Genomic DNA, 111,334 nt, shown 5'->3' on the forward strand with positions numbered 1-111,334 from the left:
GGCTTGATGGTCTTGAATCGGAACACTGCTGCTAAGCTTATCCACAATTGCTGGGGCAAAAATCAGCAATCCGTCCTGGGTCAATTTTCAATCGGCAGGGTGGGTCAGTTTTAAATCAGCGCCAACAACGGCGGCTCATCGACCAACTGGTTTTACACCCCGAATCATTGGCCGAGTAGCGTTCCTTTCCCCTGGTCGTCGGCTTTGGTGTCGACGATTTAAGCCACACGTTGATGCCCCAGATGGTCAAACAGCTCACGCTGCATATCTGCAGGCAGGCTTCTGATCTGCGCTGCCAGATTGATTGCATCATGGGGTTCCTGATGCAATGCCGATGGGCGCAGCGTGTGATCGAATGAAAGAGTTGAAAGCCAAGTGTGTCCGCACTTTGCATCCAGACATTGGCAGTACAGCTTGACGTAGGTTCGCGTGATCGTCTCCCGCGAGCTGATCCGCCCCTTGTGTCCGCACGTCGTACAATGAATCCGCATTGTGTCCCTCCCCAGGGTGTCCAGTGGCCAGCATATTAAAACAATTTTTAGTTGTTTTAACTTCAATTTGATGTATTGGCAGTGCTTTGGTCTGTTGTTGGCGGTTCTCGCCAGCTAAATCTCCTGTCTTCGCGCAGCACTTCGTTAGCCTGGTCAAAGAGCTGGCAGATCGGGCGTATCTCGTTGCTTGTGTACACACGATCAATCTTCTCGATGTCACCGAAACCACCGCTGTTTTCCGGGATGATGCCGGCCAGGGCAGGGTTCATTCGCCATGCCGCGATGATGTCGTTGCGAGTGATGTTCTTGACCTTCTCCAGCTCGTCCTTGGCCTGGAAGTCCCCTATCGGGATGATCTTGATGGCGTTCTCATTCCCGCCTGGGATATTCACGAACATCGATCTGAAATTACCCACGCCCTTTGAACCGCTGATCTGTGCCTGCAGCTCCTGCTCGTCGGCTTCGCTCAGGTCGGGGTCGTTGGTGTAGAAGATGTAGCCCGCGTGCGCACCGTTGCTGTAGTACCGGCGTCGAAACAAGGTGGCCGCCTCGTTGAGTAGCGCACTCTGGACACCACCCAGGTAGTCGGGGATGCCGTAGATGTTCTGCTCCACGTCGTAATCCATGATGTGCACGATCTCGTCCTGGTCGAACTCCAGCTCTTTGTTGTCCGGCAGCAGCATCATGAATCCACCATCAACCTTTACCCGCATATTGATGGCCATCAGGTGTTCCAGCTCCAGCACTTGGCCAAAAGCATTGCAATGCTTGTAGAAATACGACTCTCCGAACACGTTGTAGTCGAGCGCAGCACGGCTCATGGTCTGAGCGGTGCAACCAGCCGAGGCGATGAACTCACGCAGCAGCAAGTTGCGCTTGAACTTCGGAATTGCACCGTGGTGCGCGTTGGCGCGCAGCAGCTTGGCCAGGCCTGCTCGGGATACTGGAGGCTTGTAGACTTTTCCGTCGTCGGACGGAAACACGCCCAGGTACTCGCCGATATTGCCGCTCAGGACTTGTTCCGGCTCTCCGAACGTGAACACTCGCGTGCCCTGTCGTTGAGGCTGCTGATCTTGCTGCTGCGTTCTGCGTCGAGGCTTGGGCATTACTTCCGCTCATGAGGTAGCGGCTACGACGCCGCTTGTTGGTATTAAGAGGTTCGTTGTATAGGGCGTGCATGATTGCCCACGCGATATCCGCGTGCCCGGTGGCGTCGGTGCGAGAGGCGCTGTAAGTGACCTGGCCACTGCCAGTTGTGCCGCGCTTGATCGTCAGGAACGCCTGGGCGATATCGGTCCAGCCTGCATCCCACTCGATCCGGCGGCCCTGGATCGTGTCCTGCGCTTTGAGCACCAGCAGGTTCTTCGTTTCGAGGCTGTAGTGGATCGATGTTGCTCGCGGGTAGAAGTCGCGCACCATGTCGTACACGCCGTAACCGATGCCCGTCGTATCGATACCGATGTGCTGCACGTTGAAGCGCTCTGTGATCTTCTTGACCTCGCTGGCCTGGTACTTGAAGGACTGGCCACGCCAGCTGTGTTTTTCCAGGATGCGAAACTTCCCTCCAGGCTCCAGTGCCGGCGCAACCACCACACAGGTGGCGTCGTCTCGGGTGCGGCTGGGGTCATAGCCGACCCAAACAGGGCTGTTGCCGAAAGGGCGATCCAGTTCGGGGTTGTAGTCAGCCCACAGTGCCTGGTCGGAGTAACAGCGCTCCAGGTCGCTCAGGGCGAAGGCTGACTGGGAGCTGTCGATAAACTTGCACATGAACAGCTGTTCAAAGCGGTCTTCGTCGTTTTCCAGGCGAAGGCGGTCCACGTCAAACAGGTTACAGCCGCCCGCAATGGCATCCTCAATGGTGATGATCTTGCGCCATTGACCGTCCGGGCATAGCGCACCTGCATGGATCTGCGCTTCGCTGGGCCACGCGCCTGCCTTTTTGCCGCGCTTGCTGTTCCGGAACGTCTCTCCCGTCCAGAAGGGGTATGCCTCATGGGTAACAGCGCTGGGTGTCGAGAAGTAGGTCTGTCGCCACTTTGCATGAGATGCCATGCCGCTGGCCACGCCCTGGATCTTGTCGAAGCGCGGGATCCAGAAAATCTCGTCGACGTAAAGATGGCCGTGATAACTCTGTGCTGTATTGGCGTTCGTGGACAGGAAACGCAGCTCGGCCCATGGCTTGCCATCCTTGCTAAGGACAATGGGGTTTCCGGTCAGGTCGATATCGAACCACTTGCTGGCGAAGGCCACGATGTAGCTACGGAATACTTCAGACTGGGCGCGGCTGGCAGACAGGAAGATCTGGTTGTCCCCCGTCAGCACTGCGTCCATTAGGGCTTCGGCGGCAAAATAGTACGTGAGCCCGATCTGCCGGCTTTTTAGGATGTGGCGAATACGCGCTGTCAGCGGGTTCTGCTTGGCTGCGAACAGCTCTTGCTGATAGCCGAACATGGTCGACGTGAACTTCTCCAGGAAGTCGACTTCGGTCAGGCTGCTGATGTCGTTCTTGAGCTTCTTTTCCCGCTTCTTGCCGTTGCCATCTCCACGCTCGCGGCGCTCCCCACGCCCCTGACGGCGTTGGCCGGGCTCGCCCTGATCCTGATTCTGGTCTGCTACAGGCGCTGCACTGGCCTTGTTGGTCTGCTTTATCAGCCGTTCACGTACTGCCGTCAGACGCTCTAACTCGTCCAGCTCGTCCTTGGTCAGGGTGCTCACCTTTTCCAGGATAAGCGTGATCCGCCGGCTGATCGCAGTCACCGGCTCTTCATCCGTCAGCATCTCGTCCCACAGTCCCTGGCGGATCCAGTAGTAGATGATTCGCTTGTTGGGCAGCTTCAGGTGCGCCTGTATCTCCTTCACTGAGCAACGGCGCAGGTAGAGGCGTTTGGCGGCTTCTTTGACTTCAGTCGGGTAGTTCATGGGCCGCAGTCTATGCGGCGAAAAAGCGGAAAACGTCCGGAAAAATTCCTCGTTTCTCCTATAACTCGAAAATAGGAGAAACGAGGATTTAAACCGTTTGTTGGGCGGTTTTCAGCTCCCTATGGTGGGGACCTCTGAACTTTGACCACTGAGTCCTTCACCCAACATGCCGCGATCCCTTGTCTCATTCTGGAAACGTGTTGCCGTCAGCGGACCCACTGCTGACAACCGGGAAATCACCGTCCAGGAACTGCGCGACTGCGCCGACACCTACAAGCTTTCTCGCTACACGGCTGTTATCTGGAGTGAGCATGAGCGTGATCCAGGCTCTTACGGCACCGTATTTGCCGTGCGCCTGGTCGAGGATGATCCAGAACTGGAGCCAGGCCAGGTGGCCCTGGAGGCGCAACTCAAACCGAATGACAAGCTCCTTCAGCTCAACGACCAGGGCGAAAAGCTCTTCACGTCTGTTGAGATCTGGCCGAACTTCGCCAACTCCGGCCGCAATTACCTGACAGGTCTGGCAATCACCGACTCCCCCGCCAGCCTCGGCACTCAAGAGCTGTATTTCTCTCGCCGCAATAACCGTAACCGCAAGAAAAAAGGCGCGTTTTTCACCCAATCCCTGCCTCTGGGCGACCTGCGCGAGAACAGCGAAGAACATCAAGTACGCGGTGTGTTCACGGCGCTGGCCAGCTTCTTCAAGGGGTTCAGCGACACCGTAAACACCCAACCAACCTCATCACCCGACGAGAACCAACCGATGGACGAAGCAACAGCCAAGGCGCTCAAAGCGCTCTCCGACCAACTGGTCATCATTCTGGCTGGCCTGCAGGCCGTGCTGGAACCTCACACCGAGGCCTTAGACGCCGCCGATACTCAAGAGCAGGTTGATGCCGTGGGCACCGCCGTCCAGGACGTGGTGGATACCGCCGACGAAGAGCGCGAGTTCAACCGCAAGGACAAGGGCAAAGGTGGCAAGAGCGAGGTCAAGGAGCTGAGCACTCGGATTGACGAGTTGACCGAGAACATGGCCAAGCTCCTGAACACCAAGCAAGGGCGCCTTATTCCGCGCACCTCTGGCCCGGCTGGCAAGCCACGCGGCAAGGGTCTTCGCTAATGGGGTCCCTGAGCGCGCGCGCTGCAGCGCAATACCTGGAGCTTCAGGAAGAACTTGGCGAGGCCTACAACGTCGCCGATGCCACTCGCACCTTTGCCGTGGAGCCTACCCACGCCCAAGAGCTGAACGACCAAATCACCGAACGCGCCGATTTCTTGGGCCGTATCAACGTGGTGCCGGTCAGCGAGATCAAGGGCGAGAAAGTCATGCTCGGCCTGAACGGTCCTGCCACAAGCCGCACTGACACCGGTCAGAATGATCGTGAGCCGCGCAGCCTGCTGGACCTGACCAACAACTCCTACGAGCTGTTTCATACCGAAACCGACGTAGCGCTCAAGTTCGCCACCATCGACAGTTGGTCGAAGTACCCCGACTTCAAAGACCGCTATCTGGCTGCAGTGCAACGTCGCATTGCCCTGGACCGGATCATGATCGGCTGGAACGGTGTCAGCGCTGCTGCCCAAACCAACCTGGCCACCAACAAGATGCTCCAGGACGTGAACAAGGGCTGGCTGCAGCTTGCCCGTGAGCAGGCAGTTGCACAGGTTATGCAGGCTGTCGGCACTGACCGGATCAGCATCGGTAAAGGCGGCGACTACGCGAACCTGGACAGTGTGGTGCATGACATCAAGCAGTTGGTCGATCCAGTGTTCCGTGACGAAGGTGATCTTGTAGCGATCATCGGTTCAGACCTGATGGCCTATGACAAGGGCAAGCTGTACGCCTCTCAGGGCCAGACCCCGACTGAAAAGGAGCGCATCGAGGAGGCGCAGGTAATTGCCACCTATGGCGGTCTGCCGTCTTTCACTGTGCCGTTTTTCCCGGTCAAGGGCATTGTGGTCACGTCTTGGGCGAACCTGAGCATCTATTTCCAGGACACCAGTTGGCGTCGTCACCTGCAGGACAACCCGCGCCGCAGCCAGGTGGAAGACTTCAACGGTCGAAATGAAGGCTACGTGATCGAGCAACTGCGCAAGTTCGGGGCTCTGGAATCGTCCTCAGTGGATCTGTTGCCATGAGTCTCGCTCTGGCTTATCAGCGCCGTGTTCTTGCTGAACAGGAAGCAGCAGGTGCCAGGGCTGTGGAGGCAGCAGCCCTGCCGTACTCGCCATCAGAAGCCCTCAACAGTCCGGCCAACGCTCGCAAGCATCTCAAGCTGCAGGAAGTGGCACTGGATCAGGATCTTGAACGCATCAGCGCGATCAAGGGCCTGGCCGGGCGTCAAGACCTCAAGCGCAATGAGCTGCTGCCCAAATATCAGCCTTACATCCAGAGCTATTGCGAGTCGGACCAGAACCTGCCGAACCGTGTCCTGGTACAGGTCATGGTCTGGCTGTTCGATACCGCCCAGTTTGAAGAAGGACTGGAACTGGCTGAGTTCGCCATCGAGCAGGGCCAGCAAATGCCGGAGCGTTTCAAGCGCCGAGACATCCAGACTTTCGTTGCTGACTCAGTGATCGAGTGGGCCAACGCGGAGCATGACGCCAGGCGTAGCCCCGAACCCTATCTGTCGCAGTTGTTGCCGCAGGTGGATGGTGAATGGGATCTGACCGAAGCGATTCCGGCCAAGTATCACAAGCTGCTGGGGATCCGGGCCATGGAGGCCCAGGACTGGAGCGTTGCCATTCCGCACTTTGAGCGAGCCACCGCCCTGTATCCGCAGATCGGCGTTGGTACCCGCCTGGAAAACTGCCGTAAGGCACTGAAAAAACAAGCCGACAGCGGCGCAAGTTAACCATCTTCCCACCCGCAGGGAGCTGCCACGGAAAGACCGAGCCATTTATGGCCCCGGCCTTCACCGAAGCCGCAACCTGCCCTATTTGAGTGACCTGCAGATGGGCTTTTCCGGAACCCCGACCACCAGCGCAGCACCGCGCCAGATCAAGAATAACGGCTTTTGGCCCGATCTCGATCTGGGCGAGTTCCAGCGGACCCATCGCTTGCGAGCCGATCAACTGGTGGATCTGCAGGTCACTGAACTGAATCTGGCCATGGGGTCGGTGAACACCGATCTGGCCATGAAAAAAGCGCAATGGCAGGCGGCTGGAGTGTCAGACGTTGAATCCGCAGACACCACCGTGCTGCCAGAGCGCACCTACATCGCAGAGCTTTATCGCCAGGCCGTCTACTACCGGGCCAAGGCCGAGTTGCTGCCCCAGTTCGCGACGGCAACCCGCCGCGAGACTGCCGAGAACACCGGCAAGGAAGCCCCCGAATCATCTGCAAACCTTCTGGCGCGCAGCCAGCAGGCTATTCGGGCTATTCAGGGACGTGGCCGCATCACGGTGGCACTGCTATGAACAAAATCCGTGCCCTGACCGACTACCTCAAGTCCTTCAACCTGGTGCTGCCTGAGCAGTTCGACAGTTGGGTGACGGATGCTTCCCAGGAGTTGATCTGGAAGCCAGAAGAGAACGGCATGTACATGGGTGATATGTCGTACACCGGGCATCTGAGCATGGATGACTTTAACGGCCAACCAGCGCGCCTGATGGCGCTCCTGGGCAGTTGGCTGGAAGCCCATGATGACGACCGGGACGATCTGCCGGCACCTGTTCTGAGTATCGATGTCACCGACCTGGCCCAGGACCTGGCCGACGTCACCATCAGTGTTCAGTTCGTCGAAGCGCAGTTCCTGACTGAGGATCCAGACGGCGAGATCGAAGCGTACGGCAAACGCTGGTCGACGATCCCCTATGAATTGTGGATCGCGGAGCAGGGCGAGGTCGTTCGCAATGACTGATGCCTTGAATCTCGACATTCGCGGGATGCTTGAAGCTCAGGATCTGCTGGAGCTGCTGGCCTTGCCGCCGCAAAAGCGCCGCCGCCTGATGAACAACGTCAGCAAACGTGTGCGCTCACTCAGTCGTCAGCGCGTGCGTAACCAGGTCAACCTGGACGGCTCGCCATTTGCCCCGCGCAAGGGTTCTGGCAAGGGCAAGAAGATGGAAGCCGGCCTAGCCAAGCTGCTCGATGTCGTTCGCCTGAGTGATGACGAGGCAGAGCTGGGCTGGCGCAACCGCCTGACCCGCTACGTGGCCTCGCAGCAGCACGAAGGCGCATCAGAGCGTGTGACGGCTCAGCAAATGCGCAAGCTGACCGAAGTGCCGCCAGGTACCGCGGCTACCGAAAAACAAGCCAAGCGCTTGCGACAGCTCGGCTACAAGGTCCGTCTGCCAGGCAAGAAAACGGCCACAAAACCAAGTGTGGCCTGGATCCAGCAGCACCTGGAGTACCCGAAAGCTGGCCTGCTGATCCGTGTCCTGGACAACGAACGCAAGGCTTCAACTGGCGCACAGAGCTGGGAAATAAAGCTTCCTGCCCGCCAATTCCTTGGTGCCAACCCCAGTGAAACCAAAGCCATGGTGAACCTGGTACTGCGCCAAATCATCACTGCACCCCGCTAACGAGGCATCACGCAATGGCACTCGGCAGAGTCTCCGTCAACAATCTCAACCTTGGACAAGGCACCAGTACCGAGGTCGAGCGGCTGTTCCTGTTCATCGGCCCTGGGGCCAAGAACATAGGCCAGATCCTGGCCCTCAATACTGAAAGTGATCTGGACGTCCAACTGGGCATTCCGGCCAGTGATCTGAAGACCCAAATCATTGCAGCACGGGCAAACGGCGGTGATCGCTGGGCATGCCTGGCTGCGCCAGTCACTGCAGACGGCGACTGGTCCACCGCGCTGACCTATGCACAGCAGCACGGCTATGACGTCGAAGCGGCGGTGATTACCAAGCCGGTGACGGATGAAGCCGAGCTGACCGCGATGAATGCGGCGGCAATAGGCGTACAGAACACCTACGGTCGCCGGATGTTCATCCTGGCCGCGACGGCGGGCATTACCCCCGCCCAGACCTGGGCGGAATACCAGATCGAGCAGCGCGACCTGGTCGCTGACCTGGTAGCTGATCGCGTGGTGGTTGTTCCTCAATTGCACGGCAACGATCTGGGCGTATTGGCGGGCCGACTGGCAAATGCGGCCACCAGCATTGCCGATACCCCCATGAGGGTGGCAACCGGCGCGGTTGAGGGGCTGGGGGCCACGCCTTCGGACAAGGACGGCATTCCTCTGCAGTCGGCTACCCGTGCCGTTCTCGACGCTGCTCGCCTTTCTGTGACGCAAACCTACGCCGGCTATCCAGGCGTGTACTGGGGCGACGGCAATTTGCTTGCCGCCCCTGGGGCCGATGTCCAGGTCATCGAATACCTGCGTGTCCTGGATAAGGCTGCGCGCCGTGTGCGTGTCCTGCTGATTCAGCGCATCGGTGATCGTCGCCTGAACAGTTCGGCGAACAGCATGGAAGTGAATCGCACCGCGCTGATGGCCCCCCTGCGCCGGATGGCCAAGTCCACCACGGTTGGCGCGAACGTGTTTCCCGGCGAGATCGAGCAGCCAACCAAGGCTTCCATCGTATTGAGCTGGACCAGCAAGACCGCTGTGGTCGCATTCCTGACCCTGCGCCCCCTGAACTGCCCCAAAGACATCACCGCCAACCTGGCGCTGGATCTGTCGACGAACGAAGCGGAGTAATCATGGCAACACGTATTGGCGGCAAGAGTTTTGATGTGAACCTCGGTGACAGCAAGGTTCATGTGGAAGCCGCAACCCTGGATATCACCGATAACACCGCTGTCAGCCAGAACCGTGGTGTACCGAATGGCCATGTGGATGGTGACGTCTCGGCAGCGGGCGAACTTGAGCTTGATATCGTCAATTTCAAACTGCTCAAAGAGCAGGCGGCATCAGCCGGCAGTTTTCGACAGATTGAACCGTTCGACATCGTTTTCTACGCGAAGGCTGGCGAAGACGAGATCAAGTATGAGGCCTTCGGCTGCAAGATCCGTCTGTCCAGCCTGCTGAGCATCGACCCAAAAGGCGGCACAAAGTCCACGGTGAAGGTGCAGTACGACGTCACCAGCCCCGACTTTGTTCATATCGATGGCATCCCCTACCTGGCTGCTTCAGAGATCGAGGGCCTGGCTTGATGGTGTGTCCGTTTGATCGTGCCCAGGCCCTTGAGCAGCGACAGCGCGACCAGGCCATTGCCGCCGCACTGGCCTCGCCACGCCCCACAGGCCCAAGCCTCACCCACTGTGAAGACTGCGATTGCGAGATCCCTCAGGCGCGCCAGGCGCTGGGCGGCATCACTCGCTGTGTGCCTTGCCAGACCCTTATCGAAAAAGGACTTCGCCGATGAGCACTAATCAGGCCGCCCAGGACACCGCCATCGCACTTGCAAAGGCGTCGCCCGCCATCGGTGTGGCCGCCACCGGCGCGACAGGAACCGTCGATTGGTCAGCGGTCGCCTACATGCTCACCGCCCTGTACATGGTGCTGCAGATCGTTCTGCTGGCCCCCAAGTACCGGCAGATGCTGCGTGACTGGAAGGTGAAGCCATGAGCCTGCGTACCAGGATCGTCACCGGGGCCCTTGCGCTGGTGCTGGGCAGCGGCACGTTGATGAGCTTTCTGGGCGATTGGGAAGGCAAGGGGCAGAACGTCGTCTACTCCGATCCGCTCGCCCAGGGATTGCCGACCGTGTGTGCCGGCATCACCAAACACACCAGCCCGTACCCCGTGGCGGTCGGCGACTACTGGTCTGATGAACTCTGCGCCGAAGTCGAGAAGCGTGTTGTCACCAAGGGCCAGTTGGCATTGGCCGACTGCCTCACGAACCCGAATATCCGCCAGGCCACCTTTGATGCGTTGTACAGCCATGGCCACAACGTCGGGGTGCCGAGCACGTGCGCCAGTCGCGCCTTGGCCCTTATCAACGCAGGGCGCATCGCAGAAGGCTGTCGTGCTCTTGCGTATGGCTCCGATGGCCGCCCGGTGTGGGCCTACGTGACCCGTGCCGACGGCACCAAACAATTCGTTCCCGGGTTGCACAAGCGCCGGATCGCAGAGATGGAGCTTTGCCTGAAATGACAATCGGCCTTCGACACATCCTGGTCTTTCTGTTGCTGGCCGGTCTGGTGGGGCTGGCCTGTTACCTGGCCGACGAGCTGGATGCCACCCGGCTCAAGCTGACCGGCACTCAAGAGCAACTATCGACCGCCAACGAGGAGCTGGAGGCCGCCCGCGAAGCGGCCCGCAAGACCGCCGTAATGCTTGACGCCCGTAACCAGGTCGACAACGAACGTACCGAGGCCCTGAACCATGCACGTACTAAAAACCGCGCTCTGCAGCTCGATGTTAATCAGCTCAATAAGCGGCTGCTCGTCAAAGCCACCTGCGTTGTGCCCAACGCCGCAGATTCCGGAGCCGCCAGCCTGGCTGATGCAGGCACCGCCGAACTCTCTGCAGACGCTCGACCGGATTATTTCACCCTCCGAGACGAACTCGCCCTTACCCGGGAAATGATCCTGGGCCAGCAGGACTACATCCGCCGTGTCGTTTTTGGCACATCGGCAACCGAAAAAACACTCAAACGAATGGAAGTAACGCAATGAACGAAGTAAATCGCAGCATCATCCTGGTAGTCGGCTCGCAAGAGTTCACGTTCAGCCTGACCCCCCTGGACATCACCAAGTATTTCAACTCGACGACCCAGAACAACAAGGTTGCTCCGGCTCACAACTTGCTGATGGGCACCGTCGCACAGGACGAGAAAGCCCGGCTCAAGCCGCTGCTGGAAAACCCGGTCACCACGATGACAATCGCCGGCGCACTGCTCGAGGAGTATTCGCCAGACGTTGACGTGATCGTAAAAAAGCCCTCGACCACGCCGAGCGCCTGACCGAAGACGGGCTGGGTCAGCTATTGGCCCTGACCCAGCGCTGGCTACCCGGTGCCGTGCCCACTATCGAAAACATGGGCACGGCCAAATGGCTTGAAGATGAGTATTTCAAACGCCTGGAATTCGCCGTCGCCAACGGCATTTCCCATGCATTTAACGGATAACACCGCATCATGGCTGATCGTTCCGCTCGCCTCGCGTTCATCCTGAGCCTTACCGACAAGGTCAGTGCCCCTCTGAACAAGGTGAAAACCACATTTTCAGACTTGGCTGAACAGGGCGAAAACAACATCAAACAGATGGGCACCGGTCTTGCGGGGCTGGTCGGCGCAGGCGTGGCCATCAACGAATCACTGCAGCCAGCGCTTGAAATGAATCGCGCCTTGGGCGAGGTCCGTTCCCTCGGCGTGGCCGAGGATGCACTTGAGTCGCTGAACCGAAAAGCACTGGAATTTTCCATCGCTTACGGGGCCAACGCCGTCGAATTTGCCGCCTCGGCCTACAGCATCAGCGGTGCAATCAAAGGCCTGGCCGGCGACCAACTGGCCACCTTCACGAACACCAGCAACCTCTTGGCCAAGGCCACAAAGTCCGACGCGGCAACTATGGGCGCGTACGTCGGCACGATGTACAACCTGTTCAAAGGTCAGGCCGACGCCATGGGTAAAGGCGCTTGGGTCGAGCAACTGGGAGGCCAGACGGCCCTGGCTGTGCAGTTGTTCAGGACGGACGGCGCGCAGCTCAAGGACGCTTTTAAAGAAGTCGGCGCAATCGCGACCCAAGCCGGCGTCAGTGTCGCGGAGCAGATGGCCGTGATCGGCTCGCTGAGCAGCACAATGGAAGGCGGCGATGCCGGCGGACGCTATAAAGCGTTCTTTGAAAATATCGGCGCTGCGTCCGAAAAGCTCGGCATGAAGCTCACGGATTCAGCGGGCAACACGCTGCCGATGCTGGAGATCCTGGACAAGCTGCAGGCCAAGTACGGCGACCTGACCAGCGCCTCGGCCGGCAGCAAGTTGATGGAAGCGTTCGGCGGTGAGGGTGCCCAGGTGCTCGGCTCGCTGGCCAAGGACACCGACCGGCTGCGCAACGGTATCGACGCCCTGGGCAAAGTCCGAGGCCTCGAAAACGCTGACAAGATGGCAAAGGCCATGGTGGATCCGTGGATGCAGTTTTCGTCTGCAGTACACGCGCTGCGCACGTCCTTTGGTCAGGCCCTGATTCCGACGCTGACACCGCTGATGGATAAGCTGGTGAGCATTGCCGCCACGTTGACCCGCTGGACACAGATCTTCCCGAACATCACCCGCGTGATCGGCATTACCGCGCTGATTATTCTGGGTATTACCGCTGCAATGGCCGCGCTGACGATGGTCGTCGGAATCAGCAAGATGGCCTGGCTGGGCATGGTCACGGTCTGGAAGCTGCTTAATTGGCAGGGCTACAAGTCGATTGCGATGTTCATCCTGAACGCCTTGTATATCACTGCGTTGGTGGTGGTGATGACGACGCTGTACACCGCGTTGGTCATCGGTCGCACCGCCATGATGTTGTGGCAAGGCGCGATTTGGCTGGCCAACGCCGCCCTGTTGGCAAACCCGGCGCTGCTGATTGTTGCCGGCATCGTTGCCCTTGTCGCTGTCGTTGCTGCCGCAATCGTCTACTGGGACCAATGGACCGGCGCGCTGATGAATACCGCCGCGTTTCAGTGGATCGCTGGCCAGTTGCAGGCGCTTTCGGACTGGTTCGGCAAGATCGGCGGCTGGAGCGGCATGGCCAAGGTCGCTTGGGACGGAATCGTCAACATCTTCAAGACCGCAGTAAGCGGCCTGATCGAGATCCTGAACAAAATCCCGGGCGTGAAGATCGATGCTGTTTTCAGTGATCTGCCAGCGCCGCCCGAGGTGCCGGATCTGCCCGGGGCAAAGGCCACATTGCCAGTGGCCGCTGGTATTCCAGATCTGCCCGGGGCATCTGCCCCGGCCCAGAAAGCCCCATTTTCATTACCGCTCAACGAAATGCTGATGCCGCCAGGCCTGCCACAAGCGCAAGAGCCGCGCACGTCGAGCGTGCCCTCGATCAGCCCGAGTAAACCCCTATCTGTTCCCCGTGGAGGACTGATGCAGAGCATCCAGAACACAACCATGAATCAGCGCCCCGGCACGCATGTCGAGAAGGTCGAGATCCACACCTCGAAGCCGATGACGCCCCTTGAGCTTGAAAGCATGGTTGCCATGTCGGTGGGTGGCTGATGGCCGAATACATTGACTTGCTGATCGTCGACAACGACCTGGCTCTTGATCTGTCGCAGCAGCCGAATCAGATCGAGGATAGGGCCTGTATTGCGCAGGACATCGCGCACATGATTCGCGACAGCGGCCTGCTTGTAACGCTGGTGGCCGAGCGCGACCGGCTGCGTCAGCGCGACTGCATCCAGCAACTGGAGCTGCTTGTCGAGACAGACACACGCCTGGTCCCAGGCACGGCGCTGATCACCCAGCAGTCCCCTGGGCAGTACCTGGTCACGGCCACCACCCTGGAATTCGGTTCAGTGGAGGTGACGCTTGAGTGACGTTGACTTCAAGCAAGCGTTAGCCGATGCAGGCATTCCAACGACCGAGGCCGGTCTGCGTGCCGCGTGGGAGGCTGAGGTTGTTGCCCAGGGCAGCAAGGTGAGCAACACCAGTGCCTATTCGCCGTTCTGGCGGGTCGTTACGGCCCTCGTTACAAAACCTGTGCTGTGGATCCTGGACTTCGTTGTCGCGACGGTGCTGCCGAACTTCTTCGTGAAGACTGCAGTTGATGCATGGCTCGACATGCTGGCCTGGGCCGTCGACGTCGAGCGCAAGGGCGCGACAAAGGCCGCCGGCGTTTTGCTGTTCACGCGCACGGCTCCTGGCGGTTCGTTGATCGTCGGGGCCGGGACCGTGGTTACCTCGGCTTCGATCAATGGCCATGTCTACCAGCTTGTTACCACCGCTGACGGGATCTTTGCCGATGGCCTGATGCAACTGGAAATCCCGGTCGAGGCAGCAGAAAGCGGATCTGGCTATAACCTGGCACCGGGTTACTACGCGATCCTGCCGACGCCTGTACCGGGCATTGCCCAGGTAGTGAACGCGGACAACTGGCTGACCACACCAGGCACGGACTCAGAAGAAAACGACGAGCTGCGATTGCGGGTCCGTAACCAGTTTTCGGCGGTCAATCAGTGGCACACCGATGCCGTCTACAAGGCGATGATCTCTGCGTTTCCGGGCGTGCGGGCAGACGGTGTGTATTTTGAGCACGGTGCCCCGCGTGGGCCAGGCAGCGCCAATGCCTACGTGCTTTTTGAATCCGGCGTGCCGGCGGACACGTACCTGGAGCAGATCAACGCGCATATCCGCGACGAGGGAAATCATGGCCATGGCGACGATATGTTGGTCATGGTCGTGCCGGAAACCGTTCACGCGCTGCGCCTTGAAGTCTGGCCGCGCTCGACGCTGACCGCCGAGCAACTGCTGACGCTGCAGGCAAACATCGATCAGTTCGTGCGTGCGGCCTTCCGCGAGAACAGTGACTATCAGCCGACGCGGACCTATCCCCAGTCGCGCTTTTCATTCAGTCGCCTGGGCGAAGAGCTGCACCAGCAGTTCACCGGTATTGAGTCACTGTCATTCACGAACAGCGACATCGTGTCAGAGCTGACGATTCCCCGGATCCAGAGCCTGGAGGTCGTGCTGCATGATTAAGCTCGACCTAAAGTTCTGGCTCGCCGGTACCGAGCTGACAAAGCTGAAGAACGCCGCGCAATTTTGGTGGGAAAAAGTCGAGGAATGGCTGCGCTGGCCCTTGATGCAGATGGATGCCGAAACCTGTCACCTGGTCGTGCTCGATCTGCTGGCCTGGCAGCGGGACATCACCCGCTTCAAAGGCGAACCCGAAAGCCTGTACCGCTTGCGGGTCAAGTACGCATTCATCAACGCCGTAGATGCCGGCAGCACATCAGGGATGAAACGCATCCTGGTGCGCCTTGGTGTGGGCTACGTCGAGATCGAGGAGCGTCAGCCAGGCCGCGACTGGGACATCGTGCTGCTACGCCTCTCAGACAGCCAGCTCTCGAAAAACCCCGAGCTGCTGCGCGTGCTGATTCAGCAGTACGGGCGCACCTGCCGCCGTTATGAATTCTCAACCATCACACCAGTGGCCTTAACCATCGCCCTGGTGGACTTCAACGACGATCAGCAAACGCTGGTCGCCCGCCTTTAGGAGTACCCACATGGGTGCAAATATTACCCTTGCCGGCGAAAGCCTCATTGCACAGAAGCAAGGTGCAAAAGAAGCGCTGCGCATTGCCCGCTTCATCTTCGCCAACGTGCCAGATCTGGACACCGCCGGTGCGGTGGACCGTGCTGCAGCGAAGCCCGCTGCAGGTCAGATCGTTTACAGCTACGACATCCCCGACAAGAACAGCGGCTATGTGAACCCCAACCAGGTGGTGTACAGCGCGCAGATCGGCTCGGACGTGGGAGACTGGGACTTCAACTGGATCGGCCTTGAAAGCATCGAGGGCGTGTTGTTCGCGGTGTCGTATGTGCCGCTGCAACAGAAGCGCCGCTACATCCCGCCGCTGCAGATCGGCAACAACCTGACCCGCAACTTCCTCGTGGAGTTCGACGGCGCCCATGCACTGACCGGTATCACAATCGACGCCAGTACATGGCAGCATGACTTCACAGTGCGTCTTGCCGGCATCGATGAGCGCGAGCGACTGAGCAACCGCGATGTGTTCGGGCGTGCCTGTTTCTTTGGCAGCGCCCTGCAGCTTGAAAAGGCCGGCACGACTTATCAGCTCAAGCCTGGTACTGCGTACATCGAGGGCATTCGACTTGTGCAATCAGCGGCCTTGCCGGTTGTCATGCCGGCGCTGCCAGCCCAAGTCTGGATTGACGTCATGCTGCAGCGTGAGCTGAGTGATGTGGTCGCCCGATTCAGTGTGGTGTTTGGCGCAAACCTGGTCGATTACATCGATGCCCAGGGCAAGCCGCATTACTGCGTGCCAATTGCCAACGTGACCGCCGCAACGCTTGTAGACCGCCGGTCTGTCGAGCCGGTCAACGGGCCGCTGGTGCAGCAGTTCGCGTTCCGGACTGGGGATTACGCCGGACTGCGCGCCCGGGCCACTACAAAAGAGGACGTCGGGCTGGGCAACCTGCCGAATGCTCTCAGTGATGATCCGGTCAGCAACAGCAGCCAGATCCTGGCGACGACGAAATCGGTCATGGCGGTGCTTGAGCGAGTGCAAGCCCTTGAATTGCTGGATGCGGCTGCCGGGCCTTTGACCTTTAACCTGCCTGCATCGAATACGGCATTGGGCGTCAGGGACATCACCTTGCGTCGCATCGATGTGACGATAAACCCCGTTGTCATTACGGCTGCCGGCAACGACAAGTTGATGCTGGATACCACGGCATATGCGAACGGGCAGTCCTCGACTGAACTCCTGTTTGCCGGCGATTTTCTGCATCTGCGTAGCGATGGCAAAGGGAAGTGGTGGTGTGTAGGGCAAGCACAGTTGCCGGCAAGCATCGTGTCCGGTTTGTTTGTTCAGGCCGCTGCCGGCTCGTACACCTACACCGTTCCGCCCGTGCTGCGCAGTGGTCGTCGACGTGCAAACGTCACCGTTATTGGTGGCGGCGGTGGCGGGGCCTACGCATACGACATGGTAACGACCGGGGCGGGCGGTGGCGGATATGCCTTTAAACCCCTGGACCTAACGGGCGTGTCGTCGGTGGCCATTGTGGTTGGGGCGGGCGGTCCCGGAAGCGTCCCGCACATGGGCAACGGGGCCAATGGCGGCACGTCAAGTTTCGGGGCGTACATCAGCGCAACGGGTGGCCAAGGTGGCCAATACCAACCGGGTGTCCTACCGATTGGGGGCAAAGGCGTTGGTGGGAGCATCAACGTCGCCGGCGGGATGGGCAGCGCTGGCCAGACAAATGGCCAAGGTGGAGCAGGCGGCGGAAACGTTCTTGCGAGTACCGCGCCTATTTCTTCAAGCGGTGTGCCAGGCGTTTGGCCGGGAGGCGGAGCTGGATCCCGCTCACAAGATGGACTGCCCGGCTTAGGTGCGGACGGCATGGTTAAAGTGGAGTGGTAAACAGTATGTGGGCACGAATTGAAAATGCTGCAGTCGCGGAAACAACGGACGTGGACCCAACGGGCAAGTTTCACCCGTCACTGATCTGGGTGCCTTGCCCGGCGGATGCCAAGCCAGGATGGGGGTATGAGGGTGACAAGTTTCAGGCAAGCCCCTCAGACGTCAACGCGCTGTATCAAGCGCAGGGTCAGCGGATCAGCCTCGCGTGTGAAACGGCGGTTGCCGGCTCTCTGGACGTCGAGTTCAAGGCGCATATGTGGCAGAAAGCCAATGAACTCAAGCGACAGCTGGATCTGGCCCTGGCAGCGGGCGACCTGGACGCGCTGCAGGCTGTGACCTGGGACGACGAGCAATGAATGCCTGGCTCCCCGTCACAATGCGCTGGCCTGAGCAGGCCACGGGCTGGATGGACGATCTGTCAGCGGCAAAGGACCTGGCCAGCGGCGAGCTGGTCAGCACCGGGCAACGCTTGGCGGGTCTGGCCGGGATGGTCAGCACCAGCCCTGGGCCTGTGGGGGCAGCCGCCGAAAGCGTGATCGAGGCCGGCAAGGCCGCGATGGCAAATACCCTGGGCGAAGCGCCGGCGTGCCTCACAGTGACGCCGTTTCAGTCCGGGATCGGGCAAGGCAAGGGCAATCAGCGCTTTCTGTCGGCACCGAATCTGCTGCAGTTGCTTGCGGATAAGCTCACCGATATCACGGATGACGGTCGCCCAGTAGAGCCGCAATACGCGCTGTCGATCCTGTTCCTTGCGACGCACTACGGACAGCTTGCCAGCACCTTGTCACGCTTCAATGCACTGCTGCCGATGCCGGATCTGGTCCGGGCCGAGCGCCGGGCGCAGAGCCTCTCGACTCTGGAAACAGACAAGTGGGTGATCCCTACGGCGGGCACGTTGCCGCGCTGGGGAAGCCTGCCGCTTGAGCGCTGCACAGTGCTCAAGTCAGCGAAGCAGGCCATGTCCGGACAGATTGCAGCCCTGGAGAGCTACGCCGACAGCTCGCCCCTGGAGGATCTGGCCGCGCTGGCCAGCCGCAAGGCCGAGCTGCAGCAGAGACGTGACCAGGAACTGGACGACCTCAAGGCCCTGCTGGCCGGTAATGACGAAGACGCAACGATGCGTGCAAGGCTGATCGGCCCTGGTACGCCTGCTGAACTGAGCAAGGAGCTGCTTGCGGGCGGTGACGATAGCCCTGGCCATGAATGGGTGCTTTCGTCCGGAACGCTGCTTGTTGGCTCGCTCTCGGGCCTGAGCTTTGTGCGCGAGCTGGTAGGCCTATGACAATTCTTCTCAACGGCGAGCAGATCATCGGCAACCGCATGAAAGTAACCGCGAACCTCAAAATAGAAGCCGATGACATGAGCGGCCAGACGTCTGGTACCGAGAAATCGCACAAGGGCTTCAAGCCCAAGACACTCACCGTGGCGATGACGATTCGGTACAAAGACAAAGCCAATCTGCGCACGCTCATGCGGCTGGCTGAATCGACTGAAGGCGGTGGCCAGCTCACGACGTATCGGATCGTGAACGACACCGCCGAGGCCTTCGGTGTCCGGCAAGTGACATTTGCAGATGGCGTCAGCGCCCGGGAAGACGACAGCCTTGCTCAATGGATCATCCAGTTCACGCTCAGTGAGAAGCTGTCGAATCCTGAAAAGGTCGAGAACCGGCGCGCTGGCAACTCGGTCACGTCGCAGTCGGCACCAGGCGACGGTGTGTCGGGATCGGATGGGAGCACCAAGCCCGAAGAGCTGACCGGCTTTGAGGCCGTCATGAAGAAGGTGGACAATTACCTGGGCGGTGGGGCATGAAACTCCACAAGATCCTGACCATCGACGGCAACGTTGTTTCCCTGGTCAAAGACGAGGTTCGCCTTGAGCTGAAAAGCCCAGGGCGTGCGATGTTCACGATAAAGGCCAGTGCCCAGGTGAAAGGCCTGGTGACGTTCGATATCGGCTACAACGAAGCCACGCTGCAGCGTCACTTCATCGGCTACGTCGAGCGCTGCACTGCCGCCAATGGCGTGGAGCAAGTGGTGTTCTGCCGCGAGCTGGCCGCCGTGCTGGCCAACCCGTTACCGATGAACCTTCGCCATGCAGATATGCACACGGTTTTGGCTGATATCAGCACAAAGACCGGACTGCGTTTTCGGGTGCCTGACAAGGCATACACCCGGACCAAGGTCGCCTATTTCTACAGCCTGGCGGCTGGGTATCAGGCCCTGGACAGCCTCGGGCGGGTCTTCGGGATCGAGGACTTTATCTGGCAGCAGCAGGGCGATGGCGAGGTGTTCGCTGGATCCTGGGCTGACAGCTTCTTCGGTGCTCGATCACCTCTCCAACTGCCCGTGAGCCTGTTCGACGGGTATCAAGGAAATCAAAGCGCGATGATCGCTGCCCTACCAGGCATGCGACCAGGCGTTTCATTCAACCAAGGCGAGCGGATCACAAGCGTGACACTCGCCGGAACACAGATGGCGATAAAATGGACGACGCAATCAAGCGCAGCGTAGAACGCCTTTTTCCTGAACTCACCGGCGGCTACCACTTGCCGCGTTTTGGCCGTGTTGTGTCCGTTCCGGACGCGCCGGCCAGCGCAGGCCTTTGCGATGACTTTCGTCCGCGCTATGCCGTTGATATCGAAGTGCTGACTGCAGACGGCGAGCCGGATCCGGATCTGCCGGTACTGGCCGGCGTGCCGTTGCCGCTGGCCAACGGCGGCGATGAAATGGGCATGTTTGGCTTTCCGGAGGAAGGCACCCGCGTGGTCGTGTGCTTTGCCTACGGGCTGCCCAGCAGCCCTTACATTCAGTCGATCCTGCCGCACGGCCTGAGTCTGCCCAAGGTGCCGAAGGGTGACCAGGTGTGGCAGCACAGTGATGCGGTGCAACAGCGTGTTGATGCGGATGGTAACTGGCTGCGCAAGACGGATGGCAAGATCCGAGACGAAGCCATCGAGCGCGAGGTGGAAGCCCTGGGCAACTCGGAGCAGTTCCAGAGCCACGCCCGGAACGTTGACGATCATTCAACAGAGACGGTCGGAGGGATCAAGAAGATCGAGGCGTTGGGTGCGCTCAAGTTGCTATCAGGCGGATCTGCGAGCCTGGCTGCGACTGACGATCTGCACATTGCCACCGGACGAGATCTGAATCTGGTCGTGGCTCAAAAGTATAACACCACGGTCGGTGGTGACATGCAGGAGCGGATCGAGGGGCTACGTCAGAGCGTTGCGAAGGGAAGCCAGCGCCTGCAGGCACCGAAAAACTGGGTAGGGTCCAGCGGCGTTAACATCTTCAAGGTGCTGTGTGACACCTTGGATCTGCTCCAGGAGATGAACACTCAGATCGCAGCGCATACACATGGGCCGACACCCCCCCCAAGTAGTGCAGGAGAATTTACTGGAAATGCAGCGAAGGCTGTATTAATGTCCACTAAGCTATCCGCAATAACGTTATAACCAGTTAACAAAATTCAAATTTAATTTCTCTCTTGCTCGTTATTGCAGTATTTTGCTGCCTCTTTGTTTCCTGACTCGAATCTCAGATCTAATCGGGTTAACTACTGAGGCATCAACGCTGCCTGGCTCATTATCTGCAACTGAGATCAGAGTTACACCAGATACCGCTATCGTCAAACCAGGCAGGTTGCTTTCAGGGCGACCGGATAGTGTCAAGGCAGTGCCGTGAGCCTCGAACTGTACAGTCAGTCCATAATATCCTTCGTGAATATTTTGATCTCGTAATAGTGCCACCAAAAGCTCATGAATGGAGAAAGCTCGATTTTTACCAGTCATTAGATTTTCCTATGATTTCAAGGCTCCCCAAACTCTTTGTAGTAGGCTACTTATTTGAGAGGGCGTATTACCTAGCTAAAAGACACAAAAGCCGAACTCACAGATCGGGGTACGTCGTAAATCCACATAATCTTGTGCGCGCAGCAAAATCTCAGCACTCGTTATTTTTCTACCGCACTGCCTACATTCAAATGAAAAAAAACCTCGCCTGCCGATAAATAATGCATCTAGCGGTTCATAGCCTAGGCAGCATAACCTGCCTTCACTCGCGTTACCTTCCCGAGTCATGATTGCTCCTCCCTGCCTTCTGTTGGTAAGACCGCGGGGTTAGGGGGGCGGCCATTTTTGATTGATAAGCCTTGCGACAATCAATGATTCATCAATTACCCGTTCTGGCCCTTCAGCCAACAACAGCGGTGGCATATCCAAGTAGCTCGCCACATCAAATTTCGCTTGAATTGCAAGTGCATAGGGATCAAAGCCGAGTTGGAATGCTGCATGAAAAACGGCTACAAGTGAATTGCAGTAAACCTTTTCAGAACTATTTTGCATGATGACATCCTTGATAACCTTCAGAAGCAGAGTCTTCTCTTAGCTGCCTCACTGATAAAATCAGTCCTTAGATTGAAGTTCGTCTTCACAATCACTTCAAGTTTAAATCGAACATTATCCGGCCACCGGTCAGTCCGACTCCAAGTCGGAGCATTGATCCTGCTCGCACACAACCGCCTGTCAGAAACACGTGCCCGCTATCGACAAGCAGTTGACTCGAAAGCTAATCGGGAGTTGTATTTGATTTCTGCTCAATAAGAGGAAGATTAGTGACCATGCTTTAAGTGTTGATTGATGATTTACCGAGAGATAAAGCTCGTAGTGGCATAAATAGATTACTGCCTAGCCTCATCTCTAAATATGTTCAGAACTGAACCTGGCTGTATGTGGTTTGCGTTCAAAACAGGGAATCATCTTCATTATTCAGCTCAAGGATTGTGAGGCTTTACTTGGTGTTACTGACGAAGCCGTGCTCCGACGGATTGAAAGCGGTGTTAGTCGCACTCCCTGCAAGTGAAGTCCTTAAGTCTCAGAGCTGGGTGTAGTAAGCAGAGGGTCCGTCCATCCTAGGCCCTCTGCCTTTTATGATCTCAGGAGGCATTGCAAGCGATGTATTGTGTTTCCGCCGAAAAATGTGGTGGTGCAGAAAAAATCATCTGGAAATTCACTTATCCCCCTCCCGCCGACGCGCTTTGCGTGCTTTTTTTGTGCAAATCCTAATGTAGTGCAAACGAACCTGTAGCCCAGGCGGGCCGTGGGCCTCTGTGGGTGATCGGCCATTTCATTGTGTGAAAGGTTTTGCAGAAAAATGAAGCGCGGTTGCACAGCGGCGCTGCAGGCGGTCATTGACGGGGGAATGCTGGAGTGCCCGGATTCATTGGGTGAAAAATTGAAAAACCGGCGAAAGGGTGGATTTTCAAAAACTGATCGACTCTCGAAACACTGCACCAGGCTGTTGCCGGTCAGACCCACACAAAGCGCTGGAGGCGAGGATTCTCAAGGTTATCAGCCGTTTCCGGTGCTACTGAGGGCTTGCATACGATGGCACTCGATTTGGGCCTGGTGAACGGGCCAGATCTGGTGCATGAAAATGATGAAAATGAGTCTGTGACCGTATTTTTTCGGGCTGTCAGATAGCCATTCCCAAGTGAGGGTCGGGAAAAAGGTAATTTTGGTTAGGAGGGCAGCGAGCGTGGTTGCAGGCCTTGTAAAGCGGGGCTTGGAGCAATTACCAGAGAAGGTAATTTAGGGTAATTGGAAAGGTAATTTTTTTGTAAGTGCCTGATTTTAAAGGAGTTTACGAATGGCCGATATGACCATAGTAAAAGGTAATCTGATTACTAAGAAATTACCCTATTATTACCGTTAAGGAATCCTGCTAAGACATTGATTTTAAAGGCCTTGGCGGGTCCATGAAAATCAAATTACCAAAATTACCTTTTCCCCATGGGTCAACATAAAACGTGGAATGGTCGTGCGCGTGGGTCGCTCAAAGGCGTGCTCTTGCAGCCAGGCTCATGGCCTCTTGTTACGTGGCTTGTTACGTCTGGTACAAAAAACAAAGGCCTGCATCGCTGCAAGCCTTTGATTTATATGGTGCCGGCACCAAGAGTCGAACCGACAGATAACTATTTGTTATTTAATGTGATTTTAGGTGTGTTACACAGCCTCTACCCCAAAGTGTACCCTGAAGATTAGAATAAGCGCTGAGCGCGTTGGAAATTGTCCCCGCGCTAAAATGTCAATTTTTAAGCGAGTGGATGAGACAAATGGACAGGTCTAAGAGTTTAGAGAGCGGAAGCAGTTTGTCCGACGCCTCTGATGAATTTGGTTTATTTTCTCATCCCCTAAACGACATTGACAGGGATGTCCTGAAAGCGGCGTTAATTGCAGAGGGTGAAAAGAGTCAAGAGAGGTTCCCCGAACTCTGTGATTCGTTGTTGTCACAGTTTAGAGCCTCATATCCGCCGCATATTATTGCAATGCTTAGCGCTTACGGCCTTCAGGTGCAGGTTGGAGACGAGGGAGTATCGCGAGAGTCTATGATGCCGGACGTCCAACAGCACCATGTGGAAATCCTCCAGGCATTGGCACTTACTATTCCACACGGTGAATGGGGACAGAGACCAGCGAAACCGTTGGAAATTCAAAAGGTGGTTGAGAATGTGAAGGCTCTTGCTGACGCGTTCATTCATCGTCGATTTCTTTCGATGGTGGAGGAACGAGACGCCTCCCAGCAGACAATACTCATGCTCCAAGAGCTGCTAAGAGCTCATACGCAATTTGTAAGGAATTGGGGTTATTTCGCTGCTGTTTCCAAGATATCAAAGGAACTATATAGTCCTCTAGATCAGGATGTAAAAAAGTTTTTTGGGTTTAGCGCTACTGATCTTATCGACGTGTCGGTTGCAATCTTGAAGCGTTTGGAGGAACGCTCAAGTAAGAGGATGCAGCTTCTTCAAAAGATATTTAGATCGAAAACAAAGGAAAAGTTAGTTAAGCGGTACTTTGCTATTTATCCTTATGTAGAAGGAAACCCTTCAGAGTTTCTTAAAGGTTTGCCGAAAGATATTGATCTGATAGGTGTGGCTGGAATTCTACAAGCACACTCCGACATGGTTTTACCATCATTAGCGAGTGTCGAAGTAGAAAAAATTGCAGAGCTGACGAAGCGATCAGAAGATGTTGTTTTGCTCATTCTGAACCGTCTTTCTCTAATGCCGGGGGATCTTGATCGGGAAAATATTCCTAATTTCTTTCTCAGTAATCCAACGTGGATTGCGCCGGGAATTAATATCGCAGGTGGATTTTTCTTTCCAGTTCCGCAAGTCATATTCAGTAATATCCACGCTGTGATGAGATCATTGTTAGACGACGCAGGCTTGCTAGAAAAACTGAAAAAGCGCCGAGCAATTTATCTAGAGGAGAAAATTAAGGATGTAATCGAGGGTGTCTTTCCGACCATTAAGTTTGCGTTAAATGCCAAATGGGTAGTAGGCCAAGATAGATTTGAAACAGATTTTCTTGGCCAAGTCGACCGTGCGATACTTATTGTTGAAGCAAAATCTGCGGCTCTTACTCCCCAAGGTTTACGTGGTGCCCCTGATCGAGTGAAACGGCATGTGCGAGATCTTATCGTCGAACCCGCGGAGCAATCGCATCGTCTCGAGCAAATCTTGTGGAAGGCAAAGTCAGGTGATGCTGATGCTTTAAAACTCACAGCACAACTGGGTTTGGTCGCTGAAAAAGTAGACACCATTATTCGTATCTCTGTAACGCTCGATGACTTTTCGGTAATTTGCAGTGCTGAGGCGGAGTTAAAACGTGCTGGATGGGTGCCAGAGGATCTCCCCTTGGCTCCTACTCTAAATATTGCTGACCTAGCATGTGTTGCCGAAATTCTTAACGAGCCAGCATACTTCCTTCATTATTTTGCAGAGCGTGAACGAATTCAAAAGTCTACGCAAATGATGGGGGATGAGATGGACTATCTCGGCCTTTATCTTGAAACAGGCTTCAATTCCGCAGTCCTTGAAAGCGAGGATACTTGCGTGGCTATAGTTGGTATGTCTCGTTCGGTCGATCACTTTTATAATAGCGCAGACGCAGGCGTTCGAGTCCGAAAACCAAAAGTTAAGCTGCATCCGCATCTTGAGCGTATCGTATTAGAAATACAGCGGAAGGGTGTTGAAGCTTGGACCACTATGGTTATTGATATGCTTAGAATCGGTGATTTTGGGCAACAAACTCAGCTCTTCAAAGAGTTGGAAAATCTTAAAATAAGTGTTCAAAAAAACTACCAAGATCCTTATCACCTATCATCGATGATTATCGAGCCGCCAGCGCACCGAGAAGCAAGTGTGGTTTTTTACGTGTATCCAAAAGCTATTTCAGAGCGGCGAAATGAATCGGTTTCGGAGATTGCTAGTAATGTTCTTGAGGACGGTGGGAAGAAGCGATGTGTTGTTGTGGGGCGTATGATTGAGGAGTGGACTAGACCCTATCAGTTTCTGATGGTCGCTACTCCACCTGTTAATTAATCACTGGGGAGTTATGGAGTGCTAGTCGAGGCGGCTTTGTGAGAGGGTCAAAGTGAAAAGAGAAGTTTGTGTGTGTGAGCGTTCTGGAAATCTGAAAACGCCTCGTTAGCTTTTGATGAACGCCTAATCATCTGCCCATGAGGCTCGCTCTTAGCATACCGACGCAATCCTGTTACAGGACAGAGGCCGCCGAAAGCTATGCATTACTGTGAAAGCTAAGACGCTTCCCTTCTCACTTTGACTATAATTACATTAACTTTATTCATAAGCAGGGCGCAAGTCTTTTTTCGCTAACAAAGATCGTAAAGATGAGACCCCTTGCCAAACGGTAAATCCATTGCTTTTTGAAAGCAGCCGAGCTTGCCCCAATGCATCCCCTTGACTGAGTAGCCGCCCCTGACTGATTTTATGCACGTTATTGTAAAGTGCTGCTCTGTCCGCCTCGTCTATATATGGGCAGCCGATTATATCCACGAACAGCATAAATGCGTCGGTATTTTTGTTTAGGCGTGCTGCGTTATTCATTATGATATGGTCGGCGCTTTTTATTGCTGCCTGCTTTATCGGGCGTAGATCTCGTCTGTTTTTTGAAAAATATAATGCTGCTATTATAGAAAAATAGTCGTTCATCGAACTGCTATTTTCATCCGTTACGCTAAAAAGCACCTGCAAATCGATTTTTGTTAGCTTTTGTTTGTCTGAGCAGATGGAATCAGCGGCTACGGCGATGTTTAATACGTCTGCAGTGCTTGCATGCTTCTTTGACTCTATTATCGCCTTACGGGTGATATCGAGAATTTGAGACTCAAATGCTGGACGAGCAAGCCCAACACTTCTAGCTAATTCGTCCAACTCTAGAAAAATCCTGGCCATTTTATTGGAAGTGGCGGCCCTGATATCCATTAGATAAAGAAACTCTGAAACTGTTAAGACTGCTTGAAATGTCGACTCAAATTTGGTGGAGATTACGGACGTCTCGCCTGGACTTGGTTTTGAGCGGTATCGAATGGTATTCATTTTTCTTGCAATAATTGCTAGAGCAGGGGATGCTAAGTCGGCGTATTTTACTTGGTTGGTTCGTGCTACAGATCTAATCTCCGTGATGATTTTTCGTGATTGTTTTTTCAACTCTCCTATCGCTTTCGATTGTTCAGCTTCTGTCTGAACAGAACCTAAAGCAGATTTGAAAAGATTAATGAAGTCTAGAACTTCAGTTTGGATCTTATTTCTGGCGATAGTTAGATTTGTTATTAGCGGGCGCTCAATAATTTTTTTCTTGCTTTCATTCAAATAAAGATTATATTTTTCCAGCTCTTCAGCTATCACTCGCTCGATTGTTTGGAGGTCTTCAAGGTCATTTGAAAAAATAAAATAATCGTCAACGTAACGTTTTATCGTAGTTTTTGACTGGACTTTTTTAGAGATTGCGATGTCTACGCTTTGAAGTATGATTTCCGCAAATATTCTACAAATTTCCGGGCCTATAATTATTCCGTTAGTCTCGCCCCAGTTGAAGTTTCCTACGAGTTTGTCGAATTCGCTCTCGAAGAATTCTAATCCTCGATTATCTTTGGCAAAAGTTTTCCCCCTCATGCTCCAGGCAATAGAGTGGGTGTAGATAGATGAAAAGCATTTTGCAATGTCTAATTGAGCCATGTATTTGTATTCTTGCTCTAATAGTTCGTACTCGCGTGACGAGAAAAATTTATAAATTTGAGCATATGTTTTGTACGAAAAATAAGTTGATGCATATGGTTTTTCTGGCTCAAAAGATCCTTCGACCAGTTCCGGTGCAAATTCATTCAAGGATTCATCTATATAACGACTGTCATAGAATTTTGATGCGACTCGGTAAGGATGTCTTAGGGAGTACGCGCTTCTAGTACAAAGGTGGGATATGTAAATATCATACTTTCGGTAAAATTCGCTAGCCCTAAGCTGGGTCGCAGGATGAATGATAGATAGCGTTCTGGTTTTTTGGTCGATTTTACCAATCTTTAAACTTGCAGGAATGGTCTCCCCTTTTGTTGATAAGATTTTTGATATTAGTGGTGTCTGATTTGTGTTGGATTTTGCGAATTTATAAAGTTTTTCATTTGTAAAATACAGAGGTAATTCATAGGGTAGGACGTCTGTCAGAAGCATCCGCGCACAGTCTCTGTCTTTAATTTTCTTTATTTTTTTAGACATGATTCCAGCACCTAGTTATTTCTATCACATCTCGGGCACTAAATTTGGTTCTGCGCCGTTTGATGAAACCTGATACGAACGAGTACTTTGTTATTGCGTTTGTCTCTTCTTTTGATATCCCCAGTCTACGCAATGCAGGCCTCGCGAGATTTGAAAAAAAAGTATCAAGTGCAGATAGCGAATTACTTGAGGTCGCTTCCTGAGAATCATCATGGCTGTAGAGCGAATGCGTGTAGGCTAGCCCAGTATATAGTCCTCTTCGGCTTGGATCGCTTGGAAGTAGTTGGTTTCCAGTTAAATATGAAAGCCTATTTTTTAATAGATTTATATTCTTGTTGGACTTAAAGTCTTGTAGAGACAAGAAAATCTTCTGCTTGAGTTTAGATGTCTTGCTATCCGAGAGCAGGAGAGTTATTTTGTTTTCTTTTTCATCATTCCGTTTGCCAATTAGTATTTTGTATCCGAGGTATTCCGGAGCCGGAGACACAAGTGAGCTGTCAGATTTTGCACACTTGCAAGAGCGTTCGCATGGACATTTTTCTGGATGGCCACAAATATCACTGCAAGTGCATTTTATACTGAAAATATTACTTTTTGATTCATTGGTTTTAAGTCGATATTTTGATAAGCAGCTTTGCACTTCTCGCTTAAGCGTGACTTCGCCGCAGGTTGCAAATATTACAATGTCGTCAACATACCTAACGGCGAGATAAACTCCAGGAATATTTCTAAGCTCTAGGTCTAGCTGATTTAGATATATTTCAGCTAAGGTGCTGGTGATAATTACACCTCTAGGTAGTCCGCTTTTCTTTAATTCGGGTTTTATTGAATAGGCATGAGAGAAAAAATTGTCTAGAAGCTGCAGTGTTTGGAATGATACATGGCCATCTCTGGCTATTTTGTTCATTAAGCTGGTTCTATGAATGCTCTCGAAACATGATCTGATATCTAACCTGTAGACTGTTTTTGGAGAAGGATCTCTGAGAGCTTGGATGACTAGTTTTACGATGTTGTCTCTACTCGGGCTCTTTATATGATATGCGCGTCTTAAATTGTCATTTATTTTTCTTAAGGTTAACGCTTCGTCTAGGCTTTTAGTCCTGACAGTTGTTCTCTTTTTTTTACTTTTCTTAGTTACGAATGTGCTGAGTTTTATGAAGTTCATTTGATTCTGGGCAATGCGTAGCTCCAGAGAAATCAGATATTTAGACCATTCATCGTTGGTTTCCAGATGATCATTGTTATCAGGGGTTAGCCCGAATTGTTTTCTACGCTTTCGCATCCAGTTTAGGTTTTTTGCTGTGAAATCCTGAGTAGGCGAGTTCATAGTCTTCCCTGAATAGCAGCGCAAATTGAAATTTGAAAGGCTAAATACAATTTACTATGCGACTTGATTCTGATATGGCGGCTTCAGCAGAAGCTATCAGAGATGCTGTCGCTGCGTCTATAGTCCTCGCTTGACTGTCTAGACAGACAGAAAGAGGACTTAATTTTCACGTCTTGATGGCTTAGATCCGAACCATGACTTGCCAAGCCGTAAGACGATCAACTGGACAGTGAGCCAGAAGTAATATCGTGTTGGCTCTGCACGATCTCGTAACTCCTGGTCCATAAACCATGCAAGATGTTTTTGCTGCCATGTCCATGGATTGTTACGTTTCCAGCGATTAGAAATTGCGGTTTGAATAGTCATAGCCTGACGAAGGTGGCGCCGACGGGTCGTATGAGATCCGGAGAGCACGCCGTTCAAAAATACCTCCATATCGAAAGGATTTGCCATCTTCAGCCACCGATATACGCACGGACCACATCGATGCGACTGTGCCCAAGCTCATAGCTGATTTGTGCTCGGGCTTCCCCATCAAGAGGTCGGTGCTGCTGGAGGCACCTGCCTCCGTTGATGGGCGCTAGGTGATGGGTGATCTGCTCATAGCGTTCGCACGCATAGGCTGCGCGCAGTTCGTGGAATCCTTTGAGTTTGTGCGTATGGAGGATATCTCGGGCGGGTCGGACGATTCCCTGCTGGAAATCGATGTAGCGTTCGTTCGGTGCAAGCAGGTTGCGGCTACCGTCGGGCGAGACCTGTTCGGTAAACCTCAGTGCGTCACGAATATGATCATCTACCGTAAGCCAACGAGGTGCTGACGCGCCTGAACGGCCACCTTTGGTGCCGTCCTGGATGTTGATCTTGCCGAATTGCTCAGCTTCACGTTTTAGACGGGGAAGGTCGGCCAAGATGGCCTCGCGCAAACGCATGCCGGTGGCGCGTGCCAACTGCACGATGGCGGCGGCACGGGGATACTGTTCGCGGAGTGCATCGACGATGCGCATCACGTGTTCGCGATCCTGGCCTTGTGGAACTGTCATGCGGATGGTGGTGCGCTGCATTTCCAACGCCTTGCTCGGACTCTGCACTTTCACGTACTGATCACCGCGAAGCGCTGCCATGGTTCGGTTGACGCTGGACAATCGATTTTGTGCGGTGGCGATCGCGAGGTCGCCGCGCTCGACCAAGTGATGCAGATGCGCCGCGTAATCCGACAAGATCTGGCGATCTATCTGCCGTGCATCGTTGAGTCCTGGTCCGTCGTCTGAGCGACACCAGCGCACGAATGCCTGCCAACGATCACTGTGCGCTTTGACGGTCCCGTAATGTCCGCCGCCAAACATGTCCTGCAACGCCTGCGGTCCGGCGTAACTCAATTGCCGACCATAGCCAAAATTACGCCCATCCCGTCTACCGACCAATGCCATGACCAAACTCCTCTCGAAGCCACACTTGTAAAACCTTCCCCACGTCATCCCGCCACGAATGTTGAGTGTTATCAGGGATCAAGGCCCCTGCGACCTGTGAGGGTTGTCCACTAACGCGGGACTGGCGGCTCCTTACGACCGGGAACTTGGGCATCTCATGATCTGGCCTCCTGAACACTTCCGGGGAAGTGGGCGGGTGGAGGCTGCGCTGGCTGACGAGGCCAGTGCCGCGAGATCCTGAGTCGGGTGAAGGCAGTGAAGCGATGACCGGGGCATGCCTGACTGTCAGTCAGGTGCAGTCCATTCCGTGGGCTGCGGCACCATCATCGGTATCGCTGTTGCTGGTGACTTTTCGGTGTTTGTCACGCCGATTGTCACGAGGGGAAATGCCGCAAAGCCTTGTACGAGTTGGGCTGCAGCAGCGGTACGAGCGCCCGTCTCTTTCCGGGAGAAAGAGACGGGCGCAGGTTGGCGCACGGGAATGGCCAAGCGGATAGGTTGCTGCAGGGCAGCTATGAAAGGGGATGAGTTGCCGCAGTGGGCACACTGGTAAAAGTAGGCATTCATCACAACGCTGTGACCGTGCGAGCCGCCGGACGCTAATCGCACTTTGGGAGAACCACCACGGTGTGGCGTAGCCTTAAAGGTTCTGGCTACCTGGGTTGCTGTCAACGACAGCGCTTTGCCCGATCTTTTCTACGCCTGTGGATAATTTGGGTCAAGGCTCGAATTGTAGGGGATTCTGCGGCTGTGGATGAAATTATCCACCGGTGGAAATCTGTGGTTTTCCACAGACAGTTGCGTGGGCTTTAGATTTTTAAGTGAGGTCCATCCAAACAGGGCGGCTTTGCAGCCCTGTTTGGATGGACCTGCTTGGCCAAGCGGATCACTGAGATATGAAGACCGAGCGCTAACTCAGTTGCGCCACGTTTTGCTTTTAAGCGAGTGACGTTCGGTCCGGTCTGGTTCGTGAATTCGTGGGGGGTGACATGCTCCTGTCGATTTGCGGGAGAAATGCGCCTGCTTCGGGTGGAAACGGTCAGAGGGAGTTCTTAATCTGTGACTGGATGACATGGTGATCGGCACTGTGATCTCAAAAGGAGCATATCAATGAGACCGAATTTCTTTCTGGACGATGAAGATGAAGCCATCGCCAAGAGCTATTTCAAGAAGGTTAATAGCATTGGTTTTGTTTGTGTCGGTTTGGCGTTGACGATAATCACAATGCCTCATCCCGAGCGCGCTGCATGGTTTGTCTTCGCGGTAGCAATCATCTATGCGTTTAGCCACGGCGATGGTTACAGGAAGATTGTTGCCAGCTATTTGTTGCGTCATAAAGGGTTCGGCGGTGGTATTCGTTTGGTGTTGAAAGTAGCTCTCTTCGTGTTGGGCACAAGTCTGTTGTCTGGGATTGGGCTTCAGATCTTGACGCCTGAGGTTTTAGGCATCCTCCCATAGCAGGACTGCCTCAGTGACCTGGGTGGCGGATTCAATCATTGATCCGCTTCACCTTTATCCGGGTAACATTCGCCCCAATCTGATTAGCGAACTCATGCGGAGTGACATGCTCTTCACGGTTGGCTTCCAGGTACCGGCTCCACCAGTTCATGATCAGCCTGCGCTCCTCAATGAACTCGGCCTTGTGGATGTAAGCGGCGCGGACGTTGTTGCGCTCCTTGTGACTCATCTGCCGTTCAATGGCTGTCTCCGACCACAATCCTGACTCGATCAGTGCGCTGCAGGCCATCGAACGAAACCCATGTCCGCAGATATCAGTTTTGGTGTCGTATCCCATCGTCCGTAGCGCGTTGTTCACGGTATTTTCGGACATGGGTTTCCAGGGCTTGGCATCGCCTGCAAACACCAGGTCGAATTTACCGGTGAGGGCGTGGATCTGTTCAAGCAAGGCCACAGCTTGCGGCGATAAGGGTACAAGGTGGATGTCCCCGGCCATCTTCGTACCCCTTGTGGAAAAGGGTACTCCCTCCAGCGCTGGCCGAGTGTCTGGGATTTCCCAGGTGCCGCGCTTTAGGTCGAACTCGCTCCAGCGTGCGAAACGCAGCTCGCTGGAGCGTACAAACACATGCAGCGACAGCATCACCGTCAGACGAGTAAGTGCCCGGCCTTTATAGGTGTCGATCCGCTCTTGTAGTTCCGGCAGTCGCGATAAGGGTAGAGCGGGGCGATGTACCACCCGCGGGGCTTTGATCAAGCCTTCGAGGTCGTAAGCAGGGTTTGCGGTGATAAGCCGGAGGCGTTTTGCCTCGCGCATGATGCTCTGCAGGTAGTTTTGTACCCTTAAAGCAACGTCTATCGTTCCGCGCTTCTTGATTGCTTCCAAGGGCTGCATTAGGTCATGGGTGTCTAATTCGACAATGGCGCGGGCGCCGATCAGCGGCAACACGTGGGTTTTGAGGCGGCTCATCACTGTCTTGGAGTGGCCTGGAGCCCACTTGGCCGACATTTCCGTGTGCCAGTCCAGCGCAACGCTTTCAAAGGTTCTGCCTTTGATCACGGCTTCCGCCTTGGCTTGGTGCTTGGTCTCTATGGGATCAATGCCATCCGCCAGCATTCGCTTGATCTCCAAGCGCTTGCGGCGCGCATCGGCGAGGCCAATGACAGGGTAGTTGCCGAACGAGGTCAGTCCTTCCCGTCCATCAGGTTTGACGTAACGGAGCCGCCAGCCTTTGCGGCCATTGGGTTGGACTAGAAGGTAGAGGCCGTCGCCGTCGAAAAGCTTGTAGGCGCGGTCGGTGGGCTTGGCTGAGCGGCAAGCCGAATCAGAGAGTGGAGCAGTGGTGCGCGACATAAGGGTACTCCCTTTTATCGAAGTGACCTTTACCCCCAACTCTACCCTTAAACAGGTTGGAATCCACAAGGATTCACCGGAATCCGACGGAACGCCAAAACGAAAAAACCCGCCAAAAGACGGGTTTTTCGGGGGTTCCAGAGATTTTGAAAGCCTTCTCTGGAACCTTGTATGGTGCCGGCACCAGGAGTCGAACCCGGGACCTACTGATTACAAGTCAGTTGCTCTACCAACTGAGCTATACCGGCGTAATGGGCTGCGAGTATATAGAGTCTGTTGCGCTTGTAAAGCCTAGCTGTCTGATTCGGTTGAAAAAAACCGAGGAGTGGTGTGGCCTGTGGTCTGAATGCAGGATTGCTGCAGGTCGATGCGTAGGGGATTTCTCTGGTTGCTGGGCGATGGGGCTGGAGGGTGGTGTTGAAAGCAGGGCGGTTGGGCGTTGTTTTGGGTACCTGGAGTGGGGGTTGATGCTTGCCAGGGATTCGGACTTTTTGAGTGGGCCTTTTGAATCAGGGACTTGAGTGGTGATGGCAATCCGCAATGGTTTTTCTCTCGGGGCCGCTATTGGCGATTTGCCCCCATTTGCGGGGCTGCGGGGGCTTGCATAAGCTTGGTTTCAACGGCCCGGACCACTGGCAACACGGAAAGGGTTGTTGGCTTTTCAGCTGACAGGACAAGGATTGTCATGAGTATTCGAGGGATCGAGACCTTGCCACGGTATGCAGTAAACCGCTGGTCGGGGGTTGTCTGAAAAGTGGTCATTTTTAATCTGAACTAATGCTTCAAAAAATGCCCGGGTCCAAGGATCCGGGCATTTCAGTTTGTCTGCGGGTCATGCGGACTGATGTAAGAGCGAATCTTGCCGATATAGTGCTTGTTAAGTGGCATGTCGCCATGGATTGCAAGACATATGCAGAGAACTCTTACTCATTACGAGCAGCTCAAGGTCGCTCGCGATGCCACGCCTGAGCAGATCAAGCAAGCCTATCGCAGGCTGGCGCAGCAGTTGCACCCGGACAGGAATCCGGCGCCCGACGCTTCAGACCGGATGGGCATTCTCAATGCCTCTCATGATGTGCTCGCAGATGCTCAGAAGCGTGCGGCCTACGATGCGCAGCTCGCGTATGAGGAGCAAAGAGCCCAAGAGGCCTATCTGCGCAGCCGGCAGTTGCAAACGGCCGGTGCGCGCGCCGCCAGTGCTTATGCGGCGGCTGCGCCTGCCACGCGGCCTGCGCAACCTCGTGCGGCGCAGGCGAATGCTGCTCCGCAGTCTCCCGGGCCATCCTCAAGAGCGTCGCGTCGCAAGCGTCGGCGCAGTGTGTTGCGCTGGGCGCTGGTGTTCATGATCTTTTGCGGGGCCGGTGTCTGGATGGGTTATGACCCGAATGCAGGCAAGGCCTATGTGCCGACCGAGTCCTTGCCGGTTGCTCATAGCTGGGTCAAGCCTGCGCCCGTACATGCACCCGCAGAGGCGCCAATAGGGAATCCGATCAAGCTGGTGGATCCGGCACAGCCCGAGTGCGTGATTCCGGATCTCGACCCGATGGGCGCTGCATGGCCGCAGAAGGCGGGCTATTTGAAGGACATGCCGCTGCGCAAGGACAACGGCTGGTCGCAGATCATCATCGACAACACGGGCGGTGAGTCGGCGGTTTACGCCAAGGTCACCGATGCAGTTGGCCGCAATGCCTTTCGGCATGCGTTCATTCCGGCCGGAGCGGTGTTCGCTTTTTCCAAGATGGATGCCGGCCTGTACCTGCTCAAGTACAAGATGCTCAATACCGGCTGTGCGTTCGCCTCCAACCGGATTCTGCTCGAAGAAACGCCCATGGGCAGTCAGGTCAAATCCAGTGTCTACAAGCTGACATTGCGCAAGCTACAGAACCGCAACTCGCAGTTCTCCAACCTGAAAAACGATCAGTTTTGACGCTTTCTCAGTTTTTCTTTCTGATGAGCTTGTTCAGGTAGTACCTGGGGTTTATGAGGTCTTTGGGCCTTGGCTTGTAGTGGGTCTTGTTTCTTTGGTTGGGGTCGACTGGCCCCTTTGATGCGGTGTAGTAGTAAAGCGCAACCGAGCGGCGAGTGATGTGCTCAGGCGTCGTCAGCGGTTCCGGGTGGCCGTGGTTACTGTCGGCGTCGGTGTTGAAGATCACGCAGCGGTTGTAGATGGGCAGGACTTTTTTCAGGCATGTGCGCATGTCCACATCCCAGAGTTCCAGGTTGCCGCCGTATTCCTCTTTCCAGTCCGGGTTGAGGTAAATGATGGCGTTGATGCGGCGGTCGATATTGAGTTTCTTGTTCAGCCGGAAGTCCGAGTGCACGCCCAGGAAGCCGCCCTTTTTGGTTTCATGCAGGCCGCCGCCGGAGAAGTACGGGTCAGGTATCAGGCCTTCGATGCCGGTGAGCTTTTCAAGAAAGTGCAGCATGGGGGCCGAGTTGAAGGCGCTGAAGATCTTCTTCAGGTGAGGGTCGCATTCATTGGGGCTGATCTGTCTTTTGTGCTGCCCTTTGTAGCCGCGCTCGTAGAGCATTTCGTTGTCGGTCGGCTCGGCGGGGAAGTGTTCGCAGATGCTGGCGATCAGGTCCGGCGGTAAAAAGTCGTCGATTACGATATGCGCGAACGGTGCGGCCTGGGTGTAGCTATCGGTCAGCGACTGACCCAGCTCGCCAGCGGCTGCCAGGTCGAAATCAAGCTCTGGAGCCAGGGTAATGGGCAGTGTGTGGTGAGTCGCAGTCATTGCCGCTCCAATAGTCGGAAATTCATCAGGTGTTCATTGTCGGCGCATCTTGCCTGCGAGCGTTGTTCTTGTTGATGCGCTGCAGGATCTCGTTGTACATCTTGACCCGGCGATGCGTCGTGTCATAACCACCGGCTGCCGAAACAGTACCCGCCTGGATGTGGTCCAGGTAGCTGAATATCTTGCGTGGTGACAGAAACTCGATGTCATAGCCAAGCTCGACCATGGTGTCCTGCAGGGTATAACCCGGCACCCGATCATCCATCTGGAAGTGCAGCTCGTGCTGCTTCATCAGCTTGGTGTTCCACAGGGTGCAGAAGCTTTTCAGGTGCGTTTCGCGGTAGGCCTTCGGCTGTTTGGAGCGCAGGCCCAGGGCGAGTTTCAGTCGACGGAAATGGTGTTTGAACAGTCGGGAGCTGAAGCGCCAGACGGTTCTGGCGGTGCCGCGGTTTAGTTGCTCTACGCAGCCGACGGCTGCAACTTTCGGGTTCTTGATGCACTTTTTCAGCATCATGGAAAACACATTCTTGTCGAAGATGAATGTGTCGGTGTGCAGCAGGAACAGGTAATCGGTTTCGGCCCGCTCCAGGATCATGTCGAGGGCCTTGCCGTGGGCGATATGGCCGCACTCCGGTCCAGGGCTCTTGCGCTCGATCAGGTTGATCCAGTCCAGGGTACGCAGGTATTCGGTGCTGTCATCGGCGGAATCGTTGTCCACCACCCAGACCTGGTGCGGGGTATTGCCCAGATGCTGTTGCAATAGATCCAGACAAATCTTGGTAATTTCGAGGGTCTTGTAATTGACTATGGCAATGCTGAAGGTAGGTGTTTTATCAGATACAGAATCAGAATTGCTCATCGTCATGTACTCATTATTCGCTTGGACGCAGGCGCAAAAAGCGGTCTCGCATTTAATTGTTTCTTTATGTTTCCTGTAGGGCGCCCACGCAGACAGATCATAGCTATCTAGAATCAATAGCCATGTAACGAGGGTAATATCCTTAGGCAACTAGCAGGAAAAGTAGCGGGGGTTATCCTATAATCCTCCGCCCGATACGTAAACCCTAATGGTTGCTGGCACCCCATCCTTCGCGCACGGCATTTCGGATTCCCTCCAGCAGCATTGCAAACGCCGGATTGTCGTTGTTTTCGGTCCAGATCAGGTGCAGTTCGCTCTGCACGCCTTCCCCCAGATCGATCTCTCTGAACACCACGTTCTTGAAGACCACGCTGGTTGCGCAACGCGGGACCAGAGCCAGCCCCATGCCTGCATTGACCAGCGCCAGAATGGTCAGCGACGAACCCAGCCATTGCACATACTCCGGGGCAACCCGGGCCGAGCGGAGCATGCCGGTCAGCAGCTCGTTGAATGGCGGGTAGGCCGAGTGGGAGTACATCAGGAACGGTTGCGCATCGAGGTCCTGGACCGACACAGTTTCGCTGCTTGCCAGACGATGGCTGCTGGGTACAGCCAGCACGAAGGGCTCGCGCACCAGGCATTCAGTGGCGTAACCGGGCTCCAGCAGCGGGGTGCGCACGATGCCCAGGTCGATGCGGCGCCCGCGAAGAGCTTCGTGCTGCTGGTAGGTGTTCATTTCCGAGAGGTTGATCCTGACATGTGGCTGCTTGAGCCGTGCTTCAGCGATGACCTTGGGCAGAAACTCATACACCGCACTGCCGACGAAGCTGATATTGACCGAGCCGATATCACCCTCGGCGAAGCGTCTGGCCGTGACGGCGGCCTGCTGGGCACGCTCCAGCAGGTTCTGGGCTTCGACAAAGAAGGCACGGCCCGCTGCGGTCAGGGCCACGTTGCGAGTGTTGCGGGTAAACAGATCGACACCCAGATGATGCTCCAGCAACTGGATCTGACGGCTGAGTGGCGGTTGCGTCATGTTCAGCCGTTCTGCGGCGCGACGGAAGTTGAGTTCGGTCGCGACGGTGGTGAAGCAGCGTAGTTGGCTAAGCTCGAACATTGATCTAATCCGGGTATCAATCGAATGCCAAGTTAGATTAGACGGTAACAATCCCCGCGTCCATGATCGACTCGTCCCTACAAAAACAAAGAACGGGAGTCGCATCTTGAAGAACCTCCAGAGCCCCTCCGACCCTGCCGTGCTTGCCCGGGCAGCGGCCAAAGTGAAGCGCCATGTGCTGCCGCTGTTTGTGGTGATGTTCATCGTCAACTACATCGACCGCGTGAACATCGGCTTCGTGCGCAGCCACCTGGAAACCGATCTGGGCATTGGTGCCGCAGCCTACGGGTTGGGTGCCGGGTTGTTTTTCGTCGGCTACGCGCTGTTCGAGGTCCCGTCCAATATGTTGCTGCAGCGCTACGGCGCCCGCGTCTGGCTGACGCGCATCATGTTCACATGGGGCGCCGCAGCCATGGCCATGGCGTTCGTGCGCGGGGAAACCAGTTTCTATGTGTTGCGCTTCATCCTTGGCGCGGCCGAAGCCGGCTTTTTCCCCGGCATCATTTACTACTTCACCCAATGGCTGCCGTCTTCCGAACGCGGCAAGACCATGGCGGTTTTCCTCAGCGGTTCAGCCATCGCTTCGGTGATCTCCGGGCCGGTTTCCGGTGCGCTATTGCATATCTCGGGGCTCGGCCTGCATGGCTGGCAGTGGATGTTTCTGATCGAAGGCTTTGCCTCCGTGCTGCTCTGCGGGTTCGTCTGGTTCTGGTTGCAGTCCCATCCGAGCGAAGCGAAATGGCTGAGTGAGGAAGAAAAAAGTGTACTGATTGCGGCCATTGCCCAGGAGCAGCGTGATCGTGAGGCTGTGCAGGTCGCCAGGCCTTCGATGTTCAAGCTGCTGGCCGACCGGCAGATCGCGCTGTTCTGCTTCATCTACTTCTCCATCGCCCTGACCATCTACGGCGCGACCTTCTGGTTGCCCAGCATGATCAAGAAAATGGGCAATCTGGGCGATTTTCAGGTTGGCCTGTTCAACTCGGTGCCCTGGATCATTTCCATCGTGGCGATGTATGGCTTTGCCGCCATGGCCAGCAAGTGGAAATTCCAGCAGGCCTGGGTTGCGCTGACGCTGGTTATCGCTTCGTTCGGCATGTTCATGTCGACAACCGGCGGGCCTGTTTTTGCCTTCGTGGCCATCTGTTTTGCCGCCATCGGCTTCAAGGCTGCATCGGCGCTGTTCTGGCCGATCCCGCAAAGCTATCTGGACGCCCGCATCGCTGCGGCGGTGATCGCGCTGATCAACTCCATCGGCAACCTGGGCGGCTTCGTCGCGCCTACGACCTTCGGGATTCTGGAGCAGACCACAGGCTCCATCGAAGGCGGCCTGTATGGGCTGGCGGCAACCTCGCTGCTGGCCGCCGTGGTGATCTTCTTTGCCCGTACAACGCCCGCCAACCGACAGGGCAAGTCTGCCGAAGCGGCGGTGCCTGGTCGCGCTGCAACACATTGATATCTGATCGGGAGCATTACCTTGAAAATCAAAAGAGTGACCGTGACCCCCATCGCCTTTCGCGATCCGCCGCTGCTCAATGCCAGTGGCATTCACGAACCCTTCGCGCTGCGCTCGATCATCGAGATCGAGAGCGACAACGGCTATATAGGTTTGGGCGAGAGCTACGGTGACGCTCCGGCGCTGGCGATTCAGGAGCGTGTGAAAGACCAGTTGATCGGCCTTGATCCGTTCAACCTCAACCAGTTGCGGGCTATCGTGCAAGCTACTGTGGCAACCAACAAGACCGACAGCCTGGCTGGTGCGGAACTGGCGCCCGGCTCTCATGCCAGCAAGGCAGTCAGCAACGCTTACTCGGCTTTTGAAGTCGCGTTTCTGGACCTTCAGGCCCATTACCTGAACGTGCCGCTGGTGGATCTTCTGGGCGGCGCGATTCGTGATGAGGTGCCGTTCAGCGCCTATCTGTTCTTCAAGTACGCGCAGCATATCGACTCGCCTTACAAGCCGGACAATTGGGGCGAAGCCCTGAACGAAGAGCAGATCGTGGCTCAGGCCCGACGCATGATCGAGGCTTATGGCTTCAAGAGCATCAAGCTCAAGGCCGGTGCGTTGCAGCCTGAGCATGAAGTCGCCTGTATCAAGGCCCTGAAGAGGGCATTCCCCGGTTACCCGCTGCGTATTGACCCCAATGCCAACTGGTCGCTGGAAACTTCCATCCGCATGGCTGAATTGCTGGGTGATGACCTGCAATATTACGAAGACCCGACGCCGACGCTCGAAGGCATGTCCGAATTGCACAAGCGCACTGGCTTACCGCTGGCCACCAACATGGTCGTGACCGATTTCGATGAGTTCCGCCGTAGCGTTGCGCTGAACAGCGTGCAGATCGTTCTTGCCGATCATCATTACTGGGGCGGACTACGCGATACCCAGGCCCTGTCGAAAATGTGCCAGACCTTTGGTCTTGGCGTGTCCATGCATTCCAACTCGCACTTGGGCATCAGCCTGATGGCCATGGCCCATGTCGCTGCTTCGGTCCCCAATCTGGATTACGCCTGCGACACCCATTACCCCTGGCAGGAGCCGGATGAAGAAGTGATAAAAGGCGGCAAGTTACCCATCGTCGACGGCTGCGTAAAAATCACCCGCGCTCCAGGCCTTGGGCTGGAGCTGGATTACGACCAGTTGGGCAAACTACACGACCAATACCTGAGCTGCGGCATCCGTCAGCGCGATGATGTGAAACAGATGCAGCGTTACAAGCCGGACTGGAAGACCGTCAAGCCGAGGTTTTGAAGCCTTCGCGAATGAATTCGCTCTCACACACCGTAAGTGAATTCGTTCGCGAACCAGCGCCACATTCAAAAAACACCCCTGAAAAGAAGCACATAGCTGGCCCTTTGATTTCTGTTTCGTTGGCAAACTCGCCTTCCTTTCAGAAGCTTGGGTGCTGGCGCTATGCGGAGTTTTGCATTGACCGTTGCGGTGTTTGTCCTGGCCGGCGTTTCGGTCGGGGTTCAGGCCAAGGAGTTGACCAAGAGCACTCGCTCGATATGCACATGGGGTTCGGGCATTGCGGCGGGGGCTCAGGAGTCGAAGCTTGCCGGGATTTCTCTCTATGGCGCGCGCAACAAACTGCAGGCTCGCAAGTTCCCTCAACCCTGGATGCGCATGACCGCCATGGGCATCACGGAACAGACCTATAAAAGTTCGTCTCGTCTCAAACCCGCCGCCATCAAGCAAACCTACTATGAACAATGCGTCAAACATGAACTGGCACGCAGATAAATTCTCGCAGCCCATTCCTTAATGGCGGCTGTGCGCAGGGCACCTTCGGGTGCGCCGGTTCTTGGCTCACCGGTCGACTAACCTGCGTACAGTGGCTTCCCACACTGTCTTCAAAAACACCTTGTCCCAGAGCCTTTATGCACAACCCGTTCAGAATGAAAACGATTTTTCCGCCGATCCGTGCGGATGTTCGCGTTTTGCCGCGAAGTGCCGTTTTTCGCGGCTTCTGACCGGGGTGTCAGGAAAAAACAAGGCGCTTCAGTAACTGGCGCACTAAGGTTTTAAAACATCTGTCTGAATTTTCATCAACAGAGTTATCCACAGGGTGTTCCGTTGATTGGGGTCATTGTTTTTGTGCCAGTACCAGCAGGTTGCGAGGGGTGAGCTGGCTGTCGCAGAAGGTGCCGACGCTGACGTTGTAGCCATGTTCCTGCACATACATGGCTCGATCCAGCACCAGCCATAACTCCAGAGGTCGACGGAACAGGTTGCGCACCAGTTCCAGGTTTCGAACTTCAGCCAGTCTTTGCCAGCCAGCGGCCTCCAGTTCGGCCCAGTTCTGCTTGCCGGGTGCTGGCAGGTTTTTCATCTCTGCCAGCTCGCGGCAGTAGTCGCTGTAGGGTTTATCCAGCCAGCTCACGGGCAGCGAGGGAGTGGGCAAATATTCATCGACGCCCCGCAACTGGCGTTGCAGCAGGTCAAACCCAAGGCGGCGAGCCATTGAGGTGTCGCGTTGACGGCGGACCCGAGCGCCCGCGGTGACGGTTTCGCTCAGTGGCAGGCCCAGTTCGTCCCGAGACAGCTTCAAAGCGGAGCTGCGGCCTTCGCTGGAGAGCGCCTGATACTCGTCGAACCGTGTGCGGTTGTAACAGCACGGGGCAATGGCCATTTGTATGCAGCCTGTCTGGCTGGCGACCTGCATCAATTGCACATGCAGATCGCCGCAGGCGTGCAGGGCGACGGGCGTGTGTTCGGGCTTGAGGTGGCGCCAGGTGTCATCGGCCATGACATCCTGCTGTAGATGCTCGGCATCGATGTGTTGCCGGGCGCTGAGTTTGCGACCGGCTTCGATCAGGGCCGGGTCCCGTTCAAGGCAGGTCAGTTTCTGTCCACTGTGTGTCAGGCGACGGCCCAGATGTCCTTTGCCCGAACACCAGTCGAGCCAGTGCGTCTTGCTTTGTCGGGCTTGCAGGTGGCTGGCAAAGGCCTCGATCTGTTGCCATTTACGGCCCGGTACATCGACGCTCTGGCGTGGTTCCACAGGTTCGAGCGGATAGGCAGGCAGCTCGCCGAGATGCCCCAGCTCATAGGCTTCATCCGCCAGTTGCGCAAAGGGGTAGGGCGCGTCGAGGCGTTCGGGGTGGTTGTGTGCGGCTTCGGCCTCATCCAGCGTGCGCAGTCGCAGCCACTGGGCCAGTGTCGGATAACGTTGCTCCCACGGCATGTGCAGGTGCGTGAAAGGCTTGGGTCGCCACAGCGCCTGATGCGCGAACAGAAAACTGTCCAGCGCCCGAAAGCGGCTGCGAATGTGTTCATCCTGCAAGCAAGTGTCAGAAGGCATGATGGTGACCGGGTGTGAGGGCTGACTCTGTAAAAGCCAGCCCCCTTCATATCAGCGCCCTTGGCTGGCGTCTACGCGCAATATCCGTTCCAGCAATCTGAACCCCTGGACCAGCACATAGGCCATGATCAGATAGAACATGCCCGCCGCGAAGAAAATCTCCACCGGCAGGTAAGTACGGGCAATGATGGTTCGTGCCATGCCGGTCAGTTCCAGCAGAGTGACGGTGCTCGCCAGGGCACTGGCCTTGAGCATCAGAATCACTTCGTTGCTGTAGGCGGGCAGGCCGATGCGGGCTGCGCGAGGCAGGATGATGTAGAACAGCGCTTTCCACTTGGACATGCCCAGCGCCCGTGCAGCCTCTACCTCTCCTACCGGAACGGCCTGGATGGCGCCGCGCAGAATCTCGGCAATGTAGGCAGCGGTATGCAGGGTCATGGTGATGACGGCACACCAGAACGGGTCGCGCAGGTACGGCCACAGTGGCCCTTTGCGCACGGCCTCGAATTGCGCCAGCCCGTAATAGACCAGAAACAGTTGCACCAGCAACGGTGTGCCGCGAAAGAAGAAGATGTAGGCATAAGGCAGCGCACGCACGTACAGATGTTTCGACGAGCGGGCGATACCCAGCGGGATGGCGATGATCAGACCGGCGGTAACCGCAATCGCCACCAGTTCCAGGGTCAGGGTTGCGCCCTGCGCCAGTTTCGGCAGCCACTTGATGATGACTTCCCAGTTCATGACGCGCTCCTCACGAAGCCGCGAGCGGCACGTTTTTCCAGAAAGTGCATGCCGATCATGGCCAGAATGGTCAGGGCCAGGTACATGAAGGCGGCGACCAGATAGAACACGAAAGCGTCCTTGGTGACGCTGACGGCAATCTGCGAGTGCCGCATGATTTCTTCCAGGCCGATCACTGAAACCAGTGCGGTGTCTTTCATCAGAATCATGAACAGGTTGCCCAGGCCCGGCAGCGCGATGCGCCACATTTGCGGCAGGATGAGTTTGAAGAGGATGCGCGAACGCGACATGCCCAGCGCCAGGCCGGCTTCGCGGTGGCCTTTGGGAATGGCCAGGATAGCGCCGCGAAAGACTTCGGTCGCATAGGCGCCGAAGCACAGGCCCAGGGCAATGACGCCCGCAGCAAAGGCGTTGAGCTCAAGGTCTGGAATGCCGAGCATTTCGCCCAGAGCGCGCATGCCGTTGACGGTGCCGAAGTAAATCAGCAATACCCAGAGCAATTCAGGAATACCGCGCACCAGCGTCGAGTAAGTACCGCCCAGCCATTGCAGTGGCTTGTAAGGCGAGGTTTTGGCCAGGGCGCCGAGCAACCCCAGTATCAGCCCAAGACACAGGGCCGAGAGGGCAAGCTGAACAGTCATCAGCGCACCAGCCGCAAGGGCCGGGCCGAATCCTTGGAGGTCAATATTCATGGGCAGGCTTTGCTAGGGACGGGCCGTCACGCCTTCAGGAAGGACGCAACGGCCACGTCAGGCAGATCAGAGAATGCTGAACGGGAAGTACTTGTCGTTGATCTTCTTGTAGGTGCCGTCAGCGATGATTTCTTTCAGAGCGTCATTGAGTCTTTCGCGCAGCGGGTCGCCCTTGCGCACTGCAATGCCGATCTTGTCGTTCTGCTCGACGGGATCACCCTTGAACTCGAAGTTCTTGCCAGCGTCGCTTTTCAGCCACTCGTAACTGACGTATTTGTCGGCCAGCATGGCGTCGACACGACCGGAAGCCAGGTCGAGGTAGGCGTTTTCCTGAGTGTCGTAGAGCTTGATGGTCACGCTGTCGCCCAGCTTGTCTTCAAGCCAGGTGCCGGACAATGTGGCGCGCTGGGCGCCGATGATCTTGCCGTTGAGCGACGCCTTGGCGGCTTCGACGGTTTCGGTGTTGATCTGCGAGTCTTTCGGCGCGATGAACTGCAGCTTGTTGGAATAGTACGGATTGGTGAAGTCCACAGCCTGCTTGCGCTCGTCTGTGATCGACAGTGACGAGATCAGGAAGTCGAACTTTCTGGAGTTGAGTGCCGGAATGATGCCGTCCCAGTCGGAAGTGACGACCGAGCACTCGGCTTTCATCTTGGCGCACAGGGCCTGGCCGATTTCGTAGTCGAAACCGACGACCTGCCCGCTGGCGTCCTTGTTGTTGAACGGCGGGTAAGCGGCTTCGATGCCCATTTTCAGGGTTTCAGCAAAAGCACTGCTGCTGATTGCCACAGTGGCAGCGGCTGCCAGCAGGAACTTCTTGTACATCTGCATGGGGGTTGCTCCGTTAGCGATTGCTCGACATGAATTGTTTACACCTTACCGACAGCGGGTTCTCGAATACTTGCTGTGGTGTGCCTTGTTCTTCGACCTGTCCCTGATGCAAAAAGACGACTTCACTGGAAACTTGTCGTGCAAAACTCATTTCGTGGGTCACCAGCAGCATAGTCCGGCCTTCTTCGGCCAGTGCGCGGATGACGTTGAGCACTTCCTGGACCATTTCCGGGTCCAGCGCGGAGGTCGGCTCATCGAACAGAATCACTTTAGGCTGCATGGCCAGCGTGCGTGCGATGGCGGCGCGTTGCTGCTGGCCACCGGAAAGCTGCGCGGGGTAGGCATGGCGTTTGTCGGCGATACCGACCTTGGCCAGCAGCGCTTCAGCGACTTCGATGGCTTCGGCCTTGCTCTGGCCCAGCACCCGGCGCGGAGCTTCGATGATGTTGTCGAGCACGCTCATGTGCGGCCACAGATTGAAGTTCTGGAACACAAAACCGATCTCGCTGCGCATGCGATTGATCTGTCTGTTATCGGCGGCGACCAGCTCGCCATTCTTGGCGGCCTTGAGCTTCAGTTCTTCACCCGCCATCAGGATCTGACCCTGATGAGGGTTCTCCAGCAGGTTGATGCAGCGAAGCAGCGTGGACTTGCCTGAACCGGATGAACCCAGGATCGAGATCACATCACCGTCACGAGCGGTCAGCGAGATGCCTTTGAGCACGTCCAGCTTTCCGTAGCGCTTGTGCAGATTGCGGATTTCCAGGGCGGGCGTGGCCTCGGCCATGTGGGGACCTCATATATTTTGTGCGCCCTTCGACCGGGGCGAGCGCCAAGCTAGCACAGGGTTTGAAGGACAACCAACAGCGTCAGGTCTGGCGGGCAGGGTTATGCGATAGGTGTCGCATCATCGCAGCAGACTGTCGCCGCAAGGCAAGCGATGCGTCTGTTTGATGCCTGTTTGCCAGCCGGAATGCGCGAAAAAGGCGCGATGTTGCCAGCTTTGGCCGGGTGTTGGAAGGGGCTTTTGCGCTGCCTTGCACCATATGCGAGCTTAACCGATTCAGGGTGTGTGTTTTCGGTGCATTAATGTGTGTAAGTCGTGAGGTGTTCGGTAACAAAACCTGCAGGCCACAGAAAGAATTCTTTCTTTCACTTCCGTGCTTGCGGGGCTGTAAGCCTTGTGTTCCAAGTGCGACGTCGTTTTTGAAATATTTTGGCGCACTTTTTGCGTAAATAATAAAGAACGGCACCGTTGCTTTCTTTTTACGAGGGGTTTCGGTGTGTATCGCTCGTCTTGCAAAAGGTGGTTTTCATGAGCAGTACCGCTAACTCTTCCGAGCTTGAACAGGGGCTGAAACCTCGGCACATCACGATGCTGTCGATTGCCGGTGTGATCGGTGCAGGCTTGTTCGTAGGTTCAGGTCATGCGATTGCGGCAGCCGGCCCAGCCGTGCTGCTTTCGTATGCCGCAGCCGGTACGCTGGTTGTACTGGTGATGCGCATGCTGGCCGAAATGGCTGTGGCCTCGCCTGATACCGGTTCGTTTTCCACATATGCCGACCGAGCCATCGGGCACTGGGCCGGTTTCACCATCGGCTGGTTGTACTGGTGGTTCTGGGTGCTGGTGATCCCGCTGGAAGCCAACGCCGCTGCGACCATTCTGCATGCCTGGTTTCCCGACGTGGCCATCTGGGTGTTCACGCTGGTGATTACGCTGCTGCTGACGGCCACCAACCTGTTCAGCGTCAAGAACTACGGCGAGTTCGAATTCTGGTTCGCGCTGATCAAGGTCGTTGCGATCATTGCGTTCGTGGTGCTGGGTGTCGTGGCGATCTTCGGGTTGCTGCCGACCAGCAATGTCAGCGGCGTCAGCCACTTGTTCGATACCCAGGGTTTCATGCCTAACGGTCTGGGCGCGGTCCTGGCGGCAATGTTGACCACCATGTTCTCCTTCATGGGGACCGAGATCGTGACCATCGCGGCTGCCGAATCGAAGAACCCGGGCAAGCAGATCACCAAGGCCACCAACTCGGTGATCTGGCGGATCTTCCTGTTCTATCTGGTCTCGATCTTTATCGTTGTGTCGCTGGTGCCCTGGAACGACAGCCGTCTGGCTGAAGTCGGTTCCTATCAGACAGTCCTGGATGTGATGGGGATTCCCAACGCCAAGCTGATCGTGGACCTGGTGGTATTGGTTGCAGTGACCAGTTGCCTGAATTCCGCGCTCTACACCGCTTCGCGCATGCTCTTTTCCCTGGGCAAGCGTGGCGATGCACCTGCAGTCTCCACACGCATCAGCAAGAGCGGCACGCCTCACTGGGCGGTGATACTTTCGACTGCCGCTGCCTTCCTGACCGTGTTCGCCAACTATGTTGCTCCGGCTGCCGTGTTTGAATTCCTGCTCGCCAGTTCGGGTGCAATCGCTTTGCTGGTGTATCTGGTGATCGCCATTTCCCAGTTGCGCATGCGTCAGAAGCGTATCGCCAAGGGTGAAACCATCGACTTCAAAATGTGGCTGTTTCCCTGGCTGACCTGGGCTGCGATTTTCTTCATCGTTGCCGTACTGATGGTGATGCTGTTCCAGGAAGACCATCGTGTAGAAATCATCGCTACCGGCGTGCTCAGCCTGAGCGTGATCGCCGCAGGCCTGCTGGTTTCTCGCCGCCGCAAGGCTTCACGGGTTGGGGCTGCGGCGTTGAGCTGAGTCGTTGAGCGCGTTCTGTCTGTGCCAAGTGTTGCAAGTCAGTCAGTGTGCCGTGGTAGGCAGCTTGCTGGCGACTGGACCTGTAAAGAGGCACCACAACACTTAAGCCAGGCAGAGCCCATGAATTCGCACCACGCGACCGTGAGCGAATTCATTCACGAGAGATTACAACCTGAACTGGCGCAGAGTCGTATTCAGCTCTGTAGCCAGTGTCGCGAGGGCGTGGCTTGCGCTGCTGGTCTGATCCGCCCTTACGGCTGACTGTGCTGAAAGGTCGCGGATACGCACCAGATTGCGGTCCACTTCGCGGGCGACCTGTGCCTGTTCTTCGGATGCGCTGGCGATCACGGTGTTGCGGTCGTCGATCACCATGACCGAGCTGGCAATGATCGCCAGTGCCGCGTTGGCGGATTCAGCCTGGCCTTTGGTGCGTTGGGCCTGCTCGGTACTGATTTCCAGCGCCGACACCGTATTTTTGGTGCCTTGCTGGATATGGCCGATCATGGATTCGATTTCCTGAGTCGACTCATTGGTCCTGTGTGCCAGCGCCCGAACCTCGTCGGCGACCACGGCGAAGCCTCGGCCTGCATCGCCTGCGCGTGCGGCTTCGATTGCGGCGTTGAGGGCCAGCAGGTTGGTCTGTTCGGATACCGAGCGAATCACTTCCAGAACCTTGCTGATTTCCAGTGTGCGACTTGCCAGTTGCTGCGCCTGTTCCGATGCGCTGCTGACATTGCGGGTCAGTTCAGTGATGGAGTTGACGGTCTGCTTGAGCTCTTCCTGTCCTTGCAGTGCCGAGCGTGACGATGACTTCGATTCTTCCGATGTCGACACTGCGCTGCGCGCAACCTCGTCAACCGCCTGACTCATTTCGGTCACGGCAGTGGCTGCCATTTCGATTTCACTGTTCTGGGTGACCAGATCGGCGTTGCTGCTGGCCATCAGACTGTTCATCTGGCTGGTGGCGGACGATAGCTGCTGTGCTGCATCGTCGACCTGATTCAGGGTGGCTTGCAGGTTTTTGCGCATGCGCTCCATTGATTGCAGCAGCAAGGCGACTTCGTCTACGCCGCGACTGTCCACATCGAGCGGACGCAGATCTCCCGACGCAAAAACTTCCGAGGCTTTGAGGGCCTGATTGATGGGGTTGGCAAGGCTTTGAGTCAGGCGCCATGCCAGAGCGAGTGTTGCCAGTACTGCCAGCACCATGACTGCAACAGAAATGGTCTTGGCTTTTTCGTACGCCGCTGTCGCACTTGCGCTGGATTCGGCTTCGGCTTCGTCGTTTACTTTTTCCAGCCTGGAGAGCGCAGCAGCCATGCCTTCTGCACTTTTTGGCATTTCCACCCTGATGACCTGACGAGCCGCATCTTGCTGGTTGTCCCTGATCAGTTTGTACGCCCGCTCTGCACCATCGGCATAGGCCTTGTAGGTGGTCTCGATACTGGTGATCAGCGTTTGCTCGGTATCCGTGTTGATCAGCGGTTTGTAGGCTTTGACCGCGTTGTAGAACTTCTCCTCTTCCTTCAGCAACTCGGTATACGCCTGTTCTATCTCGGCAGGGCTTCTTGAGATCATTCTGAGGATGGCGATGCGGGTGTTGGCGAATGCGAGGGTGATGTCATCGCCCAATGCAATGCCAGGCATTGAGTCATTTTCGATTTCCAGGCCTTCCGAGCGAATATTGCCCATTTGCTGGATGTTGAAAATGCCGAGCCCTATCACCATGGCAACCATGAACGTGAAGCAGGTCAGGGTGCGTTTGGCTATCTTCATGTTTCTCAAATACATACCCGCTCCGAGTTCATCCGATGTGCTGTGCTGAGGGGGCGCCTTGAGCAGGCGCGTACGCAGCTATATCGGATTTTCGGGTAGAAGCTGAAGTCTGCTTTAGATGAAACCTGCGGTTTAGAGCACTCTTGTCGTTATTGAGGTGGACATGACGTTTTTGTGTACGTCAACGCTGTCCTTTTGAATCCCGCTTGACCAGCAACTCGGATGCCTTGTTGTAATCGGCCTGGAATGCCGGGCTACCGATCCATTCGACAGCAGTGTCTTCGTCTTCATCGTGGAACAGGGCGCGGTAGGTGATGAGCAGTCCCATCATGAAGTCGGTGGCTTGCTCTTCGTCTTCTTCGCTGATGACCAATGCCAGAACCGGGTATTGCAGGAAGACCACGCACAGCGCCAGCTGGCTGATGGCTTCGGCGGCCTTCATGGCTTCAAACAGGTCTTCGTAATCGGCCGGATCGAAACCGTTTTCGACGATGTCCTGGAAATCAAAGGTGCTCAGGTCGAGCTGCACATCATCGAACGGTTGATTCACAAGAGCGGAAGCGAATACAGGGTGAACGACATTTTGTGCTGGCTTGCCCGAGCGGTTCTGCTTGGCTTTGATCTTCGCGCGCTTGGCACGTTTTTGCTGTTTGTCTGGCGAAGCCATGAACGGGTCCTTTGGCAGGCGATAAGGGCAATGGCGATCATTGAAACCCAGACGGCCTGAATAACCAAGGGCGTGGACGTGTCTTATGCGGTCTGCCGGGTTGCCTTGAAGGCTTTGGAAGGCTGGCATGCGGCATGAAGCGGTATGTTGGAGGGGCGGGCTATGGCGATTGTCAGCCCTGAAAACGGCAAGGGTTACAGGTGAGTGGCAAGTGAGTGAATTCGGTTCCATCGCCATGGAAAATTAATTTCCGGTGACGGCCTTCAGCTCTGTGTATTCAAGAGCGAGCCTGTACCAGCCTGCCCAGCGACACCTCATTTGTCACGCCTTGCAGCTTCTCTTCCCCGGCCTGCATTACGCTGCATATGCGCAGCACTGCCTGGGCATCCGGCTCATTGCCTGAAGTGCTCAGCCGCTCCGCAATGCGCATCAGTTCAACCGCCGACCATTTCAGATCGGAGGCGATGCCTTGCAGGTCGCGACGCAGGTCCTGGTTGGGTTTGTTCAAAGGCATACATGTCTCCGTCAGGGTTGGGCCCGCAGTCAATGACAATGCCGGGTGCCGGCTTTCTTGTCGTTATGACAGCCTTGCTTGTCGGTCCGGCCGCCGTGTGCGACTGCCGAAAGAGAGGTTGCAGCGAGAAGTGCCGCGAGGAGGAGGGTGGTGAACTTCATGACAGATCCTTCTGCTGATAAATCCCTGAGTTCGCATCACCTGAGCTGGCATCTTTGATGCTGCTCGAATATAGCAAAGGCTTATTCGTGGTGGGCAGGAAATTATTGAGGGGGATCTGTTGGTGGTGGGGTGAAAAGGCTCGGATATGTGTCGCAGCTCTGTTTGCAACGGGAGGCTAAACCGCAGACAACAAAAAACCCGAACTAGGCGGGTTTCTGTTTTTCAGATGGTGCTGACACCACCTGAATCTAATAAGTGGTGCCCAGAGACGGAATCGAACCGCCGACACGGGGATTTTCAATCCCCTGCTCTACCGACTGAGCTATCTGGGCAACGGGGCGCATTAGACGTGTTTTTCAGGAGGTCGTCAAGCGTCATGTTGAAAAAAATTTGAATTATTACCGACGCTTACGACCTTCATTGCTGGAAACGCTTTATTTCTCGGGGGGAACGTAGCCTTCGGCCTTGGCGTATTCCTCGCCGGAAAGGAACTTGTCCATCTCGGTCTGGAGGAATTTCCGGTCTTCGGCGTTCATCATGTTCAGGCGACGCTCGTTGATGAGCAGGGTCTGGTGTTTCTGCCAGTCGGCCCAGGCTTTCTGCGAGACGTTGTTGAAAATGTCCTCACCCTTGGTACCCGGATACGGAGCGCGCTCCAGGCCGGGCAGTTCTTCTTTGTATTTGCGGCACATTACGGTGCGGGTCATGACGACTCTCCTGCATTCAATACGTCGGCCGCGCGTTTGAGCAGCTTTTTCACCGGGGCGGCAAGGCCCAGGCGCGGCGGGGTGGCGAGGTTATACCAGAGCCAGTCGGCTTCGGCCACGTGATGGGCGGACTCCTGGACCTGTACCAGCCAGGGTTCGATGCTCAACTGGAAATGGCTGAAGGTGTGGACCAGTCCCGGCAGTTCGTGATGCTGGCCCAGCTCCAGGGAGTGCTGCAGCGCCAGGTCTTTGAGGTCATTGAAGTCATCCAGCTCCGGCAGGCTCCACAGGCCGCCCCAAAGACCGCTGGAAGGGCGGCGATAAAGCAGAATCGCGCCGTCGCGGTTGGCGAGCATTGGCATCAGGGTGCGTTTCTGCGGGACGGTCTTGCGTGGCTTGGGAATCGGGTAGCGGGTTTCCAGGCCCAGCAGGTGCGCTTCGCAGCCACGCTCCAGCGGGCAGAGCAGGCAACTGGGTTTGCTGCGGGTGCAGAGTGTGGCGCCCAGGTCCATCATCGCCTGGGTGTAGTTGTTCACGCGGCTATGGGGTGTAAAGCGCTCGGCAGTGGCCCATAGCTGTTTGGCGACCTTGGGCTCGCCTGGGTAACCTTCCTGTGCGGTGTAGCGGGCGAGGACGCGCTTGACGTTGCCGTCGAGGATTGGCGCACGAATGCCCATGCTCAGACTGGCAATGGCGCCCGCAGTCGACAGGCCGATACCGGGCAGCAGGGTGAGTTGTTCCACGTCACGAGGAAACTCACCGCCATGATCAGCAACGACTATCTTTGCGGTTTTCTGCAGGTTGCGGGCGCGGGTGTAGTAACCCAGCCCGGTCCACAGGTGCAGCACTTCGTCTTCCGGTGCTTCGGCCAGGGCCTGCACGGTGGGCAGAGCCTCCATGAAGCGGTCGAAGTAGTTCAGCACCGTGCTGACCTGGGTCTGTTGCAGCATGATTTCCGACACCCACACCCGGTACGGGGTAATGCCTTGCTGCCATGGCAGATCGTGTCTGCCATGGTGGTCGTACCAGTTCAGCACTGCCTGGGAGAATTGCTCGGGTTGCATTGCAGAATCGGCTCTCATCGTTTGAACAGGTTCTTGAGGGCGTCCTTGAGTTCCGGATTGACCTTGTCGCCGAGCTTCTCATCCAGCTTTTCTTCGAGCTTTTCGCTGATCCGGTCGCCAGCGAGCTTCGCCGCGATCTGGCCGATGCCTTCCTTGTCCATACGGCACGCCTTGGCGCCCAGTTCCAGCGGGCCTCGGCACTGGACCGGCCACTCGATACCCACATAACGCGGGTTGACCTCGCAGGCCGGGTCCGGCATGTCGCTCTTGTCGCCTTCGATGATGATGCCCAGGCGATAGTTCATGCCCAGCACGCGCAGGTCGACATCGCCGTTACCGTTGACGGTCAGACCTGGGATGCGAGCCTTGAGGTCAGGGTTGCTGGCCACACCATTGCGGATGGTCAGGTTGCCATTGAGCTGCTGGAAGGGCGTGTCCTTGCCACGAGGTTCGCCACTGAGCGTCTTGCGGTTGAGGGTCGAGATGCCCTGGCACAGTTGCTGTTCAAGGTTGGCGTTGACCAGCACGCCATTGTTGAGCACAAAACTGGCCGTGCCGTTGAGGCTGTCGACGAGGGTTTTTTCGCTGTTGCCCTTGGCGGTCAGGTCGCTGTTGAGGTTCAGCAGGCCTTTGACCGGTGGTGTCTGCCCCTGGCTTTGCAGGAGGCGCTCGACCGGAACCCGATTGACCTTGGCCTGCACGCTGGCCAGAGGAATGTCCTGGCGGGCGTCAAGGTTGCCCTTGATGTCGAAGTTGCCGTTGTAGAGGTCGCCGCGCAGGCTTTCGACGCTGATGACGCCGTTCTGTGCCTGGGTGGTGAGCACGGCATTGTCGATGGGTAGTTTGTCGAGGGTCAGTTTGCCGAAGTTCAGGTCGGCCTGGACGTCGAGGGTGCGCAGCCGCTCGAGAGGCAGCAGCTTGGCTGTGCTCCAGGCCGCCTTGGTAGGCTGGTCCGGCAGCGGCGTGTTGCCCGCGAGTGCAGCGGCTTCACCGCTTTGTACTTCTGACTGACGCGCCGCCTTGGCGCCTTTGCTTTCTTCGTTCTCTGCCGGGAGATAGCGATCGGCATTGAAGGTGTCGGCCTTGAGTTGCAGACGCAGTGCCTGCTTGGCGAAGTCGTCAATGGCGACGCGGCCCGTGAAAGTGCTTTCATCAACCTTGAGGTTCAGTTCTTCGAGCGCCAGGCTGTTCGGCGTGCCGTTCAGGCGGGTGACCATTTCGACTTTGCTCAGCGCGCCGTCGGCCATGGCTGGCAGCGGGTGGCCGATATTGTCGAAGAAAGTGCGCACATCGAGCTGGGCGATGGAAAGGCCGCCGCTGATCTGCGGAGTCTTGTCCAGGTCGCGGGCACGCAGCTCGCCAAGGGCGCGCAACTGGTTGGCGGAAATCTTGAGGCTGTTCCATTCCGCGATGTTGGCGGCGAGGTCGACCAGCAACTGGCCCTGAGCGGCGAAGGTCACGGTCTTGCCCTGCAAGGGTTCGCCAGCCGCTTCGCCCGACAGGCGCATATCTTCAAATTGATAGCGTTTGAGGGCGCGATCCAGACGCACGTCGCCTACCAGTTCGGTCCTGATGCGCACAACCGGCTGGTTGGTGCTGAGGAACGCAGTAAGTTTGACCGGGATGTCCGAGGCTTCCCGGATGGCGCCGGTGCTCAATTGAATGCTTTCGGCAGTGAGGGTCCGGCCTTTGCGGGCATCGCTGTATTCGACCCGGGCGTTATTGACCGTCAGGCTGTCGATATCCAGCTTGACGGGGCGCGAGGGTTTGTCCGCAGGCGGTACAGGCGTTGTGCCCGAAGGCTGCTCGGGTGTCGGCGCGGCAGCGGTGGCGGGCTTGCCGATGTCTTCCCAGTTGCCATGGCCGTTTTCATCGCGGTTGAGGCGCAGGTTCAGGCCTTCTACCCGCACATCGCTCATCTGGACTTCACGACGCAACAGCGGCAGTACACGAACCGATAACCCGAGCATCTGCAGGTCGGCAAATGGCGCCGTGGGCGCGCTCAGGTTGGCGACGCTGGCGTCATGCAACTCAAGGCCCAGCCAGGGAAACAGGCTCCAGCCGATGTCGCCGTTGAGCGTAAGCTCGACGTTTGCCTTTTCGCGTGCCAGTTGGCGAATCTCGTCTTTGTAGTCGTTGGGATCAAACAGATGGGTCAAGGCGAAGCCGAGAGCCACGATGATCAGCAACAACCCGAGAATAAACAGTCCCAGGATTTTGCCGAACGCTTTCATGGGCGAGTCCTTGTTATCGATCGTTCAAAAAATAGCCCACGAGTATACCGCTCTAACGAGTGTCGGGGGCTTTGGATGCCTTGGGCTGCTGCGCGGGGTCAAATGCTTGCGATTTCCAGCGGCACGTCAAGCTTGGCCGCAAGGGCCAGGACTTCAGGAAGCTCGGCGGTTGTCTGCAAGCGTAGTTCGCAACCTGCATCGCGGGCCGATTTCTGTGCCTGGGTCACCAGCCGCTCGGCAACACCGCGTCGACGGGTGAGAGTGCGTACGCAAAGATGCGACAGCCGCCAGATATCGCCGGTCTGTTCCAGGCGGGCAGCGCCCAGCAGCCGGTCATTGAAGCGTCCCGCCAGAAGTGTTCCGTCATTCAGGCTTGTTTCAATCAATTGCGCCGCATCGGTGAAGGGGGCAAACAGCCATTGCGGTGCGTCGCGATATATCTTTTGCAGATCTTCCTGATCCTGATAAGTGGGGGAATTAATAATCCCAACTAAGACCGGCATTGTATTTCCTCTGTCCGCAATTGATTGTATCTATTACTTCATAGATGGCGTGGATTGGGTAAGTAATTAATTGATGTAACAAGATACTTACGGCCCTTGGTAAGTGTTAGTCTCTCGCCATCGCTGGTAAGGTGCGGCCTTTTGCCACGCCTCTGGATACCGCCCGATAAAAAACAGTCATGGCCGTCAGGCATGGAGACTGTGAGCGGACCAGCGCATTAATCCTGCGAGCATTACACATCTGGGGGTAATCACAATGAGCACAAGCACAGCTTTGGGCGGCGCCACCGCTCAACCTGCGTTCTTGTCCAAGGAACGCATCATCGCCAAGCCCGGTTTCAACCGTTGGCTGGTTCCGCCCGCTGCTTTGGCAATTCACCTTTGTATCGGTATGGCTTACGGCTTCTCGGTATTCTGGTTGCCGCTTTCCAAGGCTATCGGTATTTCGACACCTGTTGCCTGCACACCTGACATGGGCTTCATTGCACAGATCTTCTCGTCGACCTGTGACTGGCAGATCTCCATGTTGGGCTGGATCTACACACTGTTCTTCATCTTCCTGGGCTGCTCGGCTGCCATCTGGGGTGGCTGGCTCGAACACGCAGGCCCACGCAAGGCCGGTGTGGTTTCGGCTCTGTGCTGGTGTGGCGGTCTGCTGATTTCCGCACTCGGCATCTACACTCACCAGATCTGGCTGATGTGGCTCGGTTCCGGTGTGATCGGTGGTATCGGTCTGGGTCTGGGTTATATTTCCCCCGTTTCAACCCTGATCAAGTGGTTCCCGGACAAGCGCGGCATGGCGACCGGCATGGCGATCATGGGTTTCGGCGGCGGTGCGATGGTAGGTGCTCCTCTGGCCACTGCGCTGATGGGCTACTTCGCTTCTGCTGAAAGCGTTGGCGTATGGCAGAGCTTCGCGGTGATGGCGGTGATTTACTTCGTCTTCATGATCGGCGGTGCCCTGGGCTACCGCGTTCCACCGACCGGCTGGAAACCTGAAGGCTGGACTGCTCCTGCCAAGAAGGCCAGCAACGCGATGATCACCAGTCGTCACGTACACGTGAGCGTGGCCTGGAAAACGCCGCAATTCCGCCTGGTATGGCTGGTGCTGTGTCTGAACGTTTCGGCCGGTATCGGTATCCTGGGCATGGCCTCGCCACTGCTGCAGGAAGTGTTCGCCGGTAAACTGCTGGGCAATGACCTGACCTTCAGCCAGTTGAATGCCGATCAGTTGAAAGCCATCGCTGCCATCGCGGCAGGCTTCACCGGTCTGTTGAGCCTGTTCAACATCGGTGGTCGTTTCTTCTGGGCTTCGTGCTCCGACTACATCGGCCGCAAGGCAACCTACTTCGTGTTCTTTGCCCTGGGCTTCGTGCTGTATGCATCGGTTCCGACCCTGAGCCATCTGGGCAGCATCGCGCTGTTCGTGGGTGCCTTCTGTATCGTGCTGTCGATGTACGGCGGTGGTTTCGCGACCGTTCCTGCCTATCTTGCTGACCTGTTCGGTACGCAAATGGTCGGTGCAATCCACGGTCGTCTGCTGACCGCCTGGGCTGCTGCCGGTGTACTGGGTCCGGTTCTGGTCAACTACCTGCGTGAATATCAGCTCAGCCACGGCGTTGCTCGTGCTGCAGCCTACGACATCACGTTGTACATCCTGGCCGGCATGCTGGTACTGGGTTTCATCTGCAACCTGCTGATTCGTCCGGTTGCCGACAAGTACTTCATGACTGACGCCGAACTGGCTGCTGAACAAGCCATCGGCCTCGACAAGAACGCTGTTGCCACCACTTCTCTGGAGTGGAAAGCGTCTGAAGGCAGCAAGCCGCTGGTTGTTCTGGCCTGGCTGGCTGTTGGTGTTCCTCTGGCGTGGGGCGTGTGGGTCACCCTGCAAAAGACGGCCGTACTGTTCAACTAAAACAGTCGGGTAAAAAGAAAGCGCTTGCACAGGACGTGCAAGCGCTTTTTTTATGGCCCGTTGCCCCTGCGGCAGGAGCGAATTCATTCGCGAGGCGGCATTTCAAACGACTTATCTGTGTTGGATGTGCTGGCTTCTCGCGAATTAATTCGCTTCTACCTCATGTCATGGGGTGGTCGATTTATTCGTGAAGGCGACAGGTTTACTGCGGGTCTTGATGGCGTAGGCCGCGCCCAGTGCGATCAGCCAGATTGGCAGCATGTACACCGAGATACTGATACCCGGTGTGAACAGCATGATTGCCAGAATACCGAACAGGAAAGCCAGGCAGATGTAGTTGGTGGCCGGATAGCCCCAGCTCTTGAACAGCGTTGTTTCGTTGGCCTGGCGTTTGGCGTTGCGGAATTTCAGGTGGGTAATGGTAATGATGACCCAGTTGAGTACCAGAGCTGCCACCACCAGTGCCATCAGCAATTTGAAGGCCTGCTCCGGTATCAGGTAGTTGATCAGTACGCAGGTGCCTGTGGACAGCGCCGAAATCGCCAGGGCATTGACCGGTACGCCACGGGCGTTGATCTTGAGCATTGCCTTGGGTGCATTACCCTGTTTGGCCAGGCCGAACATCATCCGGCTGTTGCTGTAGACGCAACTGTTATAGACCGACAGCGCAGCTGTCAGGACCACGACGTTCAGCACGGTCGCGACCACATCGCTGTCCATCTCATGGAAGATCATCACGAAAGGACTGCCGCCGGTCACCACTTTCTGCCAGGGATACAGACACAGCAGAACCACCAGTGCGCCCACGTAGAACAGCAGGATGCGGTAGATCACCTGATTGGTCGCGCGCGGGATACTGCGCTGAGGGTCCTGTGCTTCGGCTGCGGTGATGCCGATCAGCTCCAGACCGCCGAACGAGAACATGATGAAGGCCATGGCCATTACCAGCCCGCTGACGCCGTTGGGGAAGAAGCCGCCGTATTGCCACAGGTTGGCTACGGCAGCGTCCGGGCCGCCATTGCCGCTGGCCAGCAGATAGGCGCCGAAAACAATCATGCCGACGATGGCCAGCACTTTGATGATGGAGAACCAGAACTCCATTTCACCGTAGAGCTTTACGCTGCTGAGGTTGATCAGGTTGATGATCACGAAGAACGCGGCTGCCGAAACCCAGGTAGGGACGTCCGGCCACCAGTATTGAACGTACAACCCGACCGCCGTGAGCTCGGCCATGCCTACCAGCACATACAGGACCCAGTAGTTCCAGCCGGACATGAAGCCTGCAAAGTTGCCCCAGTATTTATTGGCGAAGTGGCTGAAGGTTCCGGCCACCGGCTCCTCGACCACCATCTCGCCCAACTGGCGCATGATGAAAAACGCGATCAGGCCTGCAATCGCATAACCCAGAATCACCGAAGGGCCAGCCATGCTGACGGTGTGGGCAATTCCTAGAAACAACCCCGTACCGATGGCGCCACCCAGCGCGATCAGTTGGATATGCCGATTCTTCAAACCCCGATGCAGTTGATCGGGCGGCGTTGATTGGGTCATTGAAAATCCCTGCAAGTATTAATAACGGATCGGCTGGTATGGCCATCATTGGCTTTACTATTGGCCTCGATTGCAAGACAGGTGCCATCTCTCTTGTGGTCCGGTGATGCACTTCGGGCGGTCGCTGTTGATGCTTTGAAACTGATAGGCTTCCCGGCCTGAACTCTCTGGTACGAGCGATTGCCCTCAATGAAAATGAATGAAATCGACGACTTCGACTTGAAGATCCTGACCCTGCTTCAGGCCAATGGCCGCCTGACCAATCAGGAGCTGAGCGATCTGGTCGGGCTTTCGGCATCGCAATGCTCGCGTCGCAGAATCAGTCTGGAGCAGGACCATCTGATCCTGGGCTACCACGCCCGCATCGCTCCGCAAGCCCTGAGCCGCGAGGTTCTGGCAATGATCGAAGTCCGTCTGGTCAGTCACAACACGCAATATCGGGAGATATTCCAGGCACTGGTTGCCGACCTCAGTTCGATCATCGACGCTTACAAGACGACAGGGGACGCGGATTATACGCTCAAGGTTGCTGTTGCCGACCTCGATAGTCTCAACAAGTTGATGGAGTGTATTACTGCAAGCGACAGCGTTGCGCATATAAAGACGGCAGTTGTTCTGGAGCGCCTGAAGGAAAACAGTGTGGTGACAGTATAAAACGCTGCACTGTTATGGCACACAAGTGTTATTGGTGTGCGTAAATGATGCATGTATGTTGTTTTTATAGTCGTTAGTGTGCGCAAAGTTGTATTTGTTGGCTAACATCGGTCGTATTGTGTAGGATTTGTGCTCATATCGTGAGCTGCAATAGCGTTGCTGGGTCAAGGGCGCTGTCATTCACCTGCATCGATCCTGCCTGAGCGCCCTGATGACAACCCATACCGCCGTGCCCAACAGTCTTGATACCCGCCACTCGGCCCAGGAAGACGTATTTGCCCTGGTCATCGCCACTGTCCTGATTTCCTTCAGCGTGCTGATGCTGCGCCAGGCGGGCGTCATGACGGGCGGTACGGCGGGTATTGCCCTGTTTTTCCACTACACCTTTGCCGTGCCTTTCGGCGTTGCGTTCTTCACCCTCAACCTGCCGTTCTATTACCTGTCCTTTCGCCGGATGGGCTGGCTGTTCACGCTCAAGACCTTTTGTGCCGTGGGGCTGGTATCCTTCTTTTCCGATCAGCATGCCCTGTTCATCCATATCGATCAGTTGCAGCCCTTTTATGCCTCGGTGCTGGGTAACCTGATTCTGGGGGTGGGTTTTCTGATCCTGTTCAGGCACCGGGCCAGCCTGGGTGGCGTGAATATTCTTGCGCTGTATCTTCAGGATAAATATGGTTTCAAGGCAGGCTGGCTGCAGATGGGTGTGGATATTTGCGTGCTTGTCGCTTCCCTGACGTTCATCAGCCTGCCGACTCTGGTAGCTTCCATAGTCGGTGCCGTGCTGCTGAATTTCATCATTGCGCAAAACCACCGATCCGATCGCTATTCGGCCTGATTCACTAAACAAGAGGAGTTGTTGCGCATGCTAGCCCACGTAGAGTCCTACGCCGGAGATCCGATCCTGTCGCTGATGGAAACCTTCCAGAAGGACCCGCGTGCGGACAAGGTCAACCTCAGTATCGGTCTGTACTATGACGCCGAAGGGCGCATCCCGCCTCTGGCTGCGGCAGTCCGTGCTCTGCAGCAAGTGGCCGAAAGCGAGCAGCAGGCCGCTTCTCTCTACCTGCCGATGGAAGGCCTGGCTCCTTATCGCGAGGCTGTGCAGAATCTGCTGTTCGGTGCCGATCATCCTGCGTTGCTTGAAGGCCGTGTGGCGACCATCCAGACCGTCGGCGGCTCCGGGGCGTTGAAAGTCGGTGCGGACTTCCTGAAATATGCGTTCCCCGAGTCTCAGGTCTGGGTCAGCGACCCGACGTGGGAAAACCACCACGCGCTGTTCGGCGGTGCGGGTTTCAAGGTCCACACGTACCCGTACTTCGATTCGAGCACCGGTGGCGTTGATTTTGAAGCCATGCTGGACAAGCTGCAGACCTTGCCGGCGCGCAGCATCGTGTTGCTGCACCCTTGCTGCCATAACCCCACAGGCGCCGATCTGTCGGTGGAGCAGTGGGACCGTCTGATCGAGCTTATCAAGAGCTGTCAGCTCATTCCGTTCCTCGATACCGCCTATCAGGGTTTCGGCAAGGGCATGAATGAAGATGCCTATGCGATCAGGGCGATGGCCAGCGCTGGCATCACCACAGTAATCAGCAACTCGTTCTCGAAAATCTTCTCGCTGTATGGCGAGCGGGTCGGCGGCCTGTCCATCGTCTGCGATGACGTGGCTTCAGCCACCAACGTGCTGGGGCAACTCAAGGCTACTGTGCGTCGCAACTACTCCAGCCCGCCTGCCCATGGCGCGCAGGTGGTTGCTCGTGTGCTCAACACCCCGCAACTGCGCGACGAGTGGCTGAGTGAAGTCGAAGACATGCGCCTGCGCATCATCGACATGCGTCAGAAGCTGGTGACCGCACTGGAGCAGAAAGTCCCGAGTCGTGATTTCAGCTTCATCCTTCGCCAGAGCGGCATGTTCAGTTACACCGGCCTGAGCCCTGAGCAGGTCGATGAGCTGCGTGAAAAATATGGTGTGTACCTGATTCGCAGTGGCCGGGTGTGCATGGCCGGGCTGAACGAGGCCAATATCGGCAAATTCTGCGATGCGCTGGGCAGCCTGTTTGCCGGAAAACCTGCGTAAAACCTTCCGCAAGCGTGTGTCGGCAGGCTTGAGGGGCGTGAAATCGTCGATTTTGCCCCCTCAACTCCGACAAACCGCCATCATCTTGCCTTCCCCTCGTCTGTTTACTTCATGCCGACCGCATCTGGGCCTATAATGATCATCTTTTTCGCCCAATGATTTTGCGGAGCTGGTGATGGCCGAACGTAAGGCATCCGTCGAGCGCAATACCCTGGAAACCCAGATCAAAGCCTCGATCAACCTGGATGGCACCGGAAAGGCCCGATTCGATATCGGAGTCCCTTTCCTTGAGCACATGCTCGACCAGATCGCCCGGCACGGGTTGATCGACCTTGATATCGAGTGCAAAGGCGACCTGGAAATCGACGACCACCATACTGTGGAAGACGTCGGTATCACCCTGGGCCAGGCATTCAGCCAGGCTATCGGGGACAAAAAAGGCATCCGTCGTTATGGCCATTCCTATGTGCCGCTCGATGAAGCCCTGTCCCGCGTGGTCATCGACTTCTCCGGTCGTCCGGGCCTGCAGATGCATGTGCCTTACACCCGTGCCGTGGTCGGTGGCTTCGACGTGGACCTGTTCCAGGAATTCTTCCAGGGCTTCGTCAACCACGCCAACGTGACCCTGCACATCGACAACCTGCGCGGCACCAACACTCACCACCAGATCGAAACCGTCTTCAAGGCATTCGGTCGCGCCCTGCGCATGGCGGTCGAGCTGGATGAGCGCATGGCCGGGCAAATGCCTTCGACCAAGGGTGTGCTCTGATGCAGACGGTTGCTGTCATCGATTACGGCATGGGCAACCTGCACTCGGTCGCCAAGGCGCTCGAGCATGTGGGCGCCGGCCGTGTGCTGATCACCAGCGATGCCAAAGTGATTCGCGAAGCCGACCGCATCGTGTTTCCGGGGGTGGGCGCGATTCGCGACTGCATGGCTGAAATTCGCCGCCTGGAGTTCGATGCACTGGTGCGTGAAGTGAGCAAGGATCGTCCTTTCCTGGGGATCTGCGTCGGCATGCAGGCTTTGCTCGATCGCAGCGAAGAAAACGGCGGCGTGGACTGCATCGGCCTGTTCCCCGGCCAGGTGAAGTTCTTCGGCAAGGACCTGCAAGAGCAGGGCGAGCACTTGAAAGTGCCGCACATGGGCTGGAACGAAGTGACCCAGTCGGTGGATCACCCGCTGTGGCACGACATTCCGGACCGGGCGCGCTTCTACTTTGTCCACAGCTTCTATATCCAGGCAGCCAACCAGCGTCAGGTGGTGGGCAGCGGGCATTACGGCGTCGGTTTCGCCGCAGCCCTGGCGGACGGCTCGCGCTTTGCCGTGCAGTTCCACCCCGAGAAGAGCCATACCCATGGCCTGCAATTGCTGCAGAACTTCGTGGCCTGGGACGGTCGCTGGTAATCGCCATGAGTAAAGCCAGAGCCAAGGCCCCGATTCTCACCCTCACTCCTGAACAGGAGCAGCAGGCCATCGACAAGCTCAAGCGGTTGTTCGCCCAGCGCTTTGAAATGGACCTGGGGTCGTTTGAAGTGGCCGAGGTGCTGGAGTTCTTTACCAGCGAGATTGCCCCGCACTATTACAACCGAGCGGTTTTCGATGCTCAGCAGCTCCTCAAGGAGCGCTTCGAGAGCATCGAAAGCGATCTGTGGTCGCTCGAAAAGAGCAGCTGAACGCCTCTGGCTTCGGGCTGCAAGAATTGAATTAGACAGACACGCACGCTTGACGCTTGCCGCTCTTTGACGAAGGAAAAAGTATGCTGATTATTCCCGCGATCGACCTTAAAGACGGCGCCTGTGTACGCCTGCGCCAGGGCCGCATGGAAGATTCCACGGTGTTTTCCGATGATCCGGTGAGCATGGCTGCCAAATGGGTCGACGGTGGCTGCCGTCGCCTGCATCTGGTCGACCTGAACGGTGCGTTCGAAGGTCAGCCGGTCAATGGCGACGTCGTTACGGCCATTGCCAAGCGTTATCCACAACTGCCGATCCAGATCGGCGGCGGTATTCGCTCGCTGGAAACCATCGAGCACTACGTCAAGGCGGGCGTGAGCTACGTCATCATCGGCACCAAGGCCGTCAAGGAGCCAGAGTTCGTGGCTGAAGCCTGCCGCGCATTCCCTGGCAAAGTGATCGTCGGCCTGGACGCCAAGGATGGTTTCGTCGCCACCGACGGCTGGGCTGAAGTCAGCACCGTGCAGGTCATCGACCTGGCCAAGCGTTTCGAGGCTGATGGTGTTTCGGCCATCGTTTATACCGACATCGCCAAAGACGGCATGATGCAGGGCTGCAACATCCCGTTCACCGCCGCGCTGGCTGCTGCGACCCGCATTCCGGTCATCGCTTCCGGTGGTATCCACAACCTGGGCGACATCAAGGCCCTGCTGGACGCCAAGGCACCTGGCATCATCGGCGCAATCACCGGCCGCGCGATCTACGAAGGCACGCTGGATGTGGCTGAGGCGCAGGCGCTGTGCGATCTGGAACAACGCTAATCCAACCGTAGGAGCGAATTCATTCGCGAAGCGGTTTCAGCGTCGACATCTTCATTGTCTGACACGCTGATTTCGCGAATGAATTCGCTCCTACGGGTCTGATCTGTTTTGGAGACTGACCCCATGGCCCTGGCCAAACGCATCATCCCTTGCCTGGACGTCGACAACGGTCGAGTGGTCAAGGGCGTCAAGTTCGAGAACATCCGCGATGCGGGCGATCCGGTGGAAATTGCTCGTCGTTACAACGAGCAGGGCGCGGACGAAATCACCTTTCTGGACATCACCGCCAGCGTTGATGGCCGTGATACCACGCTCCATACCGTCGAGCGCATGGCCAGTCAGGTATTCATTCCGCTGACCGTTGGTGGCGGTGTGCGTACCGTCCAGGACATCCGCAACCTGCTGAACGCCGGTGCCGACAAGGTATCGATCAACACGGCGGCGGTGTTCAACCCGGAATTCGTTGGCGAAGCGGCTTCCCGTTTCGGCTCGCAGTGCATCGTGGTCGCTATCGATGCCAAGAAGGTTTCCCTGCCCGGCGAAACCCCGCGCTGGGAAATCTTCACCCATGGCGGTCGCAAGCCGACCGGTCTGGACGCCGTGCAGTGGGCGAAAAAGATGGAAGACCTGGGTGCCGGTGAAATCCTGCTGACCAGCATGGACCAGGACGGCATGAAGAACGGCTTCGACCTGGGCGTCACCCGGGCCATCAGCGATGCACTGGGCATTCCGGTGATTGCCTCCGGTGGCGTCGGCAACCTGGAGCATCTGGCGGCGGGCGTCATCGAGGGGCATGCGAGCGCTGTTCTGGCGGCAAGCATCTTTCACTTTGGCGAATACACCGTGCCCGAAGCCAAGGCCTACATGGCTCAGCGCGGTATCGTCGTTCGTTGATTGGCAGGCGGGCAGCTCTTGCTCGCCCTGTCATGAGTTTTCCGGTTGCAGCGACACTGCTAGACACTGTCATGGTATAGCGGCACTCTGCACGAGGTCGTCATGCTCGAGTGCCGAAATATGTTCAAACGTCTTTTTCTTGCACTACTGGGCGCCAGCGCTCTTGTGAGTTTGAGTGCTCGGGGCAGTGATGCGCCGACGCCTTCGATCGTGTTGCTGACCGAAAACTATCCGCCCTACAACATGGCGGTGGACGGCAAGAACTTCGCTCAGGAAAACAACCTCGATGGCATCGCTGTCGAGATCGTGCGCGAGATGTTCAAGCGGGCCGGTATCAGCTACAACCTGACCCTGCGTTTTCCGTGGGAGCGCATCTACAAGCTGGCGCTGGAAAAGCGCGGCTATGGTGTGTTCTCCACCGTGCGTACGCCCGAGCGGGAAAAACTCTTCAAATGGGTCGGCCCCATCGGCCCGGTTGACTGGGTCATGCTGGCCCGTGAGGACAGCACCATCACCCTGACAGATCTGGAGCAGGCCAAGGCGTACCAGGTCGGCGCCTATAAAGGTGATGCGGTTGCCCAGAGCCTGATTCTCAAGAGCTTCACCCCGGTGCTGATGCTGCGGGATCAGGACAACGCCAGAAAACTCGCCACGGGCCAGATCGACCTGTGGGCCACTGCCGATCCTGTTGGTCGTTATCTGGCCAGGCAGGAAGGCATCACGGGTTTGAAAACGGTCTTGCGCTTCCATACGGCCGAGCTGTTTCTGGCACTGAACAAGGAAACACCCGACGACGTTGTCAGCCGTCTGCAAAAGCAACTGGATGACATGCGCGCCGAAGGCTGGGTGGACAAGGTTCAGGCGCGTTATCAATAACACTTCATCGGGTCACGGACACAATGTCCTCGCGCACACTGGAGCGCTGGCCGTTGATATCGTGGGCGTAAGTACAGATTTTCACGGGCAGTGACTTGGTACGTAGTACCAGATTGCTGCCCAGGCGTCTTTTGAAGCCTTGCGGCTCTGTGCAATCCGTTATTGCGGGCGGGCCGATCTTCGCGGTGTAGTAATCGATGCGTCCGGGGTCACTTAACCAGTTGACCTCATAAGTACCGAAGCGATTCTTTTCAATATGCATTTGCGGGTCGCTTGTGGGGCCTGCTGCCTGCAACTCCACAGCCAGTGTCAGGGCGTTGCGCATCATCCCGTGGCTGGGCCGGTCATCGGCTGACGAGACGCCGATGATACATAGCCAGTTGATGCCGACCCGTGCGTCTATCGGGTCATCGATACGGGCATCACGGGACGTTATTGTGGCGCTGTAACCCACTGGATTCTCACATTCCAGGGGCGAGCCGACCTTCTTGTAGCGATAGAAAGGTTTATCCACCCTGAACTGCAGATCCCACGAGGGATAAACCTCATTGCCCAGAGCATCCAGCCTGACCTTGGCAAATTGTCTGGGTGGTTTCTCAAACAGGATCGAATGCACAGGAAAGAGCCTGCACTGCTGGGGATCGGTAGTGAGCACGCCATCAATGAAGCATTCGTTCAGGCTGGTGACCGGGCTGCCAAAGTTGCTGTTGGCAGCCTGGGGCGGGAAACCGGGTGGTAACGTCACTTCACCCTTTACCGCAGAGCTTTCGGGTGATGGCTGGTTGGTGAAATTCAAGACTGCGAACACCTCGCCGGTATCACGGGTCAGCAATGGGCTGCCGGATGAGCCCTGAGCGATATCCTTGCACTGGTTACTGACCGTGTGACGCCAGACCCAGGGTCGCTGCAGGATTTCTCCTGAAGACTGATGAACGCAGGCCGCCATGCGCAGGTGCCCTGTGCCGATATAGAGCGGGGCACCAATGGACAGGATTTCTCGACCGTCCTCCGGCATCTGGTTGGTAAGGCGAAGTGGCTGGATGCCGTCAGCGATCAGTGATGCCAGCGTCGGCTGCAACTCGACAATCGCCAGATCCACACCTTGCATGCTGCTCCAGTTAACGCGTTTCAATGGATAGCTGTAGGCGAGGCTGTCAGTGAAAAAGTTGAACTGGACGGTCCCCTCGATTTCACTGTCGGTGATGATCGTCCCGTTTCGTCGAGAGATGCAGTGGCCATTGGTAAGCAGGTAGGCAGGCGCGTCGTCCGGGCTGCCGGGGCTGCGTGTATCGATCAGGGTGGCGGTGCAATGCGAGCCTTTTGTGCTCTTTATGCGGCCGATTCCGTTCCAGTGAGTGCTCTGGCCATCTGCTTCGAGCAGCACTTTTGACGGGGCAAGAGAAATCAGGCCTTCGCCCAGATCCTGGGCCATGGCGGTGGGCAATTGCATAAGGCTGGCGATGCAGCAGGCGCCAGCAAAAACGCGAAGATTCATGATTCTTCCTTGATAACAGCTATGACGATCAGTCCCTTTAAGCGGGGGCTGATGCTGTTATCAAGGCAGTAATGGCCGGGGACATTTAAAGCAGGCGGAGCTTACAGCGCGTGTGGAAAATTCAAGCCGGTCAGGTCGGTAATCAGCGGTAGATGCCTTCCTTCCCGTGCCCGGCCATGGCTTTGTTGCCTCTCTCGCTGATCATGTGACGCAGCTCGATCCATTCGACGCCCTGTGCCTTGAGCTTGGGCAACTCGCGCTCAAGCACATCGAGGGTCACGGGGTAAGGGTGGCCGATGATGACCACCGATCCCTGTTTATGGGCGAGTTTGATTGCGATCTGCAATTGTCGGGTGATGGCCTCGGCTGTGCGCTCGTCGTCCAGGAACACATCGCGAGATACACTTGCCAGCCCGATACGCTGGGCTGCGGCGGCGGCCACGGTCTTGGCGCTGGTGCGGCTGTCGACGAAGAACATGTGCCGACGCTGCAATTCTTCCATGAGCCAGGCCATGGCCACAGGCTCGCTGGTCATGCGGCTGCCCATGTGATTATTGATGCCTGCGGCATAAGGCACCTTGAGCAGCGCGGCGCTCAGGCGGCTTTCAAGCTCGGGCAAGGGCAGGCCGGGATGCCAGGCATACGGGCCGGTCGCCGGGTCCATCGGCATGTGCAGCATGACCGTCTTGCCGGCAGCGTGGGCTTGTCGGGCGAAATCGGTGGCATGAGGCGTGTCAGGCATGATCGCCAGCGTCACGGGGCCGGGGAGGGCGAGAGTCCGGCTGTCACGAGCGGGGTTCTGGCCCAGATCGTCGATGATCAGGCTCAGATAGATGGCGGGCGGCTTATCAGCTTTCTCGCCGTCGGGTGCCGCATGGGCAGCACCGGTCAGCGAGAAGGCCAGCAACAGGCATGAGAGAAAACGCATGCCTTAGTTGCCGCGGGTGATACTCAAGCCTTTGAGCAGGCTCAGCGCCTGATTGAGCTGGTAGTCTTCATCCTGCGGACGCGCCTTGGCCGCTGCGCCGCCCTTGACGGTCGGCTTGTCGGCACCGCCGTTACCATTGCCCAGGTGGCCGGAAAGGTCGGCTTCCTTGTAGTTCTCGCCGTCCGCTTCGTTGGTGACCTTGGCGCGGCGCACTACGATGTCCGGGTTGATGCCCTGAGCCTGAATGGAGCGGCCGTTAGGCGTGTAGTACAGCGCAGTGGTGATCTTCAGGGCGCGGTCGTTGTTCAGCGGCAGTACGGTTTGCACCGAGCCTTTGCCAAAACTGTCCGTGCCCATCAGGATGCCGCGCTTCTGGTCTTGCAGGGCTCCGGCGACGATTTCCGAGGCCGAGGCGCTGCCGCCGTTGATCAATACCACCAGAGGCGCGCCTTCGCTGGCATCTGCCGGGTCGGCGGAGAAGCGCAGTTCGGAGTTGGCGATACGGCCCTTGGTGTAGACGATCAAACCCTTGGTCAGGAAGTGATCCGCCACGGCTACGGCTGATTGCAGCACGCCGCCCGGGTTGTTGCGCAGGTCCAGGATCAGACCGCTCATTTTCTTGCCGTTGTCCTTGCGCAGCTTGGCCAGTGCCTTGCCGACTTCGTCACCTGTCTTGACCTGGAACTGGGTGATGCGGATATAGCCGTAGCCGTTCTCCAGCATCTGCGCCTTGACGCTCTTGACCTGAATGGTGGCGCGAGCCAGCGTCACGTCAAATGGCGTGCCGCCATCGCGAACCAGCGTGAGGGTGATCTTTTCACCGATCTTGCCCCGCATCTTGTCGACCGCTTCCTGCATGGTCTGACCTTGAGTCGGTGCGCCGTTGATCTTGACGATCAGGTCGCCAGCCTCGATGCCGGCCTTGGACGCCGGGGTGTCGTCGATCGGGGAAACCACCTTGACGAAACCGTCTTCGATGCCGACCTCGATGCCCAGGCCGCCAAACTCGCCGCTGGTGCTTTCCTGCAACTCCTGGAAGTCTTCCGGGCCCAGATAGGCCGAGTGCGGATCAAGGTTGCTGAGCATGCCCTTGATGGCGTTTTCCAGCAGGGTCTTGTCGTCCACCGGCTCGACATAAGCGGCCTTGACCCGATCCATGACTTCGGCAAAGGTGCGCAGCTCATCGAGCGGCAGCGGTGCCTTGGCGTTGGCGGGCGCGACAGCTGCTGGCGCTGGTGCTGGCGTGGCTTTTTCGGCAGCCAGTGCCAGAGGCGAGCCAATCACAATGGCAATAGCCAGGGTCAGCGAGGTGAGGCGGGACAAATGCAGCATGTCTAACGAACTCCTACAGATATTGGGGCCGACTTATCCTTGAGTGCGGCACCATTGGGCTGGATCGCTGGGGCGACCCTGCTGACGAATAGCAAAATACAACGCTGATGTGTCTTGACCGCCGCTATTGCCTACGGTGGATATTGCCTCACCGGCCTTCACGATGTCGCCTGCCGACTTGAGCAGGCTCTGGTTATGACCATACAGGCTCAGATATCCGTTGCCATGGTCGAGAATGACCAGAAGACCGGCGCCGCGCAACCAGTCAGCGAAAACCACACGCCCGCCATGCACGGCATGGACCTGGCTTCCGGCAGCAGCGCTGATCATCACACCATCCCACTTGGTCCGCTCGTCATCTCCACGGGCTTCACCAAAGCGGGCAAGCAATCGACCATCGACAGGCCAGGGAAGTTTACCTCTGGCTTCGGCAAAAGCGCCGCCGTACGACGCGCCGGCACTGGAAACCATGGCGCCGGGGGCTTTGACTGGCCGCTTCGGCGCGGGTTCATCATTATTTCGGCTGCTGCTGGCGGCACGCTGGCGCTGCTCTTCGGCTTCGCGGGCGGCAACCAGTGCTTTCTGACGCGCTTCCTCGGCTTCGCGAGCCTGACGGGCGAGGGTTTCCTCGATGGTCTTCAGCACCTTGGCCAGATCGGCCTGATCCTGCTGGCGCGCCTGGAGCTTCTGGTCCCGGGCCTTGTAATCCTGATTGATCTTGGCGAGTGCCTGCTGGCGTTCCTGGCGGACTTTGGCCAGTTCTTCGCTCTGGCTGTCCAGGTTGCTTTTCTGGACCAGCAATTGCGCCTGCTGCAGGTCGATGTCTTTCTCGACACTGGCCAGCTGGCGCAGGGTTTCATTGAAATTATTCAACTGGGTCAGCCGGGCCTGGCTGATGTAGTCGTAATAGGTGAGGGTGCGGGCGAATTTTTCGGGGTTCTGCTGGTTGAGCAGCAGTTTCAGGTATTCCTGACGGCCACTCTGATAGGCGGCACGGGCCTGGATGGCAATCAGGCGTTGCTGCTCAGCGCGAGCGGTGTTGAGTTTTTTTTTCTCACTGTCGAGCCGCTGGAGCTCGGTTTCGGTCTTTTTTAGTTCCTTTTGCAGGACCTCGACCTGCTTTTCCAGCTTACCCATTTCGGTTTCAGTGGCGCGAAGGTCCTTCTGGACGCCCGCTTTCTCTTCCTGGAGTTTGTTCAGGACTTTCTGCAGCTCGGCAACATCCTGGCGCGCAGCGTCTATCTGTTTTTGGGTTTGCGCACGCTCGTCATCGGCGAACGCCGGATTGAGCAGGCAAAGCAGGACAAGGGCAATCAAGGCGCGGAGCATGAGGGTGGGCGATACCGAGGAATTGTGAGAAAAAATGACAGGCCTAGTATGCCCGCCATACGGCACAAAAAAAACGCCCCGCAGCCACTGCTTTGGGGCCTGATACACAAAAAACCGGCATTTCCTGATGTCGAAATGCCGGTTCAGAGCCGCTTACTCCGCAACCAGAATCGAATGGCCGGTCATCTCTTGCGGCTTTTCCAGATCCATCAGTTGCAGCAGGGTCGGCGCGACATCGGCCAGAACCCCGCCTTCGCGGACTTTCAACGGACGCTTGCCGAAATAGATGAAAGGCACCGGCTCCGAGGTGTGCGCGGTGTGCGCCTGGCCTGTGGAGTCATCGGTCATCTGTTCGACGTTGCCGTGGTCGGCGGTAATCAGCGCTTCGCCGCCGACTTTTTCCAGGGCCTCGGTGATGCGGCCGACGCACAGGTCCAGGCATTCCACGGCCTTGATCGCCGCTTCCATCACGCCGCTATGCCCAACCATGTCGCCGTTGGCATAGTTGACGACGATCACGTCATAACGCTGGTTTTCAATGGCGTCGACAATCTTGTCGGTGACTTCCGGAGCGCTCATTTCCGGCTGCAGGTCGTAGGTGGCGACCTTTGGCGACGGGATCAGGATGCGCTCTTCGCCCGGGAACGGCTCTTCGCGGCCACCGGAGAAGAAGAACGTCACGTGGGCGTACTTTTCGGTCTCCGCGATGCGCAGCTGGGTCTTGCCGTTATCGGCCAGGTACTGGCCCAGCACGTTTTTCAGGCTGCCGGCAGCAAATGCCGATGGCGCGGGAATGCTGGCAGCGTATTGGGTCAGCATCACGTAGTTGACCTTCGGCTGACGGGCGCGCTCGAAATCCTTGAAATCGTCTTCGACGAAAACCCGGGTCAGCTCACGGGCACGGTCGGCGCGGAAGTTCATGAAGACCACGGCATCGCCGTCTTCGACCTTGACCGGTTCGCCGATGCGGGTGGCTTTGACGAATTCGTCGTTCTCGTCACGGGCGTAGGCCGCTTCCAGCCCGGCAACGCCGGTTTCAGCCTGGAATTCTGCCGTGCTGTCGACAATCAGGTTGTAGGCGGTGGACACGCGGTCCCAGCGATTGTCGCGGTCCATGGCGAAGTAACGGCCAATGATGGTCGCCGTACGGCCCTTGCCCAGGCGGGCGAAGGCTTCGTCCAGAAGCTCAAGGGAGCTTTTCGCGCTGCGCGGCGGGGTATCGCGGCCATCGAGGAAAGCGTGCAGGTAGATCTTGTCGGCCCCACGTTTTACCGCCAGTTCGGCCATGGCTATCAGGTGATCCTGGTGGCTGTGAACGCCGCCATCGGACAGCAGGCCCAGGATATGAACGGCCTTGCCGGCTTCAACGGCCTTGTCCACGGCCTTGCAGATGGTCGGGTTCTCGAAGAACTCGCCGTCGCGAATGGCCTTGGTCACCCGAGTGAAGTCCTGATAAACCACACGCCCGGCACCCAGGTTCATATGGCCGACTTCGGAGTTGCCCATCTGCCCGTCCGGCAGGCCCACATCCATGCCCGAACCTGAAATCAGGCCGTGGGGCATGGTTTTGTAGAGACGATCCATGACTGGCATCTTGGCGGCCAGAATGGCGTTGCCTTCAGGGTTTTCGCTGTGTCCGAAGCCATCCAGGATGATAAGGACCAGAGGTTTTGGGGTGGCAGTCATAGAACCCACTCGAGGCTGGTTAAAGAAAGTACAAAAAAGATCCGCATTTTAGGGGCAAGTTCAAACCACGTCACTGCCGCACGGACTTTGGCGCACCTTGGGTGCTGTGTATACTGGCCGACATTTTAACGCCCTGGAACCTACTGATGGTTGCTCATCTGCTTGAATTCGCCACTAACCACTACCTGATCACCGGTGCTTTCTTCATTCTGCTGGCCCTGCTGATTGCCTATGAATTGAGCAAGGGCGGTCGCAGCCTGAGCACACGCGAGCTGACAGCTCTGGTCAACAGCGACCAGGGCGTGGTTATCGACGTGCGCTCCACCAAGGATTTCGCGACTGGCCATATCGTCGGCTCCCTGAATTTTCCGCAGGACAAAGTGCTCACCCGCACGTCTGAACTGCAAAAACACAAGGACAAGACGTTGATCATAGTCGATGCATTCGGGCAGCATGCAGGCAGCACAGCCCGCGAGCTTCTGAAGTCGGGTTTCAAGGCAGCCAAATTGTCTGGCGGTATTTCCAGCTGGCGCGCCGATAACTTGCCTTTGGTGAAATGAAATGCCTGAAGTCATCGTCTACTCCAGCGACTATTGCCCCTATTGCACACGCGCCAAGCAGTTGCTGCAAAGCAAGCGAGTTGCCTTCAACGAGATAAGAGTCGATGGCAAACCGCAGGTTCGCGCCGAAATGGTTGCGAAGGCTGGTCGCACCTCTGTACCGCAGATCTGGATCGGTTCCAGGCATGTCGGCGGCTGCGACGACCTCTTTGCCCTTGAGCGCGCAGGTAAGCTCGATCAGTGGCTTGAAAACTGAGTTCAACTTCACACCCTATTTTTCATAAGGATTCGACATGACCGAGCAATCGACCAACGGCGTTACCAACGAAGAAAACTCCCCTCAGTTTTCCTTGCAGCGTATTTATGTTCGCGACCTGTCGTTCGAAGCACCGAAAAGCCCGGCAATCTTCCGTCAGGAGTGGACTCCAAGCGTCAGCCTGGACCTCAACACCCGTCAGAAGCCGCTGGAAGGCGACTTCTACGAAGTGGTGCTGACCCTGTCTGTGACGGTGAATAACGGTGATGAAGTTGCCTTCATCGTTGAAGTCCAGCAAGCCGGTATCTTCCTGATCAAGGGCCTGGACGACGCTTCCCTGAGCCACACCCTGGGCGCGTTCTGCCCGAACCTGCTGTTCCCTTACGCTCGTGAAGCGATCGACAACCTGGTTGTTCGTGGCTCGTTCCCTGCGCTGATGCTGTCCCCGGTCAACTTCGACGCGCTGTACGCTCAAGAGCTGCAACGCATGCAGGAAGCCGGCGAAACGCCAACCGTGCAGTAAATAAAAAAAGCGCCTTCCGAGGCGCTTTTTTGTATGTGGTCTTGTCGCGAGCAAGCTCAGCCTTTGCCTTTGGTCCGCGTCATATGTGGCCCGCTGTTCTTCTCCAGATACTCGATGATCATGCCGGCCACGTCCTTGCTGGTCGTCACTTCGATACCTTCCAGCCCCGGCGACGAGTTCACTTCCATGACCAGCGGACCATGGTTGGAGCGCAGGATATCCACGCCCGCGACACTCAGGCCCATGACCTTGGCGGCGCGAAGGGCGGTCATGCGTTCCTGCGGGGTGATCTTGATCAGGCTGGCGCTGCCGCCACGGTGCAGGTTGGAGCGGAACTCGCCCGGCTTGGCTTGACGCTTCATCGACGCTATGACCTTGTCGCCGACCACGAAGCAGCGGATATCCGCGCCGCCCGCTTCCTTTATGTACTCCTGAACCATGATGTCCTGCTTGAGGCCCATGAATGCCTCGATCACCGACTCGGCGGCGGTCGCTGTTTCACACAGCACGACGCCTATGCCTTGAGTGCCTTCGAGCACCTTGATGACCAGTGGTGCGCCGTTGACCATCTGGATCAGGTCGGGAATATCATCCGGTGAGTGGGCAAAACCGGTGACCGGCAGGCCGATGCCACGGCGCGACAGCAATTGCAGCGAGCGCAGCTTGTCCCGGGAACGGGCAATGGCCACCGACTCATTGAGCGGGAACACGCCCATCATTTCGAACTGGCGCAACACCGCACAGCCATAGAACGTTACCGAAGCGCCGATGCGCGGGATGACCGCATCGAAGCCTTCCAGCGGCTTGCCGCGATAGTGGATCTGCGGCTTGTGGCTGGCGATGTTCATATAGGCGCGCAGGGTGTCGATCACCACCATCTCGTGGCCACGCTCGATACCAGCTTCGACCAGACGACGGGTGGAATACAGACGCGGATTACGCGAAAGCACAGCGATCTTCATGCAGCACCTGAGGAAGTAGAGGCCGGGAACACCGGCTTTTCTTGAACGTAAGTAATGCCCGGATTGACCACCAGCTGGCCGTCGATCAAGGCGTTTGAACCCAATAGCAGCCGATAGCGCATCGACTTGCGGCAGGCCAGGGTGAATTCCACCGGCCAGACGCGATCACCCAGGGCCAGCGTGGTGCGGATCACATAGCGAACCTGCGCCTGGCCATTGGAGCTTTTGATCGTTTTCATGGCGACCAGTTGGGCCTCGCATCGGCGATGACGCAACTGCACCACGGTGCCCAGATGGGCATTGAAACGAACCCATTTCTGGCCGTCGCGTTCAAACGGTTCGATCTCGGTGGCGTGCAGGCTTGAAGTGCTTGCGCCGGTATCGATTTTTGCCCGCAGGCCCGCTACCCCCAGATCGGGTAGCGCCACCCACTCACGCAGGCCGACAACTGTCAGATGATCGAATGTCTTCAACGCGATTCCATATGATTCAAGACGTCTTCCAGACACCAGGATCAACCTGGGCCAGTGCTTTGAACGCAGGCCTGGCGAACCAGTAGCCTTGCATCAGGAAAATTCCGCAGTCAGCGAGAAAGTCCCGTTCTTCGGCGTGTTCGATGCCTTCGGCGATCACTGTAACGCCCAACTCCGCACACATTGTGACAACACCACGAACGATAGCCTGACGTGCCCGATCACGGTGGATGTTGCGAATCAAATCCATGTCGAGTTTTATCAGATCGGGCTGGAAGTTCGCCAGAAGCGTCAGCCCGGCATGGCCGGCGCCGAAATCGTCGATGGCGGTCATGAAACCGAATTCGCGATATTCGCGCAAAATATTACTCAAATGGCCATCGTTATTTACATGCTCGGTTTCCAGCGTTTCGAATATGAGGTTCTCAAGCGGGAAGTTGTGCTGGCGAGCGGCTTCCAGGGTGGTGCGGATGCACAGCTCGGGACGGTACACGGCATTGGGCAGGAAGTTGATCGATAAACGCTCGGTCATTCCCAGTTGTGCCGCGCCTGCGATGGCCTTGGTGCGACAGCCCTGGTCGAAGCGGTAGCGGTTGGTGTCCGTGACCTTGTCGAGAACCGAATAGGCACCCTCGCCATTGGGGCCTCTGACCAGTGCTTCATGCGCAAATATCGACTGGTCGCGCAGGTCCACGATCGGCTGGTAGGCAAACTCGAACGAGAAGTCCAGTTCCGGGCTGCCGGTGCAGCCTTCACAGCCCTTTCTGGGGGCGGTCAATGAGGTCGGGAACTCTGTCATGTCGCTCTTCCATGCTGAGGTTGGGAACAAATTCGCACTGACCGGCTTTGACACGCAAGGATTGATTGCTTCATGTTCGACAGGGCGCAGGGAGTGTACGTAGACCGGCGACTGCATGCAGTCACTTTCTATAATGAATCCGATAGTTCTGACTGTTTCACGAGTGAGGAATTCACATGGCGAAAAAGACTGAAGAAGACGATGACAAGGTTCGTCTGGACAAATGGCTATGGGCGGCGCGTTTCTTCAAGACCCGTGCATTGGCCAAGGCGGCTATAGAAAGCGGCAAGGTGCATTGTCGTGGCGAGCGTTGCAAGCCAGGCAAGGAGCCTCATATCGGTGACGAGATTCTGGTGCGCACCGGTTTCGATGAGCGCACGGTCGTGGTTGAAGCGTTGTCCATCGTGCGACGTGGCGCGCCCGAGGCACAAACCCTGTATCGCGAAACACCCGACAGCATCGCAAAACGTGAACACGCAGCCGCACAACGCAAGGCGGGCAACCTGAGCGTGACCACCGACGGGCGACCGACCAAGAAGCAGCGTCGCCAGCTTTTCGAGTTTCACGGCAGCAATCACGGCGACTGAAACTGTGCGCCAGTAATCAGCACGAATCGCCATCCGGCTTGGAAGAGCGCTCCGTAGCCCATAAAATGTCCTGCAACGGTATGGCAGAGTGCATCCATGGATGCCTGACACTGCCATCAATTGTCATTCCTTCAGATACCTTCTTCTTATGCATGATTTACCGGACATCGACTTCACCCAGCGCTTCATCTTTGACGAAAGCGACGTTCGTGGAGAGCTGGTCGCGCTGGAGCGCAGTTACGCCGAAGTGCTTGCCAAGCACCCCTACCCGGAGCCGGTCGCGCAACTGCTCGGCGAGCTGATGGCCGCTGCTGCCTTGCTGGTAGGTACACTGAAATTCGACGGCCTGCTGATTCTGCAGGCGCGCTCCAGCGGCGCTGTGCCGCTGCTGATGGTCGAGTGCTCCAGCGAGCGGGAATTGCGCGGCATTGCCCGTTATGACGAATCCCTGATCGTTCCGGGCGCCGGCCTGCAAGACCTGATGCCTGAAGGTTCGCTGACCCTGACCGTGGACCCGAAGAAGGGCAAGCGTTATCAGGGCATCGTGGCTCTGGACGGCGTCGACCTGTCGGAAAGCCTCTCCAGCTACTTCGTGATGTCCGAGCAGCTTGGCACCCGCTTCTGGCTCAAGGCCGACGGACATCGCGCCCGTGGTCTATTGTTGCAACAGCTTCCCGTGGCACAGATCACCGACCCCGAAGAGCGCGACGCCAGTTGGGAACATGTCATCACCCTGGCCAGCACCCTGTCGGCCGAGGAATTGCTGGGCCTGGACAACCAGACCATCCTGCATCGCCTGTACCACGAAGACCCGGTTCGCCTGTTCGATATCCAGCCGATCTGCTTCCGGTGCAGTTGCTCGCGCGAGCGTTCCGCCAATGCGCTGGTCAGCCTGGGTCTGGAGGATGCGCAGCAACTGGTTCAGGAGCATGCAGGCGCGATCGAGATCGACTGCCAGTTCTGTAATGAGCGCTATTTGTTCGATGCCGCTGACGTCGCCCAGCTGTTTGCTGGCGGTGGTGTCGATTCTCCATCTGACACGCGCCACTAATCGCGAGAGAAACTGTCTCAGAACATCGTGTGGGCGGTTGTAATGCGGTTCTGACAGGAGGGTCCTACCATTTTTGGGCTTTTCTGGCATAATCCCGCCCACTTTTCCGCTGTAGTAGTGGTTGTTTTTTTACTACAAAACCGTTTGAAGCACTCGGCCACTGGCCGACGGGGACCCTGATGACGCAAGCAAACAACGCTGTGTACACCGATCTGAGCATCGACGAACTGGTCAAGGAAGCCCTTGCCCGTGGTGAAGGCGAGCTTTCCGACACCGGCGCGCTGGTTGTGCAAACAGGCCATCGCACTGGCCGCTCGCCAGCCGATCGTTTCATCGTTGAAGAGCCGAGCACTCAGGACGCAATCGCCTGGGGCACGATCAACCGCAAGTTCCCGGCTGACAAATTCGATGCTCTGTGGGACCGCGTTGCGGCCTATCTGAGCGAGCGCGAGCGTTTCGTTTCCCACGTTCATGTAGGTTCCGATCCTGCGCACTACCTGCCAGTCAAGATGACCACCGAGACTGCATGGCACAACCTGTTTGGCCGTTGCCTGTTCATCAACCCTGAGCAGTACAACCCGGCCGAGAAGGACCAGTGGCAGATCCAGAACGCCCCATGGTTCGTTTGCGAGCCAGAGCGTGATGGCACCAATTCCGACGGCACCGTCATCATCAACTTCGCCGCCAAGAAAGTGCTGATCGCTGGCATGCGCTACGCCGGCGAAATGAAGAAAGCCCTGTTCTCGGTCCAGAACTTCCTGCTGCCAGCAGTCGACGTTCTGCCGATGCACTGTGCGGCCAACATGGGCGAAGAGGGCGACGTGACCCTGTTCTTCGGCCTGTCCGGCACTGGCAAGACCACCCTGTCCGCTGACGAAAGCCGTTACCTGATCGGTGACGACGAACACGGCTGGGGCGTGGGCGTTGTGTTCAACATCGAAGGCGGTTGCTATGCCAAGTGCATCGACCTGTCCGAGAAAAACGAGCCTGTCATCTGGAAAGCCATCCAGCACGGCGCCGTACTGGAAAACGTCGTTCTGGACCCGGTCACCAAGAAAGCCGACTACGCCGACGACAGCCTGACCCAGAACAGCCGCGCAGCTTACCCGCGTGAACTGATCGAAAAACGCGCACCGCTGAACCTGGGCGGCGAGCCAAACGCCGTGATCTTCCTGACCTGCGACCTGACCGGCGTCCTGCCACCGGTGTCGATCCTCAGCGAAGAACAGGCTGCCTACCACTTCCTGTCGGGTTACACCGCACTGGTCGGCTCCACCGAAATGGGCTCGGGCGCTGGTATCAAGTCCACCTTCTCCACCTGCTTCGGCGCACCGTTCTTCCCGCGTCCGGCTGGCGAATACGCAGAGCTGCTGATCAAGCGCATCCGCGGCTTCGGCTCCAAGGTCTACCTGGTCAACACCGGCTGGACCGGCGGCGGCTACGGCGTCGGCAAACGCTTCAACATCCCGACCACTCGTGGCGTGATTGCAGCGATCCAGAGCGGCGCGCTGATCGGTGCAGAAACCGAGCACCTGGACACCATCAACCTCGACGTACCGAAGCTGGTACCAGGCGTTGAAACCGGTCTGCTGAACCCACGCAACACCTGGGCTGACAAAGCTGCCTACGACGAGGCCGCCAAAGGCCTGGCTGGTCTGTTCATCGAGAACTTCAAGAAGTTCGACGTGAGCGACGCCATCAAGGCTGCTGGTCCGAAGTTGTAATTCGGGTCAGTTGCACAAAAAACCGCCCTTCGGGGCGGTTTTTTATTTGGGGCTGCGGCGTGAAGTGAGTTTCCGTGGGAGGGAGCTTGCTCGCGACGGGGCCGGTGAAGTCAGCACACATTTCAGCGCCCGAAGATCGCTTCGCGGCTAAAGCCACTCCTACCCGGTTTGCGGTGATTCTGTGGATATTTTTATTGCCCCGTCGCGAGCAAGCTCCCTCCCACGAGGGTTTGGCTCAAGAAATGTGACGATTCCGAAAGACTCATCCGTATCTTCTGCGTGAAACTTCCCTGACAATCCAACCCCGCTTGTGCCTACAAAATCCGGAAACTAGGCTGCGTTCCGTCGCTGACAAATCAGCGATCGGGTGTGGAAACCTGTTCTTTTCTGTAGGCGCACAAGCGTCACCAAGTTGCTTGCCGGATATGTAATCGGCGAATGCACTATGGCGGCTATGTGCGGGCAGACTTCGGTCTGGCCGGGTGCCTACAGCCTGGTTTTCCACCCCGTTCATAGCTGCCACCTTTTGCCGTGTGGAAACGGTAAGGGATGGCTCCGGAATGTGTAGGAGCTTCATCATGCTCAAAGCAACCCCCGAACCCATCTGAAGCCTTCGCGAATGAATTCGCTCCCACAACATCAACGCAAACCGTGTAGGAGCGGCTTTAGCCGCGAAGCGATTTTTCAGGCGCTGAAATATGTGCTGATTTCAGCTGTAAAGTCGCGAGCAAGCTCCCTCCCACGAGGGTTTGGCTCAAAAAATGTGACGATTTCGAAAGACTCATCCGTATCTTCTGCGTGAAACTTCCCTGACAATCCAACCCCGCTTGTGCCTGCCAAATCCGGGAACTAGGCTGCGTCCCGTCGCTGCAAAATCAGCGATCGGGTGTGAGAACCCGTCTTTAGTAGGCACATTGGCTCGTCAGTGCGTCGTCGATTGTTGGCGTACGTTTCATGGCGGCTGTGTGCAGGCAGACTCAGGTCTGGCCGGGTGCCTACTGTCCGGTTTCTCACCCTGTACACAGTTGCCACCCTTTGCCGTGTGAGAGCGACAAACGATGGCTCCGACAATCAGTAGGAGAAATCGAAATGCTAAAAGTAACCCCCGACCCACCCATCAAACTCGAAGAAACCCTCCTGCGGGTTTCCAACCTCTTGCGCAGTGCTTCGGCTGCGGCCTATGAAACCGGTGACCAGCTCAGTGGCCAGAAACGTGATCTGGCGTTTTCGGTGATCTATCTGGTGGAAATGGCTCATGCGCTGGTTGAGCGTTCGCTAAACAAGATTGAGGTGACCTGAGGCCTTCGCGAATGAATTCGCTCCTACAGCGCCGGGTAGGAGCGACTTCAGTCGCGAAGCTCTTCAACTGCCAAGGCTTAAATCGCGCCTCAGGGCCTCGACGCAGAAGTCTACAAAGGCGCGCACCTTGGATGATCCACGGCGACCTTCCAGATAGACCACATGCACGGGCTCCGGGGCAATTTCAAAGGCTTCCAGCACGCATTGGATGTTCCCATTCTGCAGGTGCTCACGTACCTGGTACGACGACACCTGAGTCAGCCCCCAGTTTTGCATCATTGCGCTGATGGCTGCGTTGAAGGACGTCAGGCGAAGTCTTGAAGCAACGTCTACTGAATGGTCGCGTCCATCGACCCGGAAAGCCCATTTGGCTGAGCGTTCGGAAGCTGATGTTGAAATGGTTGAATGCAGCCGCAGATCGTCAGGGTGTTGCGGGGTGCCATGCGCCGATAGATAGGCTGTGGATGCACAAACCATGCGGCGTAAGCTGCCGACAGGAATAGCCGTCAGTGATGAATCGGGCAGGGCACCGATTCGTATGGCTACGTCGATGCCTTCATCCAGCATGTGGACGACTCTATCCACCAGGATGGCGCGAATGTCTACGGTGGGGTGCTTTTCAAGAAAGCGAGTCAGCACCGGCGTGACGTGCAATGCGCCAAACATCTGTGGTGCTGTGATCGTCAGTAGACCACTGGGATTGGCGTGGACACCTGCCGCTGCGCTTTGCGCTTCATCGAGGTCTGCAAGCAACCGACGGCAGTCTGTGGCAAAGCGTTGTCCTGCTTCCGTAAGGCGCAGGCTGCGGGTTGTGCGCACGACCAGCAGAACTCCCAGGCGGCTTTCCAGTTGAGCGATTGCACGAGTCACCGTGGCGGTAGAAAGACCGAAATGGCGAGCCACGCTGGCGAAGCTGGATTGCTCCGCCACAGCGGAGAAAAGGGTCATTTCCTGAATTCGGTCCATAGTTTTCCTGTCGGTATTGCAGTATCTGCAACAGTGAATTGACGTACGTGGTCATTCTCTGCGAATTACGCAATGCCTAGTATGGACCTCAATTCCATTCTGTTGAGGTTTAACCATGAACCATTCCAACTCCCGGACGGGCAGTGACACGCTGGATGTCAGCCGGCGCAAAATCCTCATGGCATCGGCAGTGGGGGCTGCTTCGGCGCTTGTCGTTTCGGCGGCAGGTGCTGCCGGAGCTACCGCTCAAGGTTCTGCTTCCAGAAAAAGCGCTTTGCCCGTTGATGATGCCTTCCGTATTACGTTCAAAACACAAAAGGTTGGCGAGGTCGAGGTGTTCTATCGCGAAGCCGGCCCCAAGGATGCGCCGGTGTTGTTGCTGTTGCACGGCTTCCCGACATCCAGCCACATGTTCCGTAACCTGATGCCGTTGCTGGCAAGTCAGTACCGCGTGATCGCGCCAGACCTGCCAGGTTTCGGTAACACCAAAGCACCACCGCGCGGTCAGTTTGATTACACCTTTGAAAACCTCTACAAGGTAATCGAAGGCTTTACCCAGGCTCTGGATCTGAAGAAATACAGCCTCTACATTTTCGATTACGGCGCGCCCACAGGCCTGCGTCTTGCCGTCGCCAATCCTGAAAAAGTCACGGCCATCATCAGTCAGAACGGAAATGCCTACATGGAAGGCTTCAGCGATCAATGGGGGGCTTGGCAATCCTATTGGCGCGAACCGACGGCGGCCAATCGTGAGGCATGCCGTGCTTCGTTATCGCCGGAAACGATCCGTGACTGGCAATATGGAACGGGCTCCGATCCGAGAAAACTGTCACCGGACGGCTATAACCTGGACATCCTTTACATGGCGCGGCCGGGCGCGGAAGAGATTCAGCTCGATCTGATACTCGACTATCGTAGCAACGTGGCAGCCTATCCGGCATTTCAGCAGTATTTGCGCAAACACCAGCCGCCATTGCTGGCTGTCTGGGGCAAGCATGATCCGGCCTTTATCCCGCCAGGAGCCGAGGCGTATCGTAAGGATATTCCGACTGCCGAAGTTCATCTTCTGGACGCAGGACACTTCGCTCTGGAAACCCACGCTCCGGAGGTTGCCGGGTACATTCGCGATTTCCTTTCACGAAAGCTGAAAGCCTGACACGGCTCAATAACAGGGCTCACCCCAACGGATTGAACCCTTCACCTGCGCTGCAATAACGTTGCTGCGCAGCCTTGCTTGAGCCGGCATGGCTTCGGTCCCATTGCCGGCTCCAGCTTTTGCATTGCTCTCTGAAATACACCTTCGCGCCTTTTCGGCATTCGCGGTATTCGATCGAGCCTCTGGGCCAGTTGGTGCAGACGCTGCTGCCTTCAATGCGGTTGTCGGTGATGCTCCAGACCGCCCGGTAGGTGCGCTTTTTATCCCATTGGTTCACAGTCGCCCATTCGACGCTTTCCACGCTGGCGCGTCCGGCTTGTGGCGCTTGCTGGTCGGCCATGTATTGCGCCATGAACCTGTCGGACACCATGCCCTGGGCCTCATGGTTTTGGGTCGCCCGGGGGAACTGGCCAAAGCGGCAGGTTGCAACGGCTTCGTCGATGACATTGTCCGGGCCTATGCAATCGGCCAGCGGTTGAGGGCGTTGTGAGGTTTGAGCGGGCGCGGGAGAGACAGTGGTCTGCGTGACCTTGTGAATCGGAGGGGAGGCGGAATTGTTCGCGATCAGCCGCAAGACACCGCTGTAATACAGTACGCCATAGCTGCTCAGGGCCATGAATATGAGCAAGGCCAACAGGTTGCGGTAGAACGTCGAAAAGTTCGATGAGTGGCGTCGCACGTAATGCGCTGCGTCTTCCTCATCGGCACTGAAGTGCTCGTATGAGTTGCGTTTTTCTTGCATGGCATCCATTCACATAGTTGCGCGTCCCGTGCGCTGAGTCGAGAGCGTAAACGGGATGGATGCCGTTTGCCAGCGTTAGCTAACGTTCACTACATGAAACGGGGACAGGCAATGTGCTTGTACGCGTGATTGCCTGCTCAGACTTCTTTACTGTCCGATACGTTGACTGCGCTGTTCTTCCCGCTATTGAAAATATCCAGAGCCGAACTGTCGCCCGCTGTCAGGTTGGCCACATAGTTACTGGGGTATTGTGCTTTTTCTATCGGCGGCAGGTCGTTGTAATGCGCGAGCATTTCGACCAGTGTGTTGGTGCTCTTGCCGGTTTCGTTGTATTCGTCTACGTATTGTTTGGCAATAGCCCTTTTCCATACTTGCTCACGGTCGTGGTTTTCGGAAAATGCTGCATTGCGCTCGTTGATGGTGTAATCACCACTTTCATCGTAAATGACTAATCGCAACTGATCCTGGGACAAGCTGGCAAAAGGGTTTGCGCCAGTACCATTCATGAATTGTGTCGCTTGCTTGGCTCTTTCCAGCAGTTCGGGATCATCGGTGTCCGGAACTTCGGCATCGTGAATCTTTCGGTTATCCGAGTATTCGGGGCCAACAAGTTTATAAATGATGCTGGTAGCCAGTTTTCCCAGCTCTTTGCTGCCCAGTGTCGAGTCACGAGATTCGGCGCGAGCGGCACTGTCATTCAGCTGTTTGGCCAGGGTTGAGAGTGTTGCTGTGTCCGAATTTTCCGTTTTTGAAGACAGTGCTTTCGGATCGACACTGACCGTGGCCACGGAAGCCGTTTTTGCGACGGTCTTGATCGTGTTGCTGGCAAGAAAAGACGAGATGGAGTTGGTATCGATCATATGTGCTTCCTCGCAGCGGTGATCCTGTCCATGGTTCTATCGCCACTGTGTCGGCATGAGAGGAGCAAGCTTTAGTTTTTGTCGCAGGAGCGTGTGCATCAGGCGCTGATGCACACGTGTACAGGCTTATTTCATTGTGAATTCAGCAGACCAGGCGTAAGTGGACAGGTTGGTGACGCTAGAGGTTGCTGTGCAGACGGCGCCGCCGCTAGGCGTCGCTGTACGGGTCCATTTCGGGACTTTCACGCCACCTGTTGAAATGGCGTTGATGAAGGTTGTTGAGAATACACAGACCTTTGTTCCGATGGCGTAGCGAACGCTGGCATAGCCTGAGTCTGGCAAAGCGGTTTGAACAACATAGGTGTCAGAGCCGCCGGCAGCGACAACGGCATCGATCGTCTCCTTGGCGTTCAACTGGGTCGATCGCTCATTGGTAGAAACAACCTTGTATTCCGCAGCAGCCGTTCCCAGATTCTTGAACGTCACAGTAACCGGTGGACCCGCCTGTGCGGTTGCAGCGACAGTCATTGTGGCCAGTGCAAGAGAAGACAACAGCAGTTTTGAAAGTTTCATAGCAGTAAAGCTCCTTGAGTAAAAGTGTCAACTTCTTGTTGTAGGTGCGTATGAAAATAAAGCGATGGCCCGCCGTCATGCCGGGTTTTCATGGTGTTACAAGTATGGATGCAGAGGCGAGAAGAGTGCGGGGTAACCAGCGGGCAATAAAACATGCACATTTCCCTGTGCCGATACTGATATGAATACTCAGCATCACTCTATCCACGGCAGGGTTTGTATCATGGACAATACAAAAGCGGTAGCCGATAAAATAATTTTCTGAAGAAATAAAGTAATAAGTCTTTTTGTTTCAGAAGTGTTGCAGCGCCCTTCAAGAAAGTGAAGAGCGCCTGTTTTCAATGTCAGGTCACTGCATAAAACTTGCGTACATACACAGTACTCGTCCATTTGCACGGCGCGCCCTGGGCGACGAATACGGTATCGCCCGGCTTTACGCTCAGGGTCGGGCCGTTGTCCAGTTGCAGGTCCACGCTGCCTTCGATCAGGTGCATCAGTTCGTGGATCTTGTGCGGGCGTGCGAAGCGTTCGTAAGGGGTCGAGTCCCAGACGCCGATGCGCAAGGTACTGGCGGTATCTTCAAAGATGTTGTTGCTGCGACATTGCGGGGCTGTGCCGATCAGGATGCCGGCTTCCGGTGGCGATGACGGCGTGAGCGGGGCGTACCGCTCGATCAGGGTGATGCCGGGCTTGTCCGGGCCGCTCGCCTGGGTTGCGGCGCAAAAGGCCCAGATGCTGTGTGGTTGTGCCTCAATGTGCAGGTCGGTACCGCGCCCGATCACGGCGCTTTCTCCAGGGCTGACGGTGATGCTGGTTTGCCCCGAGCGCAAAGTGATTGCGCCACGGTGTACCACCAGCATTTCGGTGTAGGGGTAATGCTCCACGCTTAACGATTCGCCGAGGTTTACCAGGCCGGCAGCAATGCCCTGGTCATCGATGAAGGCGATGCGGCGCTGGATGGCGAACGGGTCGTTTGGGCTCAACGGGCCGGAGGTGAATTCGGTGTCGACAGGGGTGTTATCGGCATGGGCCAGCAACAAGGCGGTTGGGTGTGACATGGGCGCGGAATCTCCGAAAATCTAGCCGATGGCCTGAGTGATAAGGGCAAACTGACGAACACCCTGTGACGGTTGCGGTACGGCACCCATGCTCATGCAGGTCACGCTGTCCACGCGCTTGAGGCCGGCTTCTTCCAGCCATTGCGGCAGGCCGCTGTCCACCGGAATATCGATGCGCACAAAGGCATAAGGCACCTTGGCCAGCAGTTGTTCGATGAGGTGTCTGGCTTGCTCGACGTCTTCGGCGATCAGCGGGCCGATGCACAGGCCGCGACCAAAAGGCCGCATGATGGCGAAGGCTTGAAGCTGGCCGTCACGTTCGATGCCCACGGCATGTTCGACATTGTTGAGCGCATCGCCCAGGGTGACGGTGCGATCCAGGCCGCTGCCGGCATTGGCCAGTTCCAGCACGCGAGGCTTGTCTGCATCGCTCAGCGGGCGGCAGTGTTCGCCTGCTTTCAATGCGGTTGCGGACGGCACTTGCGCCTGCCCCTGGCGCTGTTCGACCTCGCCAAAACTGACAAAGCCCATCTTGGCGTACAACGGCGCGCCAGCCAGTGTGGCATTGAGGATGGCGGTACGCGGCGCGACGCTGCCCACGGCCATTTCCATCAGCTTGCGGCCCACGCCTTTGCCTTGATAGTCGTCGCTGACAATCACCAGCCCGATGGTGGAATAGTCGCCCTGATGGCAGGCAAAGGCGCTGCCGATCAGCCTGCCGTTATGGATCGCCACAAAGCCTTGGGCGACACGTTGCAGCATGGCCCAGTCTTCCAGCCGGTGCGGCCATTTCAGGTCAAGGGACAGGGTGTGGGCATGACCGACATCGTCGGCGGTCATGGGGCGATATTCATAGTCGATGCGTTGTTGAGCGAGCATGAGGTATCTCCGTTGAGAGGGATGCACAAGCGATAAAAGTCTGCGGAAGGCTTGCTGTATCCCACCTGTGAGCAAGGGTGACAAGAGGGTTGCAAGCATTCGGCAGATTCAATAATCGCGAGCGCTCCAGACCGCAGTTACTTCTTAAACGGGGTAAAAGGTCGGCAGCAAATGCTTGCGGTTTTTTTCTAGCATGGACACCTCGCTTGTCATTGGCTGGAGTCCTTCATGGATAGCTTCGATCCTCGTGTTATTGCTGTGCGCAGCGCTCATTTCATTGCCGGCCAATACCGCGATGCGCAATCGGGTATGGCGGTGTCCCGTCCCTCCGATGGCCAGGTCTATGCAGAACTGCCGATTGCTGATGCCACGCTAGTGGACGAAGCCGTGAGCAATGCCTGGCAGGCGTTCAAGCGCAGCGACTGGGCCAGCCGTCCGCCACGCGAGCGTGCCCGTGTCATGCGTCGCTGGGCCGACCTGATCGAAGCCGATGGCGCGGTGTTGGGGCCTCTGGAAGCGGTGGGTTCTACACGTCCGCACAAGGATGTATTGGCCTGGGACATTCCTTATGTGGCAGAAGGCATTCGTTTCTTCGCCGAGCTGGCGGACAAGCACGGCGGGGAAGTTGCAGCCACCCAGACGGATCGACTGGGCATGCAGATTGCCGAGCCTTACGGTGTGATCGCGGCCATCGCGCCGTGGAATTTCCCGCTGAGCATGGCTTCATGGAAGGTCGCGCCCGCGCTGGCAGCAGGTAATGCCGTGGTGCTCAAGCCTTCGGAGCTGACGCCGTTTTCGGCCTTGCGTTATGCCGAGCTGGCGGTGAAGGCCGGGATTCCTGCCGGGATCTTCAACGTGGTGCAGGGTGATGGCCGCACCACCGGCGATGGCTTGTGCCGGCATCCGCTTGTCTCGAAAGTGACTTTCACCGGATCGACGGCGACCGGGTCGAGCATCATGTCAACCTGCGCGCTGGTCGGTCCCAAGCCGGTGACACTGGAGCTGGGCGGCAAAAGCCCGCAACTGGTGTTTGCCGATATTCCGGATATCGCCAAGACAGCCCGCACTGTAGCGCTGGCCATTACCGGCAACGCCGGGCAGGTCTGTGTGTCGGGTTCGCGACTTATTATCGAGCGCTCGATCATGGCGCCTTTCGTCGAGCATCTGCAGGCGTACTTCAAGGAGCTGCGCCCCGGCCCGACCTGGTCGCCAGACAGCACGCTGACACCGATCATTTCTCGCCAGCAGGCCATGCGCATCGACAACATCGTGCAACGCTCCCGCGAGGCGGGTGCCGAGGTGTTGACCGGTGGCGGATTGTTCGAAGGCCTGGGCGGCGCCTATTACCAGCCCACTTTGCTGACAGGGCTGGATAACCGGAACCCTGCGGTCTGTGAAGAGGTTTTCGGCCCGGTGCTGACCATTCAGGCTTTCGATGACGAAGAGCAGGCCTTGAGTCTGGCCGAGCACGACACCTACGGGCTGGCAGCCGGGCTGCATACGGCGGACCTGAATCGTGCCCTGCGCCTGATTCGTCGCCTGGAAGCGGGGACGGTCTGGGTGAATCGTTATGGACGCAGCAACGATTACATTCTGCCCACCGGAGGCTACAAGCGTTCCGGGATCGGCAAGGATCTCGGGCGCGAGGCGTTCGAGGCCAACCTGCGATTCAAGAGTGTGTTGATCGATATCGGCTGATCTTTATCAAGGTTTGTCAGGCGGGCGCTTCCTGTAGGGGAAGCGCCCGTTTTTTTTCGCGAATGAATTCGCTCTCACGCGGGCCTGGTGGGAATTCATTCGCGAAAAACCATAACCCCCGCAAAAGCGCAGTTTCTGCGGCGCAAACCCCCGTGTTTGAGCGACAGCGCCCCGAAAAGGGTCATAAAAGCGCCTGAAACCGGGGTTTGCCCAAGGCTGGAGCGCCCCGCAAAGTCTGCTGAGCGCGCACCTTAAAACGGTGCTTTCTATCAAGCAGCCAGCACTTTTAACGCCATATGCTGATTTCACGGTGTTGTAATGAGGGTGTGCTTCAGCGTGCATCAACGATCGTTTCGACCGGCTTGATTGCGCGTCTTGCCATGACCTCAACGAACTTCAGGACCGCACAAAATGAGCTTTCTTCGACCAAAATTCATTACGTTCGACTGCTACGGCACCTTGACCAACTTCCACATGGGCACCATGACCCGCGAGCTGTTCGCCGACCGTGTACCTGTCGAGCAGATGGACCAGTTCGTGAAAGACTTTTCGGCCTATCGCCTGGATCAGGTCATGGGTGAGTGGATGCCGTATGACGAAATCCTGAAGGTCGCTCTGGCGCGTACCTGCAAGCGCTGGAACGTTGAATACCGTGGCGAAGGCCAGCTCTATTACGACGCCGTTCCCACCTGGGGCCCGCATGCCGATGTGCCGGCCGGTCTGGCGAAGATTGCCGACAAGATCCCGCTGGTGATTTTCTCCAACGCCAGCGACAGCCAGATCATGTCCAACGTCGACAAGCTCGGCGCGCCTTTCCACAAGGTGTTCACTGCCGAACAGGCTCAGGTCTACAAGCCGCGTCTGGCGGCGTTCGAGTACATGCTCGACAACCTCGGTTGTGGCCCGGAAGACATCTTGCATGTGTCCTCCAGCTTCCGTTACGACCTGTTTTCAGCCCACGACATGAAGATCAGGAACAAGGCATTTGTGGCCCGAGGACACGAACAGCCGGCCAACAGTTTCTATGAGTATCACCAGATCCCGGACATCGGCGGTCTGGCCGGGCTGGTCGGTCTGTAAAAGCGGCATGTTCAAGGTGCTTTCCATCAAGCGACAAGGAGAACGAGATGCACAGTGAGTCCTACTGGCTCGATACTGCTCCGGCCTTTACCGGTGCCTGCGAAGGTGCGGTGGAAGGGCTGGCAGATGTGGTGATTGTCGGGGGCGGTTTCACCGGACTCGCGGCAGCTCGTGCCTTGGCCTTGAAAGGCGCCAGTGTTGTGGTTCTGGAAGCGGGTCGGGTGATCGGCGAAGCATCCGGCCGCAATGGCGGGCAATGCAATACCGGCGTTGCCCAGGACTATGCCTCGTTGAGTCAGAGCCTGGGTGCCGGGCAGGCCCGCGAGTATTACAAGGCGTATGAAAGCGCGGTGCAGAGCGTTGTCGATGTGATCGAGCAGGAGAGCATCGCCTGTGACATCAAGCGCAACGGCAAGCTCAAGCTGGCCGCCAAGCCCGGTCATTACGAAGGGCTTGCCCGCACCTGCGAGCTGATCCGGCGTGAAGTGGATGCCGATGTCGAGTTGCTCTCGGCTCAGGATGTGCGCGCCGAGATCGATTCTGACGAGTTTCACGGCGGCCTGTTGCAGCGCAACGGCGTGCAGATTCATGTGGGGCGTTTTGGTCTGGGCCTGGCCGATGCGGCGGTGCGCCATGGCGCTCGCGTCTATCAGGACGCTCTGGTCAAGGACTGGAAAGCCAGCGGCAACGGCTTTGTGGTCAACACCTCCAAGGGTTCGATCCAGGCCGGGCAAGTGTTGCTGGCCACCGGCGCTTGCCAGCACGGCGGGCTGGGCTGGTATCGGCGCCGGATCGTTCCGGTGGGCAGTTTCGTGATCGCCACCGAAGTGCTGCCTCAGGAACTGATCAATCGTCTGTTCCCCAACCAGCGTGCCTATGTCACCAGCCGTTTGATCGGCAACTATTTCCGTCTTACGCCTGATAACCGTTTGCTGTTTGGCGGTCGTGCGCGCTTTGCCATGTCCAACAGCAGCTCTGATGCCAAGAGCGGCAAGGTGCTGCAGGCGGCCATGGTGCAGATGTTCCCGCAACTGGCCCACGTGAAGATCGATTACTGCTGGGGCGGGCTGGTGGACATGACCTCCGACCGTCTGCCCCGTGCAGGCGAGCATGACGGGGTTTTCTACTCGATGGGCTACAGCGGCCATGGCGTGCAGATGTCGGTGCACATGGGCCAGGTCATGGCCCAAGTCATGGAAGGCAAGGCACAGGCCAACCCCTGGCGCGACCTGAGCTGGCCAGCGATTCCCGGCCACTTTGGCAAACCGTGGTTCCTGCCGCTGGTGGGAGCGTATTACCGCTATCAGGACAGTCGCTACTGAGTTTTTGTTTCACCGTCGTCGCGTGTGCTTAAAGGACGCTCCGGTCAACCGTGAGCAACTCGGACATTCCCTTTTTCGACAGGTAGAACTGATATGGCTGACAAGAAAAATGATTCCCCGTTGATTTCCGGCCAGGACAGCCTGCGGGTTTTCGAGGGGCTCAATCGCGGTCTGTCGCGCCGCGATGCATTGCGCATGCTGGGCGTCGCCGGTGTCATGGCGGCAGGTTCCAGCAGCCTGTTCGGTGCGGCGGGGAAAGTGTTTGCCGATGACGACGCGGCACCCGTGAAAGGCAAGCCGGGCGGACGCATTCGTGTGGCAGGCATGTCCAGCTCCACGGCCGATACCCTCGACCCGGCCAAGGGTGCGCTGTCCACCGACTATGTTCGCCACTTCATGTTCTACAACGGCCTGACCCGTTTCGACAGCCATCTGGTACCGCATCCGGAGCTGGCTGAAAAGATCGAAAACAGCAACGCAACGGTGTGGACCATCACCTTGCGCAAGGACGTCACCTTCCACAACGGCAAGCCGCTGAGCGCCGCCGATGTGGTGTTCTCCCTGTCGCGCCACAAGGACCCTGTGACTGGCTCGAAAGTCATGCCGCTGATGGCGCAGTTTTCCGAGATCAAGGCGACCGGCCCGCTGGAAGTCCAGATCACCCTGAGTTCACCCAACGCCGAGCTGCCGTCGATCCTGGCGGTGTCGCATCTGTTGATCGTGCCCGAAGGCACTACCGATTTCAGCAAGGGCATCGGCACCGGCCCGTTCACGGTCAAGGAGTTCACGCCGGGCGTGCGTTCCGTCAGCGCCCGCAACCCGAACTACTGGAAACCCGGCCTGCCGTATCTGGACGAGATCGAGTTCATTGCCATCGGCGACGAGCCATCGCGGGTCAACGCCCTGCTGTCCGGCGACGTACACATGATCAACGAGGTCAACCCGCGCTCCACCACCCGCATTGCCGCCAGTGCCGGTCACCGTGTCGTGGATGCGCCGTCGGGCAACTACACCGATCTGATCATTCGCCAGGACCAGATGCCCGGCAAGAGCCCCGAATTCACCGAGGCCATGAAGTACCTGCTGGACCGCGAACAGGTCAAGTCGGCGGTCTTCCGTGGTTACGCACGGGTGGGTAACGATCATCCGATTGCGCCCGGTTCGCGTTACTTCAATGCCGACCTGCCGCAGCGTCAGTACGACCCGGAAAAAGCCAAATTCCTGCTCAAGAAAGCCGGGCTGGAAAAGATCACCATGCCAGTGGCGGCATCGCCGGCTGCAACCGGTTCGGTGGATATCGCCGTACTGCTGCAACAGTCGGCCAGACAGGCCGGGCTGACTCTCAACGTCAACCGTCTGCCCAGCGATGGCTACTGGTCCAACCACTGGATGAAACACCCGCTGAGCTTCGGCAACATCAACCCGCGCCCGAATGCCGACGTGATCTTCTCGCAGTTTTTCCAGTCATCCGCGCCGTGGAACGAGTCGGCCTGGAAGAACGACCAGTTCGATCAGTTGCTGATGCTGGCCCGTGGCGAAACCGACGACGAGAAGCGCGGCAAGATGTATGGCGACATGCAGGCGCTGGTCAGCCAGCACTGTGGCATCGGCATCCCGGTGTTCATCAGCAATATCGACGGCGTGGACAAGCGTATCCAGGGTTACTCCAGCAACCCGCTGGGTGGCTTCATGGGTTACATGTTCAGCGAGCAGGTGTGGCTGGACGCGTAACAACGGCTGTGGACTGATGCGGGAGCAGGCAGATGAATAGCAACACATTCTGGCTGATCGTCCAGCGCCTGGGCGCTGCGATCGTGACCTTGTTGATTGTTTCCGTGGTGGTGTTCGCCATCACGGCAGTGTTGCCCGGCGATGCGGCGCAAGCCGCCCTCGGGCAGTTCGCGACCCCTGAACAGGTTGCGGCCCTGCGCATCAAGCTGGGTCTGGATCAGCCGGGTGTGGTGCGTTACCTGCAATGGCTGATGAACCTGCTGGGCGGCAACATGGGTGAGTCGGTGTCCAACGCCATGCCGGTGACCGACCTGATCGCCGGGCGTTTCCCCAACACCCTGATGCTGGCGGCTACCACCGCGCTGGTGTCGGTGCCGGTTGCCCTGGCGCTGGGCATCGGCTCGGCCATGGGCCGTGGCGGTCGCCTGGACAGCGCCCTGAGTTTCATCACCCTGGCGCTGGTGGCGGTGCCCGAGTTTCTGGTGGCGACTCTGGCGGTACTGATCTTTGCCGTGAACCTGGGCTGGTTGTCGGCGTTGTCCTATGCCAGCGATGTCAGCTCGCCGCTGCAGTTCATCCGCACGTATGCCTTGCCGGTGATGACCCTGTGCTGCGTCATCGTCGCCCAGATGGCGCGCATGACCCGCGCTGCCGTCATTGACCAGCTCGACAGCCCGTACGTCGAGATGGCCCGGCTCAAGGGTGTGAGCCCGACGCGGATCGTGCTGCAACATGCCTTGCCCAACGCCATCGGGCCGATTGCCAATGCCGTTGCATTGAGCCTGTCCTACCTGCTGGGTGGCGTGGTGATTGTCGAAACCATCTTTAACTATCCCGGCATCGCCAGCCTCATGGTCGATGCCGTGACCAACCGGGACATGGCGCTGGTGCAAGCCTGCACCATGCTGTTCTGCTCGGCTTATCTGGGGTTGGTGTTGCTGGCCGACCTGTGTGCAATCCTTTCCAATCCGAGGCTGAGAACCCAATGAGAGATGTCATTGTGAAGTCGACGCCAGCCGCGCCGGACCTGGCGCTGGGCAAGATATCCCACGGGCCTTCCTGGCTGGGCCTGATCGGCGCGGCGATGTGTTTCCTGTGGCTGCTGGTCGCGTTGTTCGGCCCATGGCTGGCGCCGTATTCGGTGGGCGAAGTGGTTTCCGACAACGTGTTCGATGCCATCAGCGCCACGCACCTGTTCGGCACCGATTATCTGGGCCGTGACATGCTCAGCCGGGTGCTGGTCGGCGCGCGTTTCACCATCGGTCTGGCTTTGGTTGCCGCGATACTTGCCAGCGGTATCGGCACCTTCTTTGCGCTGATTTCAGTGGTCGCGCCCAAATGGCTGGACGAAGTCATCAGCCGTCTCATGGACGCCTTTATCTCGATCCCCAGCAAGATGCTTGCGCTGATCATGGTGTCGGCCTTCGGTTCGTCCATCACCCTGCTGATCTGCACAGCGGTACTGAGTTTCATGCCCGGCGCCTTTCGCATTGCGCGCAGTCTGGCAGTGAATATCGAGGCGCTGGAGTACGTGCAAGTGGCTCGCACCCGTGGAGAAAGCCGCCTCTACATCGCCTGCCACGAAATCCTGCCCAACATGCTCAACCCGGTGATGACCGACCTGGGCCTGCGCTTCGGTTTCATCGTGCTGCTGCTCAGTGGCATGAGCTTTCTGGGGCTGGGCGTACAGCCGCCGGATGCGGACCTGGGGTCGCTGGTGCGCGAGAACATCGGCGGGCTCAATCAGGGCGCTCCTGCCATCGTGATTCCGGCACTGGCCATCGGCACGCTGACCATCGGGGTCAATCTCTTCATCGACCGGCTGTCATCAAGCCGCAGTCGCCGCTCGGGAGGTCGATGAGATGAGTGAATTGATAAGGGTGCAAGACCTGCGAGTGGTTGCCAGCGGCGACCGTGGCGAAACCGAGATCGTCAAAGGCGTGAGTTTCGCGCTGGAAAAAGGTGAAGTGCTGGCGCTGATCGGTGAGTCCGGTTCCGGCAAGACCACCATCGCCCTGGCGCTGTTGGGCTATGCGCGACGCGGCTGCCGCTTGGCCAGCGGTGTGGTGCAGATTGGCGAACACGACATGCTCAGCCTGCCGGAAAGCCAATTGCAGGGTTTGCGTGGGAATCGGGTGTCCTACATCGCGCAAAGTGCTGCTGCCGCTTTCAATCCGGCCAAGCGGCTGATCGATCAGGTGATCGAAGGTGCGCTGATTCATGGGCTGGGCAACCGGGCGGTGCTGGAAGCCAAGGCCGTCGAGTTGTTCCGCGATCTGGCACTGCCCAACCCTGAGCAGATCGGCCAGCGTTATCCGCATCAGGTGTCGGGTGGTCAGTTGCAGCGGGTCATGGCGGCCATGGCGCTGATCAGCGACCCTTTGCTGGTGATCCTCGACGAGCCCACTACGGCGCTGGATGTGACCACTCAGATCGACGTGCTTCGCGCGTTCAAGCGCGTGGTGCGCGAGCGGGGCGCGACGGCGGTGTATGTCTCCCATGACCTGGCGGTCGTGGCGCAGATGGCTGATCAGATCGTGGTGCTCAACGGCGGGCAGATCATCGAGAAAAGCAGCACCACTGCGCTGCTCAAAGGCCCGGAAGAAGCGTATACCCGCAGTTTGCTGGCGGCAGCCCGCCCCGACGCAACCCTGAGCCCGGCCAGTGAGGTGGCCAAGGACAGCGTGCTGCTGACCATCAAGGGCATGACCGCCGGCTACGGCAAGAAGAACCTGCAAGGCATGCCGATGATTCGCGTGCTCGAAGACATCGACCTGACCATTCGCCGTGGCCAGGCCATCGGCGTGATCGGTGAGTCCGGTTCGGGCAAGTCGACCCTGGCGCGTGTGGTCGCCGGTTTGCTGGACCCGGCACGGGGCAGCCTGGTGTTCGATGGTGCCGAATTGTCCGGCACCCTTGCCGGGCGTACGCCAGACCAGTTCCGCCGTATCCAGATGGTGTTCCAGAATGCCGATACGGCACTCAACCCGATGCACAGCGTCAGCACCATCCTGGCCCGGCCTTTGAAAATGTACTTCGGCCTCAAGGGTCAGGCCTTGCGCCAGCGTATCGATGAGCTGATGGATCTGGTGCGTCTGCCCCGTGAGCTGGCCGAGCGCCGTCCCAACGAACTGTCCGGTGGCCAGAAACAGCGTATCAACCTGGCCCGCGCTCTGGCGGCCAAGCCGGACCTGATCCTCTGCGATGAAGTGACCTCGGCGCTGGATACCGTGGTCGGCGCAGCGATTCTTGAACTCTTGGGCGACTTGCGGCGCGAGTTGGGGGTTTCCTACTTGTTCATCAGCCATGACATCTCCACCGTGCGCGCCCTGTGCGACGACATTGTGGTGATGTACAGCGGCCACAAGGTCGAGGAGGGCAGTTGCGAATCCTTCAGCAAGGCGCCTTTCCATCCTTACACGGACTTGCTGGTGAGTTCGGTACCGGAGCTGCGTCAGGGCTGGCTGGAAGGTTGTTCTTCCAATTGCGGCAAGCTGCCGCCGACCAGCGCCCCTGCCCGTGATACCGAGCTGTGTACCTTTCTCAATCGCTGCCCGGTCCGTATCGAGGGCTTGTGCAACAAGACCACGCCGGGTCGCCGCCAGATTGGTGGGGGCAGCGAAATTCTTTGTCATCGTGAAAGCGCCGAACTGCAGGGCGCACAAGAGAACCTGAATAACGTGACCGTGGGAGCCTATGCATGAAAGGGCGTTTCGTAAGGTTGGGCGAGCGTGATCGGCCCTCTGTCAGCCTCAAAGTCGACGGTCTTTCCGTCGAAGCCTTGCAAGGCGACACCCTGATGGTCGCCTTGCTGACCCAGGGCGCAGCCTTGCGTCAGTCCGAATTCGATCCGGGGCGTCGTGCCGGTTTCTGCCTGATGGGCGCTTGCCAGGATTGCTGGGTATGGACCCGCAGCGGCGAGCGTCTGCGCGCCTGCTCCAATGAAGTCCGCGAGGGGCTTGATATCGTCACTACACAGCCGGAGGCGACATGGCCACTTCACGGTTAGGCGTTGCAGACCCCAAGGCTGCCAGGGTCGTCATCATCGGTGCCGGGCCTGCGGGCACCCGTTGTGCCGAGACGCTGCTGGCGGCGGGCCTCAAGCCGATTCTGATCGATGAAAACCGCCGTGACGGCGGACAGATCTACCGACGTCAGCCCGAAGGTTTCAAGCGTGACTATTCGGCGCTGTATGGCACTGAAGCGCCCAAGGCTCGTGCGCTGCATGAAAGCTTCGACCGCCTGCGCGCGCAGATCGACTATCGGCCCGACACTTTGGCCTGGAACCTGACCCCAGGCCAGTTGTGCTGTGTCAGCCAGGGGCTGCATACCGTGCAGGATTTCGATGCGCTGATTCTGTGTACCGGCGCCACTGACCGGTTGATGCCCATCAAGGGCTGGCAACTGGCGGGGACTTACAGCCTGGGCGGCGCGCAGATTGCCCTCAAGGCGCAGTCGGTATCCATTGGCAGCCAGGTCGTGTTCATGGGCAGCGGCCCGTTGCTGTATCTGGTTGCCAGCCAGTACGTGAAGGCAGGTGCCGACGTGGCGGCAGTGCTCGATACATCGCCCTTCAGCAAGCGAATCGGCGCACTGCCCAAACTGCTGGCGCGTCCGGGGTTGCTGCTCAACGGCATGAAACTGCTGGCTCAGCTTTATAGCGCCAAGGTGCCGGTACACATGGGCGTTCAGCCTGAACAGATTCTGGGTGATGAACAGCAAGGCGTCAGCGGCGTGCGGGTTCGTCTGGCCAATGGTTCGTCCCTGACGGTCGACTGCGATGCCCTGGCCCTTGGGTATCACCTGCGTCCCGAAACCCAACTGGCCGACCTTGCAGGTTGCCAGTTGCGTTTCGATAAGGATTCCGGCCAATGGCTGCTGGCTGTCGATGAAGAAGGCCGGACCTCGGTCAAAGGCGTCTACGCCGCTGGCGATGGGGCGAAGATTCGCGGTGCCGACGCTGCCGAGCAGGCTGGACGTCTGGCGGCCCTGGCCGTGTTGCAGGATCTGGATATACCGGTGGATCCGGGGCGTCAGGCCCAGGTGCGCAAGGACCTTGAGGTCATGGATCGTTTCCGTGTCGGGTTGACCGAAGCCTTTCCATGGCCCGCTGCCCAGGCCGCGGCCTTGCCTGACGATGCGATTGTCTGCCGCTGCGAAATGATCAGCGCGGGCGAACTGCGGGGCGTCGTGCGTCAGAAAGGCGCCTGCGAGGTCAACCGCGCCAAGGCTTTCAGCCGGGTCGGCATGGGGCGCTGTCAGGGACGTTATTGCTCACAGGCGGGCGCTGAAGTGATTGCCGCCGCTGCGGGCGTGCCAGTCGAACAGGTCGGGCGGCAGCGCGGGCAGGCGCCGGTCAAACCCTTGTCCATGCTCACAGATGAGGTGGTGTCATGAAGCAGCCGAAAGTCGATGTGCTGATCATTGGTGGCGGGATCATGGGGTCGTCTTCGGCCTTCTTCCTGCGCCAGCGTGGCCAGTCGGTGACCTTGCTGGAGCGCGACATGATCGGCCAGTACGCCAGCGGCGTTAACTTTGGCAACGTCCGTCGTCAGGGCCGTTTTCTCGGTCAACTGGAGCTGGCTAACCGCTCGTGGGGTTTGTGGAAGCGCTTGCCGGAACTGATTGACGACGATCTGGAGTTCATTCCTTCAGGGCACATGCGGGTCTGCTACCGCGAAGATGAAATCCCGGAACTGGAAGCCTATGCCGCCGCGCCCGAAGCCCGGCAACTGGATCTGCAGGTCTACAGCGGCAAGGCGCTGCATGAGCGTTTCCCGTTTCTGGGGCCTGACGTGAAAGGCGGCTCCTACGCGCCTCACGATGGGCATGCCAACCCGCGTCTGGCCGCACCGGCCTTTGCCCGTGCCGCTATTCGGGCCGGCGCGCGGATCGAGGAGCGCACCGAGGTCGCCCACGTGCAAAAGGTCGGTGGCGAATTTGAAGTCACCACCACCGATGGCCGGATCTTCACTGCCGATAACCTGCTGATCACTGCAGGCGCCTGGGGCCAGAAACTGTCCGAGCAGTTCGGCGAGCCGGTTCCGCTGGATACCCACGGGCCGCAAATGGCGGTGACCGAACCTGTGCCTTACGCGCTGCCGACAGTGATCGGCGTCTATACCAAGATTGCCCACGAAGTGATCTATTTCCGGCAGATCCCGCGGGGCAACATCATCATTGGCGGTGGCTTTCGCAGCAAACCGGACATGATCAACCGGCGCGCCTATGTCGAGCCGCGCAGCATCATCAATCAGGTGCAGCAGATGCGCCGGTTGCTGCCCGGTGTGGGTAACCTGAACATCATCCGGGTGTGGAGCGGCATCGAAGGCTATACGCCGGATTCGTTGCCGGTCATGGGGCGTAGCGGCGCGGTGGACGGCCTGTTTTATGCCTTCGGCTTCTGCGGGCACGGCTTCCAGCTTGGCCCGGGCGTTGGGGATGTGATGGCCGAGCTGATCAGCACCGGTAGCACCACCACGTCCATCAGCCCTTTCGACATCCGTCGTTTCGCCATGGCCAACGAGCAAGCGAGTAAAGCCTCATGACGCCCCGTGCACTGGAAATTCTCAAGCGCCTGATTGCCTTCGATACGGTGTCGTCAGAGTCGAACATGGCGCTGATCGAATACGTTCGCGACCTGCTGGCGACCAAGGGCATCGAGTCGCTGATCGTCAAGGACGAAACCGGCAAGAAGGCCAACCTGTTTGCCAGCACCGGTCCACGGCAACAACCGGGTGTTTTGCTGTCCGGTCATACCGACGTGGTGCCCGCTGCCGGTCAGGCCTGGACCGTTCCGCCGTTTGAAGCGACGCTACGCGACGGGCGCATTTATGGCCGTGGCACCTGCGACATGAAGGGCTTCATTGCCCTGGCCATCGACGCCATGCTCGATGCGGCGGACATGACCCTCAGTCGGCCGCTGCAACTGGCGTTGTCCCACGATGAAGAGATTGGCTGCGTCGGCGTGCGGCGTTTGCTGGACGTGCTGCATCTGGCACCGTTACGACCCTTTCTGTGCGTGGTCGGTGAGCCGACCCTGATGCAGTTCGCCATCGGCCATAAGGGCAAAAGCTCCTACCGCACCTACTGCCGTGGCCAGGAAGCGCATTCCTCCCTGGCGCCTCGTGCGGTCAACGCGATTCATCTGGCCAGCGATTTCATTGCCGAGCTGCGCAAGAGCCAGGCACTGGTCGAGCAGCAGGGCGCGCGGGACGAAGGCTACGACATTCCTTACAGCACCGTGCATATCGGTCGTATCGACGGTGGCAAGGCGCTGAATATCGTGCCGAACCTCTGCACCCTGGAGTTCGAGTACCGCAATCTGCCGGGGGATGATCCCGATCTGCTGCTTGCGCAATTGCGTGAACGTGCCGAAGTGCTCGTGCGCGAGGCCCGGCAACTGTCTGGCGTGGCGGACATCGAAATTGAAATCATGAACGAGTACCCTGCGCTGGAAACACACCCCAGCGTCGAGGCCGTTCGCCTGTTGCATGCCTTCGCCGAGCCTGGGACGCAGCACATCAAGGTTTCCTATGGCACCGAAGGCGGCCTGTTCGCCGGGCGTCTCAATGTGCCAGTGGTGGTGTGTGGGCCGGGCTCCATCGAGCAGGCGCACAAGCCCGACGAGTTTATCGAGGTCAGCCAGATGACCGCAGGCGAGCGCTTCCTGCAGAGCCTGCTGGGTTCGTTGCGGCAGTAGAGGCTGCCGTGGGGCGGCGAATTTCAGCATCCGACGCTGCTGGTTCGCCGCTTTCAGCATCCTGGACTGTGGCGGCTGCTTAGACTGGCAGTCATCCCGGAACAGGACTCGATCATGCTCAAGAATCAGTTGAAAGACCCCAGCCTGCTGGTAGAACGCGCTTACGTCGATGGGCAGTGGATTATCGCCGATGACGGCGCAACCCTGACGGTGACTGACCCGGCGACGGGGGAAAGTCTGGCGCAGGTTCCGGCCCTGTCGGGCGCTGAGACTCGCCGTGCCATCGAAGCTGCCGAGCGTGCCTGGCCCGCCTGGCGCGCACGTCCCGCCGCCGAGCGTGCGTTGCTACTGGAGCGCTGGTGTCAGGCCATGCTCGACAATCTTGAAGATCTGGCGCTGATCATGACCCTTGAGCAGGGCAAGCCGCTCAATGAGTCCCGTGGTGAAATCCGTTACGGGGCCAGCTTCGTCAAATGGTTCGCCGAAGAGGCGCGCCGCTCTTATGGTGAAACCATCCCGACGCCCAGTGCCGACCGCCGTTTGATGACCCTCAAGCAACCCGTTGGCGTCTGCGCTGCGATCACACCCTGGAATTTCCCCAACGCGATGATCACCCGCAAATGCGCCCCGGCGTTGGCGGCGGGTTGCCCGATTATCGTCAAACCGTCTGACCTGACACCACTGTCGGCCCTGGCGCTGGCGGTGCTGGCCGAGCGCGCAGGTATTCCGGCGGGCGTGTTCAACGTCATTACCGGTCTGCCTACCGATATTGGTGAAGAGCTGACCGGCAACCCGGTGGTGCGCAAGATTTCCTTTACCGGTTCGACTGCTGTTGGCCGTCTGCTGATGCGCCAGAGCGCCGAGCACATCAAGCGCCTGAGCCTGGAACTGGGCGGTAATGCACCGTTTATCGTGTTCGACGATGCCGACCTGGAACAGGCCGTGGCCGGCATCATGCTCAGCAAATTCCGCAACGCCGGGCAGACCTGTGTCTGTGCCAACCGCATTCTGGTGCAAAACGGCATCTATGATCGTTTTGCTCAGCGGCTTGTAGAAGAGGTCGCCAGACTCAAGGTCGGCAACGGTCTGGAGGAGGGCGTCACCATTGGTCCGCTGATCAATACGGCGGCAGTGAACAAGGTCGCCCGACACATCGACGACGCCTTGAGCCAGGGCGCGAAGCTGCTGTACGGCGGTCTTCCGGATGGCGATAACCCGTTCGTGCAACCGACCGTGCTGGGTGATACCCATGCCGGGATGCTGCTTGCCAACGAAGAAACCTTCGGCCCGGTTGCCCCTCTGATGCGCTTCAGTGACGAAGCCGAAGCTCTGGCCCTGGCCAACGCAACGCCTTACGGGCTGGGCGCTTATTACTTCACCCAGGACCTGCGCCGCTCATGGCGTTTCGGTGAAGCGCTGGAGTTCGGTATGGTGGGGCTCAATACCGGGATCATCTCCATGGAAGTCGCACCCTTCGGCGGGATCAAACAGTCAGGCCTGGGCCGCGAAGGTTCGAGCTACGGGCTGGACGAGTATCTGGAAGTGAAGGCGTTTCATGTGGGTGGGCTGTAGGCCTGATCGCCAGCAAGCCGCCTCTCACAAAGTACCCCTATAGCTCAGAACATCGGTTGCAGTGCTTCTGATCGGTGGGCGATAGTGCGGCTCCATGGATTCAGGAGCGCCGTTACTCCCATGTTGAAAACTCTGGCCGTTGCCAATTACCGCTCGATCAATAGCCTGGTTGTGCCTTTGGGGCGGCTCAATCTTGTGACGGGCGATAATGGGAGCGGCAAGTCCAATCTCTACAAGGCCTTGCGGCTCCTGGCGGAGACGGCTCAGGGCGGTGTGGTGGAAGCCCTGGCTCATGAAGGCGGGCTGGATTCGACCTGGTGGGCCGGGCCTGAAGTCATAAGCTCGCGCATGAAAAGAGGTGAAGTGCCTCTGGAAGCGTCCGTTCGGCGAGAGTCGAAACGCCTGCGCCTGGGGTTTGCCACCGAGGACTTCGGTTTCGCCATTTCCCTGGGATTGCCTGAGCCACTTCCTTACCCGACCGCGTTCATGCTGGACCCGGAGATCAAGCGGGAATGCATCTGGGCCGGGCCTTTATACCGACCTGCTTCCTTGCTGGTAGATCGCAAGGGGCCGATGATCCGGGCGCGTCAGGGCCTGGACTGGGAAATCCTGCAGCAACATGGGCAACCCTTCGACAGCCTGTTCGCGCAACTGGGCAGCCCGAGAAACTTTGCTGAAATCGCTGAAATGCGTGGGCTCATAACGGGCTGGCGTTTCTACGACCATTTCCGCATCGACCGGGACGCGCCGGTTCGCCAGCCGCAACTGGGCACTCGCACGCCGGTGCTGAACCACGACGGGCGCAATCTGGCGGCGGCTTTGCAGACCATTATTGAAGTGGGCGAAGTGGAGGATCTGCACCAGGCGCTTGAGGATGCGTTTCCTGGCACCCGGCTGGAAATCGATGCAACGCCTGGAGGCTTGTTCAGCCTGCTCTTTCATCAGCACGGGCTGCTTCGCCCCCTGACGGCGGCCGAGCTTTCGGACGGAACGCTGCGTTATCTGCTGCTCATGGCCGCACTGCTGACGCCGCGACCACCGACGATGATGGTCTTGAACGAACCGGAAACCAGCTTGCATGTCGACCTGTTGCCAGCACTGGCTCGGTTGATCATCCGGGTTTCACAGCGCTGTCAGGTCTGGGTGGTCTCCCACTCAAGCATCCTGATCAGAGAGCTGAGCCGCCATGAAGACTGCCAGAAGATCGTCCTGAAAAAGACCCTGGGCCAGACTGAAATACAAGGCCAGAGGCCACTGGATGCCCCCGCCTGGCATTGGCATGATTGAAAACAGGCACACACAGTGGGAGCGGATTCATCCGCGAAAGCGTTATTACAACCGACAGATAAGCATCGTTGAAATACCGTTTTCGCGAATGAATTCGCTCCCTCACAGCAGTACGGATCAGTTGCTGATCGACAGAATGCTCGCCTGATACGCACCCACAAAGATGTCGAAATCCACGACTTCTTCGGTTTCTTCCAGTTCTGCCTGTTCCGCAATGGAGGTTTTGGCCAAGGCTTCAAACTGTGCCTGATCTGCTGCGCTCAGCGGGTGGCTGCGGAAGTATTCGGCATGTTTCTGGCTCTGGCGGAACGAGAAGGCGGTGAAGCCTTCTTCATTTGCCCGCATGCTGGCCAGCACTTGTGCCGACGGCGTCAGTGACGAGTCATCGACCTTGGCCTGTTGGGCTGCAATCGATTTGATGTGCTCGTCGCTGCTCTGGGCCTTGTCCAGCAACTGTGCCAAGGGCGTGATCTTCTCCAGAAGTTCGGTGGCCCAGGCTTTCAGTTCGATAGTCGAATGATTGCGCTGCAATGTCAGGCCTGGACGGCGGCCTTCCTTGACCACCGACAGGAAGTTGGAGCCTGCGTCGGAGCATTCGTGGCTTGCCAACTGTGGGCTTTCTTCAAGGGCGCAGAACAGGATGAAGGCGTCGATGAAGCGAGCCTGTTCCAGATTGATGCCGGTTGGCAGGAACGGGTTGATGTCCAGGCAACGCACTTCAACGTACTGCACACCACGAGCCACCAGCGCCTGGATGGGGCGTTCGCCCGAATAGGTCACGCGCTTTGGACGAATGTTGGAGTAGTACTCGTTTTCGATCTGCAACACGTTGGTGTTGAGCTGTATCCACTCGCCATTGCTGTCGTGGGTGCCGGTTTCCACATACGGCGCGTAAGGCGTTGCCACCGCTTTGCGCAGGCTGTCGGTGTAGCTCACCAGATCGTTGTAGCACGGCGTCAGGTCGGCCTGTGCCTTGCTCTGATAGCCCAGGTCGCTCATGCGCAGGCTGGTGGCATACGGCAGATACAGCGTATTGGCGTCGAAATGTTCCAGCTGGTGAGCGCGGCCCCGCAGGAAACCGGCGTCGAGTGCCGGCGAGGCTCCGAACAGGTACATCAGCAACCAGCTGTAACGACGGAAGTTACGGATCAGCGCAATGTAGGAGTGCGACTGATAGTCCCGTGCGTCGCCTGCGAAGTCTTCGGTCTGCTTGAGCAGTGCCCAGACATCTTCCGGCAGCGAGAAGTTGTAATGAATCCCTGCAATGCACTGCATGGTCTTGCCATAACGCAGCGCCAGACCCTTGCGATACACGTACTTGAGCTTGCCGATGTTCGACGTGCCGTAATAGGCAATCGGAATCTCTTCTTCGGCCGGCAGCGGGCACGGCATCGACGGGCTCCAGAGGAATTCGTCGTTCAGCTTGCTGTAGGCGAAGCGATGAATCTTGTCCAGGCTGTCGAGGGTCTGTGCCGGGTCCGTCAGGGCTGGAGTGATGAACTCCAGGAGCGATTCTGAATAGTCGGTCGTGATCAGGCCATTGGTCAGTGCTGCACCCAGCGATTGCGGGTGGGGTGTCTGTGCCAGGCGTGCCTGGCCGGTAACGCGCAGGCATTCTCGCTCGATACCGTGCAGGCACTGCTCCAGCAGAGAGAGGTTGTTACGCTCGCCAAGAAGAGCCAGGCGGCGGTTGAGAAATTCGCTCAAGGTGGATTCCTTCACGCATCGGTCGCCCCAATATGGGGGTGGACAGAACGGTCTACAAGGGTGAAGAAAGGAACTGGCGTTGTCGCCTGGTTGGGTCTTTAACGCCTGCTCACGATCACGGCTCTTTGTCGTATGACCAAAATGGGTCCGACACCACGCTAATGGTGCCGAAATTACCCCAAATCGGTTCTATAGAGCTAGCAAGTGATTGCTTCCATCACACTTTCGTAAAAGTTTAGATGACAGCGAAGGTGCCTTGCGCCTTGGCGACCAGTTTATCGTCCTGGACCACTTCGGCTTCGACGACCAGTGTGCGGCGTCCGGCGTGAAGTACCCTGGCGATGCATAAAACCTCGCCTTCGGACACGCCGCGTACATAGTTGATCTTGCATTCGATGGTGACGCTGCGCTGGTCGAAACCATGGGAGCTGGAACACGCCAGCCCCATGCCGATATCCACCAGGCTGAAAATCGCCCCGCCGTGCATCACGTTGCCACGGTTGCGCAGGTGCGCCTCCAGTGGCAACGCGACCTCGGCGACACCTTTATCCAGACGCCGCAGCTCGCAGCCGAGCATCTTGAAGTAGGCGCTATGGGTCAGATCTTCAGGGATATCCATCAACGCTTCTTCAACTGTTTGGCATTGGCGAACAGTGATGCCATGGCGTTATTGGCCGGAGCCGCCGTTGCGGTTTCCTTGCGTGGCGCACTGCTTTGCTGGCGCGGCGCAGAACCCGGACGCGGGCCACGGGCACCGTCGATTTTCTCCCCTGGCGTATCGCTCATGCGCATCGACAGACCGACACGTTTGCGCGGAATGTCGACTTCCATGACCTTGACCTTCACGACGTCGCCAGCCTTGACGGCTTCACGCGGGTCCTTGATGAACTTCTCGGACAGCGCCGAGATATGCACCAGACCATCCTGATGCACGCCGATATCGACGAAAGCACCGAAGTTGGTGACGTTGGTGACCACGCCTTCGAGGATCATGCCCAGTTGCAGGTCCTTGAGGTCTTCGACGCCGTCCTGGAACTCGGCAGTCTTGAACTCCGGACGCGGGTCGCGGCCCGGTTTTTCCAGCTCTTGCAGAATGTCGGTTACGGTGGGCAGACCGAAGGTTTCGTCGGTGAATTTCTTCGGGTCCAGGCGTTTCAGGAAGCTGGCATCGCCGATCAGCGAGCGAATATCACGATCGGTTTCAGCCGCAATACGCTGTACCAGCGGGTAGGCTTCCGGGTGAACGGCAGACGAGTCCAGCGGGTTTTCGCCATTCATGACGCGCAGGAAGCCGGCAGCCTGTTCGTAGGTCTTTTCACCCAGACGGCTTACTTTTTTCAGCGATGCACGGGTCTTGAAGGCACCATTTGCATCACGGTGGGCAACGATATTTTGCGCCAGCGTGGTGTTCAGGCCCGAAATACGCGCCAGCAAGGCTACCGAAGCGGTGTTCACGTCGACGCCGACGGCGTTCACGCAGTCTTCGACCACTGCATCCAGGCCACGGGCCAGTTTCAGTTGCGAGACGTCGTGCTGGTACTGGCCGACACCGATGGATTTCGGGTCGATCTTCACCAGTTCGGCCAGCGGGTCTTGCAGGCGACGGGCAATGGAGACGGCACCACGGATCGAAACGTCCAGATCCGGGAACTCCTTGGCTGCAAGCTCGGAAGCCGAGTACACCGAAGCGCCAGCCTCGGACACCATGACCTTGGTCATTTTCATTGCTGGATATTTTTTGATCAGCTCGGCAGCCAGCTTGTCGGTTTCGCGGCTGGCAGTGCCGTTGCCGATGGCGATCAGGTCTACCGAATGCTTGGCGCAGAGCGCGGCCAGCACAGCGATGGTCTGATCCCACTGGTTTTTAGGCACGTGAGGGTAGACGGTGGCGTAGTCGAGCAGCTTGCCGGTGGCATCGACCACCGCCACCTTGCAACCGGTGCGCAGGCCCGGGTCGAGACCCAGTGTGGCGCGCGGGCCGGCCGGAGCGGCCAGCAGCAGGTCGTGCAGGTTGTGGGCGAATACGTTGATCGCTTCGGTTTCTGCGCTGTCGCGCAGTTCGCCCAGCAGGTCGGTTTCCAGATGGCTGTAGAGCTTGACCTTCCAGGTCCAGCGCACGACTTCGGCCAGCCACTTGTCGGCAGGGCGGTTCTGGTTCTGCAGGCCGAAACGTTCGCCGATCATCAGTTCGCACGGGTGCAGGGTGCCTGGCAACTCTTCACCGACTTTCAGCGCAGAGCTGAGGAAACCTTCGTTGCGGCCACGGAAAATCGCCAGGGCGCGGTGCGACGGCATGCTCTTGAGCGGCTCGTCGTGCTCGAAGTAGTCGCGGAACTTGGCGCCTTCCTCTTCCTTGCCGGGCACTACGCGGGCACTGATCACGGCTTCCTGCATGAGGAAGCTGCGCAGTTTGTCCAGCAGCGTGGCGTCTTCGGCGAAGCGCTCCATCAGGATGTACTTGGCGCCTTCCAGCGCAGCCTTCACGTCGGCCACGCCTTTCTCGGCATCGACGAAACGTGCGGCTTCGGTTTCCGGTGTCAGGGACGGGTCGTTGAAAAGACCGTCCGCCAACTCGCCCAGGCCCGCCTCAAGTGCGATCTGGCCTTTGGTGCGGCGCTTCTGCTTATAAGGCAGGTACAAGTCTTCGAGGCGTGTCTTGGTGTCGGCAAGATTGATGTCGCGGGCCAGCTCCGGGGTCAGCTTGCCTTGCTCTTCGATACTGGCAAGGATGCTGACGCGACGCTCGTCGAGCTCGCGCAGATAACGCAGACGCTCTTCCAGATGGCGCAATTGCGTGTCATCAAGGCTGCCGGTCACTTCCTTGCGGTAGCGTGAGATGAAAGGCACGGTCGAGCCTTCATCCAATAGTGCTACGGCCGCTGCGACCTGTTGAGGGCGCACGCCCAGTTCTTCGGCGATGCGGCTGTTGATGCTGTCCATAAGACCACCTGGAGTTGTGAGCAAAAAACTGGATTCTTTACAAAAAACTGTCTTGCCTGCCCTTCGCTCGCCGGCCTTGTAACAATACCGGCGAACCGCCATAGTCCGGCACAGCCTGACTTTGAGGGCCGCGCATTATACCCGGCGAACTCCAATTAGGGGATTGGCCGGTCCATGCGAGCAGTTTTGCTCAGCAGAATCACTCATTCATGTCGGCCCCAGTAAAATCTGCTAACAATGCACACGGTGCGCATCACCGCAGCTACGCCATAATGCGCCCCGAGATCAAAGGAGCATCCGATGAGCAGCACTGCACAAAATGCTGAAGGCGAAAAAATCCTGATCGTCGATGACGATCCGGGGTTGAGCAGCCTGTTAGAGCGTTTTTTCACCAGCAAGGGCTATCGTGCCCGTGCGGTGGCAAACGTCGAACAAATGGACCGTTTATTGTCCCGCGAGGTTTTCAACCTTGTGGTTCTGGACTTGATGTTGCCCGGAGAAGACGGCCTGTCTGCTTGCCGTCGTTTGCGTGCAGCCAACAATCAGGTGCCGATCATCATGCTCACTGCCAAAGGCGATGAGCAGAGCCGTATCAAGGGGCTGGAGCTGGGCGCAGACGATTATCTGGCCAAGCCTTTCAACCCGGACGAACTGATGGCCCGCGTCAAGGCGGTCCTGCGTCGTCAGGCCGCGCCGGTGCCCGGTGCGCCCGGCAGCGAAGACGAGTCGGTCAGCTTCGGTGACTATGTATTGTCCCTGGCGACCCGCGAACTCAAGAGGGGCGATGAGGTACACATGCTCACCACCGGTGAATTTGCAGTACTCAAGGCGCTGGTCATGCATGCTCGCGAGCCGCTGACCCGCGACAAACTGATGAATCTGGCCCGTGGCCGCGAATGGGATGCTCTGGAGCGCTCCATCGATGTGCAGATTTCCCGTCTGCGTCGCCTGATCGAGCCGGACCCGTCCAAGCCACGCTATATCCAGACTGTCTGGGGCGTGGGTTATGTGTTCGTTCCGGATGGAGCCGGGAACCGCTGACAGGTCGATTGCCAGCGCAGAGCACTGAAGTCCTTGCCACTTGCGTCGATAGCCTGAACGGGCTATCGACGTTTTGGTTTTCGCGTTCGTACCATGGCCTGGACCACGATCCGCAAACTTGCGAGCCCGGCTCGCCCTGCAAAGTGTATAGCTGCAGTTATGAAGACTCCGCTCTGGTTTCCGCAAAGCTTTTTCTCACGCACCCTCTGGCTGGTGCTTATTGTCGTGCTGTTTTCCAAGGCGCTGACGCTGGTCTACCTGCTGATGAACGAAGACGTGCTGGTCGACAGGCAGTACAGCCATGGCGTCGCCTTGACCTTGCGCGCCTATTGGGCCGCGAATGAAAACGACCGTGAAGCGATTGCCGAAGCTGCCGGCCTGATTCGTGTGGTTGGTGGCGGCGTACCTGAAGGCGAGCAGCATTGGCCTTATAGCGAAATCTATCAGCGCCAGATGCAGGCAGAGCTTGGGGCCGATACCGAAGTGCGTTTGCGGGTTCATGCACCTCCTGCTCTCTGGGTTCGGGCGCCGAGCCTCGGGGATGGCTGGCTGAAAGTGCCGCTTTACCCGCATCCACTGCGCGGGCAGAAGATCTGGAACGTGTTGGGCTGGTTCCTGGCCATCGGGCTGTTGTCCACCGCATCGGCCTGGATTTTCGTACGACAGCTCAATCAGCCGCTCAAACGGCTGGTTTTTGCAGCCCGCCAGTTGGGGCAGGGGCGCAGTGTGCGGTTGCCGGTCAGCGATACGCCCAGTGAAATGACCGAGGTTTATCGAGCCTTCAACCAGATGGCCGAGGATGTCGAACAGGCCGGGCAGGAGCGTGAGTTGATGCTGGCGGGGGTTTCCCATGACTTGCGCACGCCTCTGACCCGCCTGCGTCTGTCGCTGGAGCTGATGAGCGACGAGAACGAGTTCACCGAAGGCATGGTGCGGGATATCGAGGACATGGACGCCATTCTCGATCAGTTCCTGGCCTTTATCCGCGATGGGCGCGACGAGGAAATCGAAGAGGTCGACCTCAGTGATCTGGTGCGTGAGGTGGTCGCGCCATTCAATCATCCGGATGAGCACATCCGCCTGTGTCTTGAACCGATTCCGCCTTTCCCACTGCGCCGGGTTTCCATGAAGCGCCTGCTGACCAACCTTATCGGCAACGCCATGCACCACGCTGGCAACGGGATCGAAGTCGCCGCTTATGTTTCCGGCGATACCAGTGCTCCTTATGTCGTGCTGAGTGTGCTGGACCGGGGGGCAGGTATCGATCCTTCGGAGCTGGACATCATCTTCAATCCGTTCATTCGTGGTGACCGGGCGCGCAGTGGCAAAGGCACTGGCCTTGGGCTGGCAATCGTCAAGCGGATCGCCGCGATGCATGGCGGTAATGTCGAACTGAGAAACCGTTCCGGTGGCGGGCTTGAAGCAAGAGTGCGTTTGCCGCTGGGGTTGATGCTGCCGAGGGATGCGGTCTGATTTGTTGTAGGAGCGAATTTATTCGCGAGACGTCATTGAGGCCGATACATTTTCTTCGGATGTACAGGCCTCTCGCGAATGAATTCGCTCCTACCCGTATGAATTCTCAGGCAAACCCGTGCTGGCGCCAGGCCTCATAAACGGCGACGGCGACGGTGTTTGACAGGTTCAGGCTGCGGCACCCTTCGCGCATGGGAAGGCGCAATCTTTGCTCTGTGGTCAGTGAGTCGAGAATATCGGCTGGCAGGCCACGACTTTCCGGGCCGAACAGGAAGGCATCGCCCTTTTCGAAGCTGACGTCGTGGAACGGGCGCGAGCCTTTGGTCGTAAAAGCGAACAGCCGCGGGTTACCGATCTTTTCCAGGCATGTGGACAGGTCGGCATGGGTTTGCAGCGTGGCATACTCGTGA

At 57.6% G+C, this 111,334-nt stretch carries 108 protein-coding genes, 2 tRNA genes and 1 pseudogene (1 of these 111 cut by a window edge); 64 read left to right on the plus strand and 47 right to left on the minus strand.

Translation table 11 applies throughout. The features are described from left to right. Positions 1-218: 218 nt before the first annotated feature. From CKW23_RS20535 to CKW23_RS20545, 3 genes are all read right to left on the minus strand, one after another. Entirely contained in the window at positions 219-491 is a 273-nt protein-coding gene (locus CKW23_RS20535) for an ogr/Delta-like zinc finger family protein (RefSeq protein WP_095068222.1), read from the minus strand. Between the two features lie 62 nt (positions 492-553). Beyond that, on the minus strand, positions 554-1,420 hold the full coding sequence (locus CKW23_RS20540; protein WP_256590477.1) for a phage portal protein: 867 nt from the start codon (positions 1,418-1,420) through the stop codon (positions 554-556). Beyond that, a complete protein-coding gene (locus CKW23_RS20545; RefSeq protein WP_095068224.1) occupies positions 1,347-3,410 on the minus strand; it encodes a terminase large subunit domain-containing protein in 2,064 nt (687 codons plus the stop codon). Before CKW23_RS20545 ends, CKW23_RS20540 begins: the two co-directional genes overlap by 74 nt. Positions 3,411-3,576: 166 nt before the next feature. On the opposite strand from CKW23_RS20545, the gene CKW23_RS20550 reads away from it, so the two are divergent. From CKW23_RS20550 to CKW23_RS20660, 24 genes are all read left to right on the plus strand, one after another. Beyond that, positions 3,577-4,530 carry a GPO family capsid scaffolding protein gene (locus CKW23_RS20550; protein WP_095068225.1) on the plus strand — a complete coding sequence of 318 codons (954 nt, stop codon included), beginning with the start codon at positions 3,577-3,579 and terminating at the stop codon, positions 4,528-4,530. Next, positions 4,530-5,549 (plus strand): phage major capsid protein, P2 family, encoded by a 1,020-nt coding sequence (locus CKW23_RS20555; protein ID WP_095068226.1) that lies wholly within the window; start codon positions 4,530-4,532, stop codon positions 5,547-5,549. The genes CKW23_RS20550 and CKW23_RS20555 overlap by 1 nt, the downstream gene beginning before the upstream one ends. Continuing rightward, positions 5,546-6,265 carry a phage terminase small subunit gene (gpM, locus tag CKW23_RS20560; protein WP_095068227.1) on the plus strand — a complete coding sequence of 240 codons (720 nt, stop codon included), beginning with the start codon at positions 5,546-5,548 and terminating at the stop codon, positions 6,263-6,265. Before CKW23_RS20555 ends, gpM begins: the two co-directional genes overlap by 4 nt. Positions 6,266-6,365: 100 nt before the next feature. After that, entirely contained in the window at positions 6,366-6,830 is a 465-nt protein-coding gene (locus CKW23_RS20565) for a head completion/stabilization protein (protein WP_095068228.1), read from the plus strand. Then, entirely contained in the window at positions 6,827-7,273 is a 447-nt protein-coding gene (locus CKW23_RS20570) for a phage tail protein (protein ID WP_095068229.1), read from the plus strand. The genes CKW23_RS20565 and CKW23_RS20570 overlap by 4 nt, the downstream gene beginning before the upstream one ends. Next, on the plus strand, positions 7,266-7,937 hold the full coding sequence (locus tag CKW23_RS20575; protein ID WP_095068230.1) for a phage virion morphogenesis protein: 672 nt from the start codon (positions 7,266-7,268) through the stop codon (positions 7,935-7,937). The genes CKW23_RS20570 and CKW23_RS20575 overlap by 8 nt, the downstream gene beginning before the upstream one ends. Before the next feature lie 14 nt (positions 7,938-7,951). Beyond that, on the plus strand, positions 7,952-9,067 hold the full coding sequence (locus tag CKW23_RS20580; protein ID WP_095068231.1) for a DUF2586 domain-containing protein: 1,116 nt from the start codon (positions 7,952-7,954) through the stop codon (positions 9,065-9,067). Positions 9,068-9,069: 2 nt separating this feature from the next. Further along, the gene (locus CKW23_RS20585; RefSeq protein WP_095068232.1) at positions 9,070-9,522 is read left to right on the plus strand and encodes a phage protein; all 453 of its coding nucleotides are present in this window, start codon (positions 9,070-9,072) and stop codon (positions 9,520-9,522) included. Further along, complete coding sequence (locus CKW23_RS20590) at positions 9,522-9,734, plus strand: TraR/DksA family transcriptional regulator (protein WP_095068233.1); 213 nt, start codon at positions 9,522-9,524, stop codon at positions 9,732-9,734. The genes CKW23_RS20585 and CKW23_RS20590 overlap by 1 nt, the downstream gene beginning before the upstream one ends. After that, positions 9,731-9,937 carry a hypothetical protein gene (locus CKW23_RS20595; protein WP_095068234.1) on the plus strand — a complete coding sequence of 69 codons (207 nt, stop codon included), beginning with the start codon at positions 9,731-9,733 and terminating at the stop codon, positions 9,935-9,937. The genes CKW23_RS20590 and CKW23_RS20595 overlap by 4 nt, the downstream gene beginning before the upstream one ends. Next, the gene (locus CKW23_RS20600) at positions 9,934-10,464 is read left to right on the plus strand and encodes a lysozyme (protein WP_095068235.1); all 531 of its coding nucleotides are present in this window, start codon (positions 9,934-9,936) and stop codon (positions 10,462-10,464) included. Before CKW23_RS20595 ends, CKW23_RS20600 begins: the two co-directional genes overlap by 4 nt. After that, positions 10,461-10,988, plus strand: coding sequence for a lysis system i-spanin subunit Rz (locus CKW23_RS20605; protein WP_095068236.1), 528 nt, complete (start codon positions 10,461-10,463; stop codon positions 10,986-10,988). The genes CKW23_RS20600 and CKW23_RS20605 overlap by 4 nt, the downstream gene beginning before the upstream one ends. Next, positions 10,985-11,275: a putative phage tail assembly chaperone gene (locus CKW23_RS20610; protein ID WP_095068237.1), complete on the plus strand. Its 291-nt coding sequence runs from the start codon at positions 10,985-10,987 to the stop codon at positions 11,273-11,275. The genes CKW23_RS20605 and CKW23_RS20610 overlap by 4 nt, the downstream gene beginning before the upstream one ends. 23 nt (positions 11,276-11,298) lie before the next feature. Next, complete coding sequence (locus CKW23_RS26725; RefSeq protein ID WP_177434664.1) at positions 11,299-11,439, plus strand: hypothetical protein; 141 nt, start codon at positions 11,299-11,301, stop codon at positions 11,437-11,439. Between the two features lie 9 nt (positions 11,440-11,448). Beyond that, complete coding sequence (locus CKW23_RS20615; RefSeq protein ID WP_095068238.1) at positions 11,449-13,527, plus strand: phage tail tape measure protein; 2,079 nt, start codon at positions 11,449-11,451, stop codon at positions 13,525-13,527. Beyond that, entirely contained in the window at positions 13,527-13,847 is a 321-nt protein-coding gene (locus CKW23_RS20620) for a DUF2590 family protein (RefSeq protein WP_095068239.1), read from the plus strand. Before CKW23_RS20615 ends, CKW23_RS20620 begins: the two co-directional genes overlap by 1 nt. Continuing rightward, positions 13,840-15,009: a baseplate J/gp47 family protein gene (locus CKW23_RS20625; protein WP_095068240.1), complete on the plus strand. Its 1,170-nt coding sequence runs from the start codon at positions 13,840-13,842 to the stop codon at positions 15,007-15,009. Before CKW23_RS20620 ends, CKW23_RS20625 begins: the two co-directional genes overlap by 8 nt. Next, positions 15,002-15,526 carry a phage tail protein gene (locus CKW23_RS20630; RefSeq protein ID WP_095068241.1) on the plus strand — a complete coding sequence of 175 codons (525 nt, stop codon included), beginning with the start codon at positions 15,002-15,004 and terminating at the stop codon, positions 15,524-15,526. Before CKW23_RS20625 ends, CKW23_RS20630 begins: the two co-directional genes overlap by 8 nt. Positions 15,527-15,536: 10 nt before the next feature. Next, entirely contained in the window at positions 15,537-17,417 is a 1,881-nt protein-coding gene (locus tag CKW23_RS20635) for a phage tail protein (protein ID WP_095068242.1), read from the plus strand. Positions 17,418-17,422: 5 nt separating this feature from the next. Next, positions 17,423-17,773 (plus strand): hypothetical protein, encoded by a 351-nt coding sequence (locus tag CKW23_RS20640; protein ID WP_095068243.1) that lies wholly within the window; start codon positions 17,423-17,425, stop codon positions 17,771-17,773. After that, positions 17,770-18,699 carry a hypothetical protein gene (locus CKW23_RS20645; protein ID WP_095068244.1) on the plus strand — a complete coding sequence of 310 codons (930 nt, stop codon included), beginning with the start codon at positions 17,770-17,772 and terminating at the stop codon, positions 18,697-18,699. Before CKW23_RS20640 ends, CKW23_RS20645 begins: the two co-directional genes overlap by 4 nt. Next, a complete protein-coding gene (locus CKW23_RS20650) occupies positions 18,696-19,229 on the plus strand; it encodes a DNA-binding protein (RefSeq protein WP_095068245.1) in 534 nt (177 codons plus the stop codon). The genes CKW23_RS20645 and CKW23_RS20650 overlap by 4 nt, the downstream gene beginning before the upstream one ends. Next, positions 19,226-19,930 carry a hypothetical protein gene (locus tag CKW23_RS20655; protein ID WP_095068246.1) on the plus strand — a complete coding sequence of 235 codons (705 nt, stop codon included), beginning with the start codon at positions 19,226-19,228 and terminating at the stop codon, positions 19,928-19,930. The genes CKW23_RS20650 and CKW23_RS20655 overlap by 4 nt, the downstream gene beginning before the upstream one ends. Next, positions 19,903-20,874 carry a hypothetical protein gene (locus CKW23_RS20660; protein ID WP_095068247.1) on the plus strand — a complete coding sequence of 324 codons (972 nt, stop codon included), beginning with the start codon at positions 19,903-19,905 and terminating at the stop codon, positions 20,872-20,874. Before CKW23_RS20655 ends, CKW23_RS20660 begins: the two co-directional genes overlap by 28 nt. 39 nt (positions 20,875-20,913) lie before the next feature. Here the strand turns inward: CKW23_RS20660 and CKW23_RS26345 are convergent, their stop codons facing one another. Together CKW23_RS26345 and CKW23_RS20665 are read right to left on the minus strand one after the other, a co-directional pair. Then, entirely contained in the window at positions 20,914-21,210 is a 297-nt protein-coding gene (locus CKW23_RS26345) for a hypothetical protein (protein ID WP_143498987.1), read from the minus strand. Positions 21,211-21,537: 327 nt separating this feature from the next. Further along, positions 21,538-21,762 carry a hypothetical protein gene (locus CKW23_RS20665; protein WP_095068248.1) on the minus strand — a complete coding sequence of 75 codons (225 nt, stop codon included), beginning with the start codon at positions 21,760-21,762 and terminating at the stop codon, positions 21,538-21,540. A 1,805-nt stretch (positions 21,763-23,567) separates the two neighbouring features. Here CKW23_RS20665 and CKW23_RS20670 point away from each other — a divergent pair. Further along, the gene (locus CKW23_RS20670) at positions 23,568-25,802 is read left to right on the plus strand and encodes a hypothetical protein (protein ID WP_143498989.1); all 2,235 of its coding nucleotides are present in this window, start codon (positions 23,568-23,570) and stop codon (positions 25,800-25,802) included. A gap of 258 nt (positions 25,803-26,060) precedes the next feature. On the opposite strand, the gene drt3b is transcribed toward CKW23_RS20670, so the two are convergent. From drt3b to CKW23_RS20690, 3 genes are all read right to left on the minus strand, one after another. Beyond that, on the minus strand, positions 26,061-27,992 hold the full coding sequence (gene drt3b / locus CKW23_RS20675; protein WP_095068250.1) for an antiviral reverse transcriptase Drt3b: 1,932 nt from the start codon (positions 27,990-27,992) through the stop codon (positions 26,061-26,063). After that, complete coding sequence (gene drt3a, locus CKW23_RS20680; protein ID WP_095068251.1) at positions 27,985-29,319, minus strand: antiviral reverse transcriptase Drt3a; 1,335 nt, start codon at positions 29,317-29,319, stop codon at positions 27,985-27,987. Before drt3a ends, drt3b begins: the two co-directional genes overlap by 8 nt. A gap of 455 nt (positions 29,320-29,774) precedes the next feature. After that, positions 29,775-30,746, minus strand: a complete 972-nt coding sequence (locus tag CKW23_RS20690) for an integrase domain-containing protein (protein WP_095068253.1) — start codon at positions 30,744-30,746, stop codon at positions 29,775-29,777. A gap of 1,110 nt (positions 30,747-31,856) precedes the next feature. Between CKW23_RS20690 and CKW23_RS20700 the strand changes: the two genes are divergently transcribed. After that, the gene (locus CKW23_RS20700; RefSeq protein ID WP_041475665.1) at positions 31,857-32,204 is read left to right on the plus strand and encodes a hypothetical protein; all 348 of its coding nucleotides are present in this window, start codon (positions 31,857-31,859) and stop codon (positions 32,202-32,204) included. A 31-nt stretch (positions 32,205-32,235) separates the two neighbouring features. Here CKW23_RS20700 and CKW23_RS20705 read toward each other — a convergent pair whose 3' ends face one another. Beyond that, the gene (locus tag CKW23_RS20705; protein WP_095068254.1) at positions 32,236-33,555 is read right to left on the minus strand and encodes an integrase arm-type DNA-binding domain-containing protein; all 1,320 of its coding nucleotides are present in this window, start codon (positions 33,553-33,555) and stop codon (positions 32,236-32,238) included. Between the two features lie 172 nt (positions 33,556-33,727). Beyond that, positions 33,728-33,803, minus strand: a tRNA-Thr gene (locus tag CKW23_RS20710). Positions 33,804-34,465: 662 nt separating this feature from the next. Between CKW23_RS20710 and CKW23_RS20715 the strand changes: the two genes are divergently transcribed. Beyond that, positions 34,466-35,482 carry a J domain-containing protein gene (locus tag CKW23_RS20715; protein ID WP_095068255.1) on the plus strand — a complete coding sequence of 339 codons (1,017 nt, stop codon included), beginning with the start codon at positions 34,466-34,468 and terminating at the stop codon, positions 35,480-35,482. A 7-nt stretch (positions 35,483-35,489) separates the two neighbouring features. On the opposite strand, the gene CKW23_RS20720 is transcribed toward CKW23_RS20715, so the two are convergent. The 3 genes from CKW23_RS20720 to CKW23_RS20730 all read right to left on the minus strand — a co-directional run bounded on the left by CKW23_RS20720 (position 35,490) and on the right by CKW23_RS20730 (position 38,269). Further along, the gene (locus CKW23_RS20720) at positions 35,490-36,293 is read right to left on the minus strand and encodes a 2OG-Fe(II) oxygenase (protein ID WP_025262476.1); all 804 of its coding nucleotides are present in this window, start codon (positions 36,291-36,293) and stop codon (positions 35,490-35,492) included. Between the two features lie 25 nt (positions 36,294-36,318). Then, complete coding sequence (locus CKW23_RS20725) at positions 36,319-37,152, minus strand: glycosyltransferase (RefSeq protein ID WP_025262475.1); 834 nt, start codon at positions 37,150-37,152, stop codon at positions 36,319-36,321. A 205-nt stretch (positions 37,153-37,357) separates the two neighbouring features. After that, the gene (locus tag CKW23_RS20730) at positions 37,358-38,269 is read right to left on the minus strand and encodes a LysR substrate-binding domain-containing protein (protein WP_025262474.1); all 912 of its coding nucleotides are present in this window, start codon (positions 38,267-38,269) and stop codon (positions 37,358-37,360) included. Positions 38,270-38,375: 106 nt separating this feature from the next. On the opposite strand from CKW23_RS20730, the gene CKW23_RS20735 reads away from it, so the two are divergent. The 3 genes from CKW23_RS20735 (at position 38,376) to CKW23_RS20745 (ending at position 41,510) form a co-directional block, all read left to right on the plus strand. Further along, complete coding sequence (locus CKW23_RS20735; protein ID WP_025262473.1) at positions 38,376-39,722, plus strand: MFS transporter; 1,347 nt, start codon at positions 38,376-38,378, stop codon at positions 39,720-39,722. Between the two features lie 21 nt (positions 39,723-39,743). After that, positions 39,744-41,018 carry a glucarate dehydratase family protein gene (locus tag CKW23_RS20740; protein ID WP_025262472.1) on the plus strand — a complete coding sequence of 425 codons (1,275 nt, stop codon included), beginning with the start codon at positions 39,744-39,746 and terminating at the stop codon, positions 41,016-41,018. A 162-nt stretch (positions 41,019-41,180) separates the two neighbouring features. Then, a complete protein-coding gene (locus CKW23_RS20745) occupies positions 41,181-41,510 on the plus strand; it encodes a hypothetical protein (RefSeq protein ID WP_025262471.1) in 330 nt (109 codons plus the stop codon). A 343-nt stretch (positions 41,511-41,853) separates the two neighbouring features. Here CKW23_RS20745 and CKW23_RS20750 read toward each other — a convergent pair whose 3' ends face one another. From CKW23_RS20750 to CKW23_RS20770, 5 genes are all read right to left on the minus strand, one after another. After that, on the minus strand, positions 41,854-43,071 hold the full coding sequence (locus CKW23_RS20750) for a methyltransferase (RefSeq protein ID WP_025262470.1): 1,218 nt from the start codon (positions 43,069-43,071) through the stop codon (positions 41,854-41,856). A gap of 51 nt (positions 43,072-43,122) precedes the next feature. Next, positions 43,123-43,812: an ABC transporter permease gene (locus CKW23_RS20755; protein ID WP_025262469.1), complete on the minus strand. Its 690-nt coding sequence runs from the start codon at positions 43,810-43,812 to the stop codon at positions 43,123-43,125. Next, positions 43,809-44,504 (minus strand): ABC transporter permease, encoded by a 696-nt coding sequence (locus CKW23_RS20760; protein WP_025262468.1) that lies wholly within the window; start codon positions 44,502-44,504, stop codon positions 43,809-43,811. The genes CKW23_RS20755 and CKW23_RS20760 overlap by 4 nt, the downstream gene beginning before the upstream one ends. A gap of 66 nt (positions 44,505-44,570) precedes the next feature. Continuing rightward, entirely contained in the window at positions 44,571-45,335 is a 765-nt protein-coding gene (locus CKW23_RS20765) for an ABC transporter substrate-binding protein (protein WP_095068256.1), read from the minus strand. Positions 45,336-45,348: 13 nt separating this feature from the next. Further along, complete coding sequence (locus CKW23_RS20770) at positions 45,349-46,122, minus strand: ABC transporter ATP-binding protein (protein ID WP_095068257.1); 774 nt, start codon at positions 46,120-46,122, stop codon at positions 45,349-45,351. A gap of 528 nt (positions 46,123-46,650) precedes the next feature. Between CKW23_RS20770 and gabP the strand changes: the two genes are divergently transcribed. Continuing rightward, positions 46,651-48,042 carry a GABA permease gene (gene gabP, locus CKW23_RS20775; RefSeq protein WP_095068258.1) on the plus strand — a complete coding sequence of 464 codons (1,392 nt, stop codon included), beginning with the start codon at positions 46,651-46,653 and terminating at the stop codon, positions 48,040-48,042. A 165-nt stretch (positions 48,043-48,207) separates the two neighbouring features. On the opposite strand, the gene CKW23_RS27290 is transcribed toward gabP, so the two are convergent. The 10 genes and pseudogenes from CKW23_RS27290 to CKW23_RS20820 form a co-directional block, all read right to left on the minus strand. Then, complete coding sequence (locus CKW23_RS27290; RefSeq protein ID WP_371856586.1) at positions 48,208-49,080, minus strand: methyl-accepting chemotaxis protein; 873 nt, start codon at positions 49,078-49,080, stop codon at positions 48,208-48,210. Then, positions 49,063-49,833, minus strand: a pseudogene (locus CKW23_RS27295) (MCP four helix bundle domain-containing protein); the annotation flags it as partial. The gene CKW23_RS27290 and the pseudogene CKW23_RS27295, both read right to left, overlap by 18 nt. Before the next feature lie 166 nt (positions 49,834-49,999). Beyond that, the gene (locus CKW23_RS20785) at positions 50,000-50,485 is read right to left on the minus strand and encodes a hypothetical protein (protein ID WP_025262463.1); all 486 of its coding nucleotides are present in this window, start codon (positions 50,483-50,485) and stop codon (positions 50,000-50,002) included. A gap of 277 nt (positions 50,486-50,762) precedes the next feature. Beyond that, a complete protein-coding gene (locus tag CKW23_RS20790) occupies positions 50,763-50,999 on the minus strand; it encodes a hypothetical protein (protein ID WP_095068260.1) in 237 nt (78 codons plus the stop codon). A 29-nt stretch (positions 51,000-51,028) separates the two neighbouring features. Then, a complete protein-coding gene (locus CKW23_RS20795; protein WP_095068261.1) occupies positions 51,029-51,160 on the minus strand; it encodes a YHYH domain-containing protein in 132 nt (43 codons plus the stop codon). Between the two features lie 257 nt (positions 51,161-51,417). Beyond that, positions 51,418-51,493 (minus strand) — tRNA-Phe (locus CKW23_RS20800). Between the two features lie 102 nt (positions 51,494-51,595). Next, the gene (locus tag CKW23_RS20805) at positions 51,596-51,868 is read right to left on the minus strand and encodes an oxidative damage protection protein (RefSeq protein WP_095068262.1); all 273 of its coding nucleotides are present in this window, start codon (positions 51,866-51,868) and stop codon (positions 51,596-51,598) included. After that, a complete protein-coding gene (gene mutY / locus CKW23_RS20810) occupies positions 51,865-52,932 on the minus strand; it encodes an A/G-specific adenine glycosylase (RefSeq protein ID WP_095068263.1) in 1,068 nt (355 codons plus the stop codon). The genes CKW23_RS20805 and mutY overlap by 4 nt, the downstream gene beginning before the upstream one ends. 14 nt (positions 52,933-52,946) lie before the next feature. Next, positions 52,947-55,166 carry an AsmA family protein gene (locus CKW23_RS20815; RefSeq protein ID WP_095068264.1) on the minus strand — a complete coding sequence of 740 codons (2,220 nt, stop codon included), beginning with the start codon at positions 55,164-55,166 and terminating at the stop codon, positions 52,947-52,949. A 98-nt stretch (positions 55,167-55,264) separates the two neighbouring features. Continuing rightward, positions 55,265-55,669 (minus strand): acetyl-CoA sensor PanZ family protein, encoded by a 405-nt coding sequence (locus CKW23_RS20820; protein ID WP_095068265.1) that lies wholly within the window; start codon positions 55,667-55,669, stop codon positions 55,265-55,267. Positions 55,670-55,925: 256 nt separating this feature from the next. On the opposite strand from CKW23_RS20820, the gene CKW23_RS20825 reads away from it, so the two are divergent. Beyond that, positions 55,926-57,587, plus strand: a complete 1,662-nt coding sequence (locus tag CKW23_RS20825) for an OFA family MFS transporter (protein ID WP_025262447.1) — start codon at positions 55,926-55,928, stop codon at positions 57,585-57,587. Between the two features lie 165 nt (positions 57,588-57,752). On the opposite strand, the gene CKW23_RS20830 is transcribed toward CKW23_RS20825, so the two are convergent. Continuing rightward, entirely contained in the window at positions 57,753-59,138 is a 1,386-nt protein-coding gene (locus CKW23_RS20830; RefSeq protein WP_025262446.1) for an amino acid permease, read from the minus strand. Positions 59,139-59,327: 189 nt separating this feature from the next. Here CKW23_RS20830 and CKW23_RS20835 point away from each other — a divergent pair, with 189 nt between their 5' ends. From CKW23_RS20835 to CKW23_RS20875, 9 genes are all read left to right on the plus strand, one after another. Then, positions 59,328-59,792 (plus strand): Lrp/AsnC family transcriptional regulator, encoded by a 465-nt coding sequence (locus tag CKW23_RS20835; protein ID WP_232924609.1) that lies wholly within the window; start codon positions 59,328-59,330, stop codon positions 59,790-59,792. 211 nt (positions 59,793-60,003) lie between these two features. After that, the gene (locus CKW23_RS20840; RefSeq protein ID WP_051427756.1) at positions 60,004-60,627 is read left to right on the plus strand and encodes a YitT family protein; all 624 of its coding nucleotides are present in this window, start codon (positions 60,004-60,006) and stop codon (positions 60,625-60,627) included. 27 nt (positions 60,628-60,654) lie between these two features. Continuing rightward, positions 60,655-61,866 (plus strand): amino acid aminotransferase, encoded by a 1,212-nt coding sequence (locus CKW23_RS20845; RefSeq protein WP_025262443.1) that lies wholly within the window; start codon positions 60,655-60,657, stop codon positions 61,864-61,866. Between the two features lie 175 nt (positions 61,867-62,041). Continuing rightward, positions 62,042-62,635, plus strand: a complete 594-nt coding sequence (hisB, locus tag CKW23_RS20850) for an imidazoleglycerol-phosphate dehydratase HisB (RefSeq protein ID WP_025262442.1) — start codon at positions 62,042-62,044, stop codon at positions 62,633-62,635. Next, on the plus strand, positions 62,635-63,273 hold the full coding sequence (gene hisH / locus CKW23_RS20855) for an imidazole glycerol phosphate synthase subunit HisH (RefSeq protein WP_095068266.1): 639 nt from the start codon (positions 62,635-62,637) through the stop codon (positions 63,271-63,273). Before hisB ends, hisH begins: the two co-directional genes overlap by 1 nt. Before the next feature lie 5 nt (positions 63,274-63,278). Next, a complete protein-coding gene (locus tag CKW23_RS20860) occupies positions 63,279-63,542 on the plus strand; it encodes a DUF2164 domain-containing protein (protein ID WP_095068267.1) in 264 nt (87 codons plus the stop codon). 83 nt (positions 63,543-63,625) lie between these two features. Then, positions 63,626-64,363: a 1-(5-phosphoribosyl)-5-[(5-phosphoribosylamino)methylideneamino]imidazole-4-carboxamide isomerase gene (gene hisA / locus CKW23_RS20865; RefSeq protein ID WP_095068268.1), complete on the plus strand. Its 738-nt coding sequence runs from the start codon at positions 63,626-63,628 to the stop codon at positions 64,361-64,363. 123 nt (positions 64,364-64,486) lie between these two features. Beyond that, positions 64,487-65,257, plus strand: a complete 771-nt coding sequence (hisF, locus tag CKW23_RS20870) for an imidazole glycerol phosphate synthase subunit HisF (RefSeq protein ID WP_025262438.1) — start codon at positions 64,487-64,489, stop codon at positions 65,255-65,257. A gap of 120 nt (positions 65,258-65,377) precedes the next feature. Then, the gene (locus CKW23_RS20875) at positions 65,378-66,133 is read left to right on the plus strand and encodes an ABC transporter substrate-binding protein (protein WP_095068269.1); all 756 of its coding nucleotides are present in this window, start codon (positions 65,378-65,380) and stop codon (positions 66,131-66,133) included. 4 nt (positions 66,134-66,137) lie between these two features. Here CKW23_RS20875 and CKW23_RS20880 read toward each other — a convergent pair whose 3' ends face one another. The 5 genes from CKW23_RS20880 to gpmI all read right to left on the minus strand — a co-directional run bounded on the left by CKW23_RS20880 (position 66,138) and on the right by gpmI (position 72,903). Then, a complete protein-coding gene (locus CKW23_RS20880; RefSeq protein ID WP_095068270.1) occupies positions 66,138-67,628 on the minus strand; it encodes a serine protease in 1,491 nt (496 codons plus the stop codon). A gap of 142 nt (positions 67,629-67,770) precedes the next feature. Next, entirely contained in the window at positions 67,771-68,556 is a 786-nt protein-coding gene (locus CKW23_RS20885) for a divergent polysaccharide deacetylase family protein (protein ID WP_095068271.1), read from the minus strand. Positions 68,557-68,559: 3 nt separating this feature from the next. After that, positions 68,560-69,888: a S41 family peptidase gene (locus CKW23_RS20890; protein ID WP_025262434.1), complete on the minus strand. Its 1,329-nt coding sequence runs from the start codon at positions 69,886-69,888 to the stop codon at positions 68,560-68,562. A 33-nt stretch (positions 69,889-69,921) separates the two neighbouring features. Beyond that, positions 69,922-71,217: a murein hydrolase activator EnvC gene (locus CKW23_RS20895; RefSeq protein WP_095068294.1), complete on the minus strand. Its 1,296-nt coding sequence runs from the start codon at positions 71,215-71,217 to the stop codon at positions 69,922-69,924. Between the two features lie 153 nt (positions 71,218-71,370). Beyond that, complete coding sequence (gene gpmI, locus CKW23_RS20900) at positions 71,371-72,903, minus strand: 2,3-bisphosphoglycerate-independent phosphoglycerate mutase (RefSeq protein WP_095068272.1); 1,533 nt, start codon at positions 72,901-72,903, stop codon at positions 71,371-71,373. A gap of 146 nt (positions 72,904-73,049) precedes the next feature. Between gpmI and CKW23_RS20905 the strand changes: the two genes are divergently transcribed. From CKW23_RS20905 to secB, 3 genes are read left to right on the plus strand one after another with little or no spacing between them, the layout of a single operon-like run. Next, positions 73,050-73,463 (plus strand): rhodanese-like domain-containing protein, encoded by a 414-nt coding sequence (locus tag CKW23_RS20905; protein WP_025262431.1) that lies wholly within the window; start codon positions 73,050-73,052, stop codon positions 73,461-73,463. A gap of 1 nt (position 73,464) precedes the next feature. Next, a complete protein-coding gene (gene grxC / locus CKW23_RS20910) occupies positions 73,465-73,719 on the plus strand; it encodes a glutaredoxin 3 (RefSeq protein ID WP_025262430.1) in 255 nt (84 codons plus the stop codon). A 37-nt stretch (positions 73,720-73,756) separates the two neighbouring features. Continuing rightward, positions 73,757-74,242 (plus strand): protein-export chaperone SecB, encoded by a 486-nt coding sequence (gene secB / locus CKW23_RS20915; RefSeq protein WP_025262429.1) that lies wholly within the window; start codon positions 73,757-73,759, stop codon positions 74,240-74,242. A gap of 56 nt (positions 74,243-74,298) precedes the next feature. On the opposite strand, the gene rimK is transcribed toward secB, so the two are convergent. From rimK to CKW23_RS20930, 3 genes are read right to left on the minus strand one after another with little or no spacing between them, the layout of a single operon-like run. Further along, positions 74,299-75,204 carry a 30S ribosomal protein S6--L-glutamate ligase gene (gene rimK, locus CKW23_RS20920; protein ID WP_025262428.1) on the minus strand — a complete coding sequence of 302 codons (906 nt, stop codon included), beginning with the start codon at positions 75,202-75,204 and terminating at the stop codon, positions 74,299-74,301. Further along, positions 75,201-75,644, minus strand: a complete 444-nt coding sequence (locus CKW23_RS20925) for an ATP-dependent zinc protease (protein ID WP_176767553.1) — start codon at positions 75,642-75,644, stop codon at positions 75,201-75,203. The genes rimK and CKW23_RS20925 overlap by 4 nt, the downstream gene beginning before the upstream one ends. A gap of 49 nt (positions 75,645-75,693) precedes the next feature. Continuing rightward, on the minus strand, positions 75,694-76,476 hold the full coding sequence (locus CKW23_RS20930) for an EAL domain-containing protein (RefSeq protein WP_025262426.1): 783 nt from the start codon (positions 76,474-76,476) through the stop codon (positions 75,694-75,696). A 176-nt stretch (positions 76,477-76,652) separates the two neighbouring features. Here CKW23_RS20930 and CKW23_RS20935 point away from each other — a divergent pair, with 176 nt between their 5' ends. The 4 genes from CKW23_RS20935 to CKW23_RS20950 all read left to right on the plus strand — a co-directional run bounded on the left by CKW23_RS20935 (position 76,653) and on the right by CKW23_RS20950 (position 81,137). After that, a complete protein-coding gene (locus tag CKW23_RS20935; protein WP_025262425.1) occupies positions 76,653-77,063 on the plus strand; it encodes an RNA-binding S4 domain-containing protein in 411 nt (136 codons plus the stop codon). Between the two features lie 148 nt (positions 77,064-77,211). Then, on the plus strand, positions 77,212-78,114 hold the full coding sequence (gene hslO / locus CKW23_RS20940; RefSeq protein WP_025262424.1) for an Hsp33 family molecular chaperone HslO: 903 nt from the start codon (positions 77,212-77,214) through the stop codon (positions 78,112-78,114). A 179-nt stretch (positions 78,115-78,293) separates the two neighbouring features. Next, complete coding sequence (locus tag CKW23_RS20945; protein ID WP_095068273.1) at positions 78,294-79,838, plus strand: phosphoenolpyruvate carboxykinase; 1,545 nt, start codon at positions 78,294-78,296, stop codon at positions 79,836-79,838. 1,089 nt (positions 79,839-80,927) lie between these two features. Continuing rightward, positions 80,928-81,137, plus strand: a complete 210-nt coding sequence (locus CKW23_RS20950) for a DUF6124 family protein (RefSeq protein ID WP_095068274.1) — start codon at positions 80,928-80,930, stop codon at positions 81,135-81,137. A 63-nt stretch (positions 81,138-81,200) separates the two neighbouring features. Here the strand turns inward: CKW23_RS20950 and CKW23_RS20955 are convergent, their stop codons facing one another. Continuing rightward, positions 81,201-82,103, minus strand: a complete 903-nt coding sequence (locus CKW23_RS20955) for a LysR substrate-binding domain-containing protein (RefSeq protein WP_095068275.1) — start codon at positions 82,101-82,103, stop codon at positions 81,201-81,203. Between the two features lie 274 nt (positions 82,104-82,377). Between CKW23_RS20955 and CKW23_RS20960 the strand changes: the two genes are divergently transcribed. Then, entirely contained in the window at positions 82,378-83,259 is an 882-nt protein-coding gene (locus CKW23_RS20960) for an alpha/beta fold hydrolase (protein ID WP_025262420.1), read from the plus strand. 19 nt (positions 83,260-83,278) lie between these two features. Here CKW23_RS20960 and CKW23_RS20965 read toward each other — a convergent pair whose 3' ends face one another. The 5 genes from CKW23_RS20965 to CKW23_RS20985 all read right to left on the minus strand — a co-directional run bounded on the left by CKW23_RS20965 (position 83,279) and on the right by CKW23_RS20985 (position 87,371). Further along, positions 83,279-83,875: a hypothetical protein gene (locus tag CKW23_RS20965; protein WP_095068295.1), complete on the minus strand. Its 597-nt coding sequence runs from the start codon at positions 83,873-83,875 to the stop codon at positions 83,279-83,281. 263 nt (positions 83,876-84,138) lie between these two features. Then, the gene (locus CKW23_RS20970; RefSeq protein ID WP_095068276.1) at positions 84,139-84,861 is read right to left on the minus strand and encodes a hypothetical protein; all 723 of its coding nucleotides are present in this window, start codon (positions 84,859-84,861) and stop codon (positions 84,139-84,141) included. Between the two features lie 126 nt (positions 84,862-84,987). Continuing rightward, the gene (locus CKW23_RS20975) at positions 84,988-85,434 is read right to left on the minus strand and encodes a hypothetical protein (protein WP_095068277.1); all 447 of its coding nucleotides are present in this window, start codon (positions 85,432-85,434) and stop codon (positions 84,988-84,990) included. Positions 85,435-85,778: 344 nt separating this feature from the next. Beyond that, positions 85,779-86,492 carry a cupin domain-containing protein gene (locus tag CKW23_RS20980; protein ID WP_025262416.1) on the minus strand — a complete coding sequence of 238 codons (714 nt, stop codon included), beginning with the start codon at positions 86,490-86,492 and terminating at the stop codon, positions 85,779-85,781. A 21-nt stretch (positions 86,493-86,513) separates the two neighbouring features. After that, complete coding sequence (locus tag CKW23_RS20985) at positions 86,514-87,371, minus strand: GNAT family N-acetyltransferase (protein WP_095068278.1); 858 nt, start codon at positions 87,369-87,371, stop codon at positions 86,514-86,516. A gap of 228 nt (positions 87,372-87,599) precedes the next feature. Here CKW23_RS20985 and CKW23_RS20990 point away from each other — a divergent pair, with 228 nt between their 5' ends. From CKW23_RS20990 to CKW23_RS21055, 13 genes are all read left to right on the plus strand, one after another. Next, on the plus strand, positions 87,600-89,069 hold the full coding sequence (locus tag CKW23_RS20990) for an aldehyde dehydrogenase (RefSeq protein ID WP_095068279.1): 1,470 nt from the start codon (positions 87,600-87,602) through the stop codon (positions 89,067-89,069). A gap of 411 nt (positions 89,070-89,480) precedes the next feature. Further along, positions 89,481-90,149 carry a haloacid dehalogenase type II gene (locus CKW23_RS21000; protein WP_095068280.1) on the plus strand — a complete coding sequence of 223 codons (669 nt, stop codon included), beginning with the start codon at positions 89,481-89,483 and terminating at the stop codon, positions 90,147-90,149. 47 nt (positions 90,150-90,196) lie between these two features. After that, entirely contained in the window at positions 90,197-91,471 is a 1,275-nt protein-coding gene (locus CKW23_RS21005) for an FAD-binding oxidoreductase (RefSeq protein WP_095068281.1), read from the plus strand. A 93-nt stretch (positions 91,472-91,564) separates the two neighbouring features. Then, entirely contained in the window at positions 91,565-93,202 is a 1,638-nt protein-coding gene (locus CKW23_RS21010; protein ID WP_025262411.1) for an ABC transporter substrate-binding protein, read from the plus strand. A 32-nt stretch (positions 93,203-93,234) separates the two neighbouring features. Then, positions 93,235-94,191, plus strand: coding sequence for an ABC transporter permease (locus tag CKW23_RS21015; RefSeq protein WP_025262410.1), 957 nt, complete (start codon positions 93,235-93,237; stop codon positions 94,189-94,191). After that, positions 94,188-95,063: an ABC transporter permease gene (locus tag CKW23_RS21020; protein ID WP_025262409.1), complete on the plus strand. Its 876-nt coding sequence runs from the start codon at positions 94,188-94,190 to the stop codon at positions 95,061-95,063. The genes CKW23_RS21015 and CKW23_RS21020 overlap by 4 nt, the downstream gene beginning before the upstream one ends. Before the next feature lies 1 nt (position 95,064). Continuing rightward, complete coding sequence (locus CKW23_RS21025; RefSeq protein ID WP_025262408.1) at positions 95,065-96,906, plus strand: ABC transporter ATP-binding protein; 1,842 nt, start codon at positions 95,065-95,067, stop codon at positions 96,904-96,906. Further along, positions 96,903-97,211 carry a (2Fe-2S)-binding protein gene (locus tag CKW23_RS21030; protein WP_025262407.1) on the plus strand — a complete coding sequence of 103 codons (309 nt, stop codon included), beginning with the start codon at positions 96,903-96,905 and terminating at the stop codon, positions 97,209-97,211. Before CKW23_RS21025 ends, CKW23_RS21030 begins: the two co-directional genes overlap by 4 nt. Continuing rightward, positions 97,193-98,599 carry an NAD(P)/FAD-dependent oxidoreductase gene (locus tag CKW23_RS21035; RefSeq protein WP_095068282.1) on the plus strand — a complete coding sequence of 469 codons (1,407 nt, stop codon included), beginning with the start codon at positions 97,193-97,195 and terminating at the stop codon, positions 98,597-98,599. The genes CKW23_RS21030 and CKW23_RS21035 overlap by 19 nt, the downstream gene beginning before the upstream one ends. After that, positions 98,596-99,750 (plus strand): FAD-binding oxidoreductase, encoded by a 1,155-nt coding sequence (locus tag CKW23_RS21040; RefSeq protein ID WP_025262405.1) that lies wholly within the window; start codon positions 98,596-98,598, stop codon positions 99,748-99,750. Before CKW23_RS21035 ends, CKW23_RS21040 begins: the two co-directional genes overlap by 4 nt. Beyond that, positions 99,747-100,904: an acetylornithine deacetylase gene (gene argE / locus CKW23_RS21045; protein ID WP_025262404.1), complete on the plus strand. Its 1,158-nt coding sequence runs from the start codon at positions 99,747-99,749 to the stop codon at positions 100,902-100,904. Before CKW23_RS21040 ends, argE begins: the two co-directional genes overlap by 4 nt. 114 nt (positions 100,905-101,018) lie before the next feature. After that, the gene (locus CKW23_RS21050) at positions 101,019-102,476 is read left to right on the plus strand and encodes an NAD-dependent succinate-semialdehyde dehydrogenase (protein ID WP_025262403.1); all 1,458 of its coding nucleotides are present in this window, start codon (positions 101,019-101,021) and stop codon (positions 102,474-102,476) included. A gap of 120 nt (positions 102,477-102,596) precedes the next feature. Continuing rightward, positions 102,597-103,763: an AAA family ATPase gene (locus CKW23_RS21055; RefSeq protein WP_095068283.1), complete on the plus strand. Its 1,167-nt coding sequence runs from the start codon at positions 102,597-102,599 to the stop codon at positions 103,761-103,763. Positions 103,764-103,880: 117 nt separating this feature from the next. Here CKW23_RS21055 and gshA read toward each other — a convergent pair whose 3' ends face one another. The 3 genes from gshA to CKW23_RS21070 form a co-directional block, all read right to left on the minus strand. After that, a complete protein-coding gene (gene gshA, locus CKW23_RS21060; protein ID WP_095068284.1) occupies positions 103,881-105,470 on the minus strand; it encodes a glutamate--cysteine ligase in 1,590 nt (529 codons plus the stop codon). 235 nt (positions 105,471-105,705) lie between these two features. Next, on the minus strand, positions 105,706-106,089 hold the full coding sequence (locus CKW23_RS21065; RefSeq protein WP_095068285.1) for a PaaI family thioesterase: 384 nt from the start codon (positions 106,087-106,089) through the stop codon (positions 105,706-105,708). Beyond that, positions 106,089-108,410 carry a Tex family protein gene (locus CKW23_RS21070; protein ID WP_095068286.1) on the minus strand — a complete coding sequence of 774 codons (2,322 nt, stop codon included), beginning with the start codon at positions 108,408-108,410 and terminating at the stop codon, positions 106,089-106,091. Before CKW23_RS21070 ends, CKW23_RS21065 begins: the two co-directional genes overlap by 1 nt. A 300-nt stretch (positions 108,411-108,710) precedes the next feature. On the opposite strand from CKW23_RS21070, the gene ompR reads away from it, so the two are divergent. Together ompR and CKW23_RS21080 are read left to right on the plus strand one after the other, a co-directional pair. Then, positions 108,711-109,451, plus strand: coding sequence for a two-component system response regulator OmpR (ompR, locus tag CKW23_RS21075; protein WP_025262398.1), 741 nt, complete (start codon positions 108,711-108,713; stop codon positions 109,449-109,451). Positions 109,452-109,610: 159 nt separating this feature from the next. Beyond that, entirely contained in the window at positions 109,611-110,924 is a 1,314-nt protein-coding gene (locus tag CKW23_RS21080; RefSeq protein ID WP_095068287.1) for an ATP-binding protein, read from the plus strand. Positions 110,925-111,030: 106 nt separating this feature from the next. Here the strand turns inward: CKW23_RS21080 and trmL are convergent, their stop codons facing one another. Beyond that, positions 111,031-111,334: the 3' portion of a tRNA (uridine(34)/cytosine(34)/5-carboxymethylaminomethyluridine(34)-2'-O)-methyltransferase TrmL gene (gene trmL / locus CKW23_RS21085; RefSeq protein WP_095068288.1), read on the minus strand. Its footprint extends 152 nt past the window's final position; 304 of the gene's 456 nt are visible here — the last part of the coding sequence; the start codon falls outside the window, past its right edge; its stop codon occupies positions 111,031-111,033.

Origin of the sequence: Pseudomonas sp. Irchel 3A18, assembly GCF_900187465.1 — a bacterium.
GTDB lineage: Bacteria > Pseudomonadota > Gammaproteobacteria > Pseudomonadales > Pseudomonadaceae > Aquipseudomonas > Aquipseudomonas cichorii.

What these genes read in the sequence shown, in the direction of transcription:
- CKW23_RS21055 (WP_095068283.1), top strand. Translation starts at nt 102,597, where the DNA reads ATGTTGAAAACTCTGGCCGTTGCCAATTACCGCTCGATCAATAGCCTG.
- CKW23_RS20585 (WP_095068232.1), top strand. Translation starts at nt 9,070, where the DNA reads ATGGCAACACGTATTGGCGGCAAGAGTTTTGATGTGAACCTCGGTGAC.
- CKW23_RS21065 (WP_095068285.1), bottom strand. Translation starts at nt 106,089, where the DNA reads ATGGATATCCCTGAAGATCTGACCCATAGCGCCTACTTCAAGATGCTC.
- gabP (WP_095068258.1), top strand. Translation starts at nt 46,651, where the DNA reads ATGAGCAGTACCGCTAACTCTTCCGAGCTTGAACAGGGGCTGAAACCT.
- grxC (WP_025262430.1), top strand. Translation starts at nt 73,465, where the DNA reads ATGCCTGAAGTCATCGTCTACTCCAGCGACTATTGCCCCTATTGCACA.
- CKW23_RS20555 (WP_095068226.1), top strand. Translation starts at nt 4,530, where the DNA reads ATGGGGTCCCTGAGCGCGCGCGCTGCAGCGCAATACCTGGAGCTTCAG.
- CKW23_RS20930 (WP_025262426.1), bottom strand. Translation starts at nt 76,476, where the DNA reads ATGACAGAGTTCCCGACCTCATTGACCGCCCCCAGAAAGGGCTGTGAA.
- CKW23_RS20635 (WP_095068242.1), top strand. Translation starts at nt 15,537, where the DNA reads ATGGGTGCAAATATTACCCTTGCCGGCGAAAGCCTCATTGCACAGAAG.
- CKW23_RS20725 (WP_025262475.1), bottom strand. Translation starts at nt 37,152, where the DNA reads ATGAGCAATTCTGATTCTGTATCTGATAAAACACCTACCTTCAGCATT.
- CKW23_RS20590 (WP_095068233.1), top strand. Translation starts at nt 9,522, where the DNA reads ATGGTGTGTCCGTTTGATCGTGCCCAGGCCCTTGAGCAGCGACAGCGC.
- CKW23_RS20875 (WP_095068269.1), top strand. Translation starts at nt 65,378, where the DNA reads ATGTTCAAACGTCTTTTTCTTGCACTACTGGGCGCCAGCGCTCTTGTG.
- CKW23_RS20840 (WP_051427756.1), top strand. Translation starts at nt 60,004, where the DNA reads ATGACAACCCATACCGCCGTGCCCAACAGTCTTGATACCCGCCACTCG.
- drt3b (WP_095068250.1), bottom strand. Translation starts at nt 27,992, where the DNA reads ATGTCTAAAAAAATAAAGAAAATTAAAGACAGAGACTGTGCGCGGATG.
- CKW23_RS20985 (WP_095068278.1), bottom strand. Translation starts at nt 87,371, where the DNA reads ATGCTCGCTCAACAACGCATCGACTATGAATATCGCCCCATGACCGCC.
- CKW23_RS20570 (WP_095068229.1), top strand. Translation starts at nt 6,827, where the DNA reads ATGAACAAAATCCGTGCCCTGACCGACTACCTCAAGTCCTTCAACCTG.
- CKW23_RS20700 (WP_041475665.1), top strand. Translation starts at nt 31,857, where the DNA reads ATGAGACCGAATTTCTTTCTGGACGATGAAGATGAAGCCATCGCCAAG.
- CKW23_RS20730 (WP_025262474.1), bottom strand. Translation starts at nt 38,269, where the DNA reads ATGTTCGAGCTTAGCCAACTACGCTGCTTCACCACCGTCGCGACCGAA.
- CKW23_RS26345 (WP_143498987.1), bottom strand. Translation starts at nt 21,210, where the DNA reads ATGACTGGTAAAAATCGAGCTTTCTCCATTCATGAGCTTTTGGTGGCA.
- CKW23_RS20970 (WP_095068276.1), bottom strand. Translation starts at nt 84,861, where the DNA reads ATGATCGATACCAACTCCATCTCGTCTTTTCTTGCCAGCAACACGATC.
- hisF (WP_025262438.1), top strand. Translation starts at nt 64,487, where the DNA reads ATGGCCCTGGCCAAACGCATCATCCCTTGCCTGGACGTCGACAACGGT.
- CKW23_RS20770 (WP_095068257.1), bottom strand. Translation starts at nt 46,122, where the DNA reads ATGGCCGAGGCCACGCCCGCCCTGGAAATCCGCAATCTGCACAAGCGC.
- hisA (WP_095068268.1), top strand. Translation starts at nt 63,626, where the DNA reads ATGCTGATTATTCCCGCGATCGACCTTAAAGACGGCGCCTGTGTACGC.
- CKW23_RS20705 (WP_095068254.1), bottom strand. Translation starts at nt 33,555, where the DNA reads ATGTCGCGCACCACTGCTCCACTCTCTGATTCGGCTTGCCGCTCAGCC.
- hisH (WP_095068266.1), top strand. Translation starts at nt 62,635, where the DNA reads ATGCAGACGGTTGCTGTCATCGATTACGGCATGGGCAACCTGCACTCG.
- CKW23_RS20715 (WP_095068255.1), top strand. Translation starts at nt 34,466, where the DNA reads ATGCAGAGAACTCTTACTCATTACGAGCAGCTCAAGGTCGCTCGCGAT.
- CKW23_RS20795 (WP_095068261.1), bottom strand. Translation starts at nt 51,160, where the DNA reads ATGAAGTTCACCACCCTCCTCCTCGCGGCACTTCTCGCTGCAACCTCT.
- drt3a (WP_095068251.1), bottom strand. Translation starts at nt 29,319, where the DNA reads ATGAACTCGCCTACTCAGGATTTCACAGCAAAAAACCTAAACTGGATG.
- CKW23_RS20955 (WP_095068275.1), bottom strand. Translation starts at nt 82,103, where the DNA reads ATGGACCGAATTCAGGAAATGACCCTTTTCTCCGCTGTGGCGGAGCAA.
- CKW23_RS20595 (WP_095068234.1), top strand. Translation starts at nt 9,731, where the DNA reads ATGAGCACTAATCAGGCCGCCCAGGACACCGCCATCGCACTTGCAAAG.
- CKW23_RS20660 (WP_095068247.1), top strand. Translation starts at nt 19,903, where the DNA reads ATGGACGACGCAATCAAGCGCAGCGTAGAACGCCTTTTTCCTGAACTC.
- CKW23_RS20945 (WP_095068273.1), top strand. Translation starts at nt 78,294, where the DNA reads ATGACGCAAGCAAACAACGCTGTGTACACCGATCTGAGCATCGACGAA.
- CKW23_RS20765 (WP_095068256.1), bottom strand. Translation starts at nt 45,335, where the DNA reads ATGCAGATGTACAAGAAGTTCCTGCTGGCAGCCGCTGCCACTGTGGCA.
- CKW23_RS20745 (WP_025262471.1), top strand. Translation starts at nt 41,181, where the DNA reads ATGCGGAGTTTTGCATTGACCGTTGCGGTGTTTGTCCTGGCCGGCGTT.
- ompR (WP_025262398.1), top strand. Translation starts at nt 108,711, where the DNA reads ATGAGCAGCACTGCACAAAATGCTGAAGGCGAAAAAATCCTGATCGTC.
- CKW23_RS20895 (WP_095068294.1), bottom strand. Translation starts at nt 71,217, where the DNA reads ATGCTCCGCGCCTTGATTGCCCTTGTCCTGCTTTGCCTGCTCAATCCG.
- CKW23_RS21070 (WP_095068286.1), bottom strand. Translation starts at nt 108,410, where the DNA reads ATGGACAGCATCAACAGCCGCATCGCCGAAGAACTGGGCGTGCGCCCT.
- CKW23_RS20575 (WP_095068230.1), top strand. Translation starts at nt 7,266, where the DNA reads ATGACTGATGCCTTGAATCTCGACATTCGCGGGATGCTTGAAGCTCAG.
- gpM (WP_095068227.1), top strand. Translation starts at nt 5,546, where the DNA reads ATGAGTCTCGCTCTGGCTTATCAGCGCCGTGTTCTTGCTGAACAGGAA.
- CKW23_RS20820 (WP_095068265.1), bottom strand. Translation starts at nt 55,669, where the DNA reads ATGCCGGTCTTAGTTGGGATTATTAATTCCCCCACTTATCAGGATCAG.
- CKW23_RS20760 (WP_025262468.1), bottom strand. Translation starts at nt 44,504, where the DNA reads ATGAATATTGACCTCCAAGGATTCGGCCCGGCCCTTGCGGCTGGTGCG.
- CKW23_RS20785 (WP_025262463.1), bottom strand. Translation starts at nt 50,485, where the DNA reads ATGGCTTCGCCAGACAAACAGCAAAAACGTGCCAAGCGCGCGAAGATC.
- CKW23_RS20965 (WP_095068295.1), bottom strand. Translation starts at nt 83,875, where the DNA reads ATGGCCCTGAGCAGCTATGGCGTACTGTATTACAGCGGTGTCTTGCGG.
- gpmI (WP_095068272.1), bottom strand. Translation starts at nt 72,903, where the DNA reads ATGACTGCCACCCCAAAACCTCTGGTCCTTATCATCCTGGATGGCTTC.
- CKW23_RS20720 (WP_025262476.1), bottom strand. Translation starts at nt 36,293, where the DNA reads ATGACTGCGACTCACCACACACTGCCCATTACCCTGGCTCCAGAGCTT.
- CKW23_RS20860 (WP_095068267.1), top strand. Translation starts at nt 63,279, where the DNA reads ATGAGTAAAGCCAGAGCCAAGGCCCCGATTCTCACCCTCACTCCTGAA.
- CKW23_RS20535 (WP_095068222.1), bottom strand. Translation starts at nt 491, where the DNA reads ATGCGGATTCATTGTACGACGTGCGGACACAAGGGGCGGATCAGCTCG.
- CKW23_RS20620 (WP_095068239.1), top strand. Translation starts at nt 13,527, where the DNA reads ATGGCCGAATACATTGACTTGCTGATCGTCGACAACGACCTGGCTCTT.
- CKW23_RS20950 (WP_095068274.1), top strand. Translation starts at nt 80,928, where the DNA reads ATGCTAAAAGTAACCCCCGACCCACCCATCAAACTCGAAGAAACCCTC.
- CKW23_RS20665 (WP_095068248.1), bottom strand. Translation starts at nt 21,762, where the DNA reads ATGCAAAATAGTTCTGAAAAGGTTTACTGCAATTCACTTGTAGCCGTT.
- CKW23_RS20835 (WP_232924609.1), top strand. Translation starts at nt 59,328, where the DNA reads ATGAAAATGAATGAAATCGACGACTTCGACTTGAAGATCCTGACCCTG.
- CKW23_RS20580 (WP_095068231.1), top strand. Translation starts at nt 7,952, where the DNA reads ATGGCACTCGGCAGAGTCTCCGTCAACAATCTCAACCTTGGACAAGGC.
- CKW23_RS20550 (WP_095068225.1), top strand. Translation starts at nt 3,577, where the DNA reads ATGCCGCGATCCCTTGTCTCATTCTGGAAACGTGTTGCCGTCAGCGGA.
- CKW23_RS20815 (WP_095068264.1), bottom strand. Translation starts at nt 55,166, where the DNA reads ATGAAAGCGTTCGGCAAAATCCTGGGACTGTTTATTCTCGGGTTGTTG.
- CKW23_RS20755 (WP_025262469.1), bottom strand. Translation starts at nt 43,812, where the DNA reads ATGAACTGGGAAGTCATCATCAAGTGGCTGCCGAAACTGGCGCAGGGC.
- CKW23_RS20845 (WP_025262443.1), top strand. Translation starts at nt 60,655, where the DNA reads ATGCTAGCCCACGTAGAGTCCTACGCCGGAGATCCGATCCTGTCGCTG.
- CKW23_RS20975 (WP_095068277.1), bottom strand. Translation starts at nt 85,434, where the DNA reads ATGAAACTTTCAAAACTGCTGTTGTCTTCTCTTGCACTGGCCACAATG.
- CKW23_RS21030 (WP_025262407.1), top strand. Translation starts at nt 96,903, where the DNA reads ATGAAAGGGCGTTTCGTAAGGTTGGGCGAGCGTGATCGGCCCTCTGTC.
- CKW23_RS20905 (WP_025262431.1), top strand. Translation starts at nt 73,050, where the DNA reads ATGGTTGCTCATCTGCTTGAATTCGCCACTAACCACTACCTGATCACC.
- CKW23_RS20640 (WP_095068243.1), top strand. Translation starts at nt 17,423, where the DNA reads ATGTGGGCACGAATTGAAAATGCTGCAGTCGCGGAAACAACGGACGTG.
- CKW23_RS27290 (WP_371856586.1), bottom strand. Translation starts at nt 49,080, where the DNA reads ATGGAGCGCATGCGCAAAAACCTGCAAGCCACCCTGAATCAGGTCGAC.
- CKW23_RS20600 (WP_095068235.1), top strand. Translation starts at nt 9,934, where the DNA reads ATGAGCCTGCGTACCAGGATCGTCACCGGGGCCCTTGCGCTGGTGCTG.
- CKW23_RS21010 (WP_025262411.1), top strand. Translation starts at nt 91,565, where the DNA reads ATGGCTGACAAGAAAAATGATTCCCCGTTGATTTCCGGCCAGGACAGC.
- CKW23_RS21080 (WP_095068287.1), top strand. Translation starts at nt 109,611, where the DNA reads ATGAAGACTCCGCTCTGGTTTCCGCAAAGCTTTTTCTCACGCACCCTC.
- CKW23_RS21025 (WP_025262408.1), top strand. Translation starts at nt 95,065, where the DNA reads ATGAGTGAATTGATAAGGGTGCAAGACCTGCGAGTGGTTGCCAGCGGC.
- CKW23_RS20750 (WP_025262470.1), bottom strand. Translation starts at nt 43,071, where the DNA reads ATGCCTTCTGACACTTGCTTGCAGGATGAACACATTCGCAGCCGCTTT.
- CKW23_RS20545 (WP_095068224.1), bottom strand. Translation starts at nt 3,410, where the DNA reads ATGAACTACCCGACTGAAGTCAAAGAAGCCGCCAAACGCCTCTACCTG.
- CKW23_RS20935 (WP_025262425.1), top strand. Translation starts at nt 76,653, where the DNA reads ATGGCGAAAAAGACTGAAGAAGACGATGACAAGGTTCGTCTGGACAAA.
- argE (WP_025262404.1), top strand. Translation starts at nt 99,747, where the DNA reads ATGACGCCCCGTGCACTGGAAATTCTCAAGCGCCTGATTGCCTTCGAT.
- CKW23_RS20650 (WP_095068245.1), top strand. Translation starts at nt 18,696, where the DNA reads ATGACAATTCTTCTCAACGGCGAGCAGATCATCGGCAACCGCATGAAA.
- CKW23_RS20605 (WP_095068236.1), top strand. Translation starts at nt 10,461, where the DNA reads ATGACAATCGGCCTTCGACACATCCTGGTCTTTCTGTTGCTGGCCGGT.
- CKW23_RS21015 (WP_025262410.1), top strand. Translation starts at nt 93,235, where the DNA reads ATGAATAGCAACACATTCTGGCTGATCGTCCAGCGCCTGGGCGCTGCG.
- CKW23_RS20610 (WP_095068237.1), top strand. Translation starts at nt 10,985, where the DNA reads ATGAACGAAGTAAATCGCAGCATCATCCTGGTAGTCGGCTCGCAAGAG.
- CKW23_RS20885 (WP_095068271.1), bottom strand. Translation starts at nt 68,556, where the DNA reads ATGCGTTTTCTCTCATGCCTGTTGCTGGCCTTCTCGCTGACCGGTGCT.
- hisB (WP_025262442.1), top strand. Translation starts at nt 62,042, where the DNA reads ATGGCCGAACGTAAGGCATCCGTCGAGCGCAATACCCTGGAAACCCAG.
- hslO (WP_025262424.1), top strand. Translation starts at nt 77,212, where the DNA reads ATGCATGATTTACCGGACATCGACTTCACCCAGCGCTTCATCTTTGAC.
- CKW23_RS20690 (WP_095068253.1), bottom strand. Translation starts at nt 30,746, where the DNA reads ATGGCATTGGTCGGTAGACGGGATGGGCGTAATTTTGGCTATGGTCGG.
- CKW23_RS20565 (WP_095068228.1), top strand. Translation starts at nt 6,366, where the DNA reads ATGGGCTTTTCCGGAACCCCGACCACCAGCGCAGCACCGCGCCAGATC.
- CKW23_RS20615 (WP_095068238.1), top strand. Translation starts at nt 11,449, where the DNA reads ATGGCTGATCGTTCCGCTCGCCTCGCGTTCATCCTGAGCCTTACCGAC.
- CKW23_RS20805 (WP_095068262.1), bottom strand. Translation starts at nt 51,868, where the DNA reads ATGACCCGCACCGTAATGTGCCGCAAATACAAAGAAGAACTGCCCGGC.
- CKW23_RS21020 (WP_025262409.1), top strand. Translation starts at nt 94,188, where the DNA reads ATGAGAGATGTCATTGTGAAGTCGACGCCAGCCGCGCCGGACCTGGCG.
- CKW23_RS20980 (WP_025262416.1), bottom strand. Translation starts at nt 86,492, where the DNA reads ATGTCACACCCAACCGCCTTGTTGCTGGCCCATGCCGATAACACCCCT.
- CKW23_RS20645 (WP_095068244.1), top strand. Translation starts at nt 17,770, where the DNA reads ATGAATGCCTGGCTCCCCGTCACAATGCGCTGGCCTGAGCAGGCCACG.
- rimK (WP_025262428.1), bottom strand. Translation starts at nt 75,204, where the DNA reads ATGAAGATCGCTGTGCTTTCGCGTAATCCGCGTCTGTATTCCACCCGT.
- CKW23_RS20790 (WP_095068260.1), bottom strand. Translation starts at nt 50,999, where the DNA reads ATGCCTTTGAACAAACCCAACCAGGACCTGCGTCGCGACCTGCAAGGC.
- mutY (WP_095068263.1), bottom strand. Translation starts at nt 52,932, where the DNA reads ATGCAACCCGAGCAATTCTCCCAGGCAGTGCTGAACTGGTACGACCAC.
- CKW23_RS21040 (WP_025262405.1), top strand. Translation starts at nt 98,596, where the DNA reads ATGAAGCAGCCGAAAGTCGATGTGCTGATCATTGGTGGCGGGATCATG.
- CKW23_RS21035 (WP_095068282.1), top strand. Translation starts at nt 97,193, where the DNA reads ATGGCCACTTCACGGTTAGGCGTTGCAGACCCCAAGGCTGCCAGGGTC.
- CKW23_RS21005 (WP_095068281.1), top strand. Translation starts at nt 90,197, where the DNA reads ATGCACAGTGAGTCCTACTGGCTCGATACTGCTCCGGCCTTTACCGGT.
- CKW23_RS21000 (WP_095068280.1), top strand. Translation starts at nt 89,481, where the DNA reads ATGAGCTTTCTTCGACCAAAATTCATTACGTTCGACTGCTACGGCACC.
- CKW23_RS20880 (WP_095068270.1), bottom strand. Translation starts at nt 67,628, where the DNA reads ATGAATCTTCGCGTTTTTGCTGGCGCCTGCTGCATCGCCAGCCTTATG.
- CKW23_RS20655 (WP_095068246.1), top strand. Translation starts at nt 19,226, where the DNA reads ATGAAACTCCACAAGATCCTGACCATCGACGGCAACGTTGTTTCCCTG.
- CKW23_RS20990 (WP_095068279.1), top strand. Translation starts at nt 87,600, where the DNA reads ATGGATAGCTTCGATCCTCGTGTTATTGCTGTGCGCAGCGCTCATTTC.
- CKW23_RS21050 (WP_025262403.1), top strand. Translation starts at nt 101,019, where the DNA reads ATGCTCAAGAATCAGTTGAAAGACCCCAGCCTGCTGGTAGAACGCGCT.
- CKW23_RS20890 (WP_025262434.1), bottom strand. Translation starts at nt 69,888, where the DNA reads ATGCTGCATTTGTCCCGCCTCACCTCGCTGACCCTGGCTATTGCCATT.
- secB (WP_025262429.1), top strand. Translation starts at nt 73,757, where the DNA reads ATGACCGAGCAATCGACCAACGGCGTTACCAACGAAGAAAACTCCCCT.
- CKW23_RS20630 (WP_095068241.1), top strand. Translation starts at nt 15,002, where the DNA reads ATGATTAAGCTCGACCTAAAGTTCTGGCTCGCCGGTACCGAGCTGACA.
- CKW23_RS20825 (WP_025262447.1), top strand. Translation starts at nt 55,926, where the DNA reads ATGAGCACAAGCACAGCTTTGGGCGGCGCCACCGCTCAACCTGCGTTC.
- CKW23_RS20830 (WP_025262446.1), bottom strand. Translation starts at nt 59,138, where the DNA reads ATGACCCAATCAACGCCGCCCGATCAACTGCATCGGGGTTTGAAGAAT.